This is a genomic window from Microbacterium sp. NPDC089321 (assembly GCF_040684935.1).
Classification (GTDB): Bacteria; Actinomycetota; Actinomycetes; order Actinomycetales; family Microbacteriaceae; genus Microbacterium.
Genome location: NZ_JBFBGX010000002.1, coordinates 846,898 through 960,419 on the forward strand (window position 1 = coordinate 846,898; position 113,522 = coordinate 960,419).

A 113,522-nucleotide genomic window follows, 5' to 3' on the forward strand; every position below is an offset into this window, starting at 1 on the left:
GCCTTCGCAGCGGCGGTCAGCTTCGCGCCTTCAGACTGCGTCTGATCGATCAGCGCCTGCTGTGCGTCGACGGCTGCCTGGGCCTCTTCGACACGGCCCATCACATCGAGCTCGGTGTCTTCGAGCATCGAGATCCGGCGTCCGAGGCTCTCGATCTCGTTCTCGAGCGCCTGCGCCTGCTTCGGATCGGTCGCCACGGCCAGACGCTCCGCGTCCTTGTCGCGGCGCTGCGCTGCCAGAGCGACGTCCGACTCGAGGCGCGCCAGCTCGGCCTTGGCGTCGTCGAGCACGCCGGCCAGCGCCGTCAGCTCGCCCAGCTGCCGCTGACGCACGGCTGCGAGCTCGTTGATCCGTGCTCCCTGCGCGGGCATGGTGCGCGCGCGCTCTGTCTGCGCGATGCGCCTGTCGAGGTCGGCGATGTCGAGAAGGCGGCGCTGGTGCTCGGGACTGGCTTTCACCCCTCAAACCTAGCCGCTGCCGATGACGGCCTCTACGTCAGACGGGCGGGCAGGGTGTCAGACGCCCGGACCGACTCCGACGATGCCGTCGACATAGGACCACACGCGGTCCTCGCGCACGAATGTGCTGCGCTCACGCAGGCTTCCGCGCCCCTCGGGTCCGCGGTAGAACGCCTCGAACTCGACGATGCCGTGGTCATCGAACGGACCGCCCAGCCGCTGATCGAGGATGTCGAGGCGACGCCAGCTCACGTCGTCGTCGAGATCGAGTCGCTCGGGACGCGTCGACGGGTGCCAGGTGCGCAGCAGATGCTGTACGTCTCCGACCGCGAATGCGGTGAAGCGGGAGCGCATCAGCCGGACGGCCGTCGGGGCCGCACCGGATGCCAGCACGGGGCCGCAGCACGAACCGAACACGTCACCGCTGGTGCAGGGGCAGCGCTGGTCGCTCGCGGGTGTCGACATGCGTCCATGCTGGCACGACGCCTACTCCGACGCCGACGTCTTCAGCGGTCGTAGGCTGGCAGTGACCGACGATCCGGAGGACTCTCACATGACCGCTGTTCCCGTCTTCACCGCCCACAACGGATTCCGGCTGCCCGCCGTCGGTCTCGGAACCTATCGGCTGAACGGCGAGGCCGGCGCAGAGTCCGTAGCCGCGGCTCTCGAGCTCGGATACCGACTGATCGACTCTGCGTTCAACTACGAGAACGAGGGGGCCGTGGGCGCCGGCATCCGGGCATCCGGTGTCGATCGCTCCGAGATCATCGTGACGACGAAGCTGCCAGGGCGTCACCACGAGACGTCCAAGGCGCGCACGAGCATCGAGGAGAGCCGATTCCGCCTCGGCCTCGACGCCACCGATCTGCACCTCATCCACTGGCCGAATCCGAGTGCCGGCAAGTACGAGCAGGCATGGCAGGCGCTGGTCGACGCTCAGGAGCGTGGCACGGTGCGCCAGATCGGCGTGTCGAACTTCCTGCCCGAGCACCTCGACCGCATCGAGGCGGCGTCGGGCGTCCGGCCCGTCGTGAACCAGATCGAGGTGCACCCGTACTTCCCGCAGGAGGAGGCACTCGCGCTCCACGCCGAGCGGGGCATTCTCACGCAGGCGTGGTCTCCCCTGGGGCGCGCCCGCGACGTCGTGAACGAGCCGGTGATCAGGGAGATCGCCGAGAACCACGGCATCTCCCCCGTGCAGGCGATCATCGCCTGGCACGTCGCCCGCGGCACGGTGTCGATTCCCAAGGCATCGTCGCCCGAGCATCAGCGCACGAATCTCGAGGCGGCAGCGGTCGGACTCGATGCCGCCGAGGTCGAGGCCATCACCGCGCTCGGCCGCCCGGACGGACGACTCTTCGACGCCGATCCGGCCACCCACGAGGAGATGTGACGCTCATCGCGACCGCGACCGCCTGACAGCGGGGCCGGTCGCGCTCCCCGACATCCCGCCGTTCAGCTCCACACCGGCGCTTCCCGGGTGCCCAGGCGGTCGCCGCCTCGTATACTGACGCGGATGTCCGAGCACAGCGAGCCCCCCGTCACGCCGACCCCCTTCACCCGCGCCGAGGCCCGGCGCTCCGGCGCGACCCCGCCCGCCGCGGAGCCGACGGCCGCGTCCTCCCAGCCCGGCCGCGGCGCCGACATCAGCCGCGCCCTCGAACGTCACGACCGTCGCATCGGCTGGATGGATCTGCTCCGCGGTCTGTCGATCCTGCTCGTGATCCTTCACCACAGCACGCAGATCGTGGCCTACCGCATCGACGAGGTCCCTGCGTTCTTCGAGTTCCTCAGCGCGTTCTTCGCACCTTTCCGCATGCCGATGCTGATGTTCCTGTCAGGGCTGCTCGTCGCCGGATCCCTGAACGCCCCGACCGGCAAGTACGTGTGGGGCAAGGTGCGCCGCATCGTGTGGCCGATCGTCGTGTGGACGTTCATCTACACCGCGTCGCAGCTGGTCGCCGACCCCGGCCTGAAGCACATGCCGTGGGAGCCCGGCTTCTGGGACACCTACCTGTGGTTCATGCAGTTCATCTTCGCGTACTACATCATCGCGCTGCTGCTGAAGTGGGTGCCGGCATGGGTGATGGTCGCGGTGCCGTTCGCGGCGATGTTCCTGATCCCCGCCGACCTCGAGCTGCTTCAGCGCTTCTTCTACCTGATGCCCTTCTTCTTCCTCGGCGCGTTCATCGAGAAGCACTGGGATCAGTACGCCCGGCTGCTGAGCGTGCCGCTCGCCGCCGCCCTCGCCATCATCCCGATCGGCGTCGCGCTGTACTCGGGTTTCATCGACCCGCTCTGGTACGAGCCGCTCTCCGCACTGCCCGCGATGCTCGGCATCCTGATCCTGGTGCGGCTCACTGCCGCGGCACCCGAGGCCGGATGGCTCGCACCGGTGCGCTTCGTCGGGCAGTACTCGCTGATCTACTACGTCGCCCACTACCCCGTCTTCGCCGCCCTCGGCTGGCTGGCCGCGAAGGCCGGCATCACGAACCCCGGACTGGGTCTCGTGATCATCTTCACCGTGACCGTCGCGATCGCGACCGGATTCGCCCTGATCGGCCGGCGGATGCCCGTGAGCCTGCTCTTCGAGCTGCCGCGGCGCATCGGCCCGTCGAAGCGGACATGACCTTCTTCGAGCAGGCTCCCGGTCCTTCGCCTTCGTCGCGCTCACGGCGGCACGGTGCTCGTGGCGTTCCGACGGCCGTCCTGCTCGTGATCATGCCGCGGCCACCGTCGGCGGTCTGTGGCTGATGTCGGAGGACGCCGAATCCGACGAGCCGTTCCTCAGCCGCATCCTGCCTGGCGTCTTCCCCGACGCCCCGGAGATGACGGCCGACTTCACGGAACTGGCCGACCGGATGACGCTCACCGCCGAGGGACGCGACGTGCTCGCCTCCACGCAGCCGCGTTTCGTCGACGCCGAGGAGCTGGACGACCTGTGCGGCAGCAACTCGCACGGAGTCGACGACGGCACGATCCTCGGCTGCTTCACCGGCTTCTCGGGCTCGCGCGCGCAGGATCGGATCGTGATCCTCGAGCCGACAGACGAATGGGTGGCGCAGTCGCTGCTGGCGACGACCGCTCATGAGCTTCTGCATGCGGTCTATGCGCACATGCCCGAGGACGAGCAGGCCCGTGTCGCCGATCTGGTGGCTGCTGCGACCGCGCGTGTTCCCGCCGACGACCCCGTGCATGAGCAGATCGCCGCATCCATGGGCGGCGAAGAGCAGAACCTCGCCACGGAGCAGTTCGCCTATCTCGGCTCGCAGGTCGCCCTGGACGCGAACCACGATGCGGAGCTGGAGCAGATCTACGCGCAGACCTTCGAAGACAGGTCGGTGCTTCTGCGCCGCTGAGAGTCGGTGGGCCCTGCCGGGATCGAACCGACGACATCCACGGTGTAAACGTGGCGCTCTACCAGCTGAGCTAAAGGCCCTGGTACCCACATTCTACGGTGCGGAATTTGAAGAACCCGTCTTCGGAACGGATATAGGCTGAGCACAGCGCGTGTTGTGCAGAGCCGACAAGGCTCCCCCACGCCGCATCCCGTTTCATTGGCACGACCTGCCAGCTTGACGAAAGGCTCCACGTGACCGTCCACGATCAGGATCCGTACTCCCAGGCACCTCTGGACAGCGACCCGGAGGAAACCGGCGAGTGGCAGCAGTCACTCGACGAGCTGGTGGATGCGAAGGGTCCCGGCCGCGGCCGGGAGATCATGCTCAGCCTGCTGAAGCGCTCGAAGGAGCGTCACCTCGGCGTGCCGATGGTGCCGACCACCGACTACATCAACACGATCGCAGCCGAGAACGAGCCCGAGTTCCCCGGCGACGAGGAGATCGAGCGCCGCTACCGGCACTGGATCCGCTGGAACGCCGCGGTCACCGTGCACCGCGCCCAGCGCCCCGGCATCGGGGTCGGTGGGCACATCTCCACGTACGCGGGAGCCGCATCGCTGTACGAGGTCGGCTTCAACCACTTCTTCCGTGGCCAGGACCACCCGAGCGGCGGCGACCAGATCTTCATCCAGGGCCACGCCTCTCCCGGCATCTACGCCCGATCGTTCCTCGAGGGTCGGCTGAGCGAGGCCGACATGGACGGCTTCCGTCAGGAGAAGTCGCACGAAGGCAGCGCCCTCCCGTCGTACCCGCACCCGCGCTCGATGCCGCACTACTGGCAGTTCCCGACCGTGTCGATGGGTCTCGGCCCGATCAACGCGATCTACCAGGCTCAGGCCAACAAGTACCTCACCAACCGCGGAATCAAGGACACCGGTGACCAGCACGTCTGGGCCTTCCTCGGCGACGGCGAGATGGACGAGGTCGAGAGCCGCGGTCAGCTGCAGGTGGCGGCGAACGAGGGCCTCGACAACCTCACCTTCGTGATCAACTGCAACCTGCAGCGTCTCGACGGTCCCGTGCGAGGCAACGGGAAGATCATCCAGGAGCTCGAGTCGTTCTTCCGCGGTGCGGGCTGGAACGTCATCAAGGTCATCTGGGGCCGTGAGTGGGACGACCTGCTCGCCCGCGACACCGATGGCGCGCTGCTCAACATCATGAACGCGACCCCTGACGGCGACTACCAGACCTACAAGGCGGAGTCGGGCGCGTACATCCGCGAGAACTTCTTCGGCCGCGACGAGCGCGCCGCAGCACTGGTCGAGGACCTCTCCGACGACGACATCTGGCACCTCCGCCGCGGCGGCCACGACTACCGCAAGGTCTACGCGGCCTACAAGTCGGCCGTGGAGCACAAGGGTCAGCCGACCGTCATCCTCGCGAAGACCGTCAAGGGCTACGGGCTCGGACCGCACTTCGAGGGCCGCAACGCGACCCACCAGATGAAGAAGATGACGCTGGACAACCTCAAGACGTTCCGCGACACCATGCAGATCCCGATCACGGACGCGCAGCTGGAAGAGAACCCGTACCTGCCCCCGTACTACCACCCCGGCCAGGACGACGAGACCATCCAGTACATGCTCGAGCGCCGCCGCAGCCTGGGCGGTCTGCTGCCCGAGCGCCGCACGACCCACACGTCGATCTCGCTGCCCGAGGAGTCGACCTATGCGCTGCCGCGCAAGGGCTCCGGAACGCAGGAGATCGCCACGACGATGGCGTTCGTCCGACTGCTGAAGGACCTGCTCCGCGCGAAGGACTTCGGCAACCGCATCGTGCCGATCATTCCCGACGAGGCGCGCACGTTCGGCATCGACGCCTACTTCCCGACGGCGAAGATCTACAACCCGAACGGCCAGCACTACACCTCGGTCGACCGGCAGCTGCTGCTGGCCTACAAGGAGAGCCCGCAGGGCCAGATCGTGCACGTCGGCATCAACGAGGCCGGCGCCATGGCGGCGTTCACCGCGGCGGGCACGTCGTACGCGACGCAGGGTGAGCCGCTGATCCCGATCTACATCTTCTACTCGATGTTCGGCTACCAGCGCACGGGTGACGCGATGTGGGCTGCGGGCGACCAGATGGCCCGCGGATTCATCATCGGCGCGACCGCCGGCCGCACCACGCTGACCGGCGAGGGCCTGCAGCACGCCGACGGCCACTCCCCGCTGCTGGCCTCGACGAACCCGGCCACCGTGTCGTACGACCCCGCCTACGGCTACGAGATCGCGCACATCGTGCGCTCCGGTCTCGAGCGCATGTACGGCGGATCGCACTCCGACCCCGACGTCATGTACTACATCACGGTCTACAACGAGCCGCTCGTGCAGCCGGCCGAGCCCGAGGACGTGGACGTCGACGGGATCATCCGCGGCATCCACCGCGTCAAGCCCGGCACGGGTGAGGGCCACAAGGCCCAGCTGTTCGCCTCGGGCGTCGGCGTGCCGTGGGCGCTCGAGGCTCAGGAGCTGCTGCAGAAGGACTGGGGCGTCAGCGCCGATGTGTGGTCGGTGACCTCGTGGAGCGAGCTGCGCCACGACGGCCTCGCCGTCGACGAGCACAACTTCCTGCACCCCGAGGAGGAGCCGCAGACCGCGTACCTCACGCAGAAGCTGCAGGGCGCAGAGGGCCCTGTCGTCGCGGTCAGCGACTTCATGCACGCCGTGCAGGACCAGATCCGACCCTGGGTGCCGAACCGGTACTACACGCTCGGCGCCGACGGCTTCGGCTTCTCGGACACCCGCGCCGCGGCTCGCCGCTTCTTCAAGATCGACGGACCGTCGATGGTCGTGCGCACGCTGCAGGCGCTCGCCGATGAGGGCAAGGTCGACCGCTCGGTCATCGGGCAGGCGATCGAGAAGTACCGTCTGTTCGACGTCAACGCCGGCACCAGCGGAAACGCGGGCGGCGAGAGCTGAACCTGTGAGCAGTACCTCCCAGCAGGCCATGGACAAGGCCGCGACTCTCGCCTGGCTGCGCCGGATCTCCGGTGACATCGCGACGGTGACGATCAAGCGGCTCGAAGACACCCTGCCCTGGTACGCCGACATGCCACCGGCCCGACGCTCCGCCGTCGGGCTGGTGGCCCAGGCCGGCATCACCTCGTTCATCCAGTGGTACGAAGATCCCACCTCGACTCCGTGGATCGCCGCCGACATCTTCGCCGCCGCTCCCCGTGAGCTGCTGCGCAGCGTCAGCCTGCAGCAGACGCTGCAGCTGATCCGCGTGACGGTGGAGGTCACCGAGGAACGCGTCGCCGGTCGCGGCGAGGATCTGCGCGAGGCGATCCTGCTCTACTCGCGTGACGTGGCGTTCGCCTCGGCCGATGTGTACGCCCGCGCCGCCGAGGCGCGGGGGCTGTGGGATGCCCGGCTCGAGGCGCTCGTGGTCGACTCCATCCTCACGGGTGAGGCCGACGAGGAGCTGCCCAGCCGCATCGCGGCCCTCGGATGGCACGGTCACGGAGAGGTCTGCGTGATCGTCGGCACGACTCCCCCGCAGTTCGACGTCGACCTCGTGCGACGCACGGCACGGCGCCTGTCGGTCGATGTGCTCATCGGCGTGCAGGGTTCGCGGCTCGTGCTCGTGATCGGACGCGCACAGGTACCGGGCAAGGAGGACGAGGGCGAGGACCTGCCGTTCAGCGAGATCGCCCAGCGTCTCGAGCCGTCGTTCGGCCCGGGATACGTCGTGCTCGGCCCGCCCGTCTCGGCACTCGTCGACGCCGGCCAGAGCGCGCGAGCAGCTCTGGCGGGCTTCGCCGTCGCCCGCGCCTGGCGTGGTGCGCCTCGCCCCGTCGAGGCCGACGATCTGCTGCCCGAGCGCGCACTCGCCGGTGACACGCTCGCCAAGCAGACGCTGATCGAGCGGATCTTCCGCCCCCTGCAGGCGCACTCGACCGATCTGGTCACGACCCTGTGGAGCTATCTCGACAACGGACGCTCGCTCGAGGCGACTGCGCGGGAGCTGTTCGTGCACCCGAACACGGTGCGCTATCGGCTCAAGCGCGTGACCGAGGTGATCGGGTGGGACGCGACGGGACCGCGCGAGGCGCTGATCCTGCAGACGGCACTCATCCTGGGTTCGATCGGAGCCGCTGAGCCTGCTCGCCGACGGGCCATCCAGCGACGCCGCTGAGCCTGCCACCCGCGCCGGTGGCGGTCCGCCACCGGCGCGACTGTGCGCCACGCACAATCGATCTGCTGATTGTTGTGATGTTTCATCCACCGTCGGCGGCCGATCGTTGGCAGACTGGACTGGTGATTGTCGTCGCATCGCCCGGACAGGGTTCCCAGACTCCCGGTTTCCTCGCACCCTGGCTCGAGCTGGACGGCGTCGCCGATCAGCTCGCCGCCTACTCCGAGGCCGCCGAGGTCGATCTCATCGCACACGGCACCGAGTCCGACGCAGACACGATCCGCGACACGCGCATCGCGCAGCCGCTCATCGTCGCCGCATCACTGATCGCGGCGGATCAGCTGGCGCAGCGCGCTGGCCGCCACGCCGACGGCGTCGCCGGTCACTCGGTGGGCGAGCTCGCCGCGCTGGTCGGCGCAGAGGTGCTGACGGCTGCCGAGGCGATGCGTCTGGTCGGCATCCGGGGCCGGGCGATGGCGGATGCCGCAGCGCAGACGCCCACCGGCATGAGCGCGGTGCTCGGCGGCGACGCCGACGAGGTCCTGGCTCTGCTCGACGAGCTGGAGCTGACCCCGGCGAACTACAACGTCGCCGGTCAGATCGTGGCCGCAGGCGAGCTGTCCGCTCTCGCGCAGCTCGCCGAGCGCGCTCCGCGCGGCGTGCGGGTCATGCCGCTGCAGGTGGCCGGTGCTTTCCACACCTCGTACATGGCCCCCGCCGTCGACACGCTGCGCGCCGCGGTGGCCGACGTCAGCCCGAGCGACCCGACGGTCACGCTGTGGTCCAACCGAGACGGCTCCGTGGTGCAGGGCGGACAGGACGCTCTCGACCGCATCGTCACGCAGGTCTCGTCACCCGTCCGCTGGGACCTCTGCATGGAGTCGTTCGCCTCGGCAGGCATCACGGGCTTCATCGAGGTCGCGCCGGCGGGCGCGCTCGTCGGGCTCGCGAAACGAGGCCTGCGCGGCATCCCGAACGTCGCGGTGAAGACCCCCGACGACCTCGACGCAGCCGCAGAGCTGCTGAATGGAGCAGTCTCGTGAGCACCCTCAAGCAGGCCACCGGCGCCGCGTACACCCGCATCTACTCCGTCGGTGCAGCTCGCGGCGAGAACTCGGTGCCGAACGACGATCTCGTCGGTCCGATCGACTCCAGCGACGAGTGGATCCGGCAGCGCACGGGCATCATCACCCGCACCCGGGCTGTCGCCGAGACGAGCGCGATCGAGCTGTCGGCCGACGCCGCCAGAGAGGCCGTCGAGCGGTCCGGCATCGACCCCGCCGAGATCGACCTGGTCATCGTCGCCACGATCAGCAACCCGAAGCAGACCCCTTCCGTCGCCGCGATCGTGGCCGACCGCATCGGCGCCACGCCCGCTGCCGCGTACGACATGAACGCCGCATGCGCGGGCTACGCGTACGCGGTCGCCCAGGCCGACGCCCTCATCCGGGCCGGTGCTGCACGTCACGCCGTGGTCATCGGCGCCGAGAAGCTGTCGGATGTCGTCGACCCGACCGATCGCAGCATCTCGTTCCTGCTCGGCGACGGCGCGGGCGCCGTGGTCATCGGCCCGAGCGAGACCCCCGGCATCTCGGCGACCGTGTGGGGCTCGGACGGCTCCAAGGCCGACCTCGTCGGCATGAACCACACTCTCACGGACTTCCGCGACGGCAAGGCTCCGTGGCCGACGCTCCGCCAGGAGGGTCCTCGGGTCTTCCGCTGGGCGGTCTGGGAGATGGCCAAGGTCGCGCGCGAAGCGCTCGAGAAGGCCGGCATCGAGGCATCCGACCTCGCGGCCTTCATCCCGCACCAGGCGAACCTGCGCATCATCGAGGAGTTCGCCAAGCAGCTGAAACTTCCCGAGACCACCGTCATCGCGCGCGACATCGAGACCACGGGCAACACCTCTGCCGCCTCGATCCCCCTCGCCACGCACCGACTGCTCGAAGAGCATCCCGAGCTGAGCGGCGGACTGGCGCTGCAGATCGGGTTCGGCGCCGGGCTCGTGTTCGGCGCGCAGGTGGTCGTGCTTCCCTGATCGGGCGCGCCCCTTCCCTAGACTGTTCACCGGTTCCAACCAATTCTGAATAAGGAGAAACCATGGCTCTCACCCACGACGAGGTCCTCGCCGGCCTCGCTGAGCTGGTCACCGACGAGACGGGCATCGACGCCTCCGAGGTCCAGATGGAGAAGTCGTTCACCGACGACCTCGACATCGACTCGATCTCGATGATGACGATCGTCGTCAACGCCGAGGAGAAGTTCGGCGTGACCATCCCCGACGACGAGGTCAAGAACCTCAAGACCGTCGCCGACGCCGTCAACTTCATCGTCGCCGGCCAGGAGTAACACCCCTCGATGCCACCCCCGCGGACCGCGGGGCGTGGCATCCTCCTTCCTGCTCTGATCCCCCTCCTCCCGAAGGACACCCATGACCAAGCGCATCGTCGTCACCGGCATCGGCGCCACCTCCGCCCTGGGCGGCACGGCACCCGAGAACTGGGCGAACCTGCTCGCAGGCCAGTCGGGCACTCACACCCTGACGCACGACTGGGTCGAGAAGTACCAGATCCCCGTGCAGTTCGCCGCCGAGGCCGTCGTGCGTCCGGAAGAGGTGCTGCCTCGTCACGAGGCCAAGCGTCTCGACCCGTCGACGCAGTTCGCCATGATCGCGGCGCGTGAGGCATGGGAAGACGCAGGAGCACCCGACGTCGACCCCGAGCGCCTCGGCGTCGACTGGGCGACCGGCATCGGCGGCATCTGGACGCTGCTCGACGCCTGGGACACTCTGCGCGAGAAGGGCCCGCGTCGCGTCATGCCGTTGACCGTGCCCATGCTGATGCCGAACGCCGGCGCCGGCAACCTCTCGCTGCACTTCAACGCCAAGGCGTACGCCCGCACGGTCGTGAGCGCATGCGCGTCGAGCACCGAATCGATCGGAAACGCCTACCAGCACCTGCAGGACGGCCTGGCGGATGTCGTGATCGCCGGTGGCGCCGAATCCGCCATCCACCCGATCACCATGGCATCGTTCTCGTCGGCCCAGGCTCTCTCGCGCCGCAACGACTCCCCCGAGACGGCATCGCGCCCCGGCGCCATCGACCGCGACGGCTTCGTGATGGGCGAGGGCGGGGCCGCCCTCGTGATGGAGACCGAGGAGCACGCCAAGGCCCGCGGCGCGAAGATCTACGCCTATGTGGTGGGCAGCGGCGTGACGGCCGACTCGTACCACATCACCGGTAACGACCCCGAGGGCGCGGGTGCCGCCCGCGCCGTCGAGGCGGCGCTCGCTCAGGCCGGAGCCTCGCCCGACGAGGTCGCCCACATCAACGCCCACGCCACCTCGACCCCGGTCGGCGACCCGAACGAGTACGAGGCTCTCAAGCGTGTGTTCGGCTCACGCATCGACGAGATCCCCGTGTCGGCGACCAAGGCATCGACGGGACACCTGCTCGGCGGAACCGGTGCGCTCGAGGCCGTCTTCACGATCCTCGCGCTGCGTGATCGCGTCGCGCCTCCCACGATCAACATGACTGAGCCCGACCCGGCCGTGCCGTTCAAGCTCTCGACCGAGCCGCAGCCGCTCGGCGACGGCGACCTGCTGGCCATCAGCAACTCGTTCGGCTTCGGCGGGCACAACGCCGTCGTCGCGTTCCGCAGCGCGGACTGACGAGCAGAACCGAAGCGGCCCTCGAGGAGACTCGAGGGCCGCTTGCGTGTTCCTGACCGGCGCGGCCGATCATCCCGCCGGGAGCGCGTGCGCACCCGGGGCGGTGGTGACGGAACCGGATCGTCGCGCACGGGTCCTCGTGAACATCGGGAGGAACCAGCCGATCAGCGGTCCGACCCCGAACGCGAAGATCACAGTGCCCACGCCGACGGGCCCGCCGAGAAGGAACCCGATCACCAGCACACCGCCCTCGAGCAGCGTCCGGACGAGCCAGACGGGCCGCCCGGTGCGTCTGACCAGACCGGTCATGAGCCCGTCTCGCGGTCCAGGGCCGAAGTCTGCGGAGATGTACATGCCCGTGGCGAAGGCCAGCAGCACCAGTCCGCCGAGGAACAGCGGCAATCCCGCCCACGGCGATGGCATCGGCGGCACCAGCAGGAGAGTGATGTCAGCCGACGGTCCGAGCACGACGGCGTTCAGCAGCGTGCCGACGCCGACGCGCTGGCGCAGCGGGATCCAGAGCAGCAGCACGACTCCCGCGATCAGGCAGGTGATCACGCCGAAGCCGAGCCCGGTGCGCTCGGTGAGGCCGAGTGCCAGCACGTCCCACGGCGACACCCCCACGCCCGCGCGCACCATCAGGCCCATGGCGACTCCGTAGAGCACGAGTCCGCACAGCAGCTGCGCGAAGCGTTCGAGGAGGTCACGACGAGACGAGTAGGCGATGGGGAGCAGGACGGAGTGGAGTGACATGCCTACATGCTGGCGCTGCGCGAGCGGCGTCGAGCGAGACCACTCTGCAGGAAGTGGCCTGCTTCTGCGATGCCACTCTGCGGCATGCTGGAATCATGTCCTCCCGCCTCGTCGAGCAGATCGGCGCGCACAGCGCTGCAGGAGCCTCTGCGTCCGCACTCTCGATGCAGATCCGCGCACTCATCCTGGACGGCCGGCTCACGGTCGGCGAGAGGCTGCCCAGCGAGCGGGCCCTCGCCGCCGAGCTGCGACGGTCGCGCTCGACGATCACGCGGGTCTACGACCTGCTCGAGAGCGACGGCTACGCGCTGCGACTGCACGGAGGCGGCACCCTGGTCGCGCTCCCCCATGCGCCGGGCGCGCTCCCACCGGCAGACGGCGGTGCGGAGTCGATCGACCTCTCCATCGCGTCCATGGACTCGACGCCCGGTCTCTACGACGCGACCGTGCGCTCCCTCCCGCGGCTCGCGGCGATGCGCGGCACGAGCGGGTACTCGCTGCAGGGGCTGCCGGAGCTGCGGGATGCCATCGCCCAGCGCTTCACGCAGCGCGGAGCGCCCACCAGTGCCGACCAGATCATCGTGACGTCGGGCGCGCTCAACGGGATGAACCTCATTCTCGCGACCATCGGACGCCGTGGGGAACGCGCGCTCGTCGAGCAGCCGACCTTTCCGCACGCCATCGAGGCGCTGCGCCGCCACGGATATCGGATGGTTCCCACGCCCGTGGACGTCGACGGGTGGGACGCGCACCACCTGATGGACCTCCTGCTGCGCGCCCGACCGCACATCGGCTACCTCATTCCGGACTTCCACAATCCGACCGGGGCAAGCCTCCCCGAAGAGTCGCGGGCGCGCATCGCGGCGACGGCCCGGAGCGCAGGCACACGCCTCATCGTCGACGAGACGACTGCCGAACTCGACATCGACAGGGGCTGGACGCCGACTCCCCTGGCCGCGCACAGCCCGCAGGTCATCTCGATCGGCTCCATGTCGAAGATCGCCTGGGGCGGCATGCGTCTCGGGTGGATCCGCGCCGACCGCGACCTCGTCGGCCGTCTGCTCGCCGTTCGACCGTCCTTCGAGCTGGGCACGGCGCTGCTCGAGCAGTGCATCGCCATCGAGCTGCTCGACGACATGCCCTCTCTCTCGGCCCACGTGACGGCCCGTCTGCGCGCGGGGCGAGCCGCGGTCGCGACCGGTCTGGAGGGGATCAGCGGGCTGCAGATGCCGCCGACGCCCGGCGGACTGTCGGCCTGGCTGGATCTGGGCGCGCCCGTGTCGACGCAGCTCTCGCTCGCGGCGCGCGAGCACGGGCTCGTGCTCCCGCCCGGCCCGAGGTTCGCGACCGGCGGGGTGCTGGACCGACGTCTGCGGATTCCGATCACCCTGCCGCCGGAGCGCACGCTGGCGGCCATCGACCGCCTGCGCCTCGCCTGGGAGGACGTGTGCGACGGCTCCGTCGCGCATGCCGGGGAGCTTCCGCGGGCGACGGTCATCTGACGGGCGCGGCGGAGCCCCCTGCTTCCCCGCAGGGGGCTCCTGTCGTGTGCGAAGGATTCGCTTTCTCGATCCCCGGGTGCGATCACCGGGTCCCGGTACCGGCGCCTCCTCCGCAGGTCTCTGGGCCTCGCCCCGCGACACCCGTCGCGGAGGCTCGCCGGCTTATCCCACCTTGTGCAGCCAGACGACGTGCGTGTCGTCGCCGGCATGCCGGAACGGCTCGAGCTCCTCGTCCCAGGCCGAGCCGAGTGCCACGTCGAGCTCGCGCTGCAGTTCGGCCGCGTTGCCGGCGGCGATCTCCATCGCATAGCGGATGCGGTCCTCGCCGATCACGATGTTGCCGGCGGAGTCGGTCTGCGCGTAGTGGATGCCGAGGTCGGGCGTGTGCAGCCATCGGCCGCCCTCGCTGCCCGGAGTCGGGTCCTCCGACACCTCGAAGCGCAGGTGCTCCCACCCGCGGATCGCGGTCGCGAGAGCAGCGCCGGTGCCGGCCGGACCGTCCCAGTAGAACTCGGCGCGACGAGTGCCCTGCTGCACCGGCTGATCGGTCCAGTCGAAGCTGACGGCACGACCGATAGCGCGTCCCACCGCCCATTCGAGGTGCGGGCAGAGCGCGCGTGGAGCGGAGTGGATGAACACCACTCCGCGTGCGTATCCCGTCGCCATGATCTCTCCGTTTCATCAGGTACGTCTTCCCCTACGACCTGATCCGAAGATGCGGCGAACTATGCGGTTGTACGGCGATTATCGCCCAGAACAGCGGGAATCACAACCGTGTGGTTCGATATGCGACGGCGGCCCCGATCCTGAGGACCGGGGCCGCCGTGGTGAGCCGATTCGGCTGCTTACGCCTCACTCATCGCGAGCTTGGCCTGCTGGCCCTTCGCGGCGTAGTAGGCGGCGCGAGCGGCGTCGCGGCGGGCCTGCTCGGCGTAGCCGGCCTCGAGGACGTCCTGCGGAACCTCGACCTGCTCGTGCTGGTCGGTGCCGTGGTACTTCTCGATGTAGGCGTCGAGCTCGGGGCCCGACTCCCACGAGGTGATGAGGCAGTAGCGCGGCTCGGTGCCGTTGTGCGTGGTGGCGTGCCACAGACGCTGGGTGTCGACGATGAGCTGAGCGCCCGCCGGAAGGGCGATGCGGTACTCGATGCTCGGGTCGGTGCGGTTCTCACGCAGGACGAAGTAGCTGTCCTTGTCGTCGGTGAGGTTGAAGAATCCGCGCACGACCCAGCCGGTGCCGTCGGGGTTCAGACGGTTGTTGTCGTCCTGGTGCAGGTTGTAGAGGCACTCGCCGTACGGGGTCGGCTGCAGCTCGATGACGCGGCAGCGTCCAACGTTGGCACCCGGCTCCTTGGCGCGGGCGGTGAGGGTCGGAGCGATCGCGGTCTGCGAGTCGATCCAGACGCCGTCCTTGTCGGTGCGCGGCGGCTTGTGGTTCCAGAACCCGTTGCACTCGATCTCACCCTTGGCGCTGGCGAGCGGCGAGAAGCGGGTGTCGCCCGAGGACTTCCAGTCGACGTACTCGATGTCGAGCCATTCCTTCGGGTCCATCTCCTCGCCGTACGGGTCGAGGATGACGAATCCCTTGTCTTCGAGGGCTGCGGACTTGATGTATCCCATGATCTGAGTCATGTCCTTTCGTAATGGGCCAGCACGTTTTAACAGGCCCTACTTAGGCAAGCCTACATCGGGGCCCTGAACGCGCCGGCTGGCACGGCCGGAGAAAATGGCCGCGGGCTAGACTCGACCCGGCGGACCGTCACCCCGCCGCTCGGAGGAATCACGCAGCCATGGCAACGGCCACCAATGTCGAAGCACACGCAACGGGCACGATCCAGTGGCTCTCCGCCCCGACGACCAACATCGTCGTCCCGGTGTACCAGCGTCAGTACCGATGGGACATCGGCGGCTGCGAGAAGCTGCTCTCCGACATCAGGGCCGTCGCCGGTGAAGACGACGGTCACCGGCACTTCATCGGCTCGATCCTGTCGGGCCACGATGCGGCGTCAGAGGCGGACCCGGATGCCGGAACCGGCGACCTGATCCTCATCGACGGTCAGCAGCGCATCACCACGATCATGCTGCTGATCGCCGCGCTGCACCACGCGGTGCGCGACAGCGACTCCGCGCTGGCCTCCGAGCTGGAGCGGGTGCTGGTGCGCGCCGACGATGCGAGCCGCACCAAGCTGCGTCCGCATCACGCCTGGGCGGAGCTCTACGAGTCGGTCGTGCTCGACCGTCGTGGCGACGCGGACCGCGAGTCGCGCTTCGACGACAACTACGCGTTCTTCCGCAGCCAGGTGCACGCCGACGAGGCGCCGACGATCTGGCGTGGTCTGCAGCGCCTCGAGCACGTCTCGATCACGCTCGGCCCGCAGGCGAGCGCGCAGCAGATCTTCGAGAGCCTCAACTCCACCGGCCAGCCGCTGCGCGATCACGAGCTGATCCACAACTACATCCTGATGGGTCTCTCGCACTCCGAGCAGCTGCGCATCGAGGAGGAGTTCTGGCTTCCGGTCGAGCAGCACACGGGAGAGACGATCGGCGCCTTCTGGCGCCACTACCTCGTCATGACCACGGGACGCGAGATCGATGCGGCGGGCGAGCATGGGGTGTACGCCGCGTTCCGGGCATCCTTCCCCCGGGTCGATCTCGACCGGCTGCGCGACGACGCGCAGGTCTGGCGCGAGTACGCCGAGATCTACGGCATCCTGCTCGACCCGAGTCGTGAGCCGGATGCCGGGATCCGCGCCCAGCTGCGCAATGTGAACACCTTCGGCCGCACCTCGTACCCGCTCGCGATGAGCGCCTACGGCGACCACCGCCGGGGCGTCATGAGCCGCGACCAGCTCATCGAGGTGCTGGAGTGGATCCAGGCGCTGTTCCTGCGCCGTGCGATCGTCGGTCTGCCGAGCGACCGCCTGATCGCGCGGCTCTGCCGCGCCCAGGCAGTGGGCCGCGACACCCTCATGCGCGCGATCGCGCGCATCACCCCGTCGGATGAGCGGATCAGCGCGGTGCTGAAGTACGGCGAGCTGCCCCACCCGGCCTACGTGCTCGGCCGCATCGCGGGAGTCGAGGATCTCGCCGATTACGACGTGGAGACCATAGTCCCGCCGGTCCCCGCCACGTCATGGAGCGGCGACGGGGTTCGGGAGTGGAAGGAGTACAGCGAGGATGAGCAGAACGCTCACCGCGCGCTGACCCCGACTCTCGGCAATCTGACGCTGCTGGAGGACTCTCTCACTCTGCGTGTCTTCGGCGCGTCGTTCCCCGAGAAGCGCGACCTGGCCTACGCCCGCAGCGCGGTTCCGGCGACCCGCGAACTGGCCGGCGTCCCCGCATGGAACACGGCGGCGATCGCCGCGCGCACCGTGCGGCTGACCGAAGAGCTCGTGCGGATCTGGGCGCGACCGGACGTGGAGGAGATCGACGACGACGGTCTGACCCCTGTGCTCGACGCGGTGCGCCGGCGCGGCTGGCCCGCCGGATGGGATCGCGAGTTCGACTACTGCGAGTACCGCGGAGAGCACTGGGAGATCAAGGACGTCCGCGCTCTGTTCAACCGGGTCTTCCGCCGCGCGTGGACCGACGACCGTCCCGCCGCCCTCGCCTACAGCGCCCGCCACGGCGGACCGCTCTACAGCGAGATGGCGTGGAAAGGCCAGTGGGATGAGTTCGACCAGTCGCACTTCCTCTACATGGGCTGGGACTCGCACTACATGATGACCGCCCTGCAGGGGGTGCTGGAGGAGTCCGGCATCGCCTCGGAGGTGTTCGTGAAGTACTCGTACATAGGGAACGTGATGTGATGACCGCCACGACCGTCGTCCGGCGCATGCAGGACCTCACCGTAGAAGAGCACACGCTCACCCTCCCCCTCGTGTGGGGCGACCCCGCGGACGCGCGGACGATCGACGTCTTCGCCGCCGTCGTCAGCCGCGAGGGCGGCGAGGATCTGCCCTACCTCGTGTTCCTTCAGGGCGGCCCCGGTCACGAGGCGCCGCGTCCGTTCCACGGGCCGTCTGCGCCGTCGTGGCTCGATGCCGCTCTCGTCGCACATCGCGTGGTGCTGCTCGATCAGCGTGGCACAGGCCGCTCCACGCCCGTGGGCGACGGCGACCTGCAGCGCGGCGCCGAGGCTGTCGCCGAGCACCTCACCCATCTGCGGGCGGATGCCATCGTCCGTGACTGCGAGGCGTTCCGGGCGCACCTCGGGGCTGAGCGCTGGAACGTGCTCGGGCAGTCGTTCGGCGGGTTCACGACCCTCGCCTACCTCTCGACCGATTCGTCGTCGCTCGACCGCGTCTACATCACGGGCGGGCTGAGCACGGTCGACCGCACGCCCGACGAGGTGTACGCGCTCTGCTATGACAAGATGCGCGACGCGTCGGAACGGTACTACCACCGCTTCCCCGAGCACCGCGACCGCATGCGCCGGCTTGCGGATCTCGCCCTTGCGGGCGAGATCGTGCTGCCCGATGGCGAGGTCGTATCGCTGTCGCGGCTCCGTTCAGCCGGCTCCGCGCTCGGCACCAACGACGGCTGGCAGACGCTCTGGTCGCTGCTCGAACTCGACCCCGCATCGAACGCGTTCCGTCATGACCTCGCCGCGGCGCTGGCGTACGGCGGGCGCAACCCGCTGTACTACGTGTTCCACGAATCGAGCTATGCCTCGGGCCACGCCACCCGCTGGTCCGCGGAACGCGTCGAGCCCTCCGACTTCGCAGCGGACCCCTCGCTCTTCACCGGCGAGCACATCCGCCGCGAATGGACCGAGACGGTGCCGGCGTTCCGACCCTGGCGCGATGTCGCCCTGGCGCTCGCCGACCATGAGTGGCCCGCGATCTACGACGCGGCCGCGATCGAGGCATCCGGAGCGGTGGGAGCCGCAGCGGTGTACGTCAATGACGTGTACGTGCCCTTCGAGTACTCCATGGAGACGGCCCGGCTGCTTCCGGGTGTGCGCACCTGGGTGACCAGCGAGCATGAGCACAACGGGCTGCGAGCCGGCGACGTGCTCCCCCGCCTGATCGATCTCGCACACGACCGCCGCGTGCGCTGAGCCTCGGCCGATCAGCCGTCGGCCTCCCGCTCCTCTTCGTCGAGGGGCACCGCGATGCTCTGCTCGATGACGTCGGCAGGATCGGCCCGGATCCCGTCCGGGGCGGGGTCGCTGACCGTGCGCTCCGGGTCGAGCGGCTCCTCGGTCTGCTCACGCGTCTGCTCGAGGGCGTCCGCCTCGGGGATCTCGCCCGTCGGCCCGTCCGGATATCCGCTCATGCTGTCCTCCTTCGCGATGGGTACCCAGCGTGACCGCCGACGCTCATCGCGTCAAGGGCGTGGAGTCGCCGGCACCCCGGCTCTACGGTGATCCGGATGATGCCACAGGACGCAGTCGCCTCCGGCCGTCACGCGGTGCGCGTGGGCACCTCGGGGTGGCGCTACCGCTCGTGGCGCGGCGACTTCTATCCGGACGGCCTCGTCCAACGGGCCGAGCTGACCTACATCGGCGAGCACTTCTCGACCGTCGAGCTGAACGGCTCGTTCTACTCGCTGCAGCGACCGCAGAGCTACCTGCGCTGGCGGGCAGCCGTGCCGGACGACTTCGTCTTCGCCGTGAAGGGCTCCCGCTACATCTCGCACATGCTGCGGCTGCGCGATGCCGGCACCGCCCTGGCGAACTTCTTCGCATCGGGAGTGCTCGCCCTCGGGCCGACACTCGGCCCGATCCTGTGGCAGCTGCCGGAGCGACAGCGGTTCGAGCGCGACGTCCTCGAGGCCTTCCTCGCGGGTCTGCCGCGCACGACGAGCGAGGCACGGGCTCTGGCCGAGCGGCACGACGAGCGGATGCGCGGACGTGCATGGCTCGAGGGCGTCGATGAACGACCACTGCAGTACGCGCTCGAGCCCCGATCGGAGACCTTCGACGACTCAGCGGTGACCGAGATCCTCAATCGTCACGGCGTCGCGCTGGCGGTCGCAGACACAGCCGGCAGATGGCCGCAGTTCGAACCAGGAGACGCGGATCTCGTATACGTGCGCCTGCACGGAGCATCTGAGCTGTACACGAGCGGCTACTCGGCCGACGAACTGCAGACCTGGGCCGGTCGCTGCCGGCGCTGGGCAGCCGCGGGCGACGGACGCGACGTGTGGGTCTACTCCGACAACGATGCGCGCGGGCACGCGCCGCACGACGCGCTGGCTCTCGCCCGACTGGTCGGCGACGCGCCGCCGCCGCGGTGAGCCGCGGCGCTCACCTGCGGGAGCGGCGCAGACGACGCGCCAGGCGCTCATCCGCCACGTCGTTGTCGGCCGTCTTCTCCAGCCGTGTGGTGTCGCGCATGGGGATCTGCAGCTCGCGCTCGGCAGGAACGCCCCGGCGCAGCTCGCGCACCCGCTCGAGCTCGGCGTCGAAGAGCGCACCCACGAGCAGGGCGATATTGCCGATCCACAGCCACAGAAGGAAGATGACCACTCCTGCGAACGAGCCGTAGAGCCGGTCGTAGTCGGCGAGATTGCCGACGTAGAAGCCGAAGCCGACCGATGCCACGGCGAAGGCGCCGATGGCGACCAGAGCGCCGACGCTCATCAGGCGGAACCGGGGGTGGGCGATGTTGGGTGCGAAGTAGTAGAGGATCGCGACGATGAGGCACACCACCAGCACCAGGGCCGGCCAGCGGGCTATCCGCCAGACCGTCAGCGCGACCTCACCGGCCCCCAGGACCCTGCCGAGCGACTGCGCGAGCGGCCAGCTGAGGGCCGCCAGGCCGCAGGCGATCATGACGAGCACGAACACCGCGAGCGTGACCAGCAGGTGGGTCGGCTTCGCCTTCCAGAACATTCGTCCCTCGGGGACTCCGTAGATCCGGTTCATCGCCCTGCCGAGAGCCGTCACATACCGGGCGACCGACCACAGTGCGAAGATCAGGGCGAGCACAAGGAGCCAGCCGGCGCCGGCGGTCGACGCCACCTGCTCGAGCGGTCGGCGCAGGGCCTGCACGATGTCCGCGGGCGCGACCTCGCCGAGCACATCGAGCACGGCTGTGGCGGCTCCCCGCTTCTCACCGAACACGCCGATGACCGAGAACGCCGCGATCAGGGCCGGGAACATCGCGAGAATCGCGTAGAACGTCAGACCGGCTGCTGCATCCGGCGAGTAGGTGCGGAAGAAGCCCCGCGCCACCCTCCTGATGATGAGTGCGGTCGCCTCTCTGCGCTCGCCGTCGCGATGCGTGCCACCGGAATCCGGCGCGTCTGTCCCCATCCCTAAAGGATGCCGTATCCATGCCCTCATGCCATCCGCCTTGCGGCGAGCAGATCCGCGATGCTAGCCCGCCCTGGCCGCCGGTCAACCCCTTTGCCGGGTCCGCGCGATTCGACCACGGTGGACACCGGAAAGGAGCTGCCATGTCGAACATCCACGAACAGCCCGATGAAGAGCCCACCACCGAGGAGCTCGAGGAGCCGAGCACCGAGAAGGAGCCAGGTGAGGAGCCGAAGGTCGAGCATCCCGATCAGCCGGAGCCCGACCACGAGGCCGTCGGCATCGGCGTCATCGGCGGCCCGCAGAGCGATACCGCCGATGCAGCCGCTGCCCAGCCCGCTGAGAGTGGTCAGGCGCAGCCGGCGGACGACGATCAGTCCGACTGAGGCTGCGTGCGGAGCGAGCTGCGACCGGCCTCGAAGGCCTCCAGGACGTGCTCGCTCGCCCAGCCGTCGATGGTGAGGCAGGCCGACGCCCCGAACAGGATGTCTTCGAGCAGCTCCGGTTCGTCTTCGGCGAGCGATCCAGCCAGATCACGCCCCGCGATCTGCTCGTGGACCGCGTCGGCTTCGACGTGCTCGTCGTAGTAAGCGGCGACGTCATCGCCGAACCCGACCCGCCGCAGTCCCTCCGCGATCGCGCGGCAGGGCAGCGATGACGTCATCTCGAACACCGCCAGGTGTCCGACGGACGCCCCGCGCAGACGCCGGTTCAGACCGAACATCGTCATCAGGTTGAAGGAGGCGAGCGTGATGGCCGGCACCTGCTCGACGTACGCGCCGTAGGTGTCGTCCAGCCCGGCTCCGCGCATCGCGCGCGCGAACATCACCTGGTGCATGCGCTCGACCCGGCCGCCGCCGTACTCGTCGGCCTGGATCTCGATGAGCGCCGCCTTGGCCCGTCCCGTGAGGCGGGGGATCGTCCACGAGTGGGCGTCCGCCTCACGCAGCGTGTACACGCTCCGCTGGATGAGGAGCTCTCGAGCCTGCTCGATGTCGGCTTTGCGGCTGATGAAGTGCGAGAGGCTCGGACCGGGCTGCGGCGCGGTCAGTGCGAACAGCGCTGCTGCCACGGACTCGCGCGTCGGCTCGGGAGCCACGACCAGCGGAGCCGACGCGCGAACGGCGTCTTCGAACGCCCGCTCGAGCACGGCGCGTGCGGTGAGCAGCGAGGCGTCCCACTCCCAGTGCGCGCTGAATTCGGGCAGCGAGCCGTACGCCACGGCATACAGGAGGAACAGCGACAGCTGCACGTCGTCGTCGGTGATCGGGTCCTCGACGAGCACCGCCTCTCGTGCGAGCTGCGGCAGCGCCTCAGCCCGATCCGGCGCTCGATCCAGCAGCACCTCCAGCAGCTCGCTGCTGAGCGGACCGCGTGCGGTGATGGCGGAGGTGGTGTGGTCGGCGGAGAGGCTGAGCGTCATGGTGCTCCTTCGTCAGGCTGATCCCATCCGGGACCGTTGTTCCCGCAACCCTAAGTCTCGGTCACCGCCCGATGACAGGCCTTGACACGGTCCGGCACGGGTCGTCAAGACCCTGTCCTCCCTCAGCCGGGCTCGCCACACTCGGAACACACCGCGACGAGGAGCCCGCATGACCGCGACGAGCGAGACCCCCACCATCACCGCCTGCACGGACGGGCCGCTCCTGGTACGCGGGGATGTGGAGCTGCAGACGGCGGCGGGGCGTCCGGTCGAGCGCCATCGCCGGACGATCGCGCTGTGCCGCTGCGGGCTGTCGTCGATCAAGCCGTTCTGCGACGGTGCGCACAAGACATCGGGGTTCCGCACCGACGACTGACCTCGGAAGAGTAGGGCGGGTCGGACTTGAACCGACGATCGTTGGGTTATGAGCCCACTGCCTTAACCAGCTTGGCCACCGCCCCGTAAGTCACCAGCCTATCGCCCGCTGCGCCGCCTACTGCGTCTGTGCCGATGCATGCGTGCGTGTGTGGTCGAGGTAGATGCCGGCGTTGGCGAGCAGACCGCGGCGCTCTTCATCCGTGAGCGAACGGCGAACCTTCGCCGGCACTCCCGCGACGAGCGAGCCGTCGGGTACTTCCGTGCCGCCGAGCACCACTGCACCGCCTGCGATGAGGCACCCCGCGCCGATCACCGCACCGCTGAGCACCACTGCGCCCATTCCGACGAGCGACCCGTCGCCGATCGTGCAGCCGTGCACGACCGCGTTGTGACCGACGGATACGTCGTCGCCGATGACCACGGGGTGCTCGCTGTCGACGTGCACCGACACGTTGTCCTGCACGTTGCTGCGCGCTCCGAGCGTGATCGACGCCGAGTCGCCGCGCAGGACGGCGTTGTACCAGACGCTCGCCGCCTCGCCCAGGGTGACGTCGCCGACGATGCGCGCGCCGTCGGCCACGAAGACGTCGGCGGCGATGCGCGGAACCCGGCTTCCGAGGGCGATGACAGAGGCCTGAGCGGAGATGTCCATGAAGGTGAGACTACCCTCACTTCCGCGTGTTTCCGCGGCAGAACGACCGGGTAAGCGTTGCCTACGCTTGCTTGCGGAATGGTTCTCGCTGAGTAGCGTTGTACTCACAGGACGTGACACGAGACACCCGGAGGTTCACATGAGCAACGCCCAGACCGTACCCAGCATCGCCGTCGACCCGACCGTCGCTGCGGCCGCAGCGCAGTTCCTCTCCCCCGTCGTGCACGGTCTTCAGGCGCTCACCGTGAACGGCAAGCAGGCGCACTGGCACGTGCGCGGCGCGAACTTCGTCGGCGTGCACGAACTGCTCGACACGATCGTCGAGCACGCCGGTGACTTCGCCGACACGGCAGCGGAGCGCATCGTCGCCCTGGGACTGCCGATCGACGCGCGCGTGCAGACCGTCGCCGCGAAGGCCGGCCAGACCGCCGTTCCCGCCGGCTTCGAGCAGTCCGCCGAGCTCATCCGCGCCGTCATCGGCGACATCGACGCGATCCTCGTCGATGTGAAGGCTGCCGTCGACGGTCTCGACGAGGTCGACCTCACCAGCCAGGACGTCGCGATCGAGATCCAGCGCGGCCTCGAGAAGGACCGCTGGTTCCTCATCTCGCACATCGCCGCCTGACACCGCGTCAGAAGAGGAGGGCACCGCAGCGCTGCTGCGGTGCCCTCCTCTTCGTCGTCACGTCGGAATCAGGACAGATGGGTCAGCCTGCCACCCAGCACAGTCGCGGCCACGGGCATCCGGCTCAGCGCTGAACGATCCGCGGTCAGCGGATCGACGTCGCACAGCACGAGATCGGCGATGCCGCCGAGCTCGATCTCGGTCTCGCCATGACGGCTGCTCGCCCGCAGCGCAGCATCGATACTCACGCGCTCATTCGGCTGCCACGGCTCGCGATCATCGCCGGTGCGGTGCACCGCCGCCGCGATCGTGAGCCACGGGTCGAGCGGGGCAACAGGGGCGTCGGATCCGAAGCGCACAGGGATGTCCGCCGCGAGCAGCGACGCGAGAGGGTGGCTCAGCGCCTGCTGATGGCGCCACAGGCTGCCGACCATGTCGCGATCGTCCACAGCGTGCTCCGGCTGCACGCTGGCGATCACGCCGAGACGCGCGAACCGTGCGAGATCGGCGTGCCGCACCAGCTGCGCATGCTCGATGGTTCCCCGCGCCTGGGTGAAGGTGAAGGCATCGAGCGCAGACGCGACCGCTCGGTCTCCGATGGCGTGCACGGCCACATCGATGCCCGACGCCGTCGCCAGAGTGAGCAGATCGCGAAGGCGATCAGGCTCGATCGTGAGCACGCCGAAGTTGGAAGGATCGTCGTCATAGGCGTGCGAGCACGCGGCCGTGCGGGTGCCGAGTGAGCCGTCGGTGATGAGCTTGAGAGGGCCGACGTTCACGAGACCGCCGGTCCCGGGCAGCTTCTCCCCTGTCCGCAGTCCACGCTCGATCGCGCGAGCGAGGTCTGCCGCATAGAAGGCGAACTCCACTCTGTGCGCGTCGAATCCGGCATCCGCTCGCCGCCGCCAGGCATCCGCGTTCCATGCCATGTCGAAATCGACCATACCTGTCACACCCCGAGCGGCCGCGCGATCAGCGGCACGACGCACGGCAGCATCCGCCGTGCTGTCATCCGCCGCGTTGAGCCGGCGGGAGATCTCGAACGCATCCTCTTCTCGAAGCATCCCGTCGGCGGTCGGCGCGAAGCCCTCTCGCCGGAACGCGGCGGTGTTGAGCCACACACTGTGCACATCGGCGTTGATCAGGTACGTGGGCTCCTCACCGGTGCGCTCGTCGATCAGCGCAAGCGACGGCGCGTCGGGCCAGAGCGCGTCGCGCATACCCGCGCCGACGCGACGGCCGTCGGCGAGAGCTTCCGCCTCGCCCATCGCGCGAGCGGCTTCGGCGGCCGACCGCATGTCGCCGAGCGGTGATCGCTCCGCGTTCAGCGCCCACTGCACGGTGTGCACGTGGTGATCCCAGAGACCCGCCACGACGCGGCGCCCCTCGCCTTCGAGCACCGCCCCTGCGGGACGCAGCGCGCCGGTCGGCGCGATGTCGACGATGCGCCCGCCCTGCACGACCAGGTCGACGGGGTCGTCGCCGAAGGTCAGCATGAGCTGGCCGCTCAGACGCACCGCCCGAATGACGTCGACCCGGTCACCGCGAGCGATCATGCCTCGCGCCCCTCACGCGCATCGCGCGCGCGGCGCATCTCGGCGGCCAGCGCCGCATCGGCATAAGGACCCTCGCCTTCCAGAGCCGCGATCACCTCGTCCACGGTCTCTGCAGGCTTGTTCTGGCTGAGCTTGCGCTTGGCGACGACCCTGGAGGGAGTCAGTCGGAATCCGACCGTGCCCGCAGCGAGACGGTTCACGAACGCATCGTCGTTGGGCAGCTGCCACATGCCGCGAGGACTCGGCATCCGCTTCTCGAAGATGTCGACCATGCGCTCGAGCACCCGCAGATTCTCGACGTCGGAGAGGATCTCGGGAACTCCGCTGAGGTGCACGGAGACGTGATTCCACGTCGGCACGGCCTGAACGTCGCCGTACCAGCCGGGAGAGACATAGCCATGAGGTCCCTGGAACACCAGCAGGATCTCGCGGTCGCCGAGCCCGTGGATCAGATCGTCGGGGCGCCCGAGATGCCCGACGACGGTGAGATCGTCGCGCTCGTCATCGAGCAGCACGACGTAATGGGAGGCGACCAGACCATCCGCCGTATCGCTGACGAGGGTGGCCCACGGGTGGAGCTCGATGATCCGACGCAGTTCGGCCGGGTCTGTCATGGCGAAGCTGGGGTTCTGACGCACCCCACCAGCCTATGACCGACCCGGCCGAAGACGTCTCATACCTTGGACTTCACCACGGGGACGGCCTGGGTCTTCCAGTCCTCGAAGGCCTGATCGCCGGCCATGAAGGCATTGACTTCGTCGGTCGTCGCCGTGAGCTTGGGATCGTTGTCGAGGTACTTCTTGGTCTCGCGCGCGATGAGCCCCGACAGCAGAAGCAGCCCGATGAGGTTCGGGATGGCCATGAGGCCGTTCATCACATCCGAGAACGCCCACACCACACCGAGCTGCACGGTGCAGCCGATGAAGACGACCAGCGAGAACACGATGCGGAACGGCATCACGGCCTTGCGTCCGATCAGGCGCTCGATGTTGCGCTCGCCGTAGTACGACCACCCCAGGATGGTGGAGCCGGCGAACATCACGAGGCCGATCGTCACGATGTAGTGACCCCACTCCCCGGGCAGGCCGTGCGAGAAGGCCTCGCCCGTCATCAGCGCCGCGTCGATCTGCTCGCCGGTCTCGGGATCGGTCATGTTCCACACACCTGTGGTGATGATGACCAGACCGGTGCAGGTGACGACGATGATCGTGTCGATGAAGGTCTGCGTCATCGACACCAGGCCCTGGCGCACCGGATGGCTCGTCTGGGCCGCCGCGGCCGCGATGGCCGCCGACCCCATGCCCGACTCGTTCGAGAAGATCCCTCGCGCCACGCCGTACTGGACCGCGATGATGATCACCGAGCCGGCGAAGCCGCCGACAGCGCTCGTTCCGGTGAAGGCGTCGGTGAAGATCTGCGCGAACGCGGCGGGCACTCCGCCGATGTTCGCGATCAGGATGTAGATCGCGCCGAGCACGTAGAAGATGATCATCACCGGCACGAAGCCCGCCGTGACCCGTCCGATCGACTTGATGCCTCCCACCAGCACGAGCATCGCGAAGACCGTCAGCACGATGCCGGTGACCCAGGTCGGGACGTTGAAGCTGTGCTCGAGGTTCGCCGAGATCGAGTTGCCCTGGGTCATGTTGCCGATGCCGAAGCAGGCGAAGACGGCCGCGATCGCGAAGAACAGGGCGAGGAACCTGCCGAAGCGATTCGGGATGCCGCGCTCGAGGTAGTACTGCGGGCCACCCGACTTCTCCCCTGCGGCATCGGTGGTGCGGTAGCGCACTCCCAGGAACGCCTCGGAGTACTTCGACGCCATGCCGAGCAGGCCGGTCACCCACATCCAGAACAGTGCACCGGGGCCGCCGATGCCGATCGCCGTCGCGACGCCGACGATGTTGCCCGTGCCCACGGTCGCAGCGAGTGCGGTGGTCAGCGCCTGGAACTGCGAGATGTCGCCATCGGACCCCGCGTCCCTGCGCGTGAACAGGCCCAGGCGCAGCGCAGCGCCGAGGCGGAGGAACTGAAGGCCGCCGAGGCGGATCGTGAGGTAGAGGCCGGTTCCGAGAAGCAGCGGGATGAGGACCCATGGTCCCCAGATCCAAGAGCTGATGTTCTCGAGCACAGCCTGCAGGCCGGTAAGGTCCATGGGATCTCCTGTCGTGCGGCGTTGCGGACGGACTCAGCCATCCTATTCACAGCGCGCACTCAGCTTCGGCCGCGCGGGGAGGTGTCGCCGTCAGCGCTGGCAGGAAGGACACCAGTAGAGCTTGCGCGCCCCGATCTCCTCGAGTGCGATCTCCGTGCCGCACACCCGGCAGGGAAGTCCTGCGCGGTGATACACCCAGTGCCGGTCGTCACGGCTCGCCATTGCTGCTCGGTAGGCATCGCCGGAGAGCCCGTCCATCGTCATCATCTGCCCGGTCTCCACGCCGACGGCGAGAAGCTTGACCCAGTCGCGCCAGAGCTCGCGCACCGTCTCCTCGGGCACATCCCGACCGGGGGTGTGCGGCTCCAGTCGGGCACGGAAGAGCATCTCTGCACGGTAGACGTTGCCGATGCCGCTGACCACGGACTGATCCATGAGGAGCAGGGCGATCGGCGTGGGCTTGCGGCGCACGATGCGCACGAAGCGCTCCTCCCCCTCGGCGATGTCGCCGACGAGAGGGTCCGGTCCGAGCTTGGCGATCGTCGCGAGCATCTCGTCGGTGGTCTGGAGCACGCACGCGGTCGGCCCGCGCAGGTCGGCACAGGTCGTGTCGTTGAGCAGACGCAGTCGCACCTGGCCGACGACCGGAGGTGGCCACTCTTCGCTCTCGTCGACGAGCCCCTTGGTCTGCTCCGACATGCGCACGTGGACACGCGACCGGCGGGGGGCGCCGATCGACGTCAGGGAATTCTCGCCGGCATCGTCGTAGATGGCCTCGATGTCGTCCGAGCCCAGGTCGGTGCCGCGCTGGTTCGTCTGCCCCATGCGCCCGTTGGCCGAGGCGATCGTCGCGTCGGCCACGATCTCGCCGGCGAAGTCCCAGGCGCCGTACAGCCCCAGGTGCACCCGCAGCCACACGGCGTCCTCGAATTCGAGGAACATCTGCTTTCCCACCGCCATGGCGCGCAGCATCTCGCGCCCGTCGAGCACAGCCGCGCCCTCGGCGAAGCGGCCCTGAGGGCTGGACGCCTGAACGGGCCGATCGACGAAGTTGCGCGAGAACTGCCGGGCGATGCGGTGGACGGAGTGGCCCTCGGGCATGTCAGGCCCGCGGGTCGGGCAGCAGCGACCCGTCCTTCTCGAAGTCGGCGATCTGACCGATGCGGCGCACGTGACGCTCGTCGCCAGGGAACGGGGTCGCGATGAACAGGTCGATGAACGAGATGACCTCGTCGAAGCTGTGCTGGCGCGCGCCGATCGAGATGACGTTCGCATCGTTGTGCTCGCGTGCGAGCTCTGCGGTGGAGAGATTCCAGACCAGGGCAGCACGGATGCCCTCGACCTTGTTCGCGGCGATCTGCTCGCCGTTGCCCGAGCCGCCGAAGACGACGCCCAGGGCTTCGACGCCTGCGCGCTGGTCGGCGACGACCGCCTGCGCCGCGCGGATGCAGAACGCCGGGTAGTCGTCGAGCGCGTCGTACTCCACGGGACCGTGGTCGATCACCTCGTGCCCCGAGCTGCGGAGATGCTCCTGCAGACGGGTCGAGAAGTCGAGTCCGGCGTGATCGGTGGCGATGTGGATGCGCATGAGGACCATCCTATTTCGAGGGGAAGGCCGGCGAGCGAGGCGGACGCACGTCGCCGAGGCTCACCGCGGGGCGGAGCGCGGAGGCTCTGCAGCCGCGCGGATCAGGGGGCGATGCCGGCCGCCGCGGGCTTGAACCCGGCACGGATGTTCTCGCAGCAGCCCGGTCGGCAGACATCGAACCAGGGACCGAGGTCGGTGACGTGCGCGCGGTCCGCGGCCGGTCGTCCTTCGAGACGCTCCTGGATGAGGTCGACGATGCCGGCGACGAACGAGGGCGAGACGCCAGGCGTCGGGGTGCGCGTGAAGGCGAGCCCCGCCTCCCCGGCAGCCTCCTTCGCCTCGGTGTCGAGGTCCCAGAGCACCTCCATGTGGTCGCTCATGAAACCGACCGGAACCACCACGACGGCCCGACGTCCGCGGTCGGGCAGCTCGCCGATGACGTCGCAGACGTCCGGCTCGAGCCAGGGCTGCGAAGCCGGGCCCGAACGCGACTGGTAGACGAGCTCCCACGGCACGTCGGCGGCGGCCGGCGCCAGCTCGGCGACGCGGGCCATGACCCACGCTGCGACCGCCTCGTGCTGCACTGCGTATGCGCCGCCTTCGCCCCAGTCGATGTCGCGGGGGCCGGATCGGACCGCATCATCCATCGGGATGCTGTGCGTCGAGAAGAGCACCTGGATCTGCTCCGCGGAGAGCCCCTCGTCGAGCCGCTCGCGCACAGCGTCATGCACGCCCTCCACGAACGCCTGCACGAAGCCGGGGTGATCGAAGAAGGGACGGATCTTGTCGATGGTCACGACACCGTCGAACTCGGTGCCGTCGAGGATCCGCGAGAAGTCCTCGCGGTACTGGCGGCAGCTCGAGAAGGAGCTGTAGGCGCTCGTCGCGAACGCGAGAAGAGCGGTGTCGTCGTTCGCTGCGGCCTCGGCGACCGCCTCCTCGAGGTACGGTGCCCAGTTCCGGTTGCCCCAGTACACGGGCAGGTCGATGGATCGCGCCGCGAGCTCGGCCTCGAGAGCCGCTTTGAGCGCGCGATTCTGCGCGTTGATGGGGCTGATGCCGCCGAAGTGGCGGTAGTGGTGAGAGACGTCCTCGAGACGCTCGTCCGGGATGCCGCGGCCGCGCGTGACGTTGCGCAGGAACGGGATCACGTCGTCCTGACCCTCCGGTCCGCCGAAGCCGGCGAGCAGGATGCCGTCGTAGGCGACGGGGACCTCGATGTGCGCCGAGCCTGCGGATGCTGCCGGCGACGCGTGCGGGACGACGATCTTCTCTGAGGAGCTCACGTGGTCCATCCTGTCACCGACTCTCTATGAGCCAGCATCGAGGTCTGCGCACCCGTGCGGCGCTGGCGTAGGCTGTCATGGTTGCCGTCGGCGCCAGCAGCGTCGATGCACCTCGACATCCCCTCCACCCATGGGAGAAGACAGCTGTGCCTGGAGAAAACCTCACCCGTACCGAAGCGCAGGAGCGCCGTGCCGTCATCGACACGCAGTCGTACGAGATCTCGCTCGATCTGACCAAGGGAGCGGAGGTGTTCGGCTCGCGCAGCGTGGTCCGGTTCACCGCCACGCCTGGCGCCTCGACGTTCATCGACCTGATCGCGCACGAGGTGCGCGAGATCACGCTCAACGGCGAGCAGGTCGACCCGAGCGCCGCCTTCGCCGACTCGCGGATCGCCCTCGACGAGCTGCAGGCCGAGAACGTGCTCATCGTCGACGCCGACTGCCTGTACACCAACACCGGTGAGGGTCTGCACCGCTTCGTCGACCCGGTCGACGGCGAGGTGTACCTCTACTCTCAGTTCGAGGTCCCCGACTCGCGCCGCGTGTTCGCGGTGTTCGAGCAGCCCGACCTGAAGGCGACGTTCCAGTTCACCGTGACTGCTCCTTCGGCGTGGAAGGTCGTCTCGAACTCCCCCACCCCCGAGCCCATCGTGCATGACTCGTCCTCGGGCTCCGAGGGCGTGGCGACCTGGGGCTTCGCGCCCACCCCGCGCATCTCCTCGTACATCACCGCGCTCGTGGCGGGTCCGTACGAGTCGACGTTCTCAGAGCTCACCAGCGCCTCGGGCAAGGTCATCCCGCTCGGCGTGTACGGCCGCAAGAGCCTGTGGCAGCACCTCGACGCCGATTACATCTTCGACAAGACCCGCGAGGGCTTCGAGTACTTCGAGGCGAAGTTCGGCGTGCCGTACCCGTTCGAGAAGTACGACCAGCTGTTCGTGCCCGAGTTCAACGCGGGCGCCATGGAGAACGCGGGCGCGGTGACCTTCACCGAGACCTACGTGTTCCGCAGCAAGGTGACCGACGCTGTCAAGGAGCGTCGCGTCGTCACGATCCTGCATGAGCTGGCGCACATGTGGTTCGGCGATCTCGTCACGATGAAGTGGTGGAACGATCTCTGGCTGAACGAGTCGTTCGCCGAATGGGCGTCCACCATCGCGACAGCCGAGGCCACGGAGTGGAAGGCCGCCTGGACGACCTTCAACGCCATGGAGAAGACCTGGGCCTACCGTCAGGATCAGCTGCCCTCCACCCACCCGATCGTCGCCGAGATCAACGACCTCGAAGACGTCATGGTGAACTTCGACGGCATCACGTACGCCAAGGGCGGCTCGGTGCTCAAGCAGCTGACGGCGTGGGTCGGCATCGACGCGTTCTTCGCCGGAGTCGGCCAGTACTTCCAGAAGCACTCGTGGGGCAACACCGAGCTGAGCGATCTTCTCACCGAGCTCGAGGCGACCAGCGGCCGAGACCTCACCACGTGGGCGAAGAAGTGGCTCGAGACCGCCGGTGTGAACACCCTCGCCCCGGTGATCGTCGAAGACGCCGCCGGCGTCATCACCCGATTCGCGGTGACTCAGACCGCTCCGGCCGACTACCCGACCATCCGCCCCCACCGTCTCGGCATCGGCTTCTACAGCCTCGCCGACTCCGACGGTCGCTCCGAGCTCGTGCGCACGCACTACGTCGAGGTCGACATCGACGGCGACCGCACCGAGATCCCCGAGCTGCAGGGCCTCGAGCGCCCCGACATGGTGCTGCTCAACGACAACGACCTCGCCTACGCGAAGATCCGCCTCGACGAGCGTTCGCTCGCCACGGCGATCGAGCACCTGTCCGACATCTCCGACCCGCTCGCCCGGTCGCTGGTGTGGGGTGCGGCGTGGGATCAGACGCGGGATGCCGAGACTGCGGCCTCCGACTACATCGACCTCGTGCTCGGCAACATCGGCCACGAGACCGAGTCGACGACCGTGCGCACCACGCTCGCGCAGCTGCAGCTCGCCGCCAACATCTACGTCGCCCCGGGCTCTCGCACCGCCGCACGCGAGAAGGTCGCCGACGGGCTGTGGGCGCTCGCTCAGCGGGCTGAGGCTGGCAGCGACAGCCAGCTGCAGCTGGTCACCGCGTTCGCCAACTCGATCGCCACCGCCGAGCACGCCGGCATCGTCGGTCGTCTGCGCGCGGGCGAGGAGACCCTGCCCGGTCTCGACATCGACGCGGACCTCTCGTGGCTGCTGCTCGTGGGCCTCGCGGCCGCCGGCGCGACCGATGCCGCCGCGATCGACGCCGCACTCGCCGCAGACAACACGTCAAAGGGCGGCGAGTTCGCCGCCCAGGCACGAGCCGCCCTGCCGACTGCCGAGGCCAAGCAGGCTGCGTGGTCGTCGCTCATTGACAACAGCGATCTTCCGAACACGATCGTGCGCTCTGCCGCCCTCGGCTTCGTGCACCCGTCCGGCGTCGAGGTGCTCGGGGAGTTCATCCCGAAGTACTTCGAGATGCTGCTGCCCATCTGGGAGGAGCGCACCTATCAGATCGCCGACTATCTGGTGGTGGGCCTCTACCCTCGCTCGCTCGCCAGCGTCGAGCTTCGCGATGCGACCCGCTCCTGGCTCGCTGAGAACCAGAATGCCGCTCCCGCGCTGCGTCGCCTCGTGCACGAGAACCTCGCCGACGTCGAGCGTGCCCTCGCCGCGCAGTCTCGCGACGCGGAGGACTGATCCGCACGACGCACTCGCCGTGATCGAGGCCTCAGCGCTCAGTGAGCGCTGAGGCCTTCTCGGTACCATCGAGGTGATGGACATCCGCTTCCCTGCCGCGACACCCGCTCCCGACCCCACCGATGCCGGATGGTGGAGTCACGTGCTCGACCTGCTCCTCAAGATCGGCGGTAAGGCCCTGGCCGTCGCCGTGATCATCGCGACGTGCGTGGTCATCGCGTTCGTGCTGCGTCTGGTGATCCGCCGCGTCGTGCAGCGCATCGTCAACAGCGCGAAGACGAAGGCGCGCGTCGATGACACGCAGGCCCTCGAGCGCTCCCCCCTCGCGGACATGCGGCTCGTGCAGCGCACCCGCACGCTGGGCTCGATCCTGCAGAACATCGTCAATGTGATGCTCGTCGTGATCGCGCTCGTGCTCAGCGTGAACGCCGTCGATCCCAGCCTGCTCGGCTCGCTCACGCTGCTGACCGCCGCCGTCGGTGCCGGGCTGGGCTTCGGCGCGCAGAACATCGTCAAGGATGTGCTGAACGGCATCTTCCTCGTCGCCGAGGATCAGGTCGGCATCGGCGACGTTGTCGACCTGGGTCTGGCATCCGGTGTCGTGGAGTACGTGAGCGTCCGCGTCACGCAGGTGCGCGACGTCAACGGCACACTCTGGTACGTGCGCAACGGCGAGGTCACCAGGATCGGCAACATGTCGCAGGGCTGGGCGCGCGCGATCATCGATCTCGGCGTGGCGCCGGATGCCGATCTCGAGCTCGTGGAGAAGACCATGCTCGAGACCGCGCAGGGTCTGGCGAAGGACTCGAAGTGGCGCACCCGCATCATCGCGAAACCCGAGATCTGGGGCCTGGAGAGCATCGATGGCGACGCCCTGGTCGTGAGGGTCGTGATGAAGACCCGGGCCAACGCCATGGACGACGTGTCGCAGGAGCTGCGGAGCCGGCTGCGCACTGCGCTCCAGGAGCACGAGATCGGCATCCCCCGGATGAACGCCGTCACCCTCTCGGGCCTCGACGGCGCGCGCCGAGTACGCGGGGCGAATCCGCCCGTCACCAAGCCGAATCCGGTCACCGGGGTACCCAAGCTCATCGAGCGCGGCATCTGGCGGCGCAAGAAGACGACCGACGAGGAAGGCGGCGCACAGTGACGTTCTACGACGAGGTCGGCGGCCAGCCCACCTTCGAACGGCTCGTCTCGGTGTTCTACCGCGAGGTCGCGCTCGACCCCGTGCTCAAGCCGATGTATCCCGAAGACGACCTCGGGCCCGCCGCGGAGCGGCTCACCTGGTTCCTGGCCCAGTACTGGGGCGGTCCGAGCACGTACGGCGAGCAGCGCGGTCATCCCCGTCTCCGCATGCGGCACGTGCCGTTCCACATCGATCCGGACGCGCGCGACCGCTGGCTCCGCCACATGCGCACGGCCCTCGACGAGGTTCAGCTCTCGCCTCTGCACGAGGCCACACTCTGGGACTACCTCGAGCGCGCGGCATATGCCATGGTGAACACATTCGAGCCCTCGGGCATCGGGACGAGCCCTCAGGGCCGCCCGACGCTCGAGCACCGCGCCAGCCCGGAGTCGACGGAGACCGCATGACATCCCTGCCCCTCACCCCTGCATCCGATGTGCTCGTGATCGGCTGGGGGCTGGCGGGGCTGGTGTCAGCCACCGAGGCGCTCGCGGCGGGAAAGCGCGTGACCCTGATCGATCAGGAGCCCCGCCAGAACCTCGGCGGGCAGGCATGGTGGTCGTTCGGCGGACTCTTCCTGGTGGACTCGCCCGAGCAGCGCCGGATGGGCATCCGCGACTCACTGGACCTGGCGCGTCAGGACTGGTTCGGCAACGCCGGCTTCGACCGCGATGAGGACGCCTGGCCCCGACGCTGGGCGGAGGCGTACCTCGAGTTCGCCGCGGGTGGCAAAAGGGCGTGGCTCCGCGAACGCGGAGTCGGCTTCTTCCCCGTGGTCGGCTGGGCGGAGCGCGGTGGCAGCGGCGCGATCGGACCGGGCAACTCGGTGCCACGATTCCACATCACCTGGGGCACGGGCCCTGGCATCCTCGAGCCGTTCATCGCCGCGGCTGAGCAAGGCGAGGCAGACGGCCTGCTCACGGTGCTGTCACGTCACCGGGTGTCCGACCTCGTCGTCGAGTCCGGCGCTGTCGTCGGCGCCAGGGGCGTCGTGCTCGCAGACTCGCACGCGCCTCGGGGAGTGCCGACATCGCGCGAGCGGGTGGCTGATTTCGAGGTGAGGGCGGATGCCGTGATCGTCGCCTCCGGCGGGATCGGCGGCGACCACGACCTCGTCCGTGCCTTCTGGCCCGATCGCCTCGGCACTGCGCCGAAGCGCATGCTGACCGGGGTACCCGCATACGTCGACGGCTCGATGCAGGCTGTGGCCCGCGCCGCGGGCGCCGACCTCATCAACACCGATCGGATGTGGCACTACGTCGAGGGGATCGAGAACTGGGATCCGGTGTGGCCCGGACATGGCATCCGGATCCTTCCCGGCCCGTCGTCGCTCTGGCTGGACGCCACGGGCGCGCGGCTGCCCGTGCCGCTGTATCCCGGTTTCGACACCCTCGGAACGCTCGCCCACCTGCGTCGCACCGGGCACGATCACTCCTGGTTCGTCACCTCGCTGAAGATCATCGAGAAGGAGTTCGCGCTGTCGGGCAGCGAGCAGAACCCCGACCTGACCGGCCGAGACGTCCGCCTGCTGCTGAAGTCCCGTCTGGCGAAGGGACCAACGGGTCCCGTGCAGTCCTTCCTCGACGAGGGCGCCGACTTCGTCGTCGAACGCGACCTCGAGTCGCTGCTCGCCGGTATGCGGGCCATGCCAGGGGGCGATCTGCTCGATGTGGAACGCGTTCGCGATGAGGTGATCGCCCGCGACCGTGAGATCGACAACGAGTTCACGAAGGATGCGCAGATCGGGATGCTGCGCTCCATGCGCGGCTACCGCGGCGATCGGCTGATCCGCACCGCTCCCCCGCATCGGCTGCAGGACCCGGCGGCGGGCCCGATGGTCGCCGTCAAGCTCCACGTGCTCACCCGCAAGTCGCTCGGCGGCATCCACACCGATCTCGACGGGCGGGCGCTCGACGCCTCAGGCCAGCCGATTCCCGGCTTGTTCGCAGCGGGAGAGGCGAGCGGGTTCGGCGGCGGGGGGATGCACGGCTATCGCGCACTCGAGGGCACCTTCCTCGGCGGATGCCTGTTCTCCGGCCGGCAGGCCGGTCGCGCGGCCTCCCGCTAGCCGTTCCCGCCGGTGCTGCGCACAGCCGTGAGGCCGGTCACCGCTGGTCCGCGGCTCAGCACGTGCCCGCGGGCGAAGGCGAGTCGCGTCCACCGGCCCGACTCGGTCACCCGCACCTGCTCGGCCCCGCTGATGAAGCCGAACGCGTGAGCGGCGAAGGCGACCCCGCGAGGCAGACCCCCGAGCGCCTCATCCGGTTCGCCCCAGATCCGTGCTCGAAGCGCGCGAACGGCTTCCTCGCCGGATCCGGGCGGGGTGCCGTGCGCGACCGCCGAGATGCCCCACTGCGCGCGCTCGGCCACGATCTGCGCGGTGAGGTCGGCCACGTGCATCCATTCGCCGCGCGGGGGGGCGACCCCCGCCCACGCCGGCGCGCGGCCGGTGTCGGGGAGCGCCAGCTCGTGGGGGTTCGCGCCTTCGGCGAGTTCATCGACCACGATGTCGCAGCGCAGCTCGGGATCGGCGCGGACGATGCGCATCGCGAGCACCGTCGGCGTCTGATCGAAGAGGCTCTGCGGCGCGAGCGCAGCCGATGTCAAGGCGAGCACCCCGTCGGCTGCCTGCAGTCGCACACCGTCTGCGCCCGCTTGAGTGGCTCGTCCCGAGAAGGTCAGCACGTCGCGTGCGGTCTGGGCGTCGGCGAGCACGAGCGGTCTGGTCACTCCTCCTAAACTAGTCGGATGACCGCTGAGCAGGATGCCCGCCGAACCGTCGACGCGCTTCTGGAGGTGCTCGATCTCGCGGCGTCCGAAGCGCGGACGACCGAGGACATCTTCACCGGTCGATCGCATTTCATGCCGACCGGGCGAGTGTACGGCGGGCAGGTGCTGGCGCAGTCGCTCGTCGCCGCCGAGCGCACCCTGCCCGAGGACCGGGTGGTGCATTCGATGCACGGATACTTCCTGCGTCCCGGCGACACCTCGAGCGGCATCACCTTCGCCGTCGACCGCATCCACGACGGCCGATCGTTCTCGACGCGGCGGTGCCAGGCCTTCCAGGGAGGCGTGCCGATCTTCTCGATGATCGCCTCGTTCCAGGACGAGGACCCCGGTGCCGACCATGCCGAGCCGATGCCGGCCGGAATCCCGGAACCCGAGCAGCTGCGGCCCGACGAGGAGCTTCTGGGCGACGTGCATCCGCTGACGCGGAAGATGCTCACGGAGCGCCCGGCGGATGTTCGCCACGTGGAAGGGCCGCTGTTCGTCGATGTGGCCGGTGAACGTGTGGCGCATCAGGCGGTGTGGATGCGACTGCGTGCAGAGATGCCCGACGACCCGCGACTTCACCGCGCCGCGCTGGCGTACCTCAGCGACATGACCATTCAGGAGTCGATCCTGCGTCGGCACGGCGTCACGTGGAACACCCCGGGTCTCAAGGTCGCGAGCCTCGATCACGCCATGTGGTGGCACCGCTTCGGTCGCGCCGATGACTGGGTGCTGTATGTGCAGGAGTCGCCGAACGCCCGCGGCGGTCGTGGTCTCTCGACCGGGCGCATCTACGATCGCGAGGGCGCCCTGCTCGCCAGCGTCGCCCAGGAGGTCATGGTGCGGGTGCCGGGAGCCGATGCCTGAGAGCGGGTCTCAGCGCCGCGAGTAGCTGATCGGCTCGCCGACGAAGGGCTCCCACACGGCGCGCATCTCGGGGCTGATCCGCACCGGCCGGCCGGACGCCGCGTCCACCAGCACGATCACCGCGGTCGACCGCGCGTACAGGGTGCGCTCGGCGTTCGCCGGATCGTTGTGCACCTCGTAGCAGACCTCGAGGCTCGAACCGCCGAGCTTGCCGAACCACATCTGCACCTCGAGCGGGCGGCGCTGGTAGGGCACGGGCGCGAGGTACTCGATCTCCTGCCGGGCGATCAGGGTGAGGATGCCCTGCTCGATGCCGGAGTCGAGCACCGCTGTCGCCGGCGCCTGCTCACCTTCCTCCGGCTTCCAGAAGGCGCGCACCCGGGCCTCTTCGAGCAGCTTGAGCATCGAGGTGTTGTTGACGTGGTTGAACGCGTCCAGGTCGCCCCATCGCAGGTGGATGGGGATGTGCAGCCGCTCAGATGTCACGCTCACACCTCTCGTCAGGTTCGATCGATCATGGGACCGCGCCCCTCGGCTCCGGGCATGGAACGATTCCGGAGCCGAGGACCCGCGATCAGTCGCGGGTGAGCTTGCGGTGGGTGGTGCGGTGCGGACGAGCCGCCTCCGGGCCCATGCGCTCGATCTTGTTCTTCTCGTAGGCCTCGAAGTTGCCCTCGAACCAGTGCCACTGCGAGGGGTTCTCGTCCGTGCCCTCGTAGGCGAGGATGTGCGTGGCGATCCGGTCGAGGAACCATCGGTCGTGAGTGATGACCACGGCGCAGCCGGGGAATTCGAGCAGTGCGTTCTCGAGCGAGCTCAGCGTCTCGACGTCGAGGTCGTTCGTCGGCTCGTCGAGGAGCAGCAGGTTGCCGCCCTCCTTGAGCGTGAGCGCGAGGTTGAGACGGTTGCGCTCACCGCCCGACAGCACGCCGGCCTTCTTCTGCTGGTCGGGCCCCTTGAAGCCGAACTTCGACACGTAGGCGCGCGAGGGGATCTCGGTCTTGCCGACCGTGATGAAGTCGAGCCCGTCGGAGACGACCTCCCACAGCGTCTTGTTGGGGTCGATGTTGGCGCGCGACTGGTCGACGTAGCTGATCTTAACGGTCTCGCCGACCTTGAGGTCGCCGCCGTCGAGCGGCTCGAGGCCGACGATGGTCTTGAAGAGCGTGGTCTTTCCGACGCCGTTGGGGCCGATCACGCCGACGATGCCGTTCGGCGGCAGGCTGAAGCTCAGGCCGTCGATGAGCACGCGGTCGCCGAACGCCTTGTGCAGCTTCTTCGCCTCGATGACGACGTTGCCGAGGCGCGGACCTGCGGGGATCTGGATCTCTTCGAAGTCGAGTTTGCGGGTGCGCTCAGCCTCGGCAGCCATCTCCTCGTAGCGGGCCAGACGCGCCTTCGACTTCGTCTGACGTCCCTTGGCGCTCGAACGGACCCACTCGAGCTCGTCCTTCAGTCGCTTGGCGAGCTTGGCATCCTTCTTGCCCTGGATGTCCAGGCGCTCGGCCTTCTTCTCGAGGTAGGTCGAGTAGTTGCCCTCGTAGCCGATCAGTCGACCCCGGTCGACCTCGGCGATCCACTCGGCGACGTTGTCGAGGAAGTACCGGTCGTGCGTGATCGCGATGACGGCGCCCTTGTAGTCCTTGAGGTGCTGCTCGAGCCAGAGCACGCTCTCGGCGTCGAGGTGGTTGGTGGGCTCGTCGAGCAGCAGCAGATCGGGCTTCTGCAGCAGCAGCTTCGCCAGCGCCACGCGGCGCTTCTCTCCACCGGAGAGCGGACCGATCTCGGCGTCGGCCGGAGGGGTGCGCAGTGCGTCCATGGCCTGCTCGAGCTGCGAATCGAGGTCCCAGCCGTCAGCAGCGTCGATCTCCTCCTGCAGCACGCCCATCTCCGCGAGCAGCGAATCGAAGTCGGCATCGGGGTCGGCCATCAGCGCCGAGATCTCGTTGAACCGGTCGAGCTTGGGCTTGATCGCCACACCGTCCTGGATGTTCTCGAGGACGGTCTTGGTCTCGTCGAGCTCGGGCTCCTGCATGAGGATGCCGACGCTGAATCCGGGCGTGAGCTTCGCCTCGCCGTTCGACGGAGTGTCGAGGCCGGCCATGATCTTGAGAATCGTCGACTTTCCGGCGCCGTTCGGCCCGACCATGCCGATCTTCGCTCCCGGCAGGAACGCCATCGTCACGTCATCGAGGATGAGCTTGTCGCCGACCGCCTTGCGGGCCCGCACCATGGAATAGATGTATTCAGCCATACCGTTCAACGCTCCTCTGGAAGACCTGTCTCAGCGCCCGTGATCCGGCGCAGCGCATACCGGTGCCGGATGCGCGAAGTGTATGCGGCTGATGATGGGGCAGGGCCCCGACTCTCATCGGCTCGACTCACCAGCCTACCGGTCGCAGCTTCACGCTGCGCTCAGGCGCCGCGGGCCGACAGACGTCACCAGTCGATCGGCCTGGTCCTGCCCGCGAGACACGATCCGTCCGCCAGGCGCGGCATGAGGGCGGTCTGCGGCTCACCCGTCGACGGTCCGACCTGACCGACAAGGCACTCGGCGTCGCTCCATGCGACCGAGAACTGCAGACTCTCCGCCGGGTTCCCGACCGTGCTCAGGTCCGAGGTCACCTGCATGCTCTGCTTCGCGAAACCTGCCTGAACGAGCGCATCGATGTATGCGCGCCCCCGGTCGCGGGCATCGGATCCCCAGGTCCGCACGGTCACGTCGGTGAACGATGCGAGCGCGTTCTCGGCCTCTGTGGGCGTCGCCGACGGCGTCGGAGCCGAGCTCGCCGTGGACGCCGCCGCGGATGGAGTCGAGGACCCCCGCCCCGGCTGCTCCGTGACGGAACCGCAGCCGGTGCACGTCAGGGCGAGGAGGACGACCGAGGCGTTGAAGACCGAACGGGCGCGGCGATGCCGCCGGACGGAGACGGATGACCCTCGACGCACGCGAGAAGTCTAAGTGCTCCGGGCTCCGCCTCCGCCCTCCTGCGCTCACGCGAACGACATCGCGCGCCCCTGAGCCTCTTCCGAGTCGGCGGCCAGATCGGTGTCCCCCGTCGGGACGAGGCCGGCGTCGCCCCACGCGGCATGCTCGGCCGCCGTCGGCTCGTCGTCCAGCGGCGCCTCTTCGGAGGGAGCCGGAGCCGAACCCTGTCCGCTGCGCGGCCGGCGGACGAATGCGCTCGTACCGCGCCGGAGGTCGTGCCCGATCGCATCGGCGGTGAGCTCGATGTCGATCCCCTTCTTGCCGTTCGCCTCCCACTCCCTCTGGCGCAGGCGCCCGACCACGATCACCGGGTGACCGCGGTGCAGCGATCCCTTGGCGTGCTCGGCGAGGTTGCCGAACGCCGACACCGCATACCAGTTGGTGCCGTTCTCGACCCACGCACCGGTGCGCTGATCGAAGTAGCCCGAGGTGGTCGCGACGCGGAAGTTGATCACCGCCTTTCCGGCGCGGGTCTCGTTGCTGATGGGGTCGTTGCCGATGTTCCCGGCGATCGTGATGACGTCGTTGCTGATGCTCATGCGGTTCTCCTTCGTTGCCGGGACCAGCCCGGGTCAGAACAGAGTGCACCTCACCAGGGGACGCTCGCGGCCGGATTCCCGGTGACGGTGGACAACCCGTCGGCGAGCAGCTCGGTGCAGGAGGACCGCAGCGGCGCACCCCGCCGTCAGTGCACGAACAGCAGCAGCCCCGCGACCATGATGAACAGCGCGCCGAAGACCGAGTTCAGGATCCGCTGTCCCCTGACATCACGACTGAAGCGCCGGAACGGCTTCGCCGCTGCGGCGAAGAAGAACCACATCACGAGGATGTCGACCACGACCACCGTGCCGATGAGCACGAGGTACTGCGGCAGCGGATCACGGTCGAGACGGACGAACTGGGGCACGAAGGCGAGGAAGAAGACGATCGCCTTGGGGTTGAGCAGGTTGACCCAGAAGCCGCGCCGGAAGATCGACCAGGCTCCCTCCCGGACGACGCTCACGCGCTCGATCGTCTGAGGATCTGGCCTGGCCATGATCAGTCGGATGCCGAGGTACACCAGGTACGCCGCTCCCGCGTACCTGATGATCTCGAACAGCAACGGCGACCGCGAGACGAGCAGTCCGACGCCTGCAGCCACGATCACCACGTGCACGATGAGAGCGGCCTGCTGACCGAGCACTCCGCAGAGCGAGCGACGCCACCCCTGCGCGAGGGCGTTGCTCATCGTGTTGATGGCGCCGGCACCGGGTGTGAAGCTGATCACCACGCACGCCGCGAGCAGCGAGAGCCATACCGTCCAGGTCACCAGCACAGCGTAGTGACACAGCGCCCCCGGCGCGGAATCGGCGATGTCGGGGCACGCTCCTATGGTGAGGCCATGGCCGTCCCGATCCACGCTGCTCCCTGGCTCACCCGTGTGGGCGTCTTCGACCTCGAGACCACCGGCATCGACGTCACGGACGACCGCATCGTCACCGCACATGTCGGGGTTCTCGATGGACACGGCAGAGAGCTCGCCGCACGGGACTGGCTCGCCGATCCGGGCATCCCGATACCCGAGGGCGCGACGGCCGTGCACGGCATCAGCACCGAGCATGCGCGCCGGCACGGTCGGCCGGCGCAGGAAGTGGTGGCGCAGGTGATCCACGCTTTGCGCGTGCTCTTCGGGCAGGGTCTGCCGATCGTCGCGTACAACGCCTCCTACGATTTCTCGCTGCTCGCTCACGAAGCGAGACGCCACGGCATCGACGCGCTCATCATGCCCTCACCGGTGATCGACCCGCTGGTGATCGACAGGGCGTACGACCGCTACCGACCGGGCAAGCGCACGCTCACCGTCGTCGCCGATCATTACTCGGTGACCCTGGACGGCGCGCACGAGGCGTCGGCGGACGCGGTGGCGGCCGGACGCGTGGCCCTCGCTCTGGCGAAGGAGTTCCCGCTGCCCCAGTCGGCCGCTGAGCTCCACACACGTCAGATCGGCTGGGCGCGCGATCAGGCCGCCAGCCTCACCGAGTACTTCGTCCGCACCGGTCGGTTCGAACCAGAGCAGACGGTCGACGGCACGTGGCCCGTCCGCGGATGACGCCGGCACGCCCGGGGACGAGCCCCGGGTACGACGAAGGCCCCGCCGGAGCGGGGCCTTCGCGGTGGCAGCTTACTTGGAGGAGCCGCCGAAGCCCTTGAAGCGCTGGTTGAACTTCTCGACGCGACCGGCCGAGTCCATGATGCGCTGCTTGCCCGTGTAGAACGGGTGCGAAGCCGACGAGATCTCGACGTCGATGACGGGGTACTCCACACCGTCCAGCTCGATCGTCTTGTCGCTCGTGACGGTGGAGCGGGTGAGGAAGGTCTCGCCCGAGCCGAGGTCGCGGAACACGACGGCCTGGTACTCGGGGTGGATGTCAGTCTTCATGGGATTCCTTACGTGGTGCCCTGGATTCTGCCAGGGACGAGGGAAGTCTGCGGTGCGATCGCACCAAGGATCTACTTTAGCACCTCTCAGGCAGCGCGCGCGGCGTAGCGGCCGCCTTCGTGCGTGAGCACGATCGGCATGCCGAACGCCTCAGTGAGCGCCTCGGCCGTGAGGGTCTCGGCGATGGGGCCCGATGCCACGACTCCGCCGTCGCGAAGCAGCAGCACATGCGTGAACCCGACCGGGATCTCTTCGACGTGATGGGTGACCATGACCATCGCCGGTGTGGTCGGCGATGCGGCATAGCCGCTGAGAAGCTGCAGCAGCTCCTCGCGGGCGCCGAGGTCGAGGCTCGCCGTCGGCTCGTCGAGCAGCAGCAGCTCCGGGTCGGTCATGACCGCGCGAGCGATCTGCACCCGCTTCTGCTCACCGTCGCTCAGCGTGCCGAAAAGGCGCTCAGCCAGGTGCTCGAGGTGCCAGTCGGCCAGCACGCGACGCGCCCGGCGCTCGTCGATCGTCTCGTACTCCTCGTTCCAGCGGCCCATCACCGAGAACGCCGCCGTCATGACGGTGTTGAGGACGGTCTCGTCGCGCGGGATGCGGCGGGCCATCGCCGAGGAGGCGAAGCCGATCCGCGGACGCAGCTCGAAGACATCCGTCCGCCCGAGGGTCTCCCCGAGCACCGTGACGGTTCCGGAGGTGGGGTGCATGAGCGTGTCGGCCAGCTGCAGCAGCGTGGTCTTCCCTGCGCCGTTCGGCCCGAGCACCACCCAGCGCTGGTCCTCTGACACCGACCAGGTCACCTGATCGACGATGTTGCGGCCTTCGCGACGCACGACGACATCAGTGAGATCCAGAGCGCTCGACATGACGCCAGCCTATCGGCTCAGGAGGTCAGCTCCTCGTACAGCGCGCGCGTGGTGTCGGCGATCGCTCCCCAGCTGAACTCGCTGCGCGCCCGCTCGCGCCCTGCCTCGCCGTACTGCTTCGCCCGCGCCGGGTCGCCCGTGACCTCGGTGAGCACAGCGGCGAGATCCGACACGTAGTGGTCGGGATCGACAGGGGTACCCGTGCCGTCCTGCAGCTGCTCGATCGGGACGAGCCGACCGGTCACTCCGTCGTCGACCACCTCGGGAATGCCTCCCGTCGCGGTCCCGACGACCGCGGCCCCGCAGGCCATGGCCTCCAGGTTGACGATGCCCAGCGGCTCGTACACCGACGGGCACACGAACGTGGTCGCGGCGGCGAGGATCGCAGAGAGCTCGTCGCGCGGCAGCATCCGCTCGATCCACACGACCCCCTCCCGCGTCTGCTGCAGCAGGCGCACGCCCTCCTGCACCTCGGCCATGATCTCGGGGGTGTCGGGAGCACCCGCGCAGAGCACGAGCTGCACGTCTCTCGGAAGCAGCTGCGCTGCCCGCAGCAGGTACGGGAGGCCCTTCTGCCTGGTGATGCGGCCGACGAACACGACGGACGGACGCGACGGGTCCATCCCGATGCTCTCGAGGAAGGCCGGGTTCTCGACAGGCCGCCAGCGCTCGACGTCGATGCCGTTGTGGATGACACGCACGCGAGCCGGGTCGACCTGCGGGTAGCTGCGCAGGATGTCCTGTCGCATGCCGGCGCTCACGGCGATGATCGCGGCGGCGTTCTCGTATGCGAGACGCTCGATGCCGCTCGACACGGCATATCCGCCGCCGAGCTGCTCGGCCTTCCAGGGCCGCAGCGGCTCGAGGCTGTGGGCGGTGAGGACGTGCGGGATGCCGTGCAGCTGCGAGGCGAGATGGCCCGCGAAGTTCGCGTACCAGGTGTGGCTGTGCACGAGGTCGGCTCCTGCGACGTCACCGACCATGACCAGGTCCGTGCCGAGCGTCTGCAGCGCGGGGTTGGCGCCGGCGAGCTCGGCGGGCACGCGGTACGCCACGGTTCCGGGCTCCGCACGCTCAGCGCCGAAGGCCCTCACCTGCACGTCGATGCTGCTTCGGAGTGCGGCGACCAGCTCCGCGACATGCACCCCGGCGCCGCCGTATATCTCGGGCGGATATTCCTTGGTGATGATGTCGACTCGCATGTCTGCACGGTAGTACATCGACCGCCGAGCGCTCTATGGTGGACGCATGTCGGCTCCAAAGAAGGTTTTCGGGATCATCCTCGCCGGCGGCGAGGGCAAGCGACTCATGCCCCTCACCGCAGACAGAGCCAAACCGGCGGTGCCTTTCGGCGGCCAGTACCGGCTGATCGACTTCGCGATCTCGAACCTCATAAACTCCGGCCTCAGACAGGTCGTCGTGCTGACGCAGTACAAGTCGCACAGCCTCGACCGTCACGTGTCCCAGAACTGGCGCATGTCGGCGCTCCTCGACTCGTACGTCACCTCGGTGCCGGCGCAGCAGCGTCTCGGCAAGCGCTGGTTCTCGGGGTCGGCCGATGCGATCCTGCAGAGCCTCAACCTGATCAACGATGAGAAGCCCGACATCGTGGTCGTCATCGGCGCCGACCACGTCTACCGCATGGACTTCCAGCAGATGATCGACGCGCACATCGCCTCTGGTGCGCCGGCGACCGTGGCGGGCATCCGCCAGCCGATCGCGCTGGCGTCCCAGTTCGGCGTGATCGACGCCGACCCCGAAACGGGGCGGATCCGGGACTTCCTCGAGAAGCCCGCTGACCCGGTCGGCCTGGCCGACTCCCCCGACGAGGTGCTGGTCTCGATGGGCAACTACGTCTTCGACGCCGATGCCCTCGTCGCGGCGGTCGAGGCCGACGGCGAATCCGCCTCGTCCGGTCATGACATGGGCGGCGACATCATCCCCTATTTCGTCGAGCGCGGCGAAGCGGGCTACTACGACATGAAGCAGAACGACGTGCCTGGCTCATCGCCACGCGATCGGTCGTACTGGCGCGACGTGGGAACCATCGACTCGTACTTCGACGCCCACATGGATCTGATCTCGACGCTGCCGATCTTCAACCTGTACAACACCGATTGGCCCATCCGCACGCAGAATGTGAACATGCCCCCGGCGAAGTTCGTCCGCGATGCGGTCGGCCGCATCGGCAACGCGATCGACTCCGTCGTCGCGGCAGGCTCGGTGCTCTCCGGCACGCACATCGAGCGCAGCGTGATCGGTCTCGGCGGCGTGGCTCTCGGTGGATCGACGATCACCGACTCCGTGCTGCTCGACCACGTCCATCTCGGTCTCGGGGCACGCGTGCGGCGGGCGGTCCTCGACAAGAACGTCATCCTCGAGGACGGCGCGACCGTCGGCGTCGATCGGCAACGCGATCTGGACCGTGGCTTCACCGTCACCGACTCCGGCATCACGGTCGTCGGCAAGGGCGTGCGCATCACCCGCTGACCGCTACGCTCGACGGGTGACCGCTGCGCGCTTCCTCGTCGTCCTCGATGCCGATTCCACGCTCATCCGCAACGAGGTGATCGAGCTGCTCGCCGACGAGGCCGGCCGCGGCGCCGAGGTGCAGGCGGCGACCGAGGCGGCGATGCGCGGCGAGGTGGACTTCGCCACGAGCCTGCGCTCGCGGGTCGAGGCGCTGCGCGGTGTGCCGACGGCGGCGTTCGAGAGGGTGCTCGCCCGCATCGAGCCGACTCCTGGAGTGCGCGAGCTCACAGAGGCGGTTCACGAGCGAGGCGGGGTCGTGGGCGTCGTCTCGGGCGGGTTCCACGAGATCCTCGATCGCATCGCCCCCGACCTCGGTGTCGACCGCTGGCGCGCGAATCGACTGCTCCTCGACGGCTACGCGCTCGCGGGTTCGGTCGACGGAGAGATCGTGGACGCCGAGGCCAAGGCGGCCTCTCTGCAGGCCTGGGCTGCGGAGCTGGGCGTCGCACCGCACGCGACCATCGCGATAGGCGACGGCGCGAACGATCTCACCATGATGGCCGTGGCGGGTCTCGGCGTCGCGTTCAACGCGAAGCCCGCGGTGCGAGCGGCGGCGTCGCTCGTGATCGGGCCGCAGGATCTGTCCGAGGTCATTCCCCTGCTGCCCTGATGTCGGCGGTGGCGGCTAGCGTCGTCACATGGACATCATCCTCATTCCCGGCCTGTGGCTGGACGCGTCCTCGTGGGACGACGTGACCCCGACTCTGAGCACCGCCGGGCATCGAGTTCATCCGATGACGATGCCCGGATGGGGCGAGGCGGCACCCGAGGTCGGCATCGCCGACTGGGTGGATGCCGTGGTCGCGCTCATCGACGAGCTCGAGGGACCTGTGGTGCTCGTCGGCCACTCCGGCGGCGGCAATGTCGTCTGGGGCGCAGCCGACGCGCGACCCGACCGGGTCGCTCGTGTGATCTTCGTCGACACCGTTCCCCCGGCCCCTGACCGCGGCATCGGCGAGTTCGAGGCCGTCGACGGCGCGGTGCCTTTCCCCGGGTGGGATCATTTCCCCGACGAGGACGTGCATGACCTCGACGATGAGACCAGAACTCGCGCCGCCGCGCAGACGGCGAGCATTCCAGCGCGTGTGCCGTCAGATCCGATCAGCCTCGGCGATGAGCGCCGCTTCGCCGTTCCGGTGACGCTCCTGATGGGCGCGTACGACCGGCAGCAGCTCGAGGCGGAGCTTGCGGACTGGGGCCCGTGGGGCGTGGAGTTCGCGTCGATCGCCGATGCGACCGTCGTCAGGCTCGGCTCGGGGCACTGGCCGCAGTTCTCGATGCCGCAGCGCCTCGCGACGGCGATCCTCGACGCCGTCGGGTCCTGACGACCGTCGCGGCAGTCGGTCAGTGGCCCATACCGAGGCCGCCGTCGACCGGGATCACGGCGCCCGAGATGTAGCCGGCGTCGTCGCCGGCGAGCCATGCCACGGCTCCGGCCACCTCGTCCGGGGTCGCGAAGCGGCCGGCCGGGATGCTGGCCTTGTACTGCTTCTGCGTCTCTTCGGGCAGCTCGGCGGTCATGTCGGTCTCGATGAAGCCCGGCGCGACGACGTTCGCGGTGATCCCGCGGCCGCCGAGCTCCCGGGTGAGCGAGCGAGCGAAGCCGATGAGGGCGCTCTTCGACGCCGAGTAGTTCACCTGTCCGGCCGAGCCGTACAGCCCGACCACGCTCGAGATGAGGATGACGCGGCCGAAGCGGGCGCGCAGCATGCCCTTCGACGCGCGCTTGACGACACGGAACGTGCCGCCCAGGTTGGTCGCGACGACGCTGTCGAAGTCGTCCTCGCTCATGCGCATGAGCAGGGTGTCCTTGGTGATCCCGGCGTTGGCCACGACGATCTCGACCGGCCCGAGCTGCTGCTCGACCTCGGTGAACGCCGCATCGATCGCGGCGGCATCGGTCACATCGGCTCGGACCGTGAGCGTTCCCGCGGGTCCCTCGCCGCTGCGGGCGGTGACCGCGACGCGGTAGCCCTCGCGGACGAAGCGTTCGGCGATCGCGCGGCCGATGCCGCGGTTTCCGCCGGTGACGAGGACGACGCGCTCAGCGCTCATGTGGAACTCCTGACTGGGAACGGATCGCTGGCCATCCTATCGAGCGCCGGACCTCCGAACGGCGACCGGGGTGCCGGGCGCGGCGTAGGCTGGAAGCACCGTGAAAGAGAAGCACCACGCCCCCTCCGTCACCTCCCTGCCGCAGTCGCCGCGGGACGAGGCTGACCACCGCGTGCGCCGTTACGCCCTGACGATGGGCATCCGCACGGTCTGCTTCCTGCTCATGGCGCTCGTGCAGCCCATCGGGTGGTGGACGTGGGCTTTCGCCGCTGCCGCCATCTTCCTCCCGTACATCGCGGTCGTGTACGCCAACGCCGGCAGTGACAGCACCCCGAGCAGCGTGGAATCGCCGGTCGCGCAGCTGGACGCCCCTCCAGCATCCGCTCCCGAGCCCACCTCCAGCCAGCCCGACGTGATCACGATCATCGAGAAACGCGACGACCGCGGAGCAGACGAGCGATGACCGCGGCGCTCGAATGCGCGCGGGCAGAGTGCCGGGAACCCGCGACGCACCACATCGTCTGGCGCAACCCGCGCATCCATGCGCCTGATCGGCGCAAGATCTGGCTCGCCTGCGACGCGCACGTCGGGTTCCTCAGCGACTATCTGCGTGCCAGGGACTTTCCTGTCGAGGTGCACGAGGGGACGCCGGAGTGAGCCGTCTGATGCGCTGGGGCGTCTATCTGCTCGTCGCCGCCGGCTTCGCGATCGCGTGCGCGTTCCTCTCGCAGTGGCAGTTCGATCGCAACGAGTCGCGAGCGGAGCAGATCGCGCTCGTCGAGCGGAACTACGACGCCGACCCCGAGCCGGTGTCCGACCTGCTCGGAACCGCGGGAGTGCTCGAGCCTTCCGATGAATGGCATCCGGTGCTGCTGCGGGGCGAGTATCTCGCCGACGAGCAGCTCCTGGTGCGCAACCGCCCGCACGGCGGCACCAGCGCGTTCGAGGTCCTCGTGCCGTTCCGCGACGAGAGCGGACTCGTGCTGCTCGTCGACCGCGGGTGGATCTCACCCGGCGAAGACGCCGTCCCTAAGTCCGTTCCCGCTCCCCCTCAGGGCGACAGCACGGTGGTCGTGCGGCTGCGCCCCGGCGAGTCGCTTCCTGCGTCCGGACGCAGCGCTCCTGCAGGACAGGTGCCGACCATCCACCTGCCGACGATCGCCGATCGCGTGAACCCGTCCCTCGTCACCAGCGCCTACGGTCAGCTCGTCTCCGAGGATCCGCCTGCGGGTGCAGGACTCGGCGGCTTCGCCTCCCCCACCGATGATCCCGGGCCTCATCTGTCCTACGCGATCCAGTGGATCCTGTTCGCGATCATGGGCTTCGCCTTCATCGCGTACGTGATCCGCATCGAGATCGTGAAGGCGAAGGAGGACGCCGGCGAGCTGCCGAAGCGACAGCCGCGACGACGCGACCGCGACGCCGACGACGAAGACGCGCTGCTCGACGCCGTCCCGCGCTGACGCGTCAGAGCTGGGGCGACGCCGCCGACGGATCGGGCTCAGGCGAGCTCGATGAGATCCTGGTAGTCCTTGCTCCAGATGTCTTCGACGCCGTCAGGCAGGATCAGCACGCGCTCGGGGTTCAGCGACGCGACCGCGCCCGGATCGTGTGAGACCAGCACGACAGCGCCCTCATAGTGGGCCAGGGCGCCGAGGATCTCCTCGCGCGAGGCGGGATCGAGGTTGTTCGTCGGCTCGTCGAGCAGCAGCATGTTCGCCGACGAGACGACGAGCGTCGCCAGGGACAGACGGGTCTTCTCGCCGCCCGAGAGCACGCCTGCCGGCTTGTGCACGTCATCGCCCGTGAAGAGGAACGATCCGAGCACCTTGCGGGCCTCGGTCTCGTTCAGATCCGGCGCTGCCGAGATCATGTTCTCGAGCACCGAGCGCTTCACGTCGAGGTTCTCGTGCTCCTGCGCGTAGTAGCCGATCTTGAGTCCGTGTCCGGGTTCGAGCTGGCCCGTGTCGGGCTCGTCGACGCCTGCCAGCAGTCGGAGCAGCGTCGTCTTGCCGGCGCCGTTGAGTCCGAGCACGACGACCTTCGACCCCCGGTCGATCGCGAGATCGACGTCGGTGAAGATCTCGAGCGAACCGTACGACTTCGACAGTCCTGACGCCATCAGCGGGGTCTTGCCGCACGGAGCGGGCTTCGGGAACCGCAGCTTGGCGACCCTGTCGACCTGACGCACCTCATCGAGGCCGGACAGGAGCTTCTCGGCCCTGGCGACCATCTGATGCGCCGCAGCCGCCTTCGACGCCTTCGCCCCGAAGCGGGCGGCCTGCAGCTGCAGCTGCGTCGCCTTCTTCTCGGCGTTGGCGCGTTCCTTCTTGCGACGCTCCTCATCGGCCACCCGCTGACGCAGGTAGTTCTTCCAGTTCATGTTGTAGATGTCGATGACCTGGCGGTTCGCGTCGAGGTAGAAGACCCGGTTCACCGTCTCGCCGACGAGCTCGACGTCGTGACTGATCACGATGAGTCCGCCCTTGTAGTTCTTCAGGAAGTCGCGAAGCCACACGACACTGTCGGCGTCGAGGTGGTTCGTGGGCTCATCCAGGATCATCGTCTCGGCATCCGAGAACAGGATGCGGGCGAGCTCGATGCGGCGGCGCTGTCCACCCGAGAGGGTGTTCAGCGGCTGGTCGAGGATGCGATCAGGGAGCGAAAGGTTGTGGGCGATGGATGCCGCTTCCGCTTCGGCCGCATAGCCGCCGAGCGCCTCGAAGCGCTCGGTGAGGTTGGCGAACTTGCGCATGGCGCGCTCGGCGATCTTGGGGTCTTCGGATGCCATGTCGTGCGAGGCGTTGCTGATCCCCAGCTGGATCGAACCCAGGCCGCGCGCGTCGAGGATGCGCGTGCGCGCGAGCATCTCGGGGTCGCCCGTGCGCGGGTCCTGCGGCAGGTACCCGATCTCGCCCGACCGGGTGACCTTGCCCTCGGAGGCGAGCACGTCGCCGGCGAGCACCTTGGTGAGGGTGGTCTTGCCGGCGCCGTTGCGGCCGACGAGGCCGATCTTGTCGCCGTCGGCGACTCTGAACGAGACGTCCGACATGAGCACGCGGGCTCCGACGCGGATCTCGAGTTCGTGCACGGCGAGCACAGCGCAGTCCGATCTTCGGGAGGTGAGGATGAGCGACCGAATGGCCAGCCTCCCAGTGTACGCGACTGTCGTGCATCGGTCCGTCGTCCGCACCGCACCGTCGCGGGACCGTGTTCCCGTCAGCGGGCGAGACCGCGAGCGACCAAGGCATCCCCGACGTCGTCGGCATGCCGCATCGCGAGAACCAGCAGCGGAAGCGCGACACGGGGTCCGAGCCGCACACCGCGAGCGTGCTGCGCCTCGCACACCTGGCGCAGGAATCCGGCGAGGACGGGAACCATCGCGATCGTCAGCGAGATGGTCAGCGCGACCGTCTCGGGGTTCACTCCCACTCGTCGGAACGGGCGAAGGCTCCGCTCGATCACGTCGAGCATGTCGCCCGTGCGCGTGGTGCGGGTCAGAGTCCCAGCCAGAAGGATCAGCCCGACCACCCGGGACGTGTTCTGCACCGCGGTGAACGGGTCGACGAACACCCATAGCGCGCCGCCGAGCAGCAGGATCAGCCACCGCAGACTCCACCAGGCGCCTGCCGCTTCCCGCACGCCGAGGCCGGCGATGAACAGCATCGCGGTTGCCACGGCGACGATGCCGACACCCCCGACCACCCCGAGGGGCGCCAGGGAGACCGTCAGAGCGACGACGAGCAGTCCGCTCAGCTTGGCCCCGGCGGGGAGTCTGTGCAGGACGGTGTCCCCCGGCCGGAACAGCGCGATCATCCGACCAGCCTGCGGTATTCGTCGATGATGGCGTCGGGAGCCCCGATACCGCGCACCGTGCCCGCATCGAACAGCACCACCTCGTCGCACGCGGCGGCGAGGTCGAGGTCATGGGTGACGATCACCACCGGCGCATCGAGCGACAGCAGAAAGCGTCCGATCCGCTGGGCGTTACGAAGGTCGAGCAGCGTGGTCGGTTCATCGGCGACCACCAGATCGGGTTCGGTGGCGAGCACCGACGCGATGGCCAGCAGCTGACGCTGACCGCCCGACAGGGAGGACGCAGGCTGGTCTCCTCTGTCGTCGAGACCGAACCGCGACAGCGTCTCATGAACCCGCTCCGCTCGCTGCGTCCTCGGCAGACCGCGCAGTGAGAGCGCGACGTCCTCCGCCGCGGTGGGCATGAGGATCTGCGCATCGGGATTCGTGAAGACGAACCCGACTCGCTCGCGCAGCGCGCGGGCATCCTGGCTGATGTCATACCCGAGCGCACTCGCCCGACCGCTCGTCGGCGGGCGCATCCCGTTCAGCATCCGGGCGAAGGTCGACTTGCCCGATCCGTTCGCCCCGATGACGGCGGTGCGAGCCGCGCTCAGACGCAGATCGAGGTCATGGAGGATGCGCTCCCCGTGCACCGTACACTCGACACCGTCGAACCGGATGCCTGGGTCGATCACGACACGGCGGATGCCGGCGCCGCAGCGCCACGCGCGGGGAACGCCCGCGGGTAGGCCCGACGCAGGGCCAGCACCAGCACCGTGGCGGCTCCGGCCTTGAGGAGGTCTCCGGGCAGGAAGACGAGAGCGGACAGTGCGGTGAGGTCGAGCGGAACCCCCGTGACGGCCGCCTGCACCGGGATGCCGAACAGGTACACCACGGCGATGCCGCCGACTGCCGTCGCGAGGGCGGTGCGCCACCACACGGGGCGTCCCGAATATGCGATCAGGCCGATCACGATCGTGCCGAAGACCCAGCCGAGCATGTAGCCCGCCGTCGGTCCGGCGAAGACCCCGAGGCCGCCGCGCCCGCCTGCCAGCACCGGGAGTCCGATCGCCGCGAGGGCGAGCACGACGAGGATCGCAAGGGGGCCGCGCCGCGCACCCAGCACGAGGCCGGCGAGCATGACCCCGAGCGTCTGGCCGGTGATCGGCACGCCTCCGGGAAGGGGCACGATGACGGTGCCGAGAACGATGATGAGCGCGGCGAAGACGGCGATGCGCGCGATATCGGCGCCGAGCGGGCGTGGTTCGGTCATGAGTCCTCCGTGAGTCGTGGCCTGCGGACGCCGGGGCGTCCTCGGGACACTGTTCACTGTATTGACGTGCATGCAGGCACCAGCACGCGACGGATACAGGGTCGTCGCGAAAACCTTGTCGCCGGGCGACGCGCACTCCCATACGGGTCAGCGCTCTGCGTCGCCCATCCTCAGACCAGGCAGCACCGCCACGACCGTCAGCACGGCGGCGAAGACGTACACGGTCAGGTAGCCGCTGCCGAGCAGCGGGAGGGCGACGAACCCGAGACCGGCGACGGCCACGGCGAGGGCTGAGCCGGTGGCGTCCGAGATCGACAGCGCGGAGGAGTTGAACCCCTCGTCCCTGGTCGTGGAGTACGCCAGGGTGAGCACCGTCAGCCGAGGGTAGAGCAATCCCATCCCGGCGCCGGCGAGGCCCCAGCCGACCACGACGATCCAGGGCAGCGGCCAGACCAGCACCACGGCGATGATGCCGAGCAGGGCGGCGAGGAGCAGCACGAAGGTGATCAGCATGATCCGCCGGCTGCCCAGCCTGTCGCCGTAGCGTCCCTGCACCGCTGATGCGCTCGACCAGCCGAGCGCTGCGAGGGTGAGCGCGAGGCCCGCGATCGAGGGCGAGAAGTCGAAGTCGTCCATCAGCAGCTTGGGGATGTAGGCCTCGGCGGCGAAGAACGCGCCGGCGATGAGGCCGCGGGTGAGGACCACGCTGGGCAGCCCCGGGGCGGCCCTCAGAGTGCGGCGCGGCAGCAGCGGAAGCAGAGCGAACCCGATGATCGCGATCCCGATCGCCGCGAGCGGTCCGCCGGCTGCCGGCGGGAGCTCGACGGTGAACCCCACCCCCACGGCGCAGATCGCGACGACGACGGCGAGCAGCATGCGCTTCGCGAACGCCCCCTGCTCAGACGGCTCCGCTGCTTCAGCAGCCGCGGTGGCGGCATCCGGGTTCTCTTCACCTGCATCCGATTCGAGACGAACGCCGCTCAGTCGCTGCACGACGAGCACGAACGCCCCGGCCGTCAGCACTGCCACGCCCAGGAAGGTCCAGCGCCAGTGCAGCAGCTCCGTGACGAGCCCGGCGAGGAACGGCCCGATCATCGAGGGCACCACCCAGGCGGCGGCGTACGCGGCGAAGATTCGCCCATGCAGCTGGGGCGGGTAGACGCGGGCGACGACCACGTACAGCGCGACCGTCTGCCCGCCTGCGCCGAGTCCCTGGATCAGCCGGCCGGCGAGGAAGGTGTACATGTCGAGGGCGAGGCCGGACACGACGAGCCCGACGAGGAACAGCGCGACCGCTGTGTACAGCGGAGCGCGGGGTCCCGAGCGATCGCTCCACGTGCCTGCCGCGACCATGCCGATGACACTCGTCGCGAGCGTGCCCGAGAACGCCACAGCGTACAGCGCCTCGCCTCGCAGATCCGCGCTCACCACCGGCATCACCGTGGTCACCGCGAGAGCCTCGATCGCAGCGAGGAAGATCAGGACGACCGAGCCGATCGTGATGCCGAGACGGGTGCGATCCCAGATCGTCGCGACCGGTGAGGTCGTGGTCACTCCTCTGCCCCGGCGGCGGGAGCCGAGTCGGCGGTGCGCAGCGCGGCGATCCGGGTGATGGCCTCTGTGATGATCTCAGGGCTCGTGCCGAAGTTGAGGCGGACATGTCCCGCGCCCTCGGCGCCGAAGGCCGGCCCGTAGTGCAGCGCGACCTCCGCCTCCCGCAGAATGCGTCTCGCGGGGTTGTCGCCCCAGCCGAGGTCGGTGAGGTCGATCCAGGCGAGGTACCCGGCGTCGGGCATCCGGTAGCGCGCCTCGGGCAGGCGCTCAGCCAGAAGCGTCGCGAGCAGACGGCGATTCTCGTCGAGCGTGCGGAGAAGACCGTCGAGCCAGTCGTCGCTCTCGGGAGCGAACGCGGCCACTGCTGCGAGCAGACCGAACTGGCCCGTGCGCCACTCGACCTCGACGGGCAGGTCGCGCAGGATCCGCTGCGTGTCAGCGCTCGCGGCCACCATCAGGGCGCACTTGAGTCCGGCGAGGTTGAATGCCTTGCTGGCGCTCACGACGGCGTAGCCGATCCGCACGGCGGCGTCGCCGGTCGCGAGGAACGGGGTGAAGCCGGATCCCGGCTGGCTGAGAGGCGCGTGGATCTCGTCCGAGATCACCGCCGCACCGTGGGCGGCGGCGAGCTCTGCCAGAGCACGCAGCGACTCGGCCGAATGCACGGTTCCCGTCGGATTGTGCGGGTTGCAGAGCAGAACGGCACGCGCACCGGATGCCAGAGCCGCGGCGATGCCGTCGAGATCGAGCTCCCATGCATCGCCTGTGTCGCGCAGCGGCACGCGCTCGACCACTCCACCGGCCTCCGCGACCAGGTCGAAGAACGGCGGATAGACGGGCGGATTGACGACGACCCGTTCCCCCGGTGCGATGACCCGGCGGAGGATCTCGACGATGCCCATGCTCACATCGGCTGTGCTGCGCATACCGGCGGCGTCCGGCGACCAGCCGAACCGACGCTCCGCGAACGCCGCGTAGGCGCCGGCGAGCGGGGTGCGGGAGGCGACATATCCCGTGTCGCCCGTGCGCACGGCACGCTCGAGCGCGTCGCTGACGGCCGGCGCGAGCGGGAAGTCCGTCTCGGCGACGAAGAGCGGGAGCACCCCTTCCGGGTACTCCCGCCACTTCTCACTCGTGCGCTGCCGCAGTTCCGCCAGGGGAAGAGCCACGACGTGGGCCGTCATGTCAGATCGCGAATCCGAGCGCGCGCATCATGTCGCGCCCGTCGTCGGTGATGCGCTCAGGACCCCACGGCGGCATCCACACCCAGTTGATGCGGAACTGGTCGACGACCGAGTCCAGCGCCTGCGCGGTCTGCTCCTCGAGCACGTCGGTGAGCGGGCATCCGGCGCTGGTCAGCGTCATGTGGATGACAAGCGCGTCGTTCTCGTCGTCCCACGAGAGGTCGTAGATCAAGCCGAGGTCGACGACATTGATCCCGAGCTCGGGATCCATGACGTCCTTCAGAGCCTCGGTGACCTCGTCGTGCTTCTCAGGAGTGAGCGTCGCGGTCATGCTCTCAGCCTACGCTTCGATGGGCTCTGAAGGGTCGAGGAAGCGGTCGTAGCCCTCCTCCTCGAGGCGGTCGGCCAGCTCGGGCCCGCCCTCTTCGACGATCTTGCCCTTGACGACCACGTGCACGAAGTCGGGACGGATGTAGCGCAGGATGCGGGTGTAGTGCGTGATGAGCAGCACACCGAGGTCGGTCGCCTCCTTGGCGCGGTTCACGCCCTCCGAGACGATCTTCAGCGCGTCGACGTCGAGGCCGGAGTCGGTCTCGTCGAGCACGGCGAGCTTGGGCTTGAGCACCTCGAGCTGCATGATCTCGTGACGCTTCTTCTCGCCGCCCGAGAAGCCCTCGTTGACGTTGCGCTGCGCGAACTTCGGGTCCATGCGCAGGTTCGACATGGCCTCCTTGACGTCCTTCGTCCACTGGCGGATCGAGGGCGCCTCGCCGTCGATCGCGGTCTTCGCGGTGCGGAGGAAGTTGGTCACGGTGACACCGGGGATCTCGACCGGGTACTGCATGGCGAGGAACAGGCCGGCGCGGGCGCGCTCGTCGACGCTCATCTCGAGCACGTCCTCACCGTCGAAGGTGATGGTGCCCTGGGTGACGGTGTACTTGGGGTGACCGGCGATCGTGTAGGCGAGCGTCGACTTGCCCGAGCCGTTCGGGCCCATGATGGCGTGCGTCTCACCGGTCTTGATGGTGAGGTCGATCCCGTTGAGGATCGGGGTCTCGCCCTGGTCGGTCTCGACCGTTACGTGCAGGTCGCGGATCTCGAGCACAGACATTCAGACTTCCTTAGTGACAGTGGGGTCGATGAGCACGTCATCGCCGTCGATCTCGACGACGAACACCGGGACGGGCTCGTAAGCGGGGAGGTTGAGGGGGTGACCGGTCTCGAGCGAGAACGCCGAGCCGTGGGCCCAGCACTCCAGCGTCTTGCCTTCCACGAAGCCCTCGGAGAGCGAGATGTCGCCGTGGGTGCAGCGGTCGCCGATCGCGTGGATCTGGTCGTCGCCGTCCTTCACGATCGAGATCGCGACGCCGTCGAGCTCGACGCGCAGCGGCGTGTCCTGCTCGAGCTCGCTGACGCTGCAGGCGCGCTGTGCGCTCACTTGGTCACCGCCTCGAGCTCGGCCTCGAGGGCGGCGATCAGCTCGTCCTGCAGCGACGGGATGCCGATGCGCTGCACGACCTCGGTGAGGAAGCCGAACACGACGAGGCGACGCGCCTCCTCCTCGGAGATGCCGCGTGCCTGCAGGTAGAACAGCTGCTCGTCGTCGAAGCGTCCCGTGGCGCTCGCGTGACCGGCACCGGCGATGTCGCCGGTCTGGATCTCGAGGTTCGGGATCGAGTCGGCGCGGGCGCCCTCGGTGAGCACGAGGTTGCGGTTCGCCTCGTACGAGTCGGTGCCGGTCGCATCCGGTCCGATCAGCACGTCGCCGATCCACACGCTGTGCGCGCTCTCGCCGTGCAGCGCGCCCTTGTAGAGCACATCGCCGGTCGTGTGCGAGCCCTTGTGGTGCAGGTAGACCTGGCTCTCGAGGTGCTGACCCGAGTCCGCGAACGACAGACCGTACAGGTAGCCGTGCGAACCGGCGCCGGCGAGCTCGACGTTGGGGTTCACCCGGACGACGCCGCCGCCGAGGCTGACGACGATGTGGGTGAGCTCGGCATCGCGGTCGACGCGAGCCTGGTGGGCGGCGGCGTGCACCGCGTCGTCCTCCCAGCGCTGCACCGTCACGAGCTTCAGCTTCGCGCCGTCGCGGACGATGATCTCGACGTTCTGCGCGTACTCGGCCGTGCCGCTGTGCTGCAGCACGACGGTCGCGACGCTGTGGCGTCCCGCCTCGATCACGAGATGCGCATCGGCTCGACCGCCGGTGCCGTCGATCGTGACGACGATCGGCTCTGCGACCTCTTCATCGGCGGGGATGCTCAAGTGCAGCGCCTCGGCGGCACCCTGCCATGCGACGGCCGAGACGACGTCCTCGGGGACGAAGAACTCGCCGCGAGGAGCCGTGCCGTGCGCGAGCGGCGTGCTGAGGTACCGCTCGTCGCTGAAGGCGTAGGTGACGCCCTCGCTCGCGCCGGCCGTCTCGAGGAGCGGCTTCAGCTGAGCGATGGGCGTGTGCTTCCAGTTGACCTCGCGGCCCGTGGGGGCGCCGAAGTCCTGGGGGTCGAACGACCGGGGGCGCTCGGAGCGGGTCTGCACCGGCACGAAGCCGGCGTCCGCGACCTGCGCGGCAGGGTCGATGTGCGCGTTCGTCTGCGGCGCCAGCTCGGGCGCCTGTGTGGGGGCCGTCATCAGCCGACCGATCCTTCCATGCCCATCTCGATGAGCTTGTTCAGTTCCATCGCGTACTCCATGGGCAGCTCGCGGGCGATGGGCTCGATGAACCCGCGCACGATCATCGCCATGGCCTCGGTCTCCTCGATGCCGCGGGACTGCAGGTAGAAGAGCTGCTCCTCGCTGACCTTCGAGACCGTGGCCTCGTGACCGAGCTGCACGTCGTCGACGCGGATGTCGATGGCCGGGTACGTGTCCGAGCGCGACTGCGTGTCGACCAGCAGAGCGTCGCAGACCACGGAGTTGGCGGAGTGGTGCGCCGCCGCGTCGACGCGGACCTCGCCGCGGTAGCCCGCGCGACCGCCGCCGCGGGCGATCGACTTCGAGACGATCGACGACTGCGTGTACGGCGCCATGTGCACCATCTTCGCGCCCGCGTCCTGGTGCTGGCCGGGGCCGGCGAAGGCGACCGAGAGGGTCTCGCCCTTGGCGCGCTCGCCCATCAGGTAGATCGACGGGTACTTCATGGTCACCTTGGAGCCGATGTTGCCGTCGACCCACTCCATGGTGGCGCCCTCGTGGGCGACAGCCCGCTTGGTGACGAGGTTGTAGACGTTGCTCGACCAGTTCTGGATCGTGGTGTAGCGAACGCGGGCGTTCTTCTTCACGATGATCTCCACGACGGCCGAGTGCAGCGAGTCCGACTTGTAGATCGGCGCGGTGCAGCCCTCGATGTAGTGCACGTAGCTGTCTTCGTCGGCGATGATCAGCGTCCGCTCGAACTGACCCATGTTCTCGGTGTTGATGCGGAAGTACGCCTGCAGCGGGATCTCGACGTGAACGCCCTTGGGCACGTACACGAACGACCCGCCCGACCACACCGCGGTGTTCAGCGCTGCGAACTTGTTGTCGCCCGACGGGATGACGGTGCCGAAGTACTCCTCGAAGAACTCGGGGTGCTCGCGCAGCGCGGTGTCGGTGTCCATGAAGATGACGCCCTGCTCCTCCAGATCCTCGCGGATCTGGTGGTAGACGACCTCGGACTCGTACTGGGCCGCGACGCCGGCCACGAGACGCTGACGCTCGGCCTCGGGGATGCCGAGTCGCTCGTAGGTGTTCTTGATGTCGTCGGGCAGGTCTTCCCAGCTCTGCGCCTGCTTCTCGGTGGAGCGCACGAAGTACTTGATGTTGTCGAAGTCGATCTCGCTGAGGTCGGCGCCCCAGGTGGGCATCGGCTTGCGGTCGAAGAGCGACAGCCCCTTGAGGCGGGTCTTCAGCATCCACTCCGGCTCGCTCTTGAGAGCCGAGATGTCGCGCACGACATCTTCGGAGAGACCGCGACGCGCGCTGGCTCCGGCGGCATCCGCGTCGTGCCAGCCGAACTCGTACACCCCCAGCCCTTCGAGTTCCGGGCGGTCGATCAGCACATCCGACATGACACACTCTCCTCAACACGGGCCCAGACGGTGTCATCCGCCCCGGCACACCGGTTCCCCGTCGAGTCTTCAGGGAATGGATGCCGCTGATGGGCCCTCATCTTCGGCGCAGGACTCGCGCCTAAACTGTCGGTGAGGGATTTCGCGCCGAGCGCGGCCCCTCACCACAATCCCGATTCTACAGGTTCCGCCTCGCGCGCGGGCCGCGCCCGCCTGTCGATTCCGCGAACCGGAGGCACCATGAACCACACCGCCGCCCCGGATATGATCCCGGGTCGCCCCACCCGCAGCGACCGCTTCGGGTGGCTCCCGACGACGATCGACCGGCGACTGAGGGTCTTCGCCTGGCTGTCGTTCCTCGCCGAGGTCATCATCATCGGCACCGGCGGCGCCGTGCGCCTGACCGGGTCCGGCCTCGGATGCTCCGAGTGGCCGCTCTGCACGCCCGAGTCGCTCGTGCCGATCCTCGAGGTGCAGGGCCTGCACGGCGCGATCGAGTTCGGGAACCGGGTCATGACCGCGGTCGTCGGGCTGCTGGCGCTCGCGGTGCTCATGATCACGCTGCATGTCATCAGCGGCCGACGCCTGGTGGTGCGGGCTCTCTGGTTCGCCCTCGGCGGCATCGTGCTCGGCGTGCTGGTCTACACGGTCACAGCCGTCATCGGCATACCGGGCGCCGACGACCGGACGACCGCGGTGATCGCCGCCGCCTTCATGTCGGCGGCCCTGCTGCTCGCCGTGCTCGCCGGCGCCACCGATTCGCTGCGTCAGCCGACGCCCCGCAAGGATCTCGCTGTGCTCGCCTGGGTCGTGCTGGTCGGTGTGATGGCTCAGGCCGTGGTGGGTGGCTTCGCGGTGATCAGCAACCTCAACGCCTTCGTCGTCGGCTTCCACTACGCGGTCTCGCTGACCCTGGTGTGCGTCACCGCCCTGTTCCTCGTGCGCCTCGGCACACCTCAGGCGCCGCATGCGCCGGCGGTGCCGAGATGGTTCTCCGTGCTCACGCATGTCACGGGCCTGGCTCTCGCAGCCACCATCGTCTTCGGTGTGCTGACGACCGGATCCGGCCCGCACTCGGGTGACGAGGCGATCACGCGTCAGGGCTTCGACGCCACCGTGCTCGCTCACGTGCACTCCTGGCCCGGATACATCCTCGCCGCCCTGGTCCTGACTCTGCTCGTGGCCGCCTGGGCGATGCGTCTGCAGCCGCGCACGTGGCTGCTCGTGCTGACCGCGGCCATCGCCGTCCAGGTGGGCGTCGGCGTGCTGCAGGCCCGCACCGGGCTGCCGCCCCTGCTCGTCGGCGTGCACATGGTGCTCGCAGCCCTCTCCGCCGCGACCTACGTGGTCGTCGTCACGAAGCTGAAGAAGCCGGTCGCCTAGGGTCCTGCCTCACCTCACATGACAGTGGCCCCGCCGGATCGGCGGGGCCACTGTCATGAAGTCCGATGATCAGAAGGGCAGGAGCGGGTCGACCGCGACGGCGAGGAAGATCAGCGTCAGATAGGTGATCGATGCGTGGAACACGCGCATCGGGCGGGCCTCGCCGCCGTGCACGGCGCGGTTGTACAGGCGGTGCGATTCGTAGATGAACCAGCCGCCGAAGACGAGTGCCGAGACGGTGTACACGAGACCCATCTGAGCGACCGGAACGAGCAGCAGCGAGCAGGCGACGGTCGCCCACGCGTAGAGGATGACCTGCAGACCGACCTGCGAGGCGGAGCGCGTCACCCCGAGCATCGGCACGTCGACGTCGTCGTAGTCGTCCTTGTACTTCATCGACAGCGGCCAGTAGTGCGGGGGCGTCCACAGGAACACGAGCACGAACAGCACGAAGGGCGGCCAGTCGAGCGATCCGGTGACTGCGGTCCAGCCGATGAGCACGGGGAAGCATCCGGCGATGCCGCCCCACACGATGTTCTGCTCTGTACGTCGCTTGAGGATCATCGTGTAGATCACGACGTAGAAGAAGATGGCGACGACGGAGAGCGTCGCAGCGAGCCAGTTGGTGGTGAGCAGAAGCCAGACGGTGGATGCCACGGCGAGCACCCACGAGAAGACCAGGGCGCCCCGCGGCGAGACCTCGCCCGTGACGAGGGGGCGGTTCTCGGTGCGCTTCATGTGCACGTCGATGTCCCGGTCGAGGTACATGTTGAACGACGCCGCGGATGAGGCGCTCATCGCACCGCCGATCACCGTCGCGATGACGAGCCAGATGTCAGGCATCCCACCTTCGGCGAGGAACATCACCGGCACGGTGGAGACGAGCAGCAGCTCCAGCACACGCGGCTTGGTGAGGGCGATGTAGCCGCGGATCCTCTGACCGAGCGAGTGATGAGTCGCGGCGGTCTGCGATGTCGTCGAGATCGCGATCCCCTCCTTATGCGTGCATGGCGGACGTCCTCCCAGTCTATGCCACTGGGCGTGTCGCGCCGGGTGGCACGCGACTTCGCGGGCGGGCCGCTGTCCCACGGGCGGGAAAGCGATTTCCTGCCCACTGCCACCACGCGCAACACACGCCGAGCGACGGAGGGCACCCCGCTATGCTGAAACCCACTCGCGCACCCGCAGCTGTGCAGTTCCACTCCGTGAAGACGCGGAAGGCGCAGGAATACGGGAGCCTCCGCAAGCGTCTGAAGGAGTATGGCCGTGGCAGAACTTCACTGGGATGAGATCGACCGACGTGCGGTGGACACCGCCCGAGTGCTCGCGGCGGATGCCGTCGAGAAGGTCGGCAACGGTCACCCCGGAACGGCGATGAGTCTCGCCCCTGCCGCGTACCTGCTCTACCAGCGCGTCATGCGTCACGATCCCGCCGACACCGACTGGCTCGGCCGCGACCGTTTCATCCTCTCGGTCGGCCACTCGTCGCTCACCCAGTACGTGCAGCTCTACCTCGGCGGCTTCGGGCTCGAGCTCGAAGACCTGCAGTCGCTGCGCACCTGGGGTTCGAAGACCCCTGGGCACCCCGAGTACGGACACACCAAGGGCGTCGAGATCACCACCGGCCCGCTCGGCCAGGGTCTCGCCTCGGCCGTCGGCTTCGCCTACGCCGCCCGATACGAGCGCGGTCTGTTCGACCCGGATGCCGCCCCCGGCACCAGCCCGTTCGACCACTTCGTCTACGTGATCGCAGGAGACGGCGACCTCCAGGAGGGCGTCACCAGCGAAGCGTCGTCGCTCGCCGGGCACCAGCAGCTCGGCAACCTCATCGCCATCTACGACTCCAACCAGATCTCCATCGAGGACGACACCGACGTCGCGTTCACCGAGGATGTCGCCGCGCGCTACGAGGCGTACGGCTGGCACGTCCAGACCGTCGACTGGAAGAAGACCGGCGAGTACGTCGAAGACGTGGCGGAGCTGCACGCCGCGATCGCCGCCGCGCAGGGCGAGCAGGCGAAGCCGTCGCTGATCATCCTGAGGACCATCATCGGCTGGCCGTCGCCCGGCAAGCAGAACACGGGCAAGATCCACGGCTCCGCGCTCGGCGCCGACGAGCTCGCCGCCACCAAGAAGGTGCTGGGGTTCGACCCCGAGCAGCACTTCGTCGTCGCCGACGACATCATCGAGCACACCCGCAAGCTCGGTGAGCGCGCCGCGGAGGCGCGTGCCGAGTGGCAGAAGTCGTTCGACGCGTGGGCCGACGCGAACCCCGAGCGCAAGTCGCTGCTCGACCGCCTCGAGGCGCACGAGCTGCCCGAGGGCATCGCCGACGCACTGCCGGTCTTCGAAGCGGGCAAGGACGTCTCGACCCGTGCGGCCTCCGGCCAGGTCATCAACGCCCTCGCTGCCGAGCTTCCCGAGCTCTGGGGCGGCTCCGCCGACCTCGCAGAGTCGAACCTCACCACCATCAAGGACGCGCCGTCGTTCCTCCCGGTCGAGTGGTCGACGCACGAGTGGAAGGGCACCCCCTACGGTCGCGTGCTGCATTTCGGCATCCGCGAGCACGCGATGGGCGCGATCGTGAACGGCATCGTCCTGCACGGTCCGACCCGGGCCTTCGGCGGAACGTTCCTCATCTTCAGCGACTACATGCGCCCCGCGGTGCGTCTGGCAGCGCTCATGAACGTGCCGAGCATCTTCGTCTGGACCCACGACTCCGTGGCTCTCGGCGAGGACGGCCCGACCCACCAGCCGATCGAGCAGCTCGCGTCGCTGCGCCTCATCCCCAACTTCACCGTCGTGCGCCCCGCCGATGCCAACGAGACCGCTGCCGCGTGGCTCGAGCTGCTGCGCCGCCACGGCGGCCCCGCCGGCATCGCGCTGACACGTCAGAACATCGCGGTGTTCGAGCGCGGCGACGGAGAGGCATCCGGCGACACCTTCGCCTCCGCCGCCCACACCGCCAAGGGCGCGTACGTGCTCGCCGAGGCGCCGGGCGGGACGCCCGACGTGATCCTCATCGCCACCGGCTCCGAGGTGCAGCTCGCTGTCGACGCCCGCGAGACGCTGGCAGCCGAAGGGGTGAACGCCCGCGTGGTGTCCGCACCGTCGCTGGAATGGTTCGCCGAGCAGGACGAGGCGTACCGGGAGTCGGTGCTGCCGGCATCCGTCACCGCTCGCGTGTCGGTCGAGGCCGGATCCGTCGTCAGCTGGCGCGGAATCGTCGGCGACCGCGGCCGCTCCGTCGGCATCGACCACTTCGGCGCGTCGGCCGACTACAAGACCCTGTTCGAGAAGTTCGGCGTCACCGCCGAGGCCGTCGTGGACGCCGCCCGCGAGACCATCGCCGCATCAGCGCGCTGAACGACGCAGAAAGAGAACGAGACATCATGAGCACCCCCACCGAGAACCTCGCACAGGCCGGCGTCAGCATCTGGCTCGACGACCTGTCCCGCACCCGGATCAGCACCGGCAACCTGCAGCAGCTGATCGAGAGCCGCAACGTCGTCGGCGTCACGACCAACCCGACCATCTTCGCGACGGCCCTGATGGACCAGAACGACACCTCGTACGACGCGCAGACCCACGAGCTCGCCGTGGCCGGCGCCTCGGCGGAGGACGCCGTGTTCGCCGCCACCACACAGGACGTCGCCGCCGCGCTCGACATCTTCCGCCCCGTGTGGGAGAAGACGAACCACGTCGACGGCCGTGTATCGATCGAGGTCTCCCCCGACCTGGCGCACGACACCGAGGGAACCGTCGCCCAGGCCAAGCAGCTGTGGGAGAAGATCGACCGCCCGAACCTCCTGGTCAAGATCCCCGCGACCAAGGCCGGCCTTCCCGCCATCACCGAGGCGATCGCCGCGGGCATCAGCGTGAACGTCACCCTGATCTTCAGCCTCGAGCGCTACAACGACGTCATCGACGCCTACCTCGCGGGTCTCGAGGGCGCCAAGGAAGCGGGAATCGACCTGTCGACGATCCACTCGGTCGCGTCGTTCTTCGTGTCGCGCGTCGACACCGAGACCGACAAGCGACTGGTCGAGATCGGCACCGACGAGGCCCTGGCGCTCAAGAGCAAGGCCGGACTCGCCAACGCACGCCTCGCCTACGAGCTCTTCGAGAAGAAGTTCGCAGAGAAGCGCGCGCAGGACCTCGTCGCCGCGGGCGCCAACCTGCAGCGCCCGCTCTGGGCATCCACCGGCGTCAAGGACCCGAACCTGCCCGACACGCTCTACGTCACCCAGCTCGTCGCCCCCGGCGTCGTCAACACGATGCCCGAGAAGACGCTCGACGCCACGTTCGACCACGGCGAGGTCACCGGTGACACGATCACCTCGACCTACGCCGAGTCGCACGAGGTCTTCGCCGGTCTCAAGGCCGTCGGCGTCGACTTCGACGACGTCACCCAGGTGCTCGAAGACGAGGGAGTCGCCAAGTTCATCGACTCCTGGCACGGTCTGCTCACTCAGGTCGCAGAGGGCCTGGAAGCCGCACGATGACCGTCTCGGTGCACGTGTCGCACGCGGCGCAGCCCGCCGTCGACGAGGTGGTCGCGACGCTGGTCGACGACCTCGTCGCCTCACGTGTCACCGCAGCGGACAGCGACCTCTGGGGTCCGGATGCCGCGGCCGAAGCGGCCGTGAGGCTCGGCTGGGTCGAGGCCGTCTCGAACTCGCGCCCGCTCGTCGCGGAGATCGTCGCGCTGCGCGACGATCTCCGCGCACGCGGAGTCGACCGCATCGTCCTCGCGGGCATGGGCGGATCCTCGCTCGCCCCCGAGGTCATCGCCAACACTGCGGGCGTGCCGCTGACGATCCTCGACAGCACCGCGCCCGCGCAGGTGCTGCGCGCGATCGACGACGACCTCTCGCGCACGGCGCTCGTCGTCTCGTCGAAGTCCGGATCGACGATCGAGACCGACTCTCAGCGTCGCGCGTTCGAGGCCGCGTTCAGCGACCTGGGGATCGACCCGGCAGAGCGCATCATCGTCGTCACCGACCCCGGCTCGCCGCTGGACTCCTCGGCGCGGGATGCCGGATACAGGGTCTTCACGGCCGACCCGAACGTCGGCGGACGGTACTCCGCGCTGACCGCCTTCGGGCTGGTGCCCGCGGGGCTCGCGGGCGCCGACATCGGCGAGCTGCTCGACGAGGCAGAGGCCTCACTGCTGCAGTTCGCCGTGGACTCCCCCGGCAATCCAGCGCTGCGGCTGGCGGCGGCGATCGTCGGCACCGCCCCCCGACGCGACAAGCTCGGCCTGATCAGTGACGGCACCCACATCGAGGGACTGCCCGACTGGATCGAGCAGCTCATCGCGGAGTCCACGGGCAAGGCCGGCACGGGCATCCTCCCCGTCGTCCTGCTGCCCGTCTCCCCCGAACTCGACGCCCGCCCGGCCGACCTGCAGATCGTGCGTCTCGTCGACGACGCCGACGAGCTCCACCTGCGTCACCAGGGCGACATCCTCGTCAGCGGAACCCTCGGAGCGCAGTTCCTGCTCTGGGAGTACGCGACGGCGATCGTCGGCCACCTCCTGGGGATCAACCCGTTCGATCAGCCCGACGTCGAGGCCGCGAAGACCGCCGCGCGTGGCCTCCTCGACGCCAGACCCGAGGTCTCCGCGCCGGCCTTCACCGAGGCGGGCATCGAGGTGCGGGCATCCGACCCCGCCCTTCTCGCCGCCGGCACTCTCGCCGGCGTTCTCGATGCGCTCTGGGCACGCCTCGGAGCCGACGGCTACGTCGCGATCCAGGCCTACGTCGACCGCACCGGCATGCCCCAGCTGCAGGGGCTGCGAGAGATGGTGGCGGCCGACTCGGGCCGACCGACGACCTTCGGATGGGGCCCGCGCTTCCTGCACTCGACCGGCCAGTATCATAAGGGCGGACCCGCGCAGGGCGTGTACCTCCAGATCACCGAGCGCACCGACGTCGATCTCGAGGTACCCGGACGCCCGTTCACCTTCGGGCAGCTGATCGAGGCGCAGGCCGCGGGCGACGCGGCCGTGCTCTCGGGCCTGGGCCGTCCCGTCGTCACCCTGACCATCACAGATGCCGTGGATGACGTGCTGGCGCTCTTCGAAGCCGCCCAGTGACATCACCCGCACCACTTGGAGAAATCCCCCACCGATGACTGCCCCCGTCTCCCGCGGACACAATCCCCTCCGCGATCCCGATGATCGCCGTCTGAACCGCATCGCAGGGCCGAGCGCCCTGGTGATCTTCGGAGTGACCGGCGACCTGTCCCGCAAGAAGCTGATGCCCGCGGTCTACGACCTCGCCAATCGCGGCCTGCTGCCCCCTGGATTCGCTCTCGTCGGGTTCGCCAGGCGGGAATGGGAGGACCAGGACTTCGCGAAGGTCGTCTACGACGCCGTTCGCGAGCACTCCCGGACCGAGTTCCGCGAGGAGACGTGGCAGCAGCTGGTGCAGGGCATCCGCTTCGTCCAGGGCACCTTCGACGACGCCGACTCCTTCGCGCGCCTGCGCGAGACCGTCGAGACACTCGACGTCGAACGCGGCACCATGGGGAACCACGCCTTCTACCTGTCGATCCCTCCGAAGGACTTCCCCACGGTGGCGCGACAGCTGAAGGAGTCGGGCCTGGTCGGCGAGCACAGCGACGACGACAGCTGCTGGCGGCGCGTGGTGATCGAGAAGCCGTTCGGCGACGACCTCGAGTCAGCTCGGGCGCTGAACAGCGCGCTCGAGGTGGCCTTCCCCGCCGACTCGATCTTCCGCATCGACCACTACCTCGGCAAGGAGACGGTGCAGAACATCCTCGCGCTGCGCTTCGCCAACGAGCTGTACGAGCCGATCTGGAACCGCAACCACATCGACCACGTGCAGATCACCATGGCCGAGGACATCGGCGTGGGCGGTCGCGCGGGGTACTACGACGGCATCGGTGCGGCGCGCGACGTCATCCAGAACCATCTGCTGCAGCTTCTCGCCCTGACCGCGATGGAGGAGCCGATCAGTCTGTCGGCCGAGCACCTGCGCGCAGAGAAGGAGAAGGTGCTCGCAGCCGTGCAGCTGCCCGACGACCTCTCGCTCGCCGCAGCGCGCGGCCAGTACGCCGGCGGATGGCAGGGCGGCGAGAAGGTGAACGGCTTCCTCGAAGAGGAGGGTATGAACCCGGAGTCGACCACCGAGACGTACGCGGCGCTCAAGCTCGAGATCGCCACTCGCCGCTGGGCCGGCGTTCCGTTCTACCTGCGCACGGGCAAGCGCCTCGGACGCCGCGTCACCGAGATCGCCGTCGTGTTCAAGCGCGCCCCGCAGCACCTCATGGGCCGCTCGTCCGAGCTCGGCCAGAACGCCCTGGTCATCCGCGTGCAGCCGAACGAGGGCGTCACCATCCGGTTCGGCTCGAAGGTTCCCGGTGCAGGAGCCGAGGTGCGCGATGTGACCATGGACTTCGGCTACGGCCACGCGTTCACCGAGGCGAGCCCCGAGGCGTACGAACGGCTCATCCTCGACGTTCTGCTGGGCGACCCACCGCTGTTCCCTCGTCATGAGGAGGTCGAGCTGTCGTGGAAGATCCTCGATCCCATCGAGGAGTACTGGGCATCGCTCGACTCGCAGCCCGAGCAGTATGCACCAGGGTCGTGGGGGCCGGCGTCGGCCGATGACCTCCTCGCCCGCGACGGACGAGTCTGGAGACGCCCGTGATCATCGACATCCCCGACACGACAGTCAGTCAGGTCGCCAAGCAGCTCGTCAAGGTGCGTGAAGAGGGCGGCGCCGTCGCCCTGGGTCGCGTTCTGACGCTCATCATCGCGGCCCGCAACGGCGTCGCTGAAGAGGCCATCGAGGCGGCCAACGACGCATCGCGCGAGCACCCGATGCGCGTGATCGTGCTGACGCTGGGCGACGGCGACGCTCGTCTCGACGCGCAGATCCGCGTCGGCGGCGACGCCGGTGCGAGCGAGGTCGTCGTGCTGCGCGCCTATGGAGACGCCGCGAGCAACGCCGAGAGCCTGGTGACCGGTCTTCTGCTTCCCGATGCCCCTGTCGTCGCGTGGTGGCCGGATGAGGCGCCCCTCGACGCCGCCGACTCCCCGCTGGGCCGGATCGCGCAGCGCCGCATCACGGATGCCGCGACGTCGCCCGACGTGCGCGACAGGCTCACTCTGCTCGGCAGCACGCACGCGCCGGGCGACACCGATCTCGCCTGGACGCGCCTCACGCACTGGCGTGAGCAGCTCGCCGCCGTACTCGATCAGCCGCCGTTCGAGAGTGTGACTGCTGCCGAGGTCAGGGGCGCGGCGGCATCGCCGTCGACCGCGCTGCTGGCCGCCTGGTTGCAGATGGCCCTCGACGTGCCGGTGACCTGGTCGTACGAGAACCCTGACGACTGGCAGGAGGGCATCAAGTCGGTGCGGCTGACGCGCGAGAGCGGCGACATCCTGCTCGAGCGCCCATCGCCGAGCATCGCCGTGCTGACGCAGCCGGGCCAGCCCGATCACGAGCTGCACCTGCCGCGGCGGACTCTGCGTGAGTGCCTCGCCGAGGAGCTGCGCCGCCTCGACGCCGATCTGCTCTATGGTCGAGTCATCACCGAGGGCTGGTCGCACCTCGGCCCGCCAGAGCAGAGAGCGTGATCGGATGAAGGTGCAGGGGACGATGAAGTCCGTCGTGGTCGAAGAGACTCCCGAGGCCCTCGCGGCGCGCGTGGCCGACCGCTTCCTCACCCGGCTTCAAGCCCGCACCCGCAACGGGCGGCTGGCCCATGTCTGTCTGACGGGCGGGTCGATGGGCGGCAAGGTGCTCGCGGCGACCGCTCGCGATGCCCGCGCAGCCGATCTCGACTGGTCGCTCGTGCACTTCTGGTGGGGCGACGAGCGCTTCGTCGAGCGCGACGATCCAGACCGCAATTCGCTGCAGTCGCGCACGGCGCTGCTCGATCACATCCCCGTGCCCGCCGAGAACATCCACGAGGTGGCTGCGCCGAGCGACGGCGTGACTCTCGACGAGGCCGCCGCGGCGTACGCCGCCGATCTGGCACGGTTCTCGAGCGATCATGGCGAATGGCCGTCGTTCGCGGTCTGCTTCCTCGGTGTCGGGCCCGACGGGCACGTCGCATCGCTGTTCCCCGACCGTCCAGAGGTGACCGTCACCGACGTTGCCGCACTGCCCGTGCGCAACTCCCCCAAGCCGCCGCCCGAGCGCGTCACACTGACCCGCCCGGTGCTCAACTCGTCGAAGCGCGTCTGGCTGGTGCTGACGGGCGCAGACAAGGCATCCGCCCTCGGACTCGCTCTCGCCGGAGCCAGCTACGCGAGCGTCCCCGCTGCAGGAGCGAAGGGCCGTCGTCGAACGGTCTTCTTCGTCGACGAGGCCGCGGCATCCGAGGTCTCGCCCGAGCTCATCGACCGGGACTACTGAGCAGAACCCGGCTCGCTGCCGCGGCGGATGCCGAGCTCCTGGCTGTCGCTGAGCACCTGCGGGTGGTAGCGCGCGAGCCCGAACACTCCCCAGATGGCGATCGCGCCGGCAACGGCGAAGAGGACGAGCACCCACACGGGCGCCGCCGCCGCCTCGCCGAGGACCAGAGCGCCGATGAGCACGGCGACGATCGGATCGACGACGGTCAGTCCGGCGATCACCAGATCGGGCGGTCCCGAGCTGTATGCCGTCTGCACGAAGTAGGCGCCCACCGCGGCGGCCGCGATGAGGGCGATCACGCACACCACGGTGAGCCACTCGAAGTCGCCCGCCTGGATGCGGCTGATGACCGCCTTCGCGAGCGTGGCGACGAAGCCGTACAGGATGCCGGCTCCCGTGACGTAGAACAGCGCGCGCATGTGACGCCGGAGGATGAGCCAGCAGGCGCCGAGCACGATGATCACGACCAGCAGGATCGTCAGGATCATGAACAGGTCGTCGTTGCTGATCGGGCGCTCCGTCGCATAGAGCGCGGCGAGGATCACGAACAGGAAGATGCCGCCCAGGCACGCGCCGATCGCGATCAGAGACTGCCTGGTCGGGGTGTGCCCTGAGATGCGGGCGTTGAGCAGGGTCGTGACCACCAGGGCGATCGCGCCGAGCGGCTGCACGACGATCAGCGGAGCGATGGCGATCGCGCTCAGCTGGCACGCGATGGCGAGCCCCAGCATGATCGTTCCGATGATCCACGAGGGGCGGGTGAGCAGGGCCCTGATCTGAGCGCCGCTGAGCCCGGTCGCGCCTCCGGTGCCGCTCAGCCGCTCCACCTTCTCGACTCCGCGATGCTGGTACTGGGCACCGAGCGACATGAAGACGGCGCCGGCAAGCGCGAGCGGGATCCCGAGCAGCAGAGCCGGGTTCTGGAAGACTCCGACCAGCTGATCGCTGACGTTCGCTGCGAACTCCACCCCATGATGCACCGTCTCACCCTACCTGGCACCGTGCTCCCATTAGGGTTGTGGCGTGGCTGTTCTTCCGATCCGCATCATGGGCGACCCTGTTCTGCACGCGCGAGCGAGCGAGGTCGACGAGGTGACCGACGAGATCCGCACCCTCGTCGCCGATATGTACGAGACCATGGACGTCGCGCCCGGGGTCGGTCTCGCCGCACCTCAGGTCGGCGTGGGCCTTCGCATCTACGTGTACTCGTACGTCGATGACGATGACAACCCGTGGCGGGGAGAGATCATCAACCCCGTGCTCTGGATGGCCCCCATCGAGCCGGGGTCGCCGGATCCCGACGAGGAGTCGGAGGGCTGCCTGTCTTTCCCCGGCGAGCGATTCGCGCTGCGCCGATCGGACCGCGTCCTCGTCACCGGCACCGACCTCGAGGGGCGCGACGTGCGCATCGAGGTGGACGGCTGGCGCGCGCGCATCATGCAGCACGAGTTCGATCACCTCGACGGCATCCTGTACGTCGATCGACTCGACGACTCCGACTGGAAGACCGTTCAGAAGATCGCGCGCAAGCGCGGCTGGAACCGCGGCTCGCACAGCTGGATGCCCGGAGTCGACGACCTCGAGGGGTGACACGACTTGCCTCTCGCCCTCGGGCGTCAGTACGGTCTGAGAGACGGAACCCCGTCATCTCGCCCCCCTGCACTGGAGCGCTCCCGCATGTCATCTCGCTCGTCCCTTCGCCCCGTCGCCCTCGCGGCGTCGACCCTCGCGACTGCCGTGCTTCTCAGCGGCTGCAGCATCCCCGCCAACGTCTTCAGCGGCGACGCTGAGCGCAATGAGAAGGGCGCCGTCACCGCCGATTCGAAGATCGACATCTTCGAGTTGAAGGTGGGTGACTGCAAGCTCGCCGACGACGCGTCGAGCACCGAGCTCAGCGACACGAACGTGGTGCCCTGCGATGACCCGCACGACGAGGAGATCTTCTACGAGTTCGACCTTCCCGAGGGCGAGTTCCCCGCGGCCGATGTGGTGGAGAAGACCGTCTGGGAGACGTGCGATCCGCAGTTCGAGGCGTTCGTCGGTCTCAGCGAGGCGGACTCGACGCTGACCTACGCGTACTTCTCGCCCACCAAGGATGGCTGGGAGCAGCTCGACGACCGCACGATCCAGTGCGTGCTCTTCAGCGAGGAGGGCACTCCGCTCGAGGGGTCCGCCAAGGGCACCAAGATCTGACCCTCGCTGGCGCGCGTCCGTCGGGAATCACGGACGATCCGGTGTGTCGGAGCGGGAGCCCGCCCGACACGCCGGATGCCGGGCATCCGGTCCGATATCTCCGGCAGGCGCGCTCGGCAGCTCTGCGCGCATACGACGAAACCCCGCCACAGGGGCGGGGTTTCGAGGGGATTGGCTCCCCGGCTTGGACTCGAACCAAGAACCTGCCGGTTAACAGCCGGCTGCTCTGCCAATTGAGCTACCGAGGATCATTCGGTCGCTGCCCGCTGCGCGGGCAACTCCCCCAGCTTAGCAAACTCCGCGGGCAGTGCCGAACACGGGCGGCACCCCGGGCGTGGCGCGGTCAGGGTGCCAGATCGGTCTCGGCGTTGGGCGCCCAGATCAGGTCGGACCCGATGCCCCTGGCGACCACGTGCCCCGTCTTGAGCAGCAGCGTCTCGGCGTCGAGCTCGCGGATGAACGCGGCGTCGTTCGTCACCAGCAGCGCCGCCATGGCTCGCTCGGTGCGGCGGCGGGTGATGGCGTCGAAGACGACCGGCCTCACCTCGAGGTCGAGATTCGACAGCGGCTCGTCGGCGATCAGCACGTGCGGCTCGAGCATGAGCGCCCTGGCGATCGCGACGCGCTGACGCATGCCGGCGCTCAGCTCGTATGGGAACTTCGATGCGAGGCCGAGCGGCAGGTGCAGCTCGTCGAGCAGGGAAGCCACGCGAATCGCCAGCGCCCTGTTGTTGACCTTCTTCTCGCGCGAGGTGATGGGCTCCGAGATCGCCTCTCCGACAGTGAGCCGCGGCGGCAGCGACGCCCCCGCACTCTGCGGGAGGTGACCCGTGAGGGCGGTGAGGGTGCGCCGCCTGCGGCCTGGCTTGCGGATGTTCACGCCGCAGACCGTCGCACGGCCGCCCGCGACCTTCAGCGACGAGTCGCCCATGCCGGCGAGTGCCGTGACCAGGGTCGACTTGCCCGAGCCCGTCGCCCCGCCGATGCACATCAGCTCACCGGGCTTGAGTTCGAAGGTGACGCCGTCGACCGCGCGGGTCGTCCCACCGTGACCGATCCTGTCGATGACCAGGTCGTGGCAGTCGATCGCGAACTCGCTGTCGGCAGGCATACCGTCCATCCTGCCCGGTCTTCGCCCGGATGCGCTCAGGACTCGGCGAACCTCAGCCGCTCGGCATCCACATCGCGCAGTCGCATGCGCAGCGCACGCCCGCCGTCGGAGTCGGCGGGAACCCGCTGCACGGCGCCCAGCAGCTCCTGCTTCTCACGTTCGATCGACCGAAGGATGAGGCGACGACAGAGGTCGGCGGACGAGGCGAGAGCACCTTCGTCGTCTCTCGCCGGGAACGGCATCATGAGCAGCTCGCCGGCGAGGCTGCGGTAGGGCTCGCGCACGGCATCCGCCGCGGCCGTCGCCCAGCCGACGCGGGTGCGGTCGGAGACGGATGCGACGGCATCGCGCACGGCCTCGAGAGCCGGATGCCGGAAGGGCTCGCTCAGTGCGCGGGCCAGCGTCTCCTGGTCGAGGCGGTGCCCGTACTGAAGGACGCCCATCAGTGCGTCGCGCTCGAGCGCGACCTCGGGGGTGCGAGGCAGATCGGCGAGGCGCACGCGGCTGATCCCCTCCCCACCGTCGGGGGAAGCGCTCTGCTGGCGCAGCACGGGCTGCTCGCGCTCTCCCCGTGCGGCTCGCTGCACCTGCTGGTGGACGGCGGTGGGATCCATGCCGAGCCGCCTCGCGAGCACACGCTCATAGCCCGGCCGCAGCAGCTCATCGCGGATCTCGGCGACGATGGGCGCAGCGGCGCGCAGGGCGCCGACCTGACCCTCGACGGTCGCGAGGTCGTAGCCGGCGAGCTTGCGGTCGATCGCGAACTCGAACATCGGCACCTTGGCGTCCATCAGACCCCGCACCGCCGCATCCCCTCGCTGCAGCCGCAGATCGCACGGATCAAGTCCATCGGGGGCGACGGCGACGAAGGTCTGCGCGGTGAAGCGCGAGTCCTCCGAGAACGCGCGCAACGCAGCCTTCTGCCCGGCTTCGTCGCCGTCGAATGTGAACACGACCTCGCCGGCGGCGGAGTCGTCGCCCATGACACGGCGAAGCACCTTGATGTGCTCGGCACCGAAAGCGGTGCCACAGGTGGCGATCGCGGTGGTCACACCCGCGAGGTGGCAGGCCATCACGTCGGTGTATCCCTCGACGACGACGACACGACGCGGGTCCCCTCTGCTGATGTCGCGCTTGGCGAGATCGAGGCCGTACAGCACCTGGGCCTTCTTGTAGATCGGCGTCTCGGGGGTGTTCAGGTACTTCGGGCCCTGATCGTCGTCGTACAGCTTGCGCGCGCCGAAGCCGATGGTCTGCCCGGTGACGTCTCGGATCGGCCAGACCACCCGGCCGCGGAACCGGTCGTACACGCCGCGCTGGCCCGCTGAGACGAGGCCTGCAGCCGTGAGCTCGTCACGCGTGAACCCCTTGGCGGTCAGCGCCTTCAGCATGTTGTCCCAGCCGCGGGGCGCATATCCGACCCCGAAGTGCGCTGCGGCGCCCGCGTCGAATCCGCGTTCGCCGAGGAAGCGTCTGGCGCTCTCGGCCTCGGGGCTCAGCAGCTGCGAGCGGAAGTACTCCCCCGCAGCGGTGTTCGCGGCATAGAGCCGGCTGCGTCCGCTGGTCTCGGGGGCGGCGCCGCCGTCTTCGTAATGCAGCGAATAGCCCACCCGCGCGGCGAGCCGTTCGACCGCCTCGGTGAAGCTGACGTGGTCCATCTCACGCAGGAACGAGTAGACGTCGCCCGAGGCCCCGCAGCCGAAGCAGTGGTAGTAGCCGACCTGGGGCCTGACGTGGAAGCTCGGACTCTTCTCGTCGTGGAACGGGCACAGTCCCTTGAGCGACCCCACACCCGCCGACTTCAGAGCGACGCGCTCACCGACGATGTCGGCGATGTTCGTGCGGGTCTTCACCTCTTCGACGTCGGCCTGCAGGATGCGGGGCATCAGAGCACCCCTTCGACGACCACCCGGGATTCTGCGCGGCGATGCACACCGGGACGCGCATGACGCGGAGTCCAGATGCCCACCTCGGCCGGATCCATCTCGCCGACCAGGCGGTTGTGCCAGTCCACTGCCGTCTGGTCGGTGAGGCTGGCGATCTGGTCGACGACCACACGAGCGCGCTGGGCGTCGGTGTCGGCTGCCAGGAAGTCGGCCGAGAACGCGGGCTCGAGCACATCGGCGCCGGCCGACCACAGCGCGTCGGTAGACCACAGCGCGTCGGCGAGGCGGTGCAGCACCCGGCGCTGCTCTTTGTAGACGCCCTTCCTGGCGTCGATCGTGACGATCGCCTGCCCCATGATGCCCTTGAGCACGGCGATCTCGGTCTCGACCTCGCGCGGGATGACGACGTGCGCGCTGTAGCGGGCAAGGGTCTCGCCGGGGTACGCGGCCCTGGTCGCCGCGACGGAACCGCGCGCGAAACGGCCGATCATGTCGCTGGTCAGGTTCTTCAGGCGGGCGAGGTCGCGACGCGAACGGTCGAACGACCGCATCCACATCGTCTCGCGGGTGAGACGGTAGAGCGCGTCGGCCAGCTCATCACGGGTGTAGTCGTAGCCCACCCACTGCTGGATGCGCCCGACGAGCGGATGGTGCTCGACCGGATCGGAGAGCTGGGCCACATCGACGTAGCCGTTGACGATCGCATCCTCGAAGTCGTGCACCGAGTAGGCGATGTCGTCGGAGAGGTCCATGATCTCGGCCTCGATGCACCGCTCGCGGCCGGAGGCGCCCTCGCGCATCCATCGGAAGACCGGCTCGTCCTCGGGATAGACGCCGAACTTCAGCCGCCCGCCCGGGTCGGGAACGGGCTCGTCGACCGTCCACGGGTACTTGCACGTCGCATCCAGGCTGGCCCGTGTGAGATTCAGTCCGACGGAGTGATCGTCATCATCGAGCACCTTGGCCTCGAGGCGCGTCAGGATGCGCAGCGACTGGGCGTTGCCCTCGAAACCGCCGATGTCCTCCGCCCATTCGTTCAGCGCCCGCTCGCCGTTGTGCCCGAAGGGCGGATGCCCGAGGTCGTGGCTGAGGCAGGCGGTGTCGACCACATCGGCCGAGACCCCCAGCGCGCTGGCCAGTTCACGGCCGACCTGCGCGACCTCGAGGGAGTGCGTGAGGCGGTTGCGGGCGAAGTCCGCGGTGCTGGCAGGGCTCAGCACCTGCGTCTTGGCGGCCAGCCGGCGCAGGGCCGCCGAGTGCAGCACGCGTGCGCGATCGCGCGAGAAGTCATCTCGCTCGGAACGATGGGTCTCGGCGAAGAAGCGCTCCGCGTCGTGGGCCCGGTAGCCGCGCGTGGAAGACGGGTCAGCCGCCATCGTTCTCGGTCTCCGCTCCGCGCATCATATCGCCGACGCCCTCGCCGAGCTCGCGGGAGTCGAGCCAGCCCTCGGGCAGCGCCGTGCGCTTCGGCGAGCCGGCCCGACCGCGCTGCCCCTCGGCTCCGGCGCCCGGGTAGGGCGCGTCGCCGACGGTGCCGAGCAGGTCGTCGATCTCCTGCAGGGTCGACGCCCGGGCGAGCGCCGCGCGCAGCTCACCGCCGACGGGATAGCCCTTGAAGTACCAGGCGACGTGCTTGCGGATGTCCTTGCAGCCTCGATCCTCGTCCTCGAAGAACTCGACGAGCAGCTCGGCATGCCGGCGGAAGGCGTCCTTGACGAACCCGAGAGTCGCGTCGACGACCGGGCGCTCGTCTGCGCCTGAAGGTCCGAGCGCCGCGGCGAGTTCGCCGAAGAGCCACGGACGCCCGAGGCATCCGCGCCCGACGACCACGCCGTCGCAGCCGGTCTCTTCCATCATCCGCACGGCGTCGCCCGCCGACCAGATGTCGCCGTTGCCCAGCACGGGAATGCTCGTGACGGCCTGCTTGAGCTCGCCGATGGCGCTCCAGTCCGCGTGGCCCGAGTAGTACTCCGACGCGGTGCGCGCGTGCAGCGCGACGGCGGCAGCACCGGCATCCTCCGCAGCACGACCGGCGTCGAGGAAGGTCAGGTGGTCTCTGTTGATGCCCTTGCGCATCTTCACGGTGAGCGGCACGTCGCCCGCCGCCTTGACCGCGCGCTGCACGATGTCGGAGAACAGTCCGATCTTCCACGGCAGCGCCGCTCCCCCGCCCTTGCGGGTGACCTTGGGCACAGGGCAGCCGAAGTTCAGGTCGATGTGGTCGGCCTTGTCCTCGGCGACGATGATGCGCACGGCCTCGGCGATCGTCGCAGGGTCGACGCCGTACAGCTGGATCGATCGCGGCGTCTCGCTCTCGTGATGCTGGATGAGCCGCATCGTGATCGCGTTGCGCTCGACCAGAGCCCTCGAGGTGATCATCTCGCTGACATAGAGACCTGCGCCGTACTCGCGGCAGAGCCGCCGGAACGCGGTGTTGGTGATGCCTGCCATCGGGGCGAGCACGACCGGGGTGTCGAGTTCGATCGGGCCGATGCGCAGCGCCGGAGTCGGAGCGGCTGCGATGGCGGAGTCAGTTACCAGAGTCATGTCCTGTCCATTCTCCCAGACACCGGCCGGGCGCGGGCGCAGCCGATCTAGGCTGTGAGGATGACCGATCCGACCCTGCGACAGATCCCGTTCACCGACGCCGCCGGCGGCGAGACGACCCTCGACGACCTGGGCGCCGATGTCGTGCTGATCGTGAACGTCGCCTCGAAGTGCGGGCTCACACCCCAGTACACGCAGCTCGAAGAGCTGCAGCGCCGGTTCGGGGAGCGAGGCTTCAGCGTGATCGGCTTCCCCTGCAACCAGTTCTTCGGTCAGGAGCCGGGGTCCATCGACGAGATCCTGGAGTTCTGCTCCACCTCGTACGGCGTGACCTTCCCCGTGAACGACAAGGTGAAGGTCAACGGACGCAGCGCGCACGAGCTGTACAAGGCACTGAAGCAGACTCCGGATGCCGACGGGAGAGCCGGTCGGGTGGAATGGAACTTCGAGAAGTTCCTCGTCGACGCCGACGGGTCGGTGCAGCGGTTCCGCCCGAAGCAGAAGCCGGACGACCCCGAGATCGTCGCCGCGATCGAGGCCGCGCTGGGCGGAGCCGACCGCTGACCCGAGTCGTTCACCTCGACTCGCCCGGCGTCGCCGCGGCTCGTTCACCTGGCATTCTCCTCCCGGTCTCTCTGCGGGCCTAGGTTCTCGTGTCGGCGACACCGCCGACGAACGGAGAACGAGAATGACCGACCGACCGCCCCTCAGCCGCCGAACCGTCCTGACCGCAGGCGCACTAGGCGCCGTGACCGCCGCGCTGCCCCTGAGCGCTGCGAACGCCGCAGACGCGGCATCCACCTCCGGAACCGCCTCGGGGCGGCCAGGGCCGCGCGCGCCTCGTCTGCGCTTCCGCTCGGACCGCACGTTCAAGGTCGTGCAGTTCAACGACACGCAGGACGACGAGCGCACCGACCGCCGCACGGTCGAGCTGATGGAGAAGACGCTCGATCAGGAGAAGCCCGACTTCGTTGTGATCAACGGCGATGTGATCACCGGCGGCTGCGAGACGCGGCTCGCGGTGAAGCAGGCCATCAACAACGTCGTCTCGCCGATGGAGGCACGACGGGTCCCCTGGGCCGTCACCTACGGCAACCACGACGAGGACTCCCTTCCGCAGTCGGGGGTCGACGAGGCCGGGATGCTCGAGATCTACCGCTCGTACGACTTCAACGTCAACGCGGAGAGCATCCGAGGCCTCACCGGCACGAGCAACACGATCGTGCCGATCGCCTCGTCGTCGCGGAAGAACCGCGAGGCGTTCGCACTGTGGCTCATCGACTCGGGCCGCTACGCCCCGTCGAAGATCAACGGCCAGAACTTCGACGGCTACCCGACGTGGGACTGGCTGCGCATGGATCAGGTCAGCTGGTACCGGGAGCAGTCGCAGGGTCTCGAGAAGCGCCTGGGTCGCAAGCTGCCCGGTCTCATGTTCATCCACATCGCGCTGTGGGAGCACCGGTTCATGTGGTGGGGCGGTGTCGACACGCGCACGGCCGCTGACGCCGCACGCGGCAAGGCGCGTCACGGCATCGTCGGCGAGCGCAACGAGGACGAGTGCCCCGGTCCGTTCAACTCGGGCATGTTCAACGCGATCCTCGAGCGCGGTGACGTCAAGGGCGTCTTCGTCGGCCACGATCACATCAACGACTATGTGGGCGACTACTACGGGGTGAAGCTCGGCTACGCGCCCGGCACCGGCTTCGGAGCGTACGGACTGGCAGGCGCCGAGCGCAACCGCATGCGCGGCGGCCGTGTGTTCGAGCTCACCGAGAACGGCGACGACGTCGCGATCGAGACACGGGTCGTCTACGCCCGCGATCTCGGCATCGACCTGACGGCGAACGACCAGCCGATGGAGCCGCTGCCGCTGCCCGCGAAGCAGCAGGCGCTCTGAGCCGAGTCGGTGCGACGAGGGGCCCGATCCAGCCGGATCGGGCCCCTCGTCCGCGTCGGCTCAGTTCGCGGCGGTCTTCTGAGCCCAGACGTCGCGGATGACGTTCTCGAACGCCTCCGGAGGCTGCGCTCCGCTGACGCCGTACTGGCCGTCGATCACGAAGAACGGCACGCCGTTGATCCCGTAGGCCCGAGCCTGCGCCTGATCGGCTCTCACGGCATCGAGGTGAGCGTCGGTCTCGAGCGCGGTGCGCGCCTCGCCTGCATCCAGGCCGACCTCGTCCGCCAGAGCGACGAGATCGTCGATGCGTCCGACGTGACGCCCTTCGGTGAAGTACGCGGACATCAGCCGCTCCTCCATCTCGTGCTGCAGACCCTTGGCCTTCGCGAAGTGCAGCAGCTCGTGCGCCTTGACGGTGTTCGTGTGCTGCAGCAGGTCGAAGCGGTACTCGAGCCCTGCACCGGATGCCACCTTCGTGACGTGCGAGAGCATCTGCTCCACCTGCTCGCGGGGCATCCCCTTGTGACCGGCGAGGAAGTCGACCTCGTCGCCGTCGAAGTCGACGGGCGTGTCGGGTGAGAGCTCGAAGGAGTGGAAGGTGACCTTCACCTGCGGTGCGTCGTCGTCAGCCGAGGTGGCGGCGAGTCCCTTCTCGAGGTTGCGCTTGCCGATGTAGCACCAGGGGCAGGCGATGTCGGACCAGATGTCGATCGAGATGGGTTCAGTCACAGTGACATACAACCGCATGCTCCGGTGCGCATATTCCCGTTCGGGTAGCCTTCTCGGGTGCTCACCGCCGCCGATGCTCTCCCGTTCCCTCCCTCACGGGTGCTGATCGCGGGTGTCACGGGCTCGGGCAAGACCACGCTGGCACGGCGTCTCGCCGCGGCGTGGGGGCTTCGCCACGTCGAGATCGACGGCCTGTACCACGGTCCGGATTGGACGCCTCGGCCTGCCTTTCTCGACGATGTGCGGGCCTTCGCAGCCGAGAGCCGCTGGGTGACCGAGTGGCAGTACACGAGCAAGGGCACCGACGAGATCCTCGCTCCACGCGCGCAGGCGGTGCTCTGGCTCGACTATCCCTACCGGGTGGTGCGCTCGCGCCTCGTGCGCCGAACGGTGGCTCGCCAGGTGCTGCGGACCGAGCTCTGGAACGGGAACCGAGAGCGCGGGCTGCTCAACGTCTTCAACCGCGACGCCGAAGACAACATCCTGCTGTGGCAGACGAGGACTCTGCACAAGTGGACGGAGCGCATGCCCGAGGTCGAGGCGCGGTTCCCCCATCTGAGCATCGTGCGATTCACCCACCCGCGGGAGACCGAGCGCTGGCTGGGCGCTCAGCCCGAGACGTCGGGAGAGTCGACCGCTCCCCCGAAGCGGCGGTCGCGCGACAGGTAGATCTCGATCGCCCGCCACAGCTCCTCGCGGGAGAAGTCGGGCCAGAGAGTGTCGAGGAACACCATCTCGGCGTAGGCCGCCTGCCAGAGCAGGAAGTTCGACGTGCGCTGCTCGCCCGAGCTGCGCAGGAACAGATCGACATCGGGCATGTCCGGCACGTAGAGGTGCTTGCGGATCTGCTTCTCGGTGATGGCGCTCGGGCGCATCCGCCCCGCCTTCACCTCTTCGGCCATGGCACGCATCGCGTCGACGAGCTCGACGCGGCCGCCGTAGTTGACGCACATCGTGAGGGTGAGCACGTCGTTGTCCTTCGTCAGCTGCTCGGCGAACTGCAGCTCCTTGATGACCGAGCCCCACAGCCGCGGCTTGCGACCGGCCCAGCGCACCCGCACGCCCCACTCGTTGAGCTGATCGCGGCGGCGGTGGAGCACGTCGCGGTTGTACCCCATGAGGAAGCGCACCTCTTCGGGTGAGCGGGCCCAGTTCTCGGTCGAGAAGGCGTACACCGACAGGTGCCTGACCCCTGCCTGGATGGCGCCGGCGACGACGTCGAGCAGCACCTCTTCGCCCGCCTTGTGCCCCTCGATGCGGTTGAGGCCCCGACGGTTCGCCCAGCGCCCGTTTCCGTCCATCACGATCGCGACGTGCTCGGGCACCGCGGGGAACACCGGCGGGGTCTTGCCTGTCCAGTCGAGCGGGCGGAACGGCACCGCATCCTTGTGCGTGTACGGCTTCGGGGTCACCGTGCTCCAATGCTCGGGGGGTGCGTGACGTGCTCGAGTGAGCGGATTCCGCGCTCGAGGTGCCACTGGGCGTATGCGGCGACGGTGCCTGACGCGGCTGCGAGGTCCGGGGGCGATGCGGCATCCACCGTCTCCCACTGGCCGCCCATCAGCGCTCGCAGCAGACCGAGGGTCGACGACGAGATGCGGGGGCTTCCGGCCGGCGCGCACGAGTCGCACACCGAACCGCCGAGCTGCGCGCCGAAGTGACGATGCGGACCGGGCGCACCGCAGCGCGCGCAGTCGTCGAGCGCGGGAGCCCAGCCCGACAGCGCCATTACGCGCAGGAGGTAGGAGTCCAGGATGCTGCGAGCAGCGTGCTCACCGCGCGAGAGCGACCGCAGGCCACCCACGAGCAGCAGATACTGCTCTGACGTCGCCTCGGCCTCGTTGAGCCGGTCGGCCGTCTCGACCATCGCACTGGCTGCCGTGAAGCGCTCGTAGTCGATCGCGATGTCGGCACCGTACGCGCCGAGCGAATCGGCCTGCTGCACGATGTCGAGGGTGCGGCCCTTGTACATCTGCACGTCGGCGACCATGAACGGCTCGAGCCGTGAGCCGAACTTCGACGAGGTGCGCCGCACGCCCTTCGCGACAGCCCGGATCTTGCCGTTGCGCCGCGAGAGCATCGTGACGATGCGATCGGCTTCACCCAGCTTGTGGGTGCGCAGGATCACCGCTTCGTCTCGGTAGGTGGGCACTCAACGATTATCCCCCGGGCACGAGAGAATGGACGGGTGACGGAACCGCTCTTCACCATCCCGCTCTGGGCCGATCTTCTCGGCGTCGGGCTCGGTGGCATCCAGGGGGCGATGTTCGCCTCCGGCTTCCAGGGTCAGCGTCGCCTCGACTGGCTCGGTGTCGCGATCATCGGCATCATGATCGGCATGGGCGGCGGTCTCATCCGCGACCTGCTGATCGGTCAGCCGCCGGCGACGCTGCAGAACGACTGGTACCTCATCACCGCGGGCGGTGCCGCACTGTTCGGGATGCTTCTCGCCGGCGTCTTCAACCGCATCAACACGTTCATCGTGGTGCTCGACGCCGCCGTGATCGGCATGTTCGGCGCCTTCGGCGTCAGCAAGGCTCTCGGGTTCGGCATCCCGCCGGTACCCGCGGTGTTCATCGGCGTGTGCGCGGCCGTGGGCGGCGGCGTGCTGCGCGATGTGCTCATGGGCCTGCCGGTCGCGATCATGCACGTCGGTTCGCTGTACGCCGTGGCGGCGGGGGTCGGATGCGCGGCGATCGTCATCATGCACGCCTTCGGCGTCTCGATCGCCGTCGCCGCCGTGATCGGCATCGTGGTCACCGCGGTGATCCGCGTGCTCGCGGTGATCTTCGACGTCTCGCTGCCCGAGCAGCGCCGGCTCTACCGCCGCAAGGTCGCCACCGAGACGGGGATGATCCCGATCATCAAGCCGTGACCGGGATCATCCGTGGTCAGACGGCGGCGAGATCGCTCTCGCGCGAGCGGATCGAGCGGTTCACGCACGAGACGATCGCCTTGAGCGAGGCCGTCGAGATGTCGCCGTCGATGCCGACTCCCCACAGCCGCTGGTCGTCGACCTGCAGCTCGACGTACGCGGCCGCCTGCGCATCGCCACCCGTCGACAGCGTGTGCTCGACGTAGTCGTAGAGCGAGATGTCGAAGCCCCGTTCACGCAGCACCTCGATGAACGCGGCGATCGGTCCGTTGCCGCTGCCCGAAGCATTCTCACTGATCTCGCCGTCACGCAGCACGACGTCGAGCGAGACCTCGCCCGACATGTCGCTGCGCGTCTGCGTGCCCAGCAGCTCGAAGCGGCCCCACTTCGAGGCGTCGTCGTCGGAAGGCAGGTACTCGTCGTGGAAGATCGACCAGATCTGCTCGCTCGTGACCTCACCGCCCTCGGCGTCGGTCTTGGCCTGCACGACACCCGAGAACTCGATCTGCAGCTTGCGGGGCAGGTCGAGAGCATGGTCGGTCTTCAGCAGATAGGCGACGCCGCCCTTGCCCGACTGGGAATTGACGCGGATCACGGCCTCGTACGAGCGACCCAGATCCTTCGGGTCGACCGGCAGGTACGGCACGCCCCACTCGATCTCGTCGACCGAGACGCCCTGCTCCGCGGCCTTGGCCGCCATGGCCTCGAAGCCCTTCTTGATCGCGTCCTGATGCGAGCCGCTGAATGCGGTGAAGACCAGGTCGCCGGCCCACGGGCTGCGCTCGGGAACGGGCAGCTGGTTGCAGTACTCGACGGTGCGCTTGACCTGATCGATGTCGCTGAAGTCGATCTGCGGGTCGATCCCCTGCGTGAACAGGTTGATGCCCAGCGCGACCAGGTCGACGTTGCCGGTGCGCTCGCCGTTGCCGAACAGGCATCCCTCGATGCGGTCGGCGCCGGCCAGGTACCCGAGCTCGGCGGCGGCGATCGCCGTGCCGCGGTCGTTGTGCGGGTGCAGCGAGAGGATGACGTTCTCACGGTGCGCCAGGTGACGGTTCATCCACTCGATCGAGTCGGCGTACACGTTCGGCGAGGCCATCTCGACGGTCGCAGGCAGGTTGATGATGACCTTGCGGTCGGGCGCGGGCTCGAGAACGTCGAGCACCGCGTTGCAGACCTCGACGGCGTACTCCAGCTCGGTGCCGGTGTAGCTCTCGGGCGAGTACTCGTAGTACACCTGCGTGTCGGGGATGCGCTTCTCGAACTGACGGCACAGGCGGGCGCCCTCGAGCGCGATCTGCTTGACGCCCTCGCGGTCGGAGCGGAACACGACCTCACGCTGCAGGACGCTGGTGGAGTTGTAGAAGTGCACGATGGCCTGCTTCGCTCCGGCGATCGCCTCGTAGGTGCGGTCGATGAGGTGCTCTCGGCACTGCGTCAGGACCTGGATCGTGACGTCGTCGGGGATGAGGTTCTCTTCGATCAGCTGGCGCACGAAGTCGAAGTCGGTCTGGCTGGCCGACGGGAAGCCGACCTCGATCTCCTTGTAGCCCATGCTCACGAGCAGCTCGAACATCACGCGCTTGCGCTCGGGCGACATCGGGTCGATCAGCGCCTGGTTGCCGTCGCGGAGGTCGACGGCGCACCAGCGTGGCGCTTCGGTGATGCGCTTGGACGGCCAGGTGCGGTCTTCGAGGTCGATGCGGATCTGCTCGTGGAACGGACGGTACTTGTGCACCGGCATCGCGGAGGGCTTCTGGTGGTTCTTCATGATGGGGACTGCTTCTCTTCGTCAGATAACGTGCTCGGGCCAACACAAGCGCCGCGACGAGGAAGGCCCGATGATCAGGACTCGTCGCGGCAGCTAAGAAGAAGCAGACCGCCCAGAGGCATGCCTCGATGCTAGCACCTCGTTGAGCACAATGCTCACCCGGCCGCCATCACGGAATCAGCGCGATCTTCCCGCCCGGATGCCCGTGCGCGAGCAGCGCGAGCGCCTGCGGCGCCTGAGCGAGGGGGAACTCGTGCGACACGGGCACCACGAGCTCGCATCGCTCGGCCGCCTCGACGAGGCGGATGCGCGCCCCGTCGCGATATCTCGCCGTCTCGGGGTCGGAGCCCGAACTCGCCAGGAAGCCGTGCTCGGCCGCGGAACCGGGGGCGACGATGGTGACGATACGCCTGCGATCCGGCACGAGGGCGATCGAGGTCTCCGTCGCCTCGCTCGTACCGGCCGCGTCGAGGGCCGCGTCGATGGACCCGACTCCGGCGCGTGCCATCGCCTCGCGCACGCGAGACGTCAGCATCCCGTCGCCGTACTCGACGGGGATCCCGCCGAAGCGGCGCACCTCGTCGAAGCGGGCGCGGCTCGCCGTGCCGATGATCCGGATGCCCTGCACCGCTGCCTGCTGAAGCACGCTCACTCCGACCGCACCGGATGCGGCGTGCAGCAGCAGCGTCTCGCCGCGCCTCGCGCCGACGGCGTGCAGCATCGCGGCTGCAGTGGTGCCCGCGAGCAGCAGGTTGGCCGCCTCGGCGTGGCTCAGCGCGGACGGCTTGCGCAGCACCTTCTGGGCCGGAACCGTGAGCTCCGATGCGTACCCGCCGCGCACACGGAACGCGATGACCTCGTCGCCGACAGCCACCGGTCCGGTGACGATCTCGGTGCCAGCACCGACCGCCGTGACGACGCCCGAGACCTCGTAGCCGATGGGCACGGGCAGCTCCACACCGGCGCGAGCCGTCGCGACATGCTTCGCGTCCGCCGGGTTGACCCCGGCCGCGTGCACGCGGATGGTCAGCTCGCCGGCATCCGGAGCCGCGACGTCGACGGACTCGAGACGCCACCCGTCAGGCGAACCCCACTCGCGGGCGACCCAGTGCTCGGCCATCAGCGCTCAATCATGTCGAGACCGCCCGATCAGAAGCCGAGACGCCCGAGCTGCTTCGGGTCGCGCTGCCACTCCTTCGCGACCTTCACATGCAGTTTGAGGAACACACGGGTGCCCAGCAGCTCCTCGATGCCCTCGCGCGCCACCGCCCCCACGTCGCGCAGGCGAGCACCCTTGCGGCCGATGATGATCGCCTTCTGACTGTCGCGCTCGACGACGATCGACGCGTAGACGTCCGTGAGATCGCTGTCCTCTCGCGGCTCGACATCGTCGACCACGACGGCGATCGAGTGCGGCAGCTCGTCCCTCACGCCCTCGAGCGCCGCCTCGCGGATGATCTCCGCGATGCGGTCCTCGTCGGACTCGTCGGTGACGATGCCGTCCTCGTACAGACGAGGCCCGGTGGGCATGAGCTGCAGCATCTCGTCGGCGAGCACGTCGAGCTGCTCACGGGTGAGGGCCGAGAGCGGGATGACCGCCGCCCAGTCCTCACGCAGCGAGTCGACCTCCATGAGCCGCTCGATGATGGCGTCCTTGTCGGCCGCATCGGTCTTCGTGACGATCGCGACCTTCTTCGCTCGCGAGTACCCATCGAGCGATGCCGCGATGCGGCGGTCACCAGGGCCGACCTTCTCGGTGGCAGGCACGCAGAAGCCGATGACGTCGACGTCGCCCAGCACCTGCTCCACCAGATCGTTGAGCCGCTCGCCGAGCAGCGTGCGGGGCTTGTGGATACCCGGCGTGTCGACGATCACGAGCTGTCCGTCGGGGCGGTTCAGGATGCCCCGGATCGCACGCCTCGTGGTCTGCGGCTTCTCGCTCGTGATGGCGATCTTCTCGCCCACCAGCGCGTTCGTCAGCGTCGACTTGCCGACGTTCGGCCGTCCGACGAACGTCACGAAGCCGCTTCGCGTCTCGTGCCCTGCCGTTCCGGTCTGCTCACTCATCGCCGTGTCCTCCGTCGCCTTCATCGTCCCAGCCCTCGGGTGCCCGCTCCACGAACACCGTCGCGATACCTCTTCCGCGTCCTCGAGACGCGCCGCCGGTGAGCACCAGCCCTTTCACCGTCGCGGTGACGCCAGGCTGCGGGATCTGACCCAGAGCCTTCGCGAGCAGACCCCCGATGGAATCGACGTCGTCGTCTTCCAGCTCGAGCCCGAACAGGTCGCCGACATCTTCCAGACCGAGGCGCGAGTTGACCCGGTACCTGCCGTCCGGCAGCTCGACGACCTCAGCCGGTCCGCGATCGTACTCGTCGGCGATCTCGCCCACGAGCTCTTCGATGAGGTCCTCCAGCGTGACGAGCCCTGAGATGCCGCCGTGCTCGTCGATCACGATGCACACATGCACCGCATCGCGCTTCATCTGCTGCAGCAGCGTCTCTGCGCGCATCGACTCGGGCACGTAGACCGCGGGCCTGGCGATCGGCCGCACGGGCCGGCCGCGCCATGCGCTCTCGTCTCGGTACGCGAACTGCACGAGGTCCTTCAGGTACAGCACGCCCACGACGTCGTCCGCATCGTCGTCGACGACGGGCATGCGCGAGACTCCCGTGCGCAGGAACAGCTCCATGGCCTCGGTCGTGGTCGCCTCGGCATCCACCGTCATCATCTCTGTGCGCGGCACCATGACGGCACGCACGAACTGGTCGGTGAAGTCGAACACCGAGTGGATCAGATCGCGGTCGTCCTCTTCGATGAGCAGGTTCGACGCCGCCTCGTCGACCATGCTGAGCAGCTGCTCCTCCGATGCGAAGCTGCTGCGTCCCGCACCGGGTGTGACCCGCTGACCGACCGAGACCAGCGCCTGCGCGAGCGGTCCGAGAAGAATGCGCATGCCGTGCACGACCGGCGCCCAGGCGCGGAGCATCGATGCGGCGTGCAGACGGCCGAACGAGCGGGGGCTGGCACCGACGAGCACGAACGTGATGCCGGTCATCAGCACCGCCGCGGCGAGCATCGCCCACCAGATGCTGGGCAGCAGCGCGTCGAGCGCAACCGTCACGAACACGGCCGCCGTGGTCTCAGAGAGCACGCGCATGAAGGCGACGGCGTTCACATGCGGCGCGGGGTCGGCGGCGATCCGCGCGAGCGCATCGGCGTTGCGTCCGTCGGCCGCCATGTTCTCGAGGTCACTGGTGGAGCTGACCGAGAACGCCGCGTCGACGGCGGCCATCAGGCCGCCGAAGGCGACCAGCAGCACGGCTGCCGCGAGGAGTATCGCCGGGGTCATCGACCGCGTTCGGCGCGCGCGAAGCCCTCGATCAGCGACTTCTGCAGCCCGAACATCTCACGCTCCTCGTCGGGTTCGGCGTGGTCGAAGCCGAGCAGGTGCAGCAGGCCGTGCGTCGTGAGCAGGATGAGCTCGTCCATCAGCGAGTGACCGGCGGTCTGCGCCTGCGCCTCGGCGACCTGCGGGCAGAGCACGATGTCGCCCAGCAGACCGGGAGCAGTGGGGTTCTCGGCGCTGCCCGGTCGCAGTTCGTCCATCGGGAAGCTCAGCACGTCGGTCGGGCCTGGTTCGTCCATCCACTGCACGTGCAGCGACTCCATGGCACCCTCGTCGACCAGCACGATCGCGACCTCGGCATCCGGGCTGACGTGCAGCTGAGCGAGGTTGAAGTCGGTGAGCCGCTGCAGCACGGTCTCGTCGACCGCGATCGCAGACTCGTTGTTGATCTCGATCATTTCAGGCCTCGCTTCGGCATGCGGTCTCGGGGTTTCTGCGGCTGCCCGCTGCGGCGCTCGGCTCGGTTCGCGAACTGGTGCGCCTGCTCGCGCTCGACGCGCGCAGCGGTGCGCTGCTCGTCGTACTCGCTGTAGGCGTCGACGATGCGGCCGACGAGAGAGTGGCGCACGACGTCATCGCTGGTGAGACGGGCGAAGTGGATGTCGTCGATGTCGCTGAGCACGCGCGTGACCAGGCGCAGACCCGACGCACCCTGCGGCAGGTCGATCTGGGTGATGTCACCGGTGACCACCATCTTCGTCCCGAAGCCGAGGCGCGTCAGGAACATCTTCATCTGCTCGGGCGTCGTGTTCTGCGCCTCGTCGAGCACGACGTACGAATCGTTGAGAGTGCGCCCGCGCATGTACGCGAGAGGGGCGACCTCGATGGTGCCCGTGGCCATCAGCCGCGGCACGACCTCGGGATCCATCATCTCGTTGAGCGCGTCGTAGAGCGGGCGCAGGTATGGATCGATCTTGTCGTTCAGAGACCCGGGCAGGAAGCCGAGCCGCTCCCCCGCCTCGACCGCGGGGCGGGTGAGGATGATGCGCTGCACCTCTTTGCGCTGCAGCGCCTGCACGGCCTTCGCCATCGCGAGATAGGTCTTTCCCGTGCCCGCGGGGCCGATGCCGAACACGATGGTGTTCTGCTCGATCGCGTCGACGTACTCCTTCTGCCCGAGCGTCTTCGGGCGGATGACCTTGCCGCGCGTCGACAGGATGGCCTCGCCCAGCACCTCGCTCGGACGCGGCCCCTCGTCGCGGCGCAGGATGCGCGCGGAGTGCTCGACGTCGCTGGGCGCGAGATCGTGGCCCGAGCGCGTCATCTCCATGAGCTCCTCGACGAGGCGCCTGGCGGCGGCGACGTCTGCGGTCGATCCGCCGAGCGTGATCTCGTTGCCCCTCACCAGCACCTGCACGCTCGGGTGCTGCTTCTCGAGCATCTTCAGCAGCCGGTCCTGCGGACCGAGCAGCTGCACCATGGCGATGCCGTCGGCGTAGATCCGCTCGGTGCGCTCGGGCTGAGCGGGGAACTGGGGTGGTGCGCTCTCCGGATGTGCGCTGTCGTCAGAAGCCAACGAGCTTGCCCTCCTCGATATTGCCGAGCACGTGCGCGTGCACGTGGAAGACCGACTGCGCGGCGCTCGCGCCGTTGTTGAAGATCAGGCGGTACTCGCCATTGGCGTGCTCGGTGGCGATCTGCTTGGCGACCGACACCATGTCCGCCATGAGGCCGGGATCGCCGGCTGCCAGCTCGGTGACGTCGCGGTACTGCTCGGTCTTGGGGATCACGAGCGCGTGCAGCGGCGCCTGCGGGTTGATGTCGCGGATCGCGAAGACCCGGTCGGTCTCGGCGAGGATCTCGCCGGGGATCTCCCCGTTCAGGATGCGGGTGAAGATCGAGGGTTCGCTCATGCCTGCAAGTCTATTCACCAGCGGCCGAGGTTGGCCGAGAGCACCGCGATCGCGGCAGGACCGGCCGTGGAGGTGCGCAGCACGGTGTCGCCGAGACGCACGCGCTCAGCGCCTGCCGCCTCGAGCCGCTCGAGCTCGTCGGGCGCGATCCCACCCTCCGGCCCGACCACCAGCATCAGATCGCGTCCGTCGGGGCGGATGCCCGTGAGCGGCGTCTCGGTCCACGGATCCAGCACGAGCAGACGCCAATGGGCCGCTCGCTCGACCAGCTGGGCGGTCGAGTGCACGGGCGCGACCTCGGGGACCCAGGCGCGATGCGCCTGCTTGGCGGCCTCCCGCACGATGCTCGCCCAGCGCTCGCGGCCTTTGGCTGCCTTCGGACCCTCCCAGCGCGACACGCTGCGGGCGGCCTGCCACGGAACGATCTCGTCGACGCCGAGCTCGCAGGCCGCCTGCACCGCCATCTCGTCGCGGTCTCCCTTGGCGAGCGCCTGCACGAGCACCATGCGCGTCTCGGGGCCGTCCTGTACGCGACGCTCGGTGATCCGCACCGACACCTGCGACGCCGAGACGTCTTCAGCCGCACCCTCGAGCCATACTCCGCGGCCATCGCCGATCGTGACGGTCTCGCCCACGCGCACGCGGCGGACGACCGAGGCGTGCTTCGCCTCGGCGCCCGTCAGTCTCACGAGCTCACCGACGGCGGCATCGGTGCAGTCGGGTACGACGAAGTGCAGGGCCATGGGGCTCCGATCGGCTGGGAAGGGTCGGTCAGTGGCTGCGGAATCGATCGCGCAGCTTCGAGAACAGCCCCTGCTGGAACTGAGCGAGCTTCGGCGCCGGCGCCTTGGCCTTCTTCGCGAAGTCCTCGATGAGCTTGCGCTGCGCTCCGTCGAGCTTGGTCGGAGTGATGACCTGCACGCCCACGCGCAGGTCACCGCGCTGCGACCCGCGCAGCGGTGTGATGCCCCGCCCGCCGATCGTGAGCACGTCGCCCGACTGCACGCCCGCACGCAGCTCGAGGTCGACGAGGCCGTCGAGTCCCTCGATGCTCGTCGTGGTGCCGAGGATGGCATCCGTCATCGACACCTCGAGCGTCGCGAGCAGGTCGTCGCCGTCGCGGCTGAACACCGGATGCGGTGCGACCGAGACCTCGACGTACAGGTCGCCGTTCGGACCGCCGGCGCGGCCGACCTCGCCCGATCCGGGAAGCTGGAGGCGCAGGCCGGTCTCGACGCCGGCGGGGATGTCGAGCGCTACGGTGCGACGCGAGCGAACCCGGCCCTGACCCGCGCACGAACCGCACGGGTTGGGGATGACAGTGCCGAAGCCCTCGCAGCTGCCGCACGGCTGGGTCGTGACCACGTTGCCGAGGAGGCTCCGCACCTGGCGCTGCACGTGACCGCTGCCGCCGCAGACGTCGCAGGTGACCGGCGATGTTCCCGGCTGGCAGCAGCTGCCCTGGCAGGTCTCGCAGAGCACCGCAGTGTCGACCTCGATGTCGCGGTGAACGCCGAACACGACGTCGCCGAGCTCGAGGTCGATGCGCACCAGCGCATCCTGCCCCCGCTCACGACGCGAGCGAGGGCGCGCCGAGCGTCCGCCCCCGGCCGCGCCGAAGAACGTCTCGAAGATGTCGCCGAAGCCGCCGAACCCTCCGAAGCCGCCGTTCTGGTCCCCGCCCATGTCGTACCGGCGGCGCGAGTCCTCGTCGCTCAGCACGTCGTAGGCGTGCGTAACGAGCTTGAACCGCTCTGACGCGTCTTCGCCCGGGTTGACGTCCGGGTGCAGCTGCCGAGCGAGCTTGCGGTACGCCTTCTTGATCTCGTCCTGGGAAGCGTCTCTCGACACCCCGAGGACCTCGTAGTGATCCGCCACGGTCACCTTTCTTCGTGTGCGTTCGTGTGTTCGGCCGTCCGCATCAGCGGGCGGCCTCGTCTTCTTCGAGCATCCGTGACAGGTAGCGGGCCACGGCCCGGGCTGCGGCGAGGTTGCTCGGATAGTCCATGCGGGTCGGCCCCATCACGCCGACGCGCGCCGTGCCGCCGGGTGCGGCGTAGTTGCTCGCGACGATCGACGCCTCGCCGAGCCCGAACGGCGCGTTCTCGGTGCCGATGCTCGTGGCCAGCCCGTGCTCGTCGGTCACCATCTCGCTCATCAGCCGAAGAAGGGTGACCTGCTCCTCGATCGCCTCGAGCAGAGGATGGATGCTGCCGCGGAAGTCCTGCTCACGGCGTGCGAGGGTCGCCGCCCCTGCCATCACCAGCCGCTCCTGCCGGAACTCGGCCAGCTCCTCCGCGATCACGGCGGCGAGAGCGCCGAGAGCGGGCTGCAGACGCGCACCCGTCTTCGGCTCCATCGCCGAGGCGATGCGCTCGGCGGCCTCGCCCACGGCGCGACCGGTGACGAGCGCCGCCAGCTGCGCCCGCAGCACAGCCAGATCGGCGTCGTCGATGTCGATCGGCAGAGGCGAGATGCGCTGCGACACACCGCCCGCGTCGGTGACCAGCACGACGAGCACGCGATTCGGCGCGAGGGCGACGAGCTCGACATGGGTGATGCTCGCCCGCGCGAACGACGGGTACTGCGCGAGCGCGACCTGGCCCGTCAGCTGCGTGAGCACGCGCACGGTGCGCGCCATCAGGTCGTCGAGGTCGCTGGGCGCAGCGAGGAACGATTCGATGGCGGTGCGCTGCGGTGCCGAGAGCGGACGCAGCTGAGCGAGGTGGTTGACGAAGACGCGGTAGCCCTTGTCGGTCGGCACCCGGCCGGACGAGGTGTGCGGCGCCGTGATGAGCTCTTCGTCTTCGAGCTGGGCCATGTCGTTGCGGATGGTCGCCGCCGAAACGCCGAACGCGTGCCGCTCGACGATCGACTTGCTGCCGACCGGCTCGTGCGTGGCGACGTAGTCCTGCACGATCGCGCGGAGGACCTCCAGTCCTCGCTGTGTGACCATCATCCCTCCCGCTGGCACTCGAACGTTCCGAGTGCCAATCCTACCCTGAGGAGCTGTGGCCGGAGCGGCGCGGCGATCACTCGGTGAGCGTGCGCACGACGGCATCGGCCAGCAGCCGTCCGCGCAGCGTCAGCCGCACCCGGCGCTCTCGCAGCGCGGCGGTCGCATCGGCGAGGCCGTCGGAGATGAGCTCGGCGACGCGGTCACGGCGACTCTCGACGATGTCGTCGATGGGCAGTCCCTCCGCCAGCCGGCTCTGCAGCAGGACCCGCTCGAGAGTGCGGGCCTCGAGATCCGGCCGCTCTCGCCCGGCTGCGGGCGACTCCCCCCGTGCGAGCCGCTGAGCATAGGCGGCCGGATGCTTCACGTTCCACCACCGCAGACCCGCGACGTGGCTGTGCGCACCCGGTCCGAATCCCCACCAGTCCGATCCGCGCCAGTATGCGAGGTTGTGTCGCGAACGGTGGTCGCGGCCGTCGGCGCGCGCCCAGTTGCTCACCTCGTACCAGTCGAACCCGGCCGCGCCCAGCCGCTGATCGGCTGCTTCGTACATGTCGGCCTGCAGATCGTCATCGGGTGCGGGGACCTCGCCGCGACGGATCTGCCTGGCGAGCTTGGTGCCGTCCTCGATGATCAGCGCATAGGCCGAGATGTGATCGGGTCCGAGGGCGAGCGCGGCGTCGAGCGACTGCTCCCAGTCGGCCAGCGACTCCCCCGGTGCACCGTAGATGAGGTCGACGCTGACGTCGAGCCCGCCGTCCCGAGCGGCATCGACGGCCATGCGCACGTTCTCGGGACGATGCGTGCGGTCGAGGGCGGCGAGCACGTGCGGCACGACCGACTGCATGCCGATCGAGAGGCGGGTCACACCGCCATCCACCAGCGTCCGCACCACCTCGGGCGTGACGGTGTCGGGGTTGGCCTCGACCGTCACCTCGGCGCCGTCCCGGATGCCGAAGGCCGCCGTCGCCGCGGTGAGCATCCGCGCCAGATCACCGGCGGGCAGCAGAGTGGGTGTGCCTCCGCCGAAGAACACGGTGTCGAGCGGACGGATGCCCCCGGCTTCGTCGAGCACGTCGCGGGCGAGTGCGATCTCGCGGATCAGCGTGTCGGCGTACTCGTCCTGCTTCGCGCCGCGCAGCTCGGTCGCCGTATACGTGTTGAAGTCGCAGTATCCGCAGCGCACACGGCAGAACGGCACGTGCAGATAAGCGGAGAAGGGAGTCGCAGCATCCACCGCGAGGTCTTCGGGAAGACGGCCGTCGGAGGGCGCAGGATCGCCCAGCGGAAGAGCACCCGCCATCAGATCGGCGTCGCATACAGCGGCGAGATGGCGCGCAGGTACAGCGCGAACAGCTCGCGGCGCCGGCGACGCACCATGCCGGGAAGGCGGTACAGCAGCGCGACAGGGGCATCGAACGCGCGAACCGTGAACCACACCTCGTCGGTGTCCTCGCGCCACTCGATGTCGAACGACTCCTCGCCGCTCACCACCGAGCCGCCCACCGTGCCGAGGACGAACCCGATGCGACGACGCTCCTCGGTCACCGAGATCACGCGCAGCTCGGCATCCGCCCGCATGCCCTTCACACGGCCGTGCAGCTTGAGCGTCATGCCCGGTGCGACGAAGGGCATGCCGTCGGCGGCGAAGCGCTGCTCGACCTGGGTGCGGTTCGGCGCGATGGGCGCCCCCTCCGCATCGAAGCTGACGCCCGTGTACGCCGACCCCGCGGCCGGGCGCACGTCGCGCAGCTCGAGACCGGCTGCGCGCTGCGCCGTCCACGACAGAAGGGCCTCGCCTGCGGTGCGGAAGCGATCCTCGCCGCTGCCGAGACGCCATGAGTCCTCGGCCGGGATGCTGCGCTCCGGCGGATACTGCATGAGGTCGGGCGCGTGGGTCGCACCCACCGCGGCATAGTCCACCGTGCCTTCTCGGAAAGTCCCGCGCCGCATGATCTCCAGCCTAAGTGACCTGTCTGAACAGACTCCGAACGACACCGCCTTCGCGGTGGGCTACTTCTTGTCCTTGCCCTCGACGTCACCGGACAGGGCCGCGATGAACGCCTCCTGCGGCACCTCGACGCGGCCGACCATCTTCATGCGCTTCTTGCCCTCCTTCTGCTTCTCGAGCAGCTTGCGCTTGCGGCTGATGTCACCGCCGTAGCACTTGGCAAGCACGTCCTTGCGGAGTGCGCGAATGGTCTCGCGCGCGATGATCCGCGCGCCGATGGCAGCCTGGATCGGCACCTCGAAGTTCTGACGAGGGATGAGCTTGCGCAGCCGCTCGGTCATGAGCGTGCCGTAGGCATAGGCCTTGTCGCGGTGCACGATGGCGCTGAAGGCGTCGACCTTGTCGCCCTGCAGCAGCACATCGACCTTCACCAGGTCGGCCTCCTGGACTCCGGCGGGTTCGTAGTCGAGCGAGGCGTAGCCCTGAGTCCTGGACTTGAGGTGGTCGAAGAAGTCGAACACGATCTCGCCGAGCGGCATCATGTAGCGCAGCTCGACGCGCTCCTCCGAGAAGTACTCCATGCCGAGCAGCGAGCCTCGCCGAGACTGGCACAGCTCCATGACGGTGCCGACGTAGTCCTTCGGCAGCAGGATCGCCGCCTTGACCATCGGCTCGGCGACCGAGGCGACGCGCCCATCCGGGTACTCGCTGGGGTTGGTGACCGTCACGTTCTCACCCGTGTCGGTGGTGACCTCGTAGATCACGCTCGGAGCGGTGGTGATGAGATCGAGTCCGAACTCGCGCGACAGACGCTCGGTGATGATCTCGAGGTGCAGCAGGCCGAGGAAGCCGCAGCGGAAGCCGAAGCCCAGCGCGACGGATGTCTCGGGCTCGTACTGGAGGGAGGCGTCGGACAGCTTGAGCTTGTCGAGCGCCTCGCGCAGCTCGGCGTAGTCGCTGCCGTCGATCGGGTAGATGCCCGAGAAGACCATCGGCTTGGGGTCGGTGTAGCCGGCCAGCGCCTCGGTCGCGGCGTTCCGGGCCGTCGTGACCGTGTCGCCGACCTTCGAGAGGCGCACGTCCTTCACACCGGTGATGAGGTAGCCGACCTCGCCGACGCCGAGTCCCTTCGACGGGATCGGCTCGGGGCTCGACACGCCGATCTCGAGCAGGTCGTGCACCGCCTTGGTCGACATCATCTGGATGCGCTCGCGCGGGTTCAGCTGGCCGTCGACCATGCGCACATAGGTGACGACGCCTCGGTACGAGTCGTACACCGAGTCGAAGATCATGGCGCGGGCAGGGGCATCCGGATCGCCGACCGGGGCGGGGATGTCCTGCACGATCCTGTCGAGAAGCTCCTCGACGCCGACGCCGGTCTTGCCGGAGACGCGGAGGACGTCCTCCGGCTTGCCGCCGATCAGATCGGCGAGCTCCTTGGCGAACTTCTCGGGGTCTGCCGCCGGCAGGTCGATCTTGTTCAAGACCGGGATGATGTGCAGGTCGTTCTCGAGCGCGAGGTACAGGTTGGCGAGCGTCTGCGCCTCGATGCCCTGCGCGGCGTCGACGAGCAGGATGGCGCCCTCGCACGCGGCCAGCGACCGCGACACCTCGTAGGTGAAGTCGACGTGCCCCGGGGTGTCGATCATGTTGAGGGCGAACGTCTCGCCCTCTGCCGACCAGGGCATCCGCACGGCCTGGCTCTTGATCGTGATGCCGCGCTCTCGCTCGATGTCCATGCGGTCCAGGTACTGCGCGCGCATGTCGCGATCCGCGACAGATCCGGTGACCTGCAGCATCCGGTCGGCCAGCGTCGACTTGCCGTGGTCGATGTGGGCGATGATGCAGAAGTTGCGGATCTGCGTGGCGGGCGTCGCCGCAGGCGACAGCGGGGTGAGAGCGCGGGGTGACATGTGGTCCTTGAGGCGTCCGAGAGGGTTCAGGCAAGTCTACGTTCAGGCGGGCGGATCACCCATTCGTGCCGACCGGTGATAGTCTCGCGAAGTTGCTCTGATGGCACTGGATGCCGTCGGTGACAAGACTCCGTCACGGGCCACCGTGTCTACGGCGTTCGCTCCCCCGGGGGTGTGTGTGAATGCATCCCGACCCAGCGTTGCGTCGGCAGATCCCGCGTGCGTCTGTAAAAGAGAAAGACTCCCCACGTTGATCAAGTATCTGTTGCGCCGCCTCATCGGGTGGGTGCTGATGATCGTCATCGCGACGAACATCACCTATTTCCTCGCCTGGCTGTATCTCGACCCAGAGAACAACTACTCCCAGCGCCGCCCGCCGATGTCGCCCGAGCAGATCGACGGTCTGCTCCGGCCGCGCAACCTCAGCGAGAACGTTCCGCTCGTGGAGCGCTGGTGGACCTGGCTCTCGAACATCGTCCTGCACTGGGACTGGGGCATGGGCCCCACCGGCGAGTCGGTGAACGAGCAGGTCGCCTACCGCGTCTGGGTGAGCGCTGAGCTCGTGCTCGGCGCGACGATCCTCACCACGGTCATCGGCATCGCGCTCGGCGTCTACACGGCATCGCGACAGTACAAGCTCGCCGACCGCATCGGCCAGGCGACCAGCATCGTGACGATGAACATCCCGACCGTCGTCGCCGGCTTCGGTCTCGTGCTGCTCGCGATCGGCTTCAACAACTGGGTCGGCACCACCGTCTTCTACGTGGTCGGCTCATCGAGCAAGGGCGTCGAGGGCTTCTTCCCCGTCCTGATCGACGCGCTGCAGCATCTCGCGCTTCCGACCATCGGACTCGTGATCGTCGGATACGCGCAGATCCACTTCCTGCAGCGATCGCTGCTGCTCGACAACATCAAGGCCGACTATGTGCGCACCGCCCGTGCGAAGGGCCTCACCAAGCAGCAGGCCATCCGCAAGCACGCGCTGCGCACCTCCCTGATCCCCGTCACCACCCAGGTCGCCTTCACCATCCCGCTGGTCTTCACCGGCGCCGTGATCACCGAGACGATCTTCAACTGGCGCGGCATGGGCAGCTACTTCATCACGACCCTGAACACGAACGACGTGCACGGCACGGTAGCCGTTGCCGCGTTCGGTGCCCTCATGACCGCCATCGGCGCCATCCTCGCCGATGCCATGGTCGTCATCCTCGATCCGAGAGTGCGGGTGAGCTGATGTCCTCCATCACCACGAATCCCCCGGCCGGCGTCGCGCCCAAGGCGCGCAAGCGCACGTCGATGCTGTCGCTGTACACACGGCGCTTCCTGCGCAACCGCGGCGCGGTCATCGGCCTCGTCGTGCTCGCCCTGCTCGTGCTGTTCTCGGTCATCGGACCGCTGATCTCGCCCTACGGTCCGGAAGACCTCGACTTCATGGCGCTGCGCACGCCACCGGACGCGACGCACTGGTTCGGCACGAACGGCTCGGGCAACGACAACTTCTACCAGGTGGCCACGGGTCTGCAGCGCTCGATGATGATCGCGGCCGTGGTGTCGATCGGAACGACCGCGCTGTCGGCCGTGATCGGAGCCACCGCCGCCTACTTCGGCGGCCCCTACGAGCGGATCATGCTCACGGTGATCCACTTCATGATGGTGATCCCCAACTTCCTCATCCTCGCGATGATCTCGAACGACGCCGGCGGGAACTGGATCGTCATCTCGCTGGTGATGATCTTCGTCGTCGGCTGGTTCATGCCCGCGCGCATCATCTGGACGCTGTCGCTCTCGATCCGCGAGCGGGAGTACATCCACGCCGCGCGCTACGCGGGCATCTCGGGCATCAAGATCGTTCTGCGGCACATGCTCCCGAACATCGGATCGCTTCTCGTGATCAACTTCACGATCGGCGTCGTGAACGCGGTCGTCACCGAGACGGCGCTGTCGTTCCTCGGCTTCGGCGTCAAGCTGCCCGACGTCTCGCTGGGTGCGCTCATCGGGTACGGCTCGAGCACGCTCGTCAGTGCACCATGGCTGTTCTACTTCCCCGCTGCTGCTCTGACCCTGCTCACCGTGTCGATGGCGCTCATCGCCGATGGCCTGCGTGACGCCCTCGACCCGACTTCGGCGGCTGGAGGTCGCGCATGAGTACTGTTCTTTCCGTTCGCGACCTCAAGGTCAGCTTCGCCTCCGAAGCAGGACGCGTCGACGCCGTGCGCGGCGTCTCGTTCGACCTCGAGGCGGGCAAGACCCTCAGCATCGTCGGCGAGTCCGGCTCGGGCAAGTCGGTCACGTCGCTGGCCATCATGGGCCTGCTCGACGAGAACGCCAAGGTCACCGGGTCGATCATGTTCGACGGACAGGAGCTCATCGGCAAGTCCGACAAGCAGCTCTCGGTCATCCGCGGCAACGGCATGGCGATGGTGTTCCAGGACCCCCTCACCTCGCTCACGCCGGTGTTCACGATCGGCGACCAGCTGATCGAGGCGCTGACCGTGCACCGCAGCCTGCCGAAGAAGGATGCCTGGAACCGTGCCGTCGAGCTGCTGACCCTGGTCGGCATCCCCGAGCCCGAGCGCCGCATGAAGTCGTTCCCGCACGAGTTCTCGGGCGGCATGCGCCAGCGCGTCGTGATCGCGATCGCGATGGCCAACAACCCGAAGCTGATCATCGCCGACGAGCCGACGACCGCCCTCGACGTGACGATCCAGGCGCAGATCCTCGAGCTCATGGACAAGGCTCAGGACGAGACCGGCGCCGCCATGATCATGATCACGCACGACATGGGCGTGGTCGCCAAGACCGCTGACGACGTGCTGGTGATGTACGCCGGCAAGCCCGTCGAGCACGCGCCCGTGCGCGAGCTGTTCTACCGCACCCGCATGCCCTACTCGATCGGCCTGCTCGGGGCGATCCCGCGCGTCGACAAGAGCGAGAAGGTGCCGCTGATCCCGATCAAGGGCAACCCGCCGCTGCTCATCGATCTGCCGGACGCCTGCCCGTTCGCCGCGCGCTGCCCGATCGCGATCGACGCATGCGTCCAGCGCGAGCCCGACCTCATGCCGATCGGGACCGACGGCGACGCGCCGCATACGGTGGCCTGCATCCGCGCCCACGAGATCGACGACCAGGGCATGATCGGCGGACTGCCGGTGTACCCCGTTCCGGTGATCCCCGAGAGCACGCTGACCCGCATCCCGCGCGAGCAGCGTCCGATCACGCTCGAGGCGGTCAACCTGAAGAAGTCGTTCCCGCTGATGAAGGGCTCGTTCCTCAAGCGCAAGGTCGGCGAGGTCCAGGCGGTGAAGGGCATCAGCTTCGACATCCGCGAGGGCGAGACGCTGGCGATCGTCGGCGAGTCGGGCAGCGGCAAGACGACAACGCTGCTGCAGATCATGGATCTGGTGAAGCAGGAGGACGGCGACATCCGGATCACCGGCACCAGCGTGGCGGACATCCGCAACCGTGCGCAGGAGCGCAAGCTGCGCCGCGACCTGCAGATCGTCTTCCAGGATCCGATGGGCGCACTGGACCCGCGCATGACGGTGTGGGACATCATCGCCGAGCCGATGCTGGCGATCGGGATGCCCAAGTCCGAGGTGTTCGACCGCGTGGAGGAGCTGATGGGGCTGGTCGGTCTCGACCCGGCTCACGTCGACCGCTTCCCGCAGGCGTTCTCGGGCGGTCAGCGTCAGCGCATCGGCATCGCCCGCGCGCTGTCGACGAACCCGAAGATCGTGGTGCTGGACGAGCCGGTGTCGGCGCTCGACGTGTCTATCCAGGCCGGAGTGATCAACCTCCTCGACGAGCTCAAGGCGAAGCTCGGTCTCTCGTACCTGTTCGTCGCGCATGACCTCGCGGTGATCCGGCACATCGCTGATCGCGTCGCCGTCATGTACAAGGGCGCCTTCGTCGAGCAGGGCGATGTCGACCAGGTGTTCGACGCCCCTCAGCACCCGTACACGAAGGCTCTGCTGTCGGCGATCCCGATCCCGGATCCCGACATCGAGCGCACCCGCGAGCGCATCATCCTCCCCGTCGACGGGTTCGATGCGGTCGCCGCTTCCTGACTCGCGATCGATATGCACAGTCCGATAACGAAACGGCTGTGGGGTCGAACCGCGTTGCAGGGGCGGAGTTAGTCTGCCCCTATCCCCAAGAAAGGCCGACAGGCACTAAGGAGTACCATGAAACGGCATCAGAAGCTGGTGGGCATCGCAGCCCTCAGTGGCGCCCTCGCACTCGTCATGAGCGGATGTGCACCCGCGGGCAACGGCAACGGAACCGGCGACGAGGGCGACGCCCAGACGGTCACCGGTGCGGACTACAACCCGCAGCCGCGCGAGAACCTCAAGCAGGGCGGCGAGCTTCGCATCCCCGTCTCGAACATCGCCGAGCAGCTCAACTACTTCCACGGCGACGGCGACGCACGCGTCACCCAGATCGGCACGTGGTTCCGTCCCCAGATCCTGCTGATGAAGCCGGACGGAACGGTCTACAAGAACGACGCGTACCTCGACGAGTACAAGTTCGGTGTCGAGGACGGCAAGACCGTCCTGCACTTCAAGGTCAACGAGAAGGCCGTCTGGAACGACGGCACCCCGATCGACGTCTCGGCGTTCAAGGCGACCTGGCAGGCGCAGAGCGGCGAGAACGAGGAGTACCAGCCGAACTCCACCGATGGCTGGAAGGAGATCGAGTCCGTCGAGGCCGGCGAGAACGACCGCGACGTCATCGTCACCTTCAAGGGCGAGTTCGCCTGGCCCGAGATGGTCTACTCGCAGCTGCTGCACCCGGCCGTCGACACCCCGGAGAAGTTCAACACCGCATTCCTCGGTGACTGGCACCCGGAGTGGGCCGCCGGCCCGTACACGATCAAGGAGTTCGACAAGACCGGTGGCGTCGTCACCCTCGAGCCGAACGACAAGTGGTGGGGCGAGAAGCCGCTGCTCGACGAGGTGAGCTTCATCCAGATGGAGCCGACCGCCGCCGTCAACGCGCTGCGCAACGGCGAGGTCGACATGGCCGAGACCGGCTCCGCCGAGCTGCTCGCGCAGGTCGAGGACCTCAAGGGCGTCAAGACCTACAAGGGTCAGGCCACCGCGAACGCGCTGTTCACCCTGAACGCCAAGTCGCCGGCACTCGAGGACCTCGAGGTTCGCAAGGCCGTCATGACCGCGATCAACCTCGAAGAGGTCAAGAAGATCGTCTTCAACGGCCTGAACTACACCGAGGACCCGGCGGGCTCGCTCACCCTGTTCTCGTTCCAGCCGAACTACTCGAACTCGCTCGAGAAGGCCGGCCGCAAGGACGGCGACACCGAGGCTGCGAACAAGCTCCTCGATGAGGCCGGCTGGGTCGCAGGCGATGACGGCATCCGCGAGAAGGACGGCGAGCGGCTGAAGCTCGTCTTCCCCGTGCACAGCGACACCGAGACCGCCAAGGCTCGCTCGCTCGCCGTGCAGGCGCAGCTGAAGAAGGTCGGCGTCGAGGTCGAGGTGGACATGCGTCCGTCGGCAGACTTCGCCGAGGACTACAACACCCAGAACGGTGACATCTTCTTCCTGAACTTCACCTCGTCCGACCCGTTCGGCGCGGCGTGGTTCTGCCAGCTGTACTGCCAGGGCGACAGCCTGAACCTCACCGGCACCCAGACGCCGGAGATCGACAAGATGATCCACGAGGAGCTGGAGACCATCTCCGACCCCGAGAAGCAGACCATCAAGGCCATGGAGATGGAGGCCGAGATCATGTCGCAGACGTGGGGCCTGCTTCCCGCCTTCAACGGCCCGGAGATCTGGACCGTCAAGGAGGGTCTCGCGAACCTGACCCCCGAGCCCTACGTGGGCCTCGACCTCTTCGGCATCCAGCCGGTGGAGAACGTGGGTTACGAGAAGTGATCTGACGGGTCGCTGAGCTGACCGCACAGCGCCCGACGAGCGGGGCCGGTGGAGGATCCACCGGCCCCGCTTTCTTCTTATGCTGAAGGTGTGAGCGTTCAGGTCGTCCTCGTGCACGGGATCCGCACGTCGGCGACGATGTGGCGCTCGCAGCTCGCGTGGCTGTCCGAGAACGGCATCGCGGCGGCAGCCGTCGATCTGCCCGCGCACGGCACGCGGATGGATGAGGACTTCTCTCTGCACGAGGCTCTGCACACGATCGACGTCGCTGTGCGCAGGGCCGCCGCTGTCGGTCCGGTGCTGCTCGTCGGCCACTCGATGGGCGGGCTGCTCTCGCTCGCCTATGCCGGCGGCGAGGACCCGCCGCCGATCGCGGGCGTCGTCGCGGTGTCCTGCACCGCTCTTCCCCGCGGGCCGGCGCTGCGTGCGTACCGCGTGCTCGCCGGGGCCATGAACTCTCTTCCGGGGCGCGGACAGTGGCTCACGGATCGGGTGCTCGCGGCGACTCTGCCCGTCGACACCCGCGGAGACTTCGCTGCAGGCGGGTACGCGTTCGACGCGCAGGACGCGGCGCTGAGCAGTCTCGAGGCGCTCGACCTCTCGACATCGCTCTCGCGCATCCGGGTTCCGCTCTGGTTCGTGAACGGGCAGTTCGACCAGCTGAGGGTGAACGAGGGGCTGTTCCAGCGTCTTGCGCCGCACGCCGAGCTGATCGTCGTCCCCCGGGCATCGCATCTGGTGACGGCGATGCGCCCGTCGGTCTTCAATGCGGTGCTGCGGCTGGCGACCGCGGTCGTGGATGCTCGAGAGTCGGCGTGAGCGGGGATCGGCGGGCCGATGGGGCGGGTTCCACACCTGGGTCTCGCTGCTGGTAGTATTGTTTCTTGGCTTGCGTGTGGGTTCGTCCCTCACGACCGCTGTGCGGCGTCCCTCTACCGTCGGCAGCATCCGATTCCCATCCAGACAGAAAGTGTCCACACGTGGCAAACATCAAGTCGCAGATCAAGCGCAACAAGACCAACCTGAAGGCTCAGGAGCGCAACCGCGCCGTCAAGAGCGAGCTGAAGACGCTGGTCCGCAAGACCCGCCAGGCCATCGCCGCCGGCGACAAGGAGGCCGCAGAGGGCGCCCTCAAGGTCGCTTCCGTGAAGCTCGACAAGGCCGTCAGCAAGGGTGTCGTGCACAAGAACCAGGCGAAGAACCGCAAGTCGGCCATCGCCAAGCAGGTCGCCGCGCTCTGAGCTGAAGCACTCTGCTCTGAAGGCCCGTCCCGTTCGCGGGGCGGGCCTTCTGCTGTACCCGGTCAGTGAGACGCGATGAAGGCATCACGGGTGGCGACGACCGTCACCATGCGCTCGAGAGCGAAGATCGGGTCGCGTGCGGCGCCCTTGACCTCGGCATCAGCGCGGGCGGTGGCCTGGATCGCCATGCCGAGCGAGCGCTCGTTCCACCCTGCAAGGTCTTTACGGGCGCGATCGACCTGCCAGTCCTTCATGCCCAGCTGCTGCGCGAGCTGGCGGCTGGGCTCACGGCGGCCGGCGACGCGAGCCATGGTGCGCAGCTTCATGGCGAAGGCGGCGACCATGGGAACAGGATCGGCTCCCGATGCCAGAGCGTGACGCAGCGCGACGAGAGCCTCGCCGTAGCGACCGGCGATCGCGGTGTCTGCGACGACGAAGGCCGACACCTCGACCCGGCCGCCGTAGTACTTGCTGATGACGTCATCCTTGATGTCGCCCTCGACGTCGCCGATCAGCTGCTGGCACGCCGCGGCGAGCTCGGTCAGGTCGTCGGCGAAGGCCGAGACGAGCGCGCGCAGCGCGGTCGGCTGGATGCGCTTCTTCACGGCCTTGAACTCGCCTGCGGCGAAGTCGACCCGGTCGGAGTCGCGTTTGACGGCGGCGCAGGGGATCTCGATTCCGCCGCCGGTGCCGGCGCGCACCGCGTCGAGCAGTTTCTTGCCGCGCACGGTCGCTCCGGTGTGCCGGAGGATCACCGTCGCACCCTCCTGCGGGGCCTCGAGGTAGCGCACGGCCTCCTGCAGGAAGGCGTCGGTGCACTTCTCGACCCCTGCCACACGAACGAGACGAGGCTCGCCGAACAGCGATGGGGAGGTGAGACCGAGCAGGCTGCCTGCAGCATAGTCATCGGCTCGGATGTCGCTGACCTCGAGCGCAGGGTCTTCAGCGCGCAGGTAGTCGCGCACACCGGCGATCGCACGCTCGGCGAGCACCTCTTCAGGACCCGAGACGAGCACGATCGGAGCGGGTCGCGGCTCACGCCACGAGACCTGCGGGATCTTGGCGCCCTTCGCGGCCGTGCTGCGTGCCGAAGAACGAGGAGCTGCCATCCTCTCAGCCTACCGGCGGGTGCCGACCTTCACTCCTGCCGCTCGGTCCACACGGCGAGCCGCCCGTCGTGCTCGCCCAGCAGCACAAGCCCACGCCGGTCGGTGCGCAGCGCCCGAGAGCCCGCCGCCTCGAGCAGCGAGAGAGTCTCCCTGCGAGGATGCCCGTAGTCGTTCCCCTCCCCCACGCTGATCAGCGCCACCGGCGCCGCGACCTCGGCGTACAGTGCCGGCTCCTGGTCCCGACTGCCGTGGTGCGCGACCTTGACGACGGCGTAGCGACCGCTCACGCGCCCGCTCGACAGCAGCTGCCGCTGAGGAGCCGCAGAGAGGTCGCCGAGCATCAGCATCCGCGGCACTCCCCCGCCGGCGACGTCGACGACGAGACTCGCGTCGTTGCCGCTGGGGAACGCCGCTGAGTCCGGCGGCGGCCAGGTGATACGCCATCGGGCCGCGCCGAGCACCCCGTGCGTGCCGACAGCGCCCTCCCGGAGCACCGCGCCCTCCGCCGCCAGCTCGTCGAGGATCCTCTGATCGGCGGGCTCGGCGACCGGTCCGTGCAGCACCGTCGCGACCCTTCCCGCGAGCGATGTCGCCGCACCGACGTGATCGAGGTCGAAGTGGGTGAGCACGAGCAGGTCGATCCGGTCGGTTCCGGTCTGGGCGAGACAGCGGCCGAGGGCATCGGGATCAGCACCCGTGTCGACCAGTGCCGTGTGGCCGTCTGACCTGATGAGCACCGCGTCGCCCTGCCCGATGTCGCATGCGGCGATCGACCATTCCCCCGGCGCGGTCATGGATGCGAGAGGCCCGGTGAGCAGCATCCGTGCCGCCGATACCGCCAGGGCGACGACGACCACCGCCGCGGCGGTGAGATGCAGTCGTCTCGAACGTGGCCGGACGAGCATCAGCGTGACCGCGGTGCTCAGCACGGCGACCACGAGCGCTGCCAGAGGGCCAGCCGGCACAGCCGCTGTCGCGCCGGGAAGGCCCGCCGTCACGGTCGCGGTCGTCTGAATCCAGGCCGCAGGCAGCCAGGCCGCCGCAGCGAGCAGATCCGCCAGCACGGGAAGAGGTGCAGCGAGGCAGGCGAGAAGCCCGATGACCGTCGCGATGGGCGCGGCAGGCGCCGCCAGAAGATTGGCGACCACTCCGACGATCGACTGCGTGTCGGAGAACAGTGCGACGATCGGGCCGCATACGAGCTGCGCTGCCAGCGGCACCGACAGCGCCAGCCCCAGCGGCCCGGGCATCCACCTGTCGAGTCCGCGCAGCAGCGGCCTCGACAGCAGGAGCAGAGCGGCGGTCGCCGCCGCCGAGAGGGCGAAACCCGGTGTGGCGGCCAGCCACGGGTCGGCGATCAGCAGGCCGCAGACCGCCAGCGACAGCATCGGCAATCCCGCGCTCGGGCGGCCGAGAAGCACAGCGAGCATGGCGAGTGACGCCATCACCGATGCGCGCACGACGCTCGGCTCCGGCGTGACGAGCACGACGAAGGACCCGAGCGCGAGCAGCGACAGGGCGACGCGCAGGAACAGCCCTCCGGAGCACAGGGACACGAGCCAGAAGACGGCTGCGACGACGATCGCGCAGTTGGCGCCGCTGACGGCGGTGAGGTGACTGAGGCCCGAGGCCAGCATCGCGGCGCTCACGTCTGGCGTCACAGCTCTCGTATCGCCTACGGCGAGGCCGGGCAGGAGCCCCGCGCCGGGTTCTGGCAGTGCTCCGGCGCGCTCGATGAAGCCCCCACGCACCCCGGCGGCGACCGCGAAGATCCCGGCTGCCGGTCGAGCCACTTCAGCACGGGAACCGAACACGACCAGGGCGGCGCGCTCCCCGGCATCCGTGCGCTTGCCCTGCCCCGTGACACGCAGGACAGCACCGAGGTCTGCGCCGTCGACAGGGTCCACTCCGATGCGCACCGGGGCGCTGATCCGCTGCTGCTGCGCCGGCGGCCCTATCTCGAGTGTCTGCGCGTCGAACCACAGCCGCCCGTCACGCCCCGTGGACGCCGAGGAGGTGACCTCCACCAGAGCCTCGATCACGTGCCCGTCCTGTGCGGCGAGGAGCTCTCGTGTCGCCTGGGCTGCAGAGACGGTGGCTGCCAGCCCCGCACCGCACAGCAGTGCGAGCACGACGAGGCCGGCACCGCGTCGCCGCACAGCGACCAAGAGCACGGCACCGCCGATTCCTGCGCCGATCGCGGGGACGGCGAGATCAGGCAGATGGACCAGCAGCAGAGCGACGCCCCACAGCACCACCGCCAGCAGGGCGGTGCGCAGGTCTTTCACACCCGCACCTTCTCGCGTACGCCGGCGAGCAGCTTCTCGCCGATACCGGGCACGGCCAGCAGATCGTCGACAGAGCGGAATCCCCCGTTCTCATCACGCCAGTCGATGATCCGCTGAGCGAGGGCCGGCCCGATTCGCGGCAGGGTCTCGAGTGCCGCGGGGTCCGCGGTGTTCAGGTTGACGATCCCGTCCTCGTCCGGGCTGCCACCTGCACCTGGCGCCCCTGCAGCTCCCTGCGCCGGCTCGGCGCCGATCTTCGGCACGACGATCTGCTCGCCATCGCTCAGCGGCCTGGCCAGGTTCACCGCGTGCAGGTCTGCGCTGTCGAGCGTGCCGCCCGCCGCCGCCAGCGCGTCCACGAGTCGGGCCTCAGGGTCGACGATGTACAGCCCCGGCGCGGCGACCTCCCCGAGCACATGGACGTACAGACCGTCGGCCGGAGCGACCCCCGATGCGTCGCTCTCTCGAGCAGATGTCGGAGAGCCGTCACCGAGCGCGATGCTCTCGACCGGTGCAGCCTGCCCGCGCAGAATGCCCCACCCCACCGCCGCTGAGAGCACCACCAGCCCGAGCGTCACGGCGGCTCCGACGCCGAGCCTGAGGCGCGAGCGCGCACCGGCGCGCGACTCGGAGGGTTCGTCAGCTGGCACCCTGCAACGCTAGACCGCGCTTCGCACCGCGCCGGGCGCGGATTCCGCTGCGTGTGGACAACTCACGAGCGCCGACGGATGTGCAGGGCCGACGGCATCGAGCGGGGCGCGGCGATCCGTTCTGGGCGATCGTGCGCCGCATGGCCGGAGACCCGACCATGCTGCGGACGTTCGCTGAGCGGGTCAGCCCTTGACGGCGAAGTTGACGATCTTGGGCGCGCGGACGATCACGCGCACGATCTCCTTGCCCTCGAGAGCGCGCTGCACCTTCTCGTCGGCGCGTGCCGCGGCCTCGAGGTCGGAGTCGGAGATGTCGGCTGCGACATCGAGGGTCGCGCGGACCTTGCCGTTGACCTGCACCGCGACGGTCGCCGTGTCCTGCACCAGCAGGGCAGGGTCGGCATCCGGCCACTGCACGGCGCTCACCGACGGCTCGTGACCGAGTCGGGCCCACATCTCCTCCCCGGTGTGCGGCGAGATGAGCTCGATGATCATCGCGACCGTCTCGGCCGCCTCGCGCACCGCCGGGTCGGCGGCGCCCGCACCGGTGTCGATCGTCTTGCGGACGCCGTTCACGAGCTCCATCAGACGCGCGACGAGCACGTTGAACTTGGTCTGCTCCACCAGCGACGGCGCGTCGGCCAGCAGACGGTGGGTGATGCGACGCAGGGTCACGTCACCGGCATCCGGAGCCGCGCCCGGCTCGCTCGCGACCTCGTCCGCGACGCGCAGCGCGCGAGAGAGGAACTTCTGCGCACCCGACAGCGAGACGCCGTTCCACTCCTTGTCGTCCTCCACGGGGCCCGCGAACGCCAGGCCCAGACGCAGAGCATCGGCACCGTACTGTCCCAGCAGGTCGGACAGCTCGACGAGGTTGCCCTTGCTCTTCGACATCTTCGCGCCGTCCATGATGACCATGCCCTGGTTCACCAGGTTCGAGAACGGCTCCTCGAAGTCGATCAGACCGAGGTCGAACAGCACCTTGGTGATGAAGCGGGCGTACAGCAGGTGAAGGATCGCGTGCTCGACACCGCCGAAGTAGCCGTCGATCGGAGCCCATCTCCTGGCCTGCTCGGGATCGAAGGCGAACTCGTCGCTGTTCGGCGAGAGGAACCGCAGGAAGTACCACGAGCTGTCGACGAAGGTGTCCATCGTGTCGGCGTCGCGCAGGGCGGGCTCGCCGGAAGCAGGATCGACCGTGCGCACCCACGACTCGGCCGCACCAAGGGGCGACGAGCCCTTGGGGCGCAGATCGAGACCGTCGACGCTCGGCAGCTTCACGGGAAGGCGGTCCTCAGGCACCGGCACGACGCTGCCGTCGTCGAGGTGCAGCATCGGGATCGGGGTGCCCCAGAAGCGCTGTCGCGAGATCAGCCAGTCGCGCAGGCGGTAGTTCTTCGCGGCCCGGCCGGTGCCCGCCTCGCTCAGCTTCTCGACGGTGCGGGCGATGGCCTCGTTCTTCTCCAGGCCATCGAGCTCGCCCGAACCCGTCATGCGGCCGTTGCCGACCAGAGCCACGCCGGTGGTCGCGGGGTCGAGCTCAGCCAGGTCGTCACCCTCGTTCGCCCCACCCTCGACGGTCGTGTCGAGCACGACCCGGATCGGCAGGTCGAACGCGCGGGCGAAGTCGAGGTCACGCTGGTCGTGCGCAGGCACGGCCATCACGGCACCGTGACCGTAGTCTGCCAGCACGTAGTCTGCGGCCCAGATGGGCATCCGCTCGCCGTTCACGGGGTTGATCGCGAAGCGCTCGAGGAACACGCCCGTCTTCGGACGATCGGTCGACTGGCGCTCGATCTCGCTCTGCTTCTGCACCGTCTCGAGGTAGCCCTGGAAGCGCTCGCGCACCTCGGACGAGGCTCCGGATGCCAGCTCCGCAGCCAGGTCGGAGTCGGGGGCGATCACGAAGAAGGTCGCGCCGTGCAGGGTGTCGGGGCGCGTCGTGAAGACCGTGACGGGCTCGTCGCGACCCTCGATGACGAAGTCGACGTCGGCCCCCGTCGAGCGGCCGATCCAGTTGCGCTGCATCTGCAGCACCTTGTGCGGCCAGTGACCTTCGAGGGTGTCGAGGTCATCGAGCAGACGGTCGGCGTACTCGGTGATCTTGAAGTACCACTGGGTCAGCTTCTTCTTGACGACCTCGGCGCCGCACCGCTCGCATCGGCCGTCGACGACCTGCTCGTTGGCCAGCACCGTCTGGTCGTTCGGGCACCAGTTCACGGCGCTCTTCTTGCGGTACGCGAGGCCGCGTTCGTACAGCTTCAGGAACAGCCACTGGTTCCAGCGGTAGTACTCGGGGTCGGAGGTGTGCAGCACGCGCGACCAGTCGTACGACATGCCGTAGCCGCGGAAGCCGGCCTTGTGCTGGTCGATGTTCTTGTAGGTCCACTCGCGCGGGTCGGCGCCGCGTTTGATGGCCGCGTTCTCAGCGGGCAGGCCGAACGAGTCCCACCCGATCGGGTTCAGGACATTGTGACCACGGTGACGCCAGTACCGCGCGACGATATCGGGGTACAGGTAGTTGATGGCGTGCCCCATGTGCAGATCGCCAGAGGGGTACGGGAACATCCCGAGGATGTACTTGCGCGGCCTCTCGTCGTCGTCTCCGCCGGCCACGAACGTCTCGTTGTCGGCCCAGTACTCCTGCCACTTGAGCTGGATGTCATGTGCGGACATGACTTCAGTGGACTCGGCGTGCGACGCGTGCTCGGTCAAGGAAACGGCCAATCTGACGATGCGGGACAGCCCGGAAATCGGGTCCTTCCAGGGTATCGCGAGCCAGAGGCGCCTAGGTAACCGGCAGCAGGTCATGCCAGGGCTGCGGCAGCTGCGCACCGAGGGCGGCCAGCGGCGCTCTCGCCTTCGTCGCGACCTCAGCCGCCTCCGCTTCCGCCTGCGACAGCCAGGTGATCCCACCGCCGGCGCCCACGGATGCCGAGTCCGCGTCCACCACGATCGTGCGGATGACCATCGCGAGGTCGACCCGCCCGTCGAGACCGACATGACCGAAGCATCCGGAGTAGATGCCGCGCGGCGCGCGTTCGAGGCGGTGCAGGATCGTCATCGCCGACAGCTTCGGCGCACCGGTCATGCTGCCCGCGGGGAAGGCCGCGTCGCACAGGTCGCCGAAGGTGACCCCTTCGCGCAGCCGCACGCTCACCGTGCTGACCAGCTGATGCACTGCGGGATACGTCTCGACCTGCCAGAGCCTCTCGACATCGACCGTGCCAGGCACGCCGACGTGCGACAGATCGTTGCGCATGAGGTCGACGATCATGACGTTCTCGGCGCGCTCCTTGACATCGGTGCGCAGCTCGTCGGCGAGCCGGGCGTCGTCCTCCGCCG

At 68.6% G+C, this 113,522-nt stretch carries 110 protein-coding genes and 3 tRNA genes (2 of these 113 only partly in view); 47 read left to right on the forward strand and 66 right to left on the reverse strand.

Translation table 11 applies throughout. From position 1 onward, the window contains the following. Together AB0N59_RS12080 and AB0N59_RS12085 are read right to left on the reverse strand one after the other, a co-directional pair. Positions 1–458, reverse strand: partial view of a C4-type zinc ribbon domain-containing protein gene (locus AB0N59_RS12080; protein ID WP_363483378.1) — the 5' portion only. 277 nt of this gene lie to the left of the window's left edge; only the first 458 of its 735 coding nucleotides appear in the window; the start codon lies at positions 456–458; its stop codon lies beyond the left edge, outside the window. A 57-nt stretch (positions 459–515) separates the two neighbouring features. Then, positions 516–923 (reverse strand): YchJ family metal-binding protein, encoded by a 408-nt coding sequence (locus tag AB0N59_RS12085; protein WP_363483381.1) that lies wholly within the window; start codon positions 921–923, stop codon positions 516–518. Positions 924–1,011: 88 nt separating this feature from the next. Here AB0N59_RS12085 and AB0N59_RS12090 point away from each other — a divergent pair, with 88 nt between their 5' ends. The 3 genes from AB0N59_RS12090 (at position 1,012) to AB0N59_RS12100 (ending at position 3,817) form a co-directional block, all read left to right on the forward strand. Further along, positions 1,012–1,851: an aldo/keto reductase gene (locus AB0N59_RS12090; RefSeq protein WP_363483384.1), complete on the forward strand. Its 840-nt coding sequence runs from the start codon at positions 1,012–1,014 to the stop codon at positions 1,849–1,851. A 123-nt stretch (positions 1,852–1,974) separates the two neighbouring features. After that, a complete protein-coding gene (locus AB0N59_RS12095; protein WP_363483387.1) occupies positions 1,975–3,087 on the forward strand; it encodes an acyltransferase in 1,113 nt (370 codons plus the stop codon). 124 nt (positions 3,088–3,211) lie between these two features. Next, positions 3,212–3,817, forward strand: a complete 606-nt coding sequence (locus tag AB0N59_RS12100; RefSeq protein ID WP_363483390.1) for a hypothetical protein — start codon at positions 3,212–3,214, stop codon at positions 3,815–3,817. Positions 3,818–3,824: 7 nt separating this feature from the next. Here the strand turns inward: AB0N59_RS12100 and AB0N59_RS12105 are convergent. Continuing rightward, a tRNA-Val gene (locus AB0N59_RS12105) sits at positions 3,825–3,897 on the reverse strand. Positions 3,898–4,050: 153 nt separating this feature from the next. Here AB0N59_RS12105 and aceE point away from each other — a divergent pair. The 6 genes from aceE (at position 4,051) to AB0N59_RS12135 (ending at position 11,666) form a co-directional block, all read left to right on the forward strand. Next, positions 4,051–6,777, forward strand: coding sequence for a pyruvate dehydrogenase (acetyl-transferring), homodimeric type (gene aceE, locus AB0N59_RS12110; RefSeq protein WP_363483393.1), 2,727 nt, complete (start codon positions 4,051–4,053; stop codon positions 6,775–6,777). A 28-nt stretch (positions 6,778–6,805) separates the two neighbouring features. Continuing rightward, positions 6,806–7,996 (forward strand): PucR family transcriptional regulator, encoded by a 1,191-nt coding sequence (locus AB0N59_RS12115; RefSeq protein ID WP_204976584.1) that lies wholly within the window; start codon positions 6,806–6,808, stop codon positions 7,994–7,996. A 122-nt stretch (positions 7,997–8,118) separates the two neighbouring features. Continuing rightward, positions 8,119–9,039, forward strand: a complete 921-nt coding sequence (locus tag AB0N59_RS12120; protein ID WP_363483396.1) for an ACP S-malonyltransferase — start codon at positions 8,119–8,121, stop codon at positions 9,037–9,039. Then, the gene (locus AB0N59_RS12125; protein ID WP_363483399.1) at positions 9,036–10,034 is read left to right on the forward strand and encodes a beta-ketoacyl-ACP synthase III; all 999 of its coding nucleotides are present in this window, start codon (positions 9,036–9,038) and stop codon (positions 10,032–10,034) included. Before AB0N59_RS12120 ends, AB0N59_RS12125 begins: the two co-directional genes overlap by 4 nt. Positions 10,035–10,096: 62 nt before the next feature. Then, positions 10,097–10,345: an acyl carrier protein gene (locus AB0N59_RS12130; protein WP_099195056.1), complete on the forward strand. Its 249-nt coding sequence runs from the start codon at positions 10,097–10,099 to the stop codon at positions 10,343–10,345. Positions 10,346–10,427: 82 nt separating this feature from the next. Next, the gene (locus AB0N59_RS12135) at positions 10,428–11,666 is read left to right on the forward strand and encodes a beta-ketoacyl-[acyl-carrier-protein] synthase family protein (protein WP_363483402.1); all 1,239 of its coding nucleotides are present in this window, start codon (positions 10,428–10,430) and stop codon (positions 11,664–11,666) included. Between the two features lie 69 nt (positions 11,667–11,735). Here the strand turns inward: AB0N59_RS12135 and AB0N59_RS12140 are convergent, their stop codons facing one another. Further along, the gene (locus AB0N59_RS12140; protein WP_363483405.1) at positions 11,736–12,419 is read right to left on the reverse strand and encodes a hypothetical protein; all 684 of its coding nucleotides are present in this window, start codon (positions 12,417–12,419) and stop codon (positions 11,736–11,738) included. Between the two features lie 95 nt (positions 12,420–12,514). Here AB0N59_RS12140 and AB0N59_RS12145 point away from each other — a divergent pair, with 95 nt between their 5' ends. After that, positions 12,515–13,921, forward strand: a complete 1,407-nt coding sequence (locus AB0N59_RS12145; RefSeq protein ID WP_363483408.1) for a PLP-dependent aminotransferase family protein — start codon at positions 12,515–12,517, stop codon at positions 13,919–13,921. Between the two features lie 162 nt (positions 13,922–14,083). Here AB0N59_RS12145 and AB0N59_RS12150 read toward each other — a convergent pair whose 3' ends face one another. After that, a complete protein-coding gene (locus AB0N59_RS12150; protein ID WP_363483411.1) occupies positions 14,084–14,587 on the reverse strand; it encodes a DUF3145 domain-containing protein in 504 nt (167 codons plus the stop codon). Positions 14,588–14,766: 179 nt separating this feature from the next. Beyond that, positions 14,767–15,540 carry a hypothetical protein gene (locus AB0N59_RS12155; RefSeq protein WP_363484237.1) on the reverse strand — a complete coding sequence of 258 codons (774 nt, stop codon included), beginning with the start codon at positions 15,538–15,540 and terminating at the stop codon, positions 14,767–14,769. A gap of 170 nt (positions 15,541–15,710) precedes the next feature. Between AB0N59_RS12155 and AB0N59_RS12160 the strand changes: the two genes are divergently transcribed. Together AB0N59_RS12160 and AB0N59_RS12165 are read left to right on the forward strand one after the other, a co-directional pair. Continuing rightward, complete coding sequence (locus AB0N59_RS12160) at positions 15,711–17,732, forward strand: DUF262 domain-containing protein (RefSeq protein WP_363483414.1); 2,022 nt, start codon at positions 15,711–15,713, stop codon at positions 17,730–17,732. Continuing rightward, positions 17,732–18,985 carry an alpha/beta fold hydrolase gene (locus AB0N59_RS12165; protein ID WP_363483417.1) on the forward strand — a complete coding sequence of 418 codons (1,254 nt, stop codon included), beginning with the start codon at positions 17,732–17,734 and terminating at the stop codon, positions 18,983–18,985. Before AB0N59_RS12160 ends, AB0N59_RS12165 begins: the two co-directional genes overlap by 1 nt. A gap of 11 nt (positions 18,986–18,996) precedes the next feature. On the opposite strand, the gene AB0N59_RS12170 is transcribed toward AB0N59_RS12165, so the two are convergent. Continuing rightward, positions 18,997–19,203, reverse strand: coding sequence for a hypothetical protein (locus AB0N59_RS12170; RefSeq protein WP_363483420.1), 207 nt, complete (start codon positions 19,201–19,203; stop codon positions 18,997–18,999). Positions 19,204–19,299: 96 nt separating this feature from the next. Here AB0N59_RS12170 and AB0N59_RS12175 point away from each other — a divergent pair, with 96 nt between their 5' ends. Next, on the forward strand, positions 19,300–20,166 hold the full coding sequence (locus tag AB0N59_RS12175; protein WP_363483423.1) for a DUF72 domain-containing protein: 867 nt from the start codon (positions 19,300–19,302) through the stop codon (positions 20,164–20,166). A gap of 10 nt (positions 20,167–20,176) precedes the next feature. On the opposite strand, the gene AB0N59_RS12180 is transcribed toward AB0N59_RS12175, so the two are convergent. Continuing rightward, on the reverse strand, positions 20,177–21,187 hold the full coding sequence (locus AB0N59_RS12180; protein ID WP_363483426.1) for a YihY/virulence factor BrkB family protein: 1,011 nt from the start codon (positions 21,185–21,187) through the stop codon (positions 20,177–20,179). A gap of 143 nt (positions 21,188–21,330) precedes the next feature. Between AB0N59_RS12180 and AB0N59_RS12185 the strand changes: the two genes are divergently transcribed. After that, positions 21,331–21,573 carry a hypothetical protein gene (locus AB0N59_RS12185; RefSeq protein WP_363483429.1) on the forward strand — a complete coding sequence of 81 codons (243 nt, stop codon included), beginning with the start codon at positions 21,331–21,333 and terminating at the stop codon, positions 21,571–21,573. Here the strand turns inward: AB0N59_RS12185 and AB0N59_RS12190 are convergent. After that, positions 21,561–22,610, reverse strand: coding sequence for an iron-containing redox enzyme family protein (locus AB0N59_RS12190; RefSeq protein ID WP_363483432.1), 1,050 nt, complete (start codon positions 22,608–22,610; stop codon positions 21,561–21,563). The genes AB0N59_RS12185 and AB0N59_RS12190 overlap by 13 nt on opposite strands. A 169-nt stretch (positions 22,611–22,779) precedes the next feature. Here AB0N59_RS12190 and AB0N59_RS12195 point away from each other — a divergent pair, with 169 nt between their 5' ends. Beyond that, on the forward strand, positions 22,780–22,986 hold the full coding sequence (locus tag AB0N59_RS12195) for a CDGSH iron-sulfur domain-containing protein (RefSeq protein WP_363483435.1): 207 nt from the start codon (positions 22,780–22,782) through the stop codon (positions 22,984–22,986). Between the two features lie 11 nt (positions 22,987–22,997). Here the strand turns inward: AB0N59_RS12195 and AB0N59_RS12200 are convergent. Both AB0N59_RS12200 and AB0N59_RS12205 read right to left on the reverse strand, forming a co-directional pair. After that, positions 22,998–23,071 (reverse strand) — tRNA-Ile (locus tag AB0N59_RS12200). 32 nt (positions 23,072–23,103) lie between these two features. Continuing rightward, positions 23,104–23,640 carry a gamma carbonic anhydrase family protein gene (locus AB0N59_RS12205; protein ID WP_363483438.1) on the reverse strand — a complete coding sequence of 179 codons (537 nt, stop codon included), beginning with the start codon at positions 23,638–23,640 and terminating at the stop codon, positions 23,104–23,106. Positions 23,641–23,779: 139 nt separating this feature from the next. Between AB0N59_RS12205 and AB0N59_RS12210 the strand changes: the two genes are divergently transcribed. Then, the gene (locus AB0N59_RS12210; protein WP_363483441.1) at positions 23,780–24,265 is read left to right on the forward strand and encodes a DNA starvation/stationary phase protection protein; all 486 of its coding nucleotides are present in this window, start codon (positions 23,780–23,782) and stop codon (positions 24,263–24,265) included. Positions 24,266–24,333: 68 nt separating this feature from the next. Here the strand turns inward: AB0N59_RS12210 and AB0N59_RS12215 are convergent, their stop codons facing one another. From AB0N59_RS12215 to AB0N59_RS12240, 6 genes are all read right to left on the reverse strand, one after another. Next, entirely contained in the window at positions 24,334–25,821 is a 1,488-nt protein-coding gene (locus AB0N59_RS12215; protein WP_363483444.1) for an amidohydrolase family protein, read from the reverse strand. Further along, positions 25,818–26,459, reverse strand: a complete 642-nt coding sequence (locus tag AB0N59_RS12220) for an FMN-binding negative transcriptional regulator (protein WP_363483447.1) — start codon at positions 26,457–26,459, stop codon at positions 25,818–25,820. Before AB0N59_RS12220 ends, AB0N59_RS12215 begins: the two co-directional genes overlap by 4 nt. Before the next feature lie 35 nt (positions 26,460–26,494). Further along, positions 26,495–27,976, reverse strand: a complete 1,482-nt coding sequence (locus tag AB0N59_RS12225; protein WP_363483450.1) for a sodium:alanine symporter family protein — start codon at positions 27,974–27,976, stop codon at positions 26,495–26,497. Between the two features lie 90 nt (positions 27,977–28,066). Beyond that, entirely contained in the window at positions 28,067–29,077 is a 1,011-nt protein-coding gene (locus AB0N59_RS12230) for a DNA-formamidopyrimidine glycosylase family protein (protein WP_363483453.1), read from the reverse strand. Position 29,078: 1 nt separating this feature from the next. After that, positions 29,079–29,564, reverse strand: a complete 486-nt coding sequence (locus AB0N59_RS12235; RefSeq protein WP_363483456.1) for a ribose-5-phosphate isomerase — start codon at positions 29,562–29,564, stop codon at positions 29,079–29,081. A gap of 101 nt (positions 29,565–29,665) precedes the next feature. Continuing rightward, entirely contained in the window at positions 29,666–30,850 is a 1,185-nt protein-coding gene (locus AB0N59_RS12240; RefSeq protein WP_363483459.1) for a ferrochelatase, read from the reverse strand. Between the two features lie 146 nt (positions 30,851–30,996). Here AB0N59_RS12240 and pepN point away from each other — a divergent pair, with 146 nt between their 5' ends. The 4 genes from pepN (at position 30,997) to AB0N59_RS12260 (ending at position 36,830) form a co-directional block, all read left to right on the forward strand. Further along, the gene (pepN, locus tag AB0N59_RS12245) at positions 30,997–33,573 is read left to right on the forward strand and encodes an aminopeptidase N (RefSeq protein WP_363483462.1); all 2,577 of its coding nucleotides are present in this window, start codon (positions 30,997–30,999) and stop codon (positions 33,571–33,573) included. A gap of 76 nt (positions 33,574–33,649) precedes the next feature. Next, positions 33,650–34,723 carry a mechanosensitive ion channel domain-containing protein gene (locus AB0N59_RS12250; protein ID WP_363483465.1) on the forward strand — a complete coding sequence of 358 codons (1,074 nt, stop codon included), beginning with the start codon at positions 33,650–33,652 and terminating at the stop codon, positions 34,721–34,723. Further along, the gene (locus AB0N59_RS12255; RefSeq protein WP_363483468.1) at positions 34,720–35,169 is read left to right on the forward strand and encodes a globin; all 450 of its coding nucleotides are present in this window, start codon (positions 34,720–34,722) and stop codon (positions 35,167–35,169) included. Before AB0N59_RS12250 ends, AB0N59_RS12255 begins: the two co-directional genes overlap by 4 nt. Next, positions 35,166–36,830: an FAD-binding dehydrogenase gene (locus AB0N59_RS12260; RefSeq protein ID WP_363483471.1), complete on the forward strand. Its 1,665-nt coding sequence runs from the start codon at positions 35,166–35,168 to the stop codon at positions 36,828–36,830. Before AB0N59_RS12255 ends, AB0N59_RS12260 begins: the two co-directional genes overlap by 4 nt. Here the strand turns inward: AB0N59_RS12260 and AB0N59_RS12265 are convergent. Beyond that, positions 36,827–37,492, reverse strand: coding sequence for a hypothetical protein (locus tag AB0N59_RS12265; RefSeq protein WP_363483474.1), 666 nt, complete (start codon positions 37,490–37,492; stop codon positions 36,827–36,829). The genes AB0N59_RS12260 and AB0N59_RS12265 overlap by 4 nt on opposite strands. A gap of 18 nt (positions 37,493–37,510) precedes the next feature. Here AB0N59_RS12265 and AB0N59_RS12270 point away from each other — a divergent pair, with 18 nt between their 5' ends. After that, positions 37,511–38,401, forward strand: a complete 891-nt coding sequence (locus AB0N59_RS12270) for an acyl-CoA thioesterase II (protein ID WP_363483477.1) — start codon at positions 37,511–37,513, stop codon at positions 38,399–38,401. A 9-nt stretch (positions 38,402–38,410) separates the two neighbouring features. Here the strand turns inward: AB0N59_RS12270 and AB0N59_RS12275 are convergent, their stop codons facing one another. The 5 genes from AB0N59_RS12275 to AB0N59_RS12295 all read right to left on the reverse strand — a co-directional run bounded on the left by AB0N59_RS12275 (position 38,411) and on the right by AB0N59_RS12295 (position 42,699). Further along, the gene (locus AB0N59_RS12275; protein ID WP_363483480.1) at positions 38,411–38,887 is read right to left on the reverse strand and encodes a thioesterase family protein; all 477 of its coding nucleotides are present in this window, start codon (positions 38,885–38,887) and stop codon (positions 38,411–38,413) included. Between the two features lie 88 nt (positions 38,888–38,975). Next, positions 38,976–40,655: an energy-dependent translational throttle protein EttA gene (ettA, locus tag AB0N59_RS12280; RefSeq protein WP_363483483.1), complete on the reverse strand. Its 1,680-nt coding sequence runs from the start codon at positions 40,653–40,655 to the stop codon at positions 38,976–38,978. 185 nt (positions 40,656–40,840) lie between these two features. After that, positions 40,841–41,350: a hypothetical protein gene (locus AB0N59_RS12285; protein ID WP_363483486.1), complete on the reverse strand. Its 510-nt coding sequence runs from the start codon at positions 41,348–41,350 to the stop codon at positions 40,841–40,843. Between the two features lie 45 nt (positions 41,351–41,395). Next, positions 41,396–41,929: a single-stranded DNA-binding protein gene (locus AB0N59_RS12290; protein WP_363483489.1), complete on the reverse strand. Its 534-nt coding sequence runs from the start codon at positions 41,927–41,929 to the stop codon at positions 41,396–41,398. Between the two features lie 146 nt (positions 41,930–42,075). Continuing rightward, positions 42,076–42,699 (reverse strand): LysE family transporter, encoded by a 624-nt coding sequence (locus AB0N59_RS12295; protein ID WP_363483492.1) that lies wholly within the window; start codon positions 42,697–42,699, stop codon positions 42,076–42,078. A 72-nt stretch (positions 42,700–42,771) separates the two neighbouring features. Here AB0N59_RS12295 and AB0N59_RS12300 point away from each other — a divergent pair, with 72 nt between their 5' ends. After that, a complete protein-coding gene (locus tag AB0N59_RS12300) occupies positions 42,772–43,479 on the forward strand; it encodes a 3'-5' exonuclease (RefSeq protein ID WP_363483495.1) in 708 nt (235 codons plus the stop codon). Positions 43,480–43,551: 72 nt separating this feature from the next. Here the strand turns inward: AB0N59_RS12300 and AB0N59_RS12305 are convergent, their stop codons facing one another. The 3 genes from AB0N59_RS12305 to glgA form a co-directional block, all read right to left on the reverse strand. After that, entirely contained in the window at positions 43,552–43,809 is a 258-nt protein-coding gene (locus AB0N59_RS12305; RefSeq protein WP_363483498.1) for a type B 50S ribosomal protein L31, read from the reverse strand. Positions 43,810–43,895: 86 nt separating this feature from the next. Continuing rightward, positions 43,896–44,678, reverse strand: coding sequence for an ABC transporter ATP-binding protein (locus AB0N59_RS12310; protein ID WP_363483501.1), 783 nt, complete (start codon positions 44,676–44,678; stop codon positions 43,896–43,898). A gap of 17 nt (positions 44,679–44,695) precedes the next feature. After that, positions 44,696–45,880: a glycogen synthase gene (glgA, locus tag AB0N59_RS12315; protein WP_363483504.1), complete on the reverse strand. Its 1,185-nt coding sequence runs from the start codon at positions 45,878–45,880 to the stop codon at positions 44,696–44,698. Between the two features lie 46 nt (positions 45,881–45,926). On the opposite strand from glgA, the gene AB0N59_RS12320 reads away from it, so the two are divergent. The 3 genes from AB0N59_RS12320 to AB0N59_RS12330 are packed head-to-tail and all read left to right on the forward strand — an operon-like array spanning position 45,927 to position 48,535. Beyond that, the gene (locus AB0N59_RS12320) at positions 45,927–47,168 is read left to right on the forward strand and encodes a glucose-1-phosphate adenylyltransferase (protein WP_363483507.1); all 1,242 of its coding nucleotides are present in this window, start codon (positions 45,927–45,929) and stop codon (positions 47,166–47,168) included. Positions 47,169–47,184: 16 nt separating this feature from the next. Next, positions 47,185–47,820 carry a phosphoserine phosphatase SerB gene (gene serB, locus AB0N59_RS12325; protein ID WP_363483510.1) on the forward strand — a complete coding sequence of 212 codons (636 nt, stop codon included), beginning with the start codon at positions 47,185–47,187 and terminating at the stop codon, positions 47,818–47,820. A 28-nt stretch (positions 47,821–47,848) separates the two neighbouring features. Continuing rightward, positions 47,849–48,535 carry an alpha/beta hydrolase gene (locus AB0N59_RS12330; RefSeq protein WP_363483513.1) on the forward strand — a complete coding sequence of 229 codons (687 nt, stop codon included), beginning with the start codon at positions 47,849–47,851 and terminating at the stop codon, positions 48,533–48,535. A 19-nt stretch (positions 48,536–48,554) separates the two neighbouring features. On the opposite strand, the gene AB0N59_RS12335 is transcribed toward AB0N59_RS12330, so the two are convergent. Continuing rightward, entirely contained in the window at positions 48,555–49,265 is a 711-nt protein-coding gene (locus tag AB0N59_RS12335) for a beta-ketoacyl-ACP reductase (RefSeq protein WP_363483516.1), read from the reverse strand. Positions 49,266–49,365: 100 nt separating this feature from the next. On the opposite strand from AB0N59_RS12335, the gene AB0N59_RS12340 reads away from it, so the two are divergent. Genes AB0N59_RS12340 through AB0N59_RS12350 form a run of 3 tightly spaced genes read left to right on the forward strand, consistent with a single transcriptional unit; the run spans position 49,366 to position 50,728 of the window. Then, positions 49,366–49,728 (forward strand): DUF3099 domain-containing protein, encoded by a 363-nt coding sequence (locus AB0N59_RS12340; protein ID WP_363483519.1) that lies wholly within the window; start codon positions 49,366–49,368, stop codon positions 49,726–49,728. After that, the gene (locus AB0N59_RS12345) at positions 49,725–49,922 is read left to right on the forward strand and encodes a hypothetical protein (RefSeq protein ID WP_363483522.1); all 198 of its coding nucleotides are present in this window, start codon (positions 49,725–49,727) and stop codon (positions 49,920–49,922) included. Before AB0N59_RS12340 ends, AB0N59_RS12345 begins: the two co-directional genes overlap by 4 nt. Continuing rightward, positions 49,919–50,728: an SURF1 family protein gene (locus AB0N59_RS12350; RefSeq protein ID WP_363483525.1), complete on the forward strand. Its 810-nt coding sequence runs from the start codon at positions 49,919–49,921 to the stop codon at positions 50,726–50,728. Before AB0N59_RS12345 ends, AB0N59_RS12350 begins: the two co-directional genes overlap by 4 nt. Before the next feature lie 38 nt (positions 50,729–50,766). On the opposite strand, the gene AB0N59_RS12355 is transcribed toward AB0N59_RS12350, so the two are convergent. The 11 genes from AB0N59_RS12355 to sufB form a co-directional block, all read right to left on the reverse strand. Further along, positions 50,767–52,365: an ABC-F family ATP-binding cassette domain-containing protein gene (locus AB0N59_RS12355; protein ID WP_363483528.1), complete on the reverse strand. Its 1,599-nt coding sequence runs from the start codon at positions 52,363–52,365 to the stop codon at positions 50,767–50,769. A gap of 119 nt (positions 52,366–52,484) precedes the next feature. Then, positions 52,485–53,081 (reverse strand): CbiQ family ECF transporter T component, encoded by a 597-nt coding sequence (locus AB0N59_RS12360; RefSeq protein ID WP_363483530.1) that lies wholly within the window; start codon positions 53,079–53,081, stop codon positions 52,485–52,487. Then, positions 53,078–53,758 (reverse strand): ABC transporter ATP-binding protein, encoded by a 681-nt coding sequence (locus AB0N59_RS12365; protein ID WP_363483533.1) that lies wholly within the window; start codon positions 53,756–53,758, stop codon positions 53,078–53,080. The genes AB0N59_RS12360 and AB0N59_RS12365 overlap by 4 nt, the downstream gene beginning before the upstream one ends. Next, positions 53,755–54,336, reverse strand: coding sequence for a biotin transporter BioY (locus AB0N59_RS12370; protein ID WP_363483536.1), 582 nt, complete (start codon positions 54,334–54,336; stop codon positions 53,755–53,757). Before AB0N59_RS12370 ends, AB0N59_RS12365 begins: the two co-directional genes overlap by 4 nt. Before the next feature lie 147 nt (positions 54,337–54,483). Beyond that, complete coding sequence (locus AB0N59_RS12375) at positions 54,484–55,890, reverse strand: MFS transporter (RefSeq protein WP_363483539.1); 1,407 nt, start codon at positions 55,888–55,890, stop codon at positions 54,484–54,486. Then, the gene (locus tag AB0N59_RS12380) at positions 55,887–57,074 is read right to left on the reverse strand and encodes an aminotransferase class I/II-fold pyridoxal phosphate-dependent enzyme (protein WP_363483542.1); all 1,188 of its coding nucleotides are present in this window, start codon (positions 57,072–57,074) and stop codon (positions 55,887–55,889) included. Before AB0N59_RS12380 ends, AB0N59_RS12375 begins: the two co-directional genes overlap by 4 nt. A 1-nt stretch (position 57,075) precedes the next feature. Continuing rightward, the gene (locus AB0N59_RS12385; protein ID WP_182253337.1) at positions 57,076–57,405 is read right to left on the reverse strand and encodes a metal-sulfur cluster assembly factor; all 330 of its coding nucleotides are present in this window, start codon (positions 57,403–57,405) and stop codon (positions 57,076–57,078) included. Between the two features lie 9 nt (positions 57,406–57,414). Continuing rightward, a complete protein-coding gene (gene sufC, locus AB0N59_RS12390) occupies positions 57,415–58,185 on the reverse strand; it encodes a Fe-S cluster assembly ATPase SufC (RefSeq protein ID WP_363483545.1) in 771 nt (256 codons plus the stop codon). After that, positions 58,186–58,512, reverse strand: a complete 327-nt coding sequence (locus tag AB0N59_RS12395) for a non-heme iron oxygenase ferredoxin subunit (RefSeq protein WP_363483548.1) — start codon at positions 58,510–58,512, stop codon at positions 58,186–58,188. After that, a complete protein-coding gene (sufD, locus tag AB0N59_RS12400; RefSeq protein WP_363483551.1) occupies positions 58,509–59,705 on the reverse strand; it encodes a Fe-S cluster assembly protein SufD in 1,197 nt (398 codons plus the stop codon). The genes AB0N59_RS12395 and sufD overlap by 4 nt, the downstream gene beginning before the upstream one ends. Continuing rightward, the gene (sufB, locus tag AB0N59_RS12405; RefSeq protein ID WP_363483554.1) at positions 59,705–61,123 is read right to left on the reverse strand and encodes a Fe-S cluster assembly protein SufB; all 1,419 of its coding nucleotides are present in this window, start codon (positions 61,121–61,123) and stop codon (positions 59,705–59,707) included. Before sufB ends, sufD begins: the two co-directional genes overlap by 1 nt. 240 nt (positions 61,124–61,363) lie before the next feature. Between sufB and AB0N59_RS12410 the strand changes: the two genes are divergently transcribed. Then, complete coding sequence (locus AB0N59_RS12410) at positions 61,364–62,506, forward strand: COX15/CtaA family protein (RefSeq protein WP_363483557.1); 1,143 nt, start codon at positions 61,364–61,366, stop codon at positions 62,504–62,506. A gap of 69 nt (positions 62,507–62,575) precedes the next feature. On the opposite strand, the gene AB0N59_RS12415 is transcribed toward AB0N59_RS12410, so the two are convergent. Then, positions 62,576–63,496: a heme o synthase gene (locus tag AB0N59_RS12415; protein WP_363484240.1), complete on the reverse strand. Its 921-nt coding sequence runs from the start codon at positions 63,494–63,496 to the stop codon at positions 62,576–62,578. Between the two features lie 276 nt (positions 63,497–63,772). Between AB0N59_RS12415 and tkt the strand changes: the two genes are divergently transcribed. The 6 genes from tkt to pgl are packed head-to-tail and all read left to right on the forward strand — an operon-like array spanning position 63,773 to position 71,901. After that, complete coding sequence (gene tkt, locus AB0N59_RS12420) at positions 63,773–65,872, forward strand: transketolase (RefSeq protein WP_363483560.1); 2,100 nt, start codon at positions 63,773–63,775, stop codon at positions 65,870–65,872. 26 nt (positions 65,873–65,898) lie between these two features. After that, positions 65,899–67,011 (forward strand): transaldolase, encoded by a 1,113-nt coding sequence (gene tal / locus AB0N59_RS12425; RefSeq protein WP_363483563.1) that lies wholly within the window; start codon positions 65,899–65,901, stop codon positions 67,009–67,011. Beyond that, positions 67,008–68,606, forward strand: coding sequence for a glucose-6-phosphate isomerase (locus tag AB0N59_RS12430; RefSeq protein ID WP_363483566.1), 1,599 nt, complete (start codon positions 67,008–67,010; stop codon positions 68,604–68,606). Before tal ends, AB0N59_RS12430 begins: the two co-directional genes overlap by 4 nt. Positions 68,607–68,640: 34 nt before the next feature. Continuing rightward, entirely contained in the window at positions 68,641–70,185 is a 1,545-nt protein-coding gene (gene zwf, locus AB0N59_RS12435) for a glucose-6-phosphate dehydrogenase (RefSeq protein WP_363483569.1), read from the forward strand. After that, on the forward strand, positions 70,182–71,117 hold the full coding sequence (locus tag AB0N59_RS12440) for a glucose-6-phosphate dehydrogenase assembly protein OpcA (RefSeq protein ID WP_363483572.1): 936 nt from the start codon (positions 70,182–70,184) through the stop codon (positions 71,115–71,117). The genes zwf and AB0N59_RS12440 overlap by 4 nt, the downstream gene beginning before the upstream one ends. Positions 71,118–71,121: 4 nt before the next feature. Beyond that, positions 71,122–71,901, forward strand: a complete 780-nt coding sequence (pgl, locus tag AB0N59_RS12445) for a 6-phosphogluconolactonase (RefSeq protein WP_363483575.1) — start codon at positions 71,122–71,124, stop codon at positions 71,899–71,901. Here pgl and AB0N59_RS12450 read toward each other — a convergent pair. Next, positions 71,895–72,881 carry a DMT family transporter gene (locus AB0N59_RS12450; protein ID WP_363483578.1) on the reverse strand — a complete coding sequence of 329 codons (987 nt, stop codon included), beginning with the start codon at positions 72,879–72,881 and terminating at the stop codon, positions 71,895–71,897. The genes pgl and AB0N59_RS12450 overlap by 7 nt on opposite strands. Positions 72,882–72,924: 43 nt before the next feature. On the opposite strand from AB0N59_RS12450, the gene def reads away from it, so the two are divergent. Next, a complete protein-coding gene (gene def / locus AB0N59_RS12455) occupies positions 72,925–73,491 on the forward strand; it encodes a peptide deformylase (protein WP_363483581.1) in 567 nt (188 codons plus the stop codon). Positions 73,492–73,578: 87 nt separating this feature from the next. Further along, a complete protein-coding gene (locus AB0N59_RS12460; protein WP_363483584.1) occupies positions 73,579–74,094 on the forward strand; it encodes a septum formation family protein in 516 nt (171 codons plus the stop codon). Between the two features lie 172 nt (positions 74,095–74,266). On the opposite strand, the gene AB0N59_RS12465 is transcribed toward AB0N59_RS12460, so the two are convergent. The 5 genes from AB0N59_RS12465 to dusB form a co-directional block, all read right to left on the reverse strand. Then, a tRNA-Asn gene (locus AB0N59_RS12465) sits at positions 74,267–74,342 on the reverse strand. Between the two features lie 95 nt (positions 74,343–74,437). Then, positions 74,438–75,205, reverse strand: coding sequence for an ATP-binding cassette domain-containing protein (locus AB0N59_RS12470; protein WP_363483587.1), 768 nt, complete (start codon positions 75,203–75,205; stop codon positions 74,438–74,440). A gap of 35 nt (positions 75,206–75,240) precedes the next feature. Continuing rightward, positions 75,241–77,091, reverse strand: coding sequence for a DNA primase (gene dnaG / locus AB0N59_RS12475; RefSeq protein ID WP_363483590.1), 1,851 nt, complete (start codon positions 77,089–77,091; stop codon positions 75,241–75,243). Then, positions 77,091–78,467, reverse strand: coding sequence for a deoxyguanosinetriphosphate triphosphohydrolase (locus tag AB0N59_RS12480; RefSeq protein ID WP_363483593.1), 1,377 nt, complete (start codon positions 78,465–78,467; stop codon positions 77,091–77,093). The genes dnaG and AB0N59_RS12480 overlap by 1 nt, the downstream gene beginning before the upstream one ends. Continuing rightward, positions 78,457–79,638 (reverse strand): tRNA dihydrouridine synthase DusB, encoded by a 1,182-nt coding sequence (gene dusB / locus AB0N59_RS12485; protein ID WP_363483596.1) that lies wholly within the window; start codon positions 79,636–79,638, stop codon positions 78,457–78,459. Before dusB ends, AB0N59_RS12480 begins: the two co-directional genes overlap by 11 nt. A gap of 60 nt (positions 79,639–79,698) precedes the next feature. On the opposite strand from dusB, the gene AB0N59_RS12490 reads away from it, so the two are divergent. Continuing rightward, positions 79,699–80,202, forward strand: coding sequence for a glutathione peroxidase (locus AB0N59_RS12490; protein ID WP_363483599.1), 504 nt, complete (start codon positions 79,699–79,701; stop codon positions 80,200–80,202). A 124-nt stretch (positions 80,203–80,326) separates the two neighbouring features. Then, entirely contained in the window at positions 80,327–81,535 is a 1,209-nt protein-coding gene (locus AB0N59_RS12495) for a metallophosphoesterase family protein (protein ID WP_363483602.1), read from the forward strand. 60 nt (positions 81,536–81,595) lie between these two features. Here AB0N59_RS12495 and AB0N59_RS12500 read toward each other — a convergent pair whose 3' ends face one another. Further along, a complete protein-coding gene (locus AB0N59_RS12500) occupies positions 81,596–82,264 on the reverse strand; it encodes a DsbA family oxidoreductase (protein WP_363483605.1) in 669 nt (222 codons plus the stop codon). Positions 82,265–82,321: 57 nt separating this feature from the next. On the opposite strand from AB0N59_RS12500, the gene AB0N59_RS12505 reads away from it, so the two are divergent. Then, positions 82,322–82,933, forward strand: a complete 612-nt coding sequence (locus tag AB0N59_RS12505; protein WP_363483608.1) for an AAA family ATPase — start codon at positions 82,322–82,324, stop codon at positions 82,931–82,933. Here the strand turns inward: AB0N59_RS12505 and AB0N59_RS12510 are convergent. Both AB0N59_RS12510 and recO read right to left on the reverse strand, forming a co-directional pair. Further along, positions 82,873–83,676 (reverse strand): isoprenyl transferase, encoded by an 804-nt coding sequence (locus tag AB0N59_RS12510; protein ID WP_363483611.1) that lies wholly within the window; start codon positions 83,674–83,676, stop codon positions 82,873–82,875. The two genes, AB0N59_RS12505 and AB0N59_RS12510, sit on opposite strands and share 61 nt — an antisense overlap. Continuing rightward, entirely contained in the window at positions 83,673–84,416 is a 744-nt protein-coding gene (recO, locus tag AB0N59_RS12515; RefSeq protein WP_363483614.1) for a DNA repair protein RecO, read from the reverse strand. The genes AB0N59_RS12510 and recO overlap by 4 nt, the downstream gene beginning before the upstream one ends. Positions 84,417–84,452: 36 nt before the next feature. On the opposite strand from recO, the gene AB0N59_RS12520 reads away from it, so the two are divergent. Then, positions 84,453–85,139, forward strand: a complete 687-nt coding sequence (locus AB0N59_RS12520) for a TRIC cation channel family protein (protein WP_363483617.1) — start codon at positions 84,453–84,455, stop codon at positions 85,137–85,139. A gap of 16 nt (positions 85,140–85,155) precedes the next feature. Here AB0N59_RS12520 and leuA read toward each other — a convergent pair whose 3' ends face one another. The 13 genes from leuA to lepA all read right to left on the reverse strand — a co-directional run bounded on the left by leuA (position 85,156) and on the right by lepA (position 98,992). Continuing rightward, positions 85,156–86,910: a 2-isopropylmalate synthase gene (leuA, locus tag AB0N59_RS12525; protein WP_363483620.1), complete on the reverse strand. Its 1,755-nt coding sequence runs from the start codon at positions 86,908–86,910 to the stop codon at positions 85,156–85,158. Between the two features lie 169 nt (positions 86,911–87,079). Then, positions 87,080–88,030, reverse strand: coding sequence for an NADP-dependent oxidoreductase (locus tag AB0N59_RS12530; protein ID WP_363483623.1), 951 nt, complete (start codon positions 88,028–88,030; stop codon positions 87,080–87,082). 29 nt (positions 88,031–88,059) lie between these two features. Continuing rightward, positions 88,060–88,977 (reverse strand): GTPase Era, encoded by a 918-nt coding sequence (gene era / locus AB0N59_RS12535; RefSeq protein WP_363483626.1) that lies wholly within the window; start codon positions 88,975–88,977, stop codon positions 88,060–88,062. Beyond that, on the reverse strand, positions 88,970–90,262 hold the full coding sequence (locus tag AB0N59_RS12540) for a hemolysin family protein (protein WP_363483629.1): 1,293 nt from the start codon (positions 90,260–90,262) through the stop codon (positions 88,970–88,972). The genes era and AB0N59_RS12540 overlap by 8 nt, the downstream gene beginning before the upstream one ends. Next, the gene (ybeY, locus tag AB0N59_RS12545; protein WP_204973819.1) at positions 90,259–90,717 is read right to left on the reverse strand and encodes an rRNA maturation RNase YbeY; all 459 of its coding nucleotides are present in this window, start codon (positions 90,715–90,717) and stop codon (positions 90,259–90,261) included. The genes AB0N59_RS12540 and ybeY overlap by 4 nt, the downstream gene beginning before the upstream one ends. After that, positions 90,714–91,739, reverse strand: a complete 1,026-nt coding sequence (locus AB0N59_RS12550; RefSeq protein WP_363484243.1) for a PhoH family protein — start codon at positions 91,737–91,739, stop codon at positions 90,714–90,716. The genes ybeY and AB0N59_RS12550 overlap by 4 nt, the downstream gene beginning before the upstream one ends. 85 nt (positions 91,740–91,824) lie before the next feature. Next, a complete protein-coding gene (locus tag AB0N59_RS12555; RefSeq protein WP_363483634.1) occupies positions 91,825–92,172 on the reverse strand; it encodes an HIT domain-containing protein in 348 nt (115 codons plus the stop codon). A gap of 14 nt (positions 92,173–92,186) precedes the next feature. Further along, entirely contained in the window at positions 92,187–92,915 is a 729-nt protein-coding gene (locus tag AB0N59_RS12560; RefSeq protein WP_363483637.1) for a 16S rRNA (uracil(1498)-N(3))-methyltransferase, read from the reverse strand. A 28-nt stretch (positions 92,916–92,943) separates the two neighbouring features. Next, a complete protein-coding gene (gene dnaJ / locus AB0N59_RS12565) occupies positions 92,944–94,050 on the reverse strand; it encodes a molecular chaperone DnaJ (protein WP_363483640.1) in 1,107 nt (368 codons plus the stop codon). A gap of 43 nt (positions 94,051–94,093) precedes the next feature. Next, positions 94,094–95,128, reverse strand: coding sequence for a heat-inducible transcriptional repressor HrcA (gene hrcA / locus AB0N59_RS12570; protein ID WP_363484245.1), 1,035 nt, complete (start codon positions 95,126–95,128; stop codon positions 94,094–94,096). 76 nt (positions 95,129–95,204) lie between these two features. After that, entirely contained in the window at positions 95,205–96,431 is a 1,227-nt protein-coding gene (hemW, locus tag AB0N59_RS12575; RefSeq protein ID WP_363483643.1) for a radical SAM family heme chaperone HemW, read from the reverse strand. Continuing rightward, positions 96,431–97,081 (reverse strand): DUF1990 family protein, encoded by a 651-nt coding sequence (locus tag AB0N59_RS12580; RefSeq protein WP_363483646.1) that lies wholly within the window; start codon positions 97,079–97,081, stop codon positions 96,431–96,433. Before AB0N59_RS12580 ends, hemW begins: the two co-directional genes overlap by 1 nt. A gap of 60 nt (positions 97,082–97,141) precedes the next feature. Continuing rightward, entirely contained in the window at positions 97,142–98,992 is a 1,851-nt protein-coding gene (lepA, locus tag AB0N59_RS12585; RefSeq protein WP_363483649.1) for a translation elongation factor 4, read from the reverse strand. Positions 98,993–99,242: 250 nt separating this feature from the next. Here lepA and AB0N59_RS12590 point away from each other — a divergent pair, with 250 nt between their 5' ends. From AB0N59_RS12590 to rpsT, 6 genes are all read left to right on the forward strand, one after another. Further along, entirely contained in the window at positions 99,243–100,226 is a 984-nt protein-coding gene (locus tag AB0N59_RS12590; protein WP_204973827.1) for an ABC transporter permease, read from the forward strand. Beyond that, positions 100,226–101,137 carry an ABC transporter permease gene (locus AB0N59_RS12595; protein ID WP_363483653.1) on the forward strand — a complete coding sequence of 304 codons (912 nt, stop codon included), beginning with the start codon at positions 100,226–100,228 and terminating at the stop codon, positions 101,135–101,137. Before AB0N59_RS12590 ends, AB0N59_RS12595 begins: the two co-directional genes overlap by 1 nt. Beyond that, positions 101,134–103,059 (forward strand): ABC transporter ATP-binding protein, encoded by a 1,926-nt coding sequence (locus AB0N59_RS12600; protein WP_363483656.1) that lies wholly within the window; start codon positions 101,134–101,136, stop codon positions 103,057–103,059. The genes AB0N59_RS12595 and AB0N59_RS12600 overlap by 4 nt, the downstream gene beginning before the upstream one ends. Before the next feature lie 117 nt (positions 103,060–103,176). Then, positions 103,177–104,889 (forward strand): ABC transporter family substrate-binding protein, encoded by a 1,713-nt coding sequence (locus tag AB0N59_RS12605; protein WP_204973830.1) that lies wholly within the window; start codon positions 103,177–103,179, stop codon positions 104,887–104,889. 90 nt (positions 104,890–104,979) lie between these two features. Continuing rightward, on the forward strand, positions 104,980–105,708 hold the full coding sequence (locus tag AB0N59_RS12610; RefSeq protein ID WP_363483659.1) for an alpha/beta hydrolase: 729 nt from the start codon (positions 104,980–104,982) through the stop codon (positions 105,706–105,708). Positions 105,709–105,869: 161 nt separating this feature from the next. Continuing rightward, a complete protein-coding gene (gene rpsT, locus AB0N59_RS12615) occupies positions 105,870–106,130 on the forward strand; it encodes a 30S ribosomal protein S20 (RefSeq protein WP_182253380.1) in 261 nt (86 codons plus the stop codon). 62 nt (positions 106,131–106,192) lie between these two features. Here the strand turns inward: rpsT and holA are convergent, their stop codons facing one another. The 5 genes from holA to pabB all read right to left on the reverse strand — a co-directional run. Continuing rightward, positions 106,193–107,239 carry a DNA polymerase III subunit delta gene (gene holA, locus AB0N59_RS12620; RefSeq protein ID WP_363483663.1) on the reverse strand — a complete coding sequence of 349 codons (1,047 nt, stop codon included), beginning with the start codon at positions 107,237–107,239 and terminating at the stop codon, positions 106,193–106,195. Between the two features lie 29 nt (positions 107,240–107,268). Continuing rightward, a complete protein-coding gene (locus tag AB0N59_RS12625; RefSeq protein WP_363483666.1) occupies positions 107,269–109,527 on the reverse strand; it encodes a ComEC/Rec2 family competence protein in 2,259 nt (752 codons plus the stop codon). Next, positions 109,524–110,177, reverse strand: a complete 654-nt coding sequence (locus AB0N59_RS12630) for a ComEA family DNA-binding protein (RefSeq protein ID WP_363483670.1) — start codon at positions 110,175–110,177, stop codon at positions 109,524–109,526. The genes AB0N59_RS12625 and AB0N59_RS12630 overlap by 4 nt, the downstream gene beginning before the upstream one ends. Before the next feature lie 183 nt (positions 110,178–110,360). Next, a complete protein-coding gene (gene leuS / locus AB0N59_RS12635) occupies positions 110,361–112,853 on the reverse strand; it encodes a leucine--tRNA ligase (RefSeq protein ID WP_363483673.1) in 2,493 nt (830 codons plus the stop codon). A 112-nt stretch (positions 112,854–112,965) separates the two neighbouring features. After that, on the reverse strand, positions 112,966–113,522 hold the final stretch of the coding sequence (gene pabB, locus AB0N59_RS12640; RefSeq protein ID WP_363483676.1) for an aminodeoxychorismate synthase component I. The gene runs 781 nt beyond the window's last position; only the last 557 of its 1,338 coding nucleotides appear in the window; its start codon lies off the right edge, out of view; the stop codon is at positions 112,966–112,968.

Coding starts and splice junctions, on each gene's coding strand:
- AB0N59_RS12085 (WP_363483381.1), bottom strand. CDS start 923: ATGTCGACACCCGCGAGCGACCAGCGCTGCCCCTGCACCAGCGGTGAC.
- AB0N59_RS12090 (WP_363483384.1), top strand. CDS start 1,012: ATGACCGCTGTTCCCGTCTTCACCGCCCACAACGGATTCCGGCTGCCC.
- AB0N59_RS12095 (WP_363483387.1), top strand. CDS start 1,975: ATGTCCGAGCACAGCGAGCCCCCCGTCACGCCGACCCCCTTCACCCGC.
- AB0N59_RS12100 (WP_363483390.1), top strand. CDS start 3,212: ATGTCGGAGGACGCCGAATCCGACGAGCCGTTCCTCAGCCGCATCCTG.
- AB0N59_RS12115 (WP_204976584.1), top strand. CDS start 6,806: ATGGACAAGGCCGCGACTCTCGCCTGGCTGCGCCGGATCTCCGGTGAC.
- AB0N59_RS12130 (WP_099195056.1), top strand. CDS start 10,097: ATGGCTCTCACCCACGACGAGGTCCTCGCCGGCCTCGCTGAGCTGGTC.
- AB0N59_RS12135 (WP_363483402.1), top strand. CDS start 10,428: ATGACCAAGCGCATCGTCGTCACCGGCATCGGCGCCACCTCCGCCCTG.
- AB0N59_RS12140 (WP_363483405.1), bottom strand. CDS start 12,419: ATGTCACTCCACTCCGTCCTGCTCCCCATCGCCTACTCGTCTCGTCGT.
- AB0N59_RS12145 (WP_363483408.1), top strand. CDS start 12,515: ATGTCCTCCCGCCTCGTCGAGCAGATCGGCGCGCACAGCGCTGCAGGA.
- AB0N59_RS12150 (WP_363483411.1), bottom strand. CDS start 14,587: ATGGCGACGGGATACGCACGCGGAGTGGTGTTCATCCACTCCGCTCCA.
- AB0N59_RS12155 (WP_363484237.1), bottom strand. CDS start 15,540: ATGGGATACATCAAGTCCGCAGCCCTCGAAGACAAGGGATTCGTCATC.
- AB0N59_RS12160 (WP_363483414.1), top strand. CDS start 15,711: ATGGCAACGGCCACCAATGTCGAAGCACACGCAACGGGCACGATCCAG.
- AB0N59_RS12165 (WP_363483417.1), top strand. CDS start 17,732: ATGACCGCCACGACCGTCGTCCGGCGCATGCAGGACCTCACCGTAGAA.
- AB0N59_RS12170 (WP_363483420.1), bottom strand. CDS start 19,203: ATGAGCGGATATCCGGACGGGCCGACGGGCGAGATCCCCGAGGCGGAC.
- AB0N59_RS12175 (WP_363483423.1), top strand. CDS start 19,300: ATGATGCCACAGGACGCAGTCGCCTCCGGCCGTCACGCGGTGCGCGTG.
- AB0N59_RS12180 (WP_363483426.1), bottom strand. CDS start 21,187: ATGGGGACAGACGCGCCGGATTCCGGTGGCACGCATCGCGACGGCGAG.
- AB0N59_RS12185 (WP_363483429.1), top strand. CDS start 21,331: ATGTCGAACATCCACGAACAGCCCGATGAAGAGCCCACCACCGAGGAG.
- AB0N59_RS12190 (WP_363483432.1), bottom strand. CDS start 22,610: ATGACGCTCAGCCTCTCCGCCGACCACACCACCTCCGCCATCACCGCA.
- AB0N59_RS12195 (WP_363483435.1), top strand. CDS start 22,780: ATGACCGCGACGAGCGAGACCCCCACCATCACCGCCTGCACGGACGGG.
- AB0N59_RS12205 (WP_363483438.1), bottom strand. CDS start 23,640: ATGGACATCTCCGCTCAGGCCTCTGTCATCGCCCTCGGAAGCCGGGTT.
- AB0N59_RS12210 (WP_363483441.1), top strand. CDS start 23,780: ATGAGCAACGCCCAGACCGTACCCAGCATCGCCGTCGACCCGACCGTC.
- AB0N59_RS12215 (WP_363483444.1), bottom strand. CDS start 25,821: ATGATCGCTCGCGGTGACCGGGTCGACGTCATTCGGGCGGTGCGTCTG.
- AB0N59_RS12225 (WP_363483450.1), bottom strand. CDS start 27,976: ATGGACCTTACCGGCCTGCAGGCTGTGCTCGAGAACATCAGCTCTTGG.
- AB0N59_RS12230 (WP_363483453.1), bottom strand. CDS start 29,077: ATGCCCGAGGGCCACTCCGTCCACCGCATCGCCCGGCAGTTCTCGCGC.
- AB0N59_RS12235 (WP_363483456.1), bottom strand. CDS start 29,564: ATGCGCATCCACATCGCCACCGATCACGCCGGACTCGACTTCTCGACC.
- AB0N59_RS12250 (WP_363483465.1), top strand. CDS start 33,650: ATGGACATCCGCTTCCCTGCCGCGACACCCGCTCCCGACCCCACCGAT.
- AB0N59_RS12260 (WP_363483471.1), top strand. CDS start 35,166: ATGACATCCCTGCCCCTCACCCCTGCATCCGATGTGCTCGTGATCGGC.
- AB0N59_RS12270 (WP_363483477.1), top strand. CDS start 37,511: ATGACCGCTGAGCAGGATGCCCGCCGAACCGTCGACGCGCTTCTGGAG.
- ettA (WP_363483483.1), bottom strand. CDS start 40,655: ATGGCTGAATACATCTATTCCATGGTGCGGGCCCGCAAGGCGGTCGGC.
- AB0N59_RS12290 (WP_363483489.1), bottom strand. CDS start 41,929: ATGAGCATCAGCAACGACGTCATCACGATCGCCGGGAACATCGGCAAC.
- AB0N59_RS12300 (WP_363483495.1), top strand. CDS start 42,772: ATGGCCGTCCCGATCCACGCTGCTCCCTGGCTCACCCGTGTGGGCGTC.
- AB0N59_RS12305 (WP_363483498.1), bottom strand. CDS start 43,809: ATGAAGACTGACATCCACCCCGAGTACCAGGCCGTCGTGTTCCGCGAC.
- AB0N59_RS12310 (WP_363483501.1), bottom strand. CDS start 44,678: ATGTCGAGCGCTCTGGATCTCACTGATGTCGTCGTGCGTCGCGAAGGC.
- glgA (WP_363483504.1), bottom strand. CDS start 45,880: ATGCGAGTCGACATCATCACCAAGGAATATCCGCCCGAGATATACGGC.
- AB0N59_RS12320 (WP_363483507.1), top strand. CDS start 45,927: ATGTCGGCTCCAAAGAAGGTTTTCGGGATCATCCTCGCCGGCGGCGAG.
- AB0N59_RS12330 (WP_363483513.1), top strand. CDS start 47,849: ATGGACATCATCCTCATTCCCGGCCTGTGGCTGGACGCGTCCTCGTGG.
- AB0N59_RS12335 (WP_363483516.1), bottom strand. CDS start 49,265: ATGAGCGCTGAGCGCGTCGTCCTCGTCACCGGCGGAAACCGCGGCATC.
- AB0N59_RS12345 (WP_363483522.1), top strand. CDS start 49,725: ATGACCGCGGCGCTCGAATGCGCGCGGGCAGAGTGCCGGGAACCCGCG.
- AB0N59_RS12360 (WP_363483530.1), bottom strand. CDS start 53,081: ATGATCGCGCTGTTCCGGCCGGGGGACACCGTCCTGCACAGACTCCCC.
- AB0N59_RS12370 (WP_363483536.1), bottom strand. CDS start 54,336: ATGACCGAACCACGCCCGCTCGGCGCCGATATCGCGCGCATCGCCGTC.
- AB0N59_RS12380 (WP_363483542.1), bottom strand. CDS start 57,074: ATGACGGCCCACGTCGTGGCTCTTCCCCTGGCGGAACTGCGGCAGCGC.
- AB0N59_RS12385 (WP_182253337.1), bottom strand. CDS start 57,405: ATGACCGCGACGCTCACTCCTGAGAAGCACGACGAGGTCACCGAGGCT.
- sufC (WP_363483545.1), bottom strand. CDS start 58,185: ATGTCTGTGCTCGAGATCCGCGACCTGCACGTAACGGTCGAGACCGAC.
- sufD (WP_363483551.1), bottom strand. CDS start 59,705: ATGACGGCCCCCACACAGGCGCCCGAGCTGGCGCCGCAGACGAACGCG.
- sufB (WP_363483554.1), bottom strand. CDS start 61,123: ATGTCGGATGTGCTGATCGACCGCCCGGAACTCGAAGGGCTGGGGGTG.
- AB0N59_RS12410 (WP_363483557.1), top strand. CDS start 61,364: ATGAACCACACCGCCGCCCCGGATATGATCCCGGGTCGCCCCACCCGC.
- tal (WP_363483563.1), top strand. CDS start 65,899: ATGAGCACCCCCACCGAGAACCTCGCACAGGCCGGCGTCAGCATCTGG.
- AB0N59_RS12430 (WP_363483566.1), top strand. CDS start 67,008: ATGACCGTCTCGGTGCACGTGTCGCACGCGGCGCAGCCCGCCGTCGAC.
- zwf (WP_363483569.1), top strand. CDS start 68,641: ATGACTGCCCCCGTCTCCCGCGGACACAATCCCCTCCGCGATCCCGAT.
- pgl (WP_363483575.1), top strand. CDS start 71,122: ATGAAGGTGCAGGGGACGATGAAGTCCGTCGTGGTCGAAGAGACTCCC.
- AB0N59_RS12460 (WP_363483584.1), top strand. CDS start 73,579: ATGTCATCTCGCTCGTCCCTTCGCCCCGTCGCCCTCGCGGCGTCGACC.
- AB0N59_RS12470 (WP_363483587.1), bottom strand. CDS start 75,205: ATGCCTGCCGACAGCGAGTTCGCGATCGACTGCCACGACCTGGTCATC.
- dnaG (WP_363483590.1), bottom strand. CDS start 77,091: ATGCCCCGCATCCTGCAGGCCGACGTCGAAGAGGTGAAGACCCGCACG.
- AB0N59_RS12480 (WP_363483593.1), bottom strand. CDS start 78,467: ATGGCGGCTGACCCGTCTTCCACGCGCGGCTACCGGGCCCACGACGCG.
- dusB (WP_363483596.1), bottom strand. CDS start 79,638: ATGACTCTGGTAACTGACTCCGCCATCGCAGCCGCTCCGACTCCGGCG.
- AB0N59_RS12490 (WP_363483599.1), top strand. CDS start 79,699: ATGACCGATCCGACCCTGCGACAGATCCCGTTCACCGACGCCGCCGGC.
- AB0N59_RS12495 (WP_363483602.1), top strand. CDS start 80,327: ATGACCGACCGACCGCCCCTCAGCCGCCGAACCGTCCTGACCGCAGGC.
- leuA (WP_363483620.1), bottom strand. CDS start 86,910: ATGAAGAACCACCAGAAGCCCTCCGCGATGCCGGTGCACAAGTACCGT.
- AB0N59_RS12530 (WP_363483623.1), bottom strand. CDS start 88,030: ATGGCCGAGCACTGGGTCGCCCGCGAGTGGGGTTCGCCTGACGGGTGG.
- era (WP_363483626.1), bottom strand. CDS start 88,977: ATGAGTGAGCAGACCGGAACGGCAGGGCACGAGACGCGAAGCGGCTTC.
- AB0N59_RS12540 (WP_363483629.1), bottom strand. CDS start 90,262: ATGACCCCGGCGATACTCCTCGCGGCAGCCGTGCTGCTGGTCGCCTTC.
- ybeY (WP_204973819.1), bottom strand. CDS start 90,717: ATGATCGAGATCAACAACGAGTCTGCGATCGCGGTCGACGAGACCGTG.
- AB0N59_RS12550 (WP_363484243.1), bottom strand. CDS start 91,739: ATGGTGCAGCTGCTCGGTCCGCAGGACCGGCTGCTGAAGATGCTCGAG.
- AB0N59_RS12555 (WP_363483634.1), bottom strand. CDS start 92,172: ATGAGCGAACCCTCGATCTTCACCCGCATCCTGAACGGGGAGATCCCC.
- AB0N59_RS12560 (WP_363483637.1), bottom strand. CDS start 92,915: ATGGCCCTGCACTTCGTCGTACCCGACTGCACCGATGCCGCCGTCGGT.
- hrcA (WP_363484245.1), bottom strand. CDS start 95,128: ATGGTCACACAGCGAGGACTGGAGGTCCTCCGCGCGATCGTGCAGGAC.
- hemW (WP_363483643.1), bottom strand. CDS start 96,431: ATGGCGGGTGCTCTTCCGCTGGGCGATCCTGCGCCCTCCGACGGCCGT.
- AB0N59_RS12580 (WP_363483646.1), bottom strand. CDS start 97,081: ATGCGGCGCGGGACTTTCCGAGAAGGCACGGTGGACTATGCCGCGGTG.
- lepA (WP_363483649.1), bottom strand. CDS start 98,992: ATGTCACCCCGCGCTCTCACCCCGCTGTCGCCTGCGGCGACGCCCGCC.
- AB0N59_RS12595 (WP_363483653.1), top strand. CDS start 100,226: ATGTCCTCCATCACCACGAATCCCCCGGCCGGCGTCGCGCCCAAGGCG.
- AB0N59_RS12600 (WP_363483656.1), top strand. CDS start 101,134: ATGAGTACTGTTCTTTCCGTTCGCGACCTCAAGGTCAGCTTCGCCTCC.
- AB0N59_RS12605 (WP_204973830.1), top strand. CDS start 103,177: ATGAAACGGCATCAGAAGCTGGTGGGCATCGCAGCCCTCAGTGGCGCC.
- holA (WP_363483663.1), bottom strand. CDS start 107,239: ATGGCAGCTCCTCGTTCTTCGGCACGCAGCACGGCCGCGAAGGGCGCC.
- leuS (WP_363483673.1), bottom strand. CDS start 112,853: ATGTCCGCACATGACATCCAGCTCAAGTGGCAGGAGTACTGGGCCGAC.